Annotated in this window: 108 protein-coding genes, 1 tRNA gene and 4 pseudogenes (2 of these 113 only partly in view); 47 read left to right on the forward strand and 66 right to left on the reverse strand. The window is 62.5% G+C overall.

The window, feature by feature from the left end:
* The 3 genes from D5400_RS17135 to D5400_RS17145 all read left to right on the forward strand — a co-directional run.
* On the forward strand, positions 1-877 hold the 3' portion of the coding sequence (locus D5400_RS17135) for a M16 family metallopeptidase (protein WP_126011121.1). 431 nt of this gene lie to the left of the window's left edge; 877 of the gene's 1,308 nt are visible here — the last part of the coding sequence; the start codon falls outside the window, past its left edge; its stop codon occupies positions 875-877.
* Between the two features lie 83 nt (positions 878-960).
* Positions 961-1,548, forward strand: a complete 588-nt coding sequence (locus tag D5400_RS17140; protein ID WP_126013483.1) for a GNAT family N-acetyltransferase — start codon at positions 961-963, stop codon at positions 1,546-1,548.
* A 53-nt stretch (positions 1,549-1,601) separates the two neighbouring features.
* Positions 1,602-4,454, forward strand: coding sequence for an EAL domain-containing protein (locus tag D5400_RS17145; protein ID WP_245451335.1), 2,853 nt, complete (start codon positions 1,602-1,604; stop codon positions 4,452-4,454).
* Positions 4,455-4,462: 8 nt separating this feature from the next.
* Here D5400_RS17145 and D5400_RS17150 read toward each other — a convergent pair whose 3' ends face one another.
* Positions 4,463-5,071 (reverse strand): YqgE/AlgH family protein, encoded by a 609-nt coding sequence (locus D5400_RS17150; protein ID WP_126013486.1) that lies wholly within the window; start codon positions 5,069-5,071, stop codon positions 4,463-4,465.
* Between the two features lie 163 nt (positions 5,072-5,234).
* Between D5400_RS17150 and D5400_RS17155 the strand changes: the two genes are divergently transcribed.
* A complete protein-coding gene (locus D5400_RS17155; RefSeq protein WP_126011123.1) occupies positions 5,235-6,098 on the forward strand; it encodes a protein-disulfide reductase DsbD domain-containing protein in 864 nt (287 codons plus the stop codon).
* Positions 6,099-6,236: 138 nt separating this feature from the next.
* Entirely contained in the window at positions 6,237-6,722 is a 486-nt protein-coding gene (locus D5400_RS17160; RefSeq protein ID WP_126011124.1) for a peroxiredoxin, read from the forward strand.
* Positions 6,723-6,729: 7 nt separating this feature from the next.
* Here the strand turns inward: D5400_RS17160 and rnhA are convergent, their stop codons facing one another.
* The 11 genes from rnhA to coxB form a co-directional block, all read right to left on the reverse strand.
* The gene (gene rnhA, locus D5400_RS17165; protein WP_126011125.1) at positions 6,730-7,182 is read right to left on the reverse strand and encodes a ribonuclease HI; all 453 of its coding nucleotides are present in this window, start codon (positions 7,180-7,182) and stop codon (positions 6,730-6,732) included.
* The gene (locus D5400_RS17170) at positions 7,179-8,150 is read right to left on the reverse strand and encodes a homoserine kinase (protein ID WP_126011126.1); all 972 of its coding nucleotides are present in this window, start codon (positions 8,148-8,150) and stop codon (positions 7,179-7,181) included. Before D5400_RS17170 ends, rnhA begins: the two co-directional genes overlap by 4 nt.
* A gap of 1 nt (position 8,151) precedes the next feature.
* Positions 8,152-9,186: a 4-hydroxy-3-methylbut-2-enyl diphosphate reductase gene (gene ispH, locus D5400_RS17175; protein ID WP_126013489.1), complete on the reverse strand. Its 1,035-nt coding sequence runs from the start codon at positions 9,184-9,186 to the stop codon at positions 8,152-8,154.
* The gene (locus tag D5400_RS17180; RefSeq protein ID WP_245451336.1) at positions 9,186-9,959 is read right to left on the reverse strand and encodes an SURF1 family protein; all 774 of its coding nucleotides are present in this window, start codon (positions 9,957-9,959) and stop codon (positions 9,186-9,188) included. Before D5400_RS17180 ends, ispH begins: the two co-directional genes overlap by 1 nt.
* Positions 9,943-10,332: a DUF983 domain-containing protein gene (locus D5400_RS17185; protein ID WP_126011128.1), complete on the reverse strand. Its 390-nt coding sequence runs from the start codon at positions 10,330-10,332 to the stop codon at positions 9,943-9,945. The genes D5400_RS17180 and D5400_RS17185 overlap by 17 nt, the downstream gene beginning before the upstream one ends.
* A gap of 103 nt (positions 10,333-10,435) precedes the next feature.
* Positions 10,436-11,314, reverse strand: a complete 879-nt coding sequence (locus D5400_RS17190) for a cytochrome c oxidase subunit 3 (RefSeq protein WP_126011129.1) — start codon at positions 11,312-11,314, stop codon at positions 10,436-10,438.
* Between the two features lie 59 nt (positions 11,315-11,373).
* A complete protein-coding gene (locus D5400_RS17195) occupies positions 11,374-11,988 on the reverse strand; it encodes a cytochrome c oxidase assembly protein (RefSeq protein ID WP_126011130.1) in 615 nt (204 codons plus the stop codon).
* A gap of 11 nt (positions 11,989-11,999) precedes the next feature.
* Entirely contained in the window at positions 12,000-12,152 is a 153-nt protein-coding gene (locus D5400_RS21275; RefSeq protein WP_164527743.1) for a hypothetical protein, read from the reverse strand.
* 11 nt (positions 12,153-12,163) lie between these two features.
* Positions 12,164-13,126, reverse strand: coding sequence for a heme o synthase (gene cyoE / locus D5400_RS17200; RefSeq protein WP_126011131.1), 963 nt, complete (start codon positions 13,124-13,126; stop codon positions 12,164-12,166).
* Positions 13,127-13,234: 108 nt separating this feature from the next.
* The gene (gene ctaD / locus D5400_RS17205; protein ID WP_126011132.1) at positions 13,235-14,893 is read right to left on the reverse strand and encodes a cytochrome c oxidase subunit I; all 1,659 of its coding nucleotides are present in this window, start codon (positions 14,891-14,893) and stop codon (positions 13,235-13,237) included.
* Between the two features lie 18 nt (positions 14,894-14,911).
* On the reverse strand, positions 14,912-15,811 hold the full coding sequence (gene coxB / locus D5400_RS17210) for a cytochrome c oxidase subunit II (RefSeq protein WP_164527926.1): 900 nt from the start codon (positions 15,809-15,811) through the stop codon (positions 14,912-14,914).
* A gap of 324 nt (positions 15,812-16,135) precedes the next feature.
* On the opposite strand from coxB, the gene D5400_RS17215 reads away from it, so the two are divergent.
* The 4 genes from D5400_RS17215 to D5400_RS17230 all read left to right on the forward strand — a co-directional run bounded on the left by D5400_RS17215 (position 16,136) and on the right by D5400_RS17230 (position 20,187).
* Positions 16,136-16,765, forward strand: coding sequence for an invasion associated locus B family protein (locus D5400_RS17215; RefSeq protein ID WP_126011134.1), 630 nt, complete (start codon positions 16,136-16,138; stop codon positions 16,763-16,765).
* Between the two features lie 127 nt (positions 16,766-16,892).
* Entirely contained in the window at positions 16,893-18,308 is a 1,416-nt protein-coding gene (gene tldD, locus D5400_RS17220) for a metalloprotease TldD (RefSeq protein ID WP_126011135.1), read from the forward strand.
* A 16-nt stretch (positions 18,309-18,324) separates the two neighbouring features.
* Positions 18,325-19,050: an NAD-dependent deacylase gene (locus tag D5400_RS17225; protein WP_126011136.1), complete on the forward strand. Its 726-nt coding sequence runs from the start codon at positions 18,325-18,327 to the stop codon at positions 19,048-19,050.
* Between the two features lie 63 nt (positions 19,051-19,113).
* A complete protein-coding gene (locus D5400_RS17230; RefSeq protein WP_164527927.1) occupies positions 19,114-20,187 on the forward strand; it encodes a polysaccharide deacetylase family protein in 1,074 nt (357 codons plus the stop codon).
* Here D5400_RS17230 and pdxH read toward each other — a convergent pair.
* Complete coding sequence (gene pdxH, locus D5400_RS17235; RefSeq protein WP_126011138.1) at positions 20,170-20,790, reverse strand: pyridoxamine 5'-phosphate oxidase; 621 nt, start codon at positions 20,788-20,790, stop codon at positions 20,170-20,172. The two genes, D5400_RS17230 and pdxH, sit on opposite strands and share 18 nt — an antisense overlap.
* Before the next feature lies 1 nt (position 20,791).
* Here pdxH and D5400_RS17240 point away from each other — a divergent pair, with 1 nt between their 5' ends.
* The 8 genes from D5400_RS17240 (at position 20,792) to D5400_RS17275 (ending at position 27,542) form a co-directional block, all read left to right on the forward strand.
* Entirely contained in the window at positions 20,792-21,280 is a 489-nt protein-coding gene (locus D5400_RS17240; protein WP_126011139.1) for an RT0821/Lpp0805 family surface protein, read from the forward strand.
* 70 nt (positions 21,281-21,350) lie between these two features.
* The gene (locus D5400_RS17245; protein ID WP_164527928.1) at positions 21,351-22,418 is read left to right on the forward strand and encodes a DnaJ C-terminal domain-containing protein; all 1,068 of its coding nucleotides are present in this window, start codon (positions 21,351-21,353) and stop codon (positions 22,416-22,418) included.
* 98 nt (positions 22,419-22,516) lie between these two features.
* The gene (gene fabI / locus D5400_RS17250) at positions 22,517-23,335 is read left to right on the forward strand and encodes an enoyl-ACP reductase FabI (RefSeq protein ID WP_126011141.1); all 819 of its coding nucleotides are present in this window, start codon (positions 22,517-22,519) and stop codon (positions 23,333-23,335) included.
* A 25-nt stretch (positions 23,336-23,360) separates the two neighbouring features.
* A complete protein-coding gene (locus tag D5400_RS17255) occupies positions 23,361-23,960 on the forward strand; it encodes a histidine phosphatase family protein (protein WP_126011142.1) in 600 nt (199 codons plus the stop codon).
* 110 nt (positions 23,961-24,070) lie between these two features.
* On the forward strand, positions 24,071-25,183 hold the full coding sequence (gene aroC / locus D5400_RS17260; protein WP_126011143.1) for a chorismate synthase: 1,113 nt from the start codon (positions 24,071-24,073) through the stop codon (positions 25,181-25,183).
* Positions 25,184-25,232: 49 nt separating this feature from the next.
* Positions 25,233-26,330 carry a 3,4-dihydroxy-2-butanone-4-phosphate synthase gene (gene ribB / locus D5400_RS17265; protein WP_126011144.1) on the forward strand — a complete coding sequence of 366 codons (1,098 nt, stop codon included), beginning with the start codon at positions 25,233-25,235 and terminating at the stop codon, positions 26,328-26,330.
* 22 nt (positions 26,331-26,352) lie between these two features.
* Complete coding sequence (locus D5400_RS17270; protein WP_126011145.1) at positions 26,353-27,282, forward strand: histone deacetylase family protein; 930 nt, start codon at positions 26,353-26,355, stop codon at positions 27,280-27,282.
* Positions 27,279-27,542, forward strand: a complete 264-nt coding sequence (locus tag D5400_RS17275) for an exodeoxyribonuclease VII small subunit (protein WP_126011146.1) — start codon at positions 27,279-27,281, stop codon at positions 27,540-27,542. Before D5400_RS17270 ends, D5400_RS17275 begins: the two co-directional genes overlap by 4 nt.
* A 29-nt stretch (positions 27,543-27,571) precedes the next feature.
* Here the strand turns inward: D5400_RS17275 and D5400_RS17280 are convergent, their stop codons facing one another.
* A complete protein-coding gene (locus D5400_RS17280) occupies positions 27,572-29,089 on the reverse strand; it encodes a putative bifunctional diguanylate cyclase/phosphodiesterase (protein ID WP_126011147.1) in 1,518 nt (505 codons plus the stop codon).
* A gap of 400 nt (positions 29,090-29,489) precedes the next feature.
* On the opposite strand from D5400_RS17280, the gene dxs reads away from it, so the two are divergent.
* Entirely contained in the window at positions 29,490-31,424 is a 1,935-nt protein-coding gene (gene dxs / locus D5400_RS17285; protein ID WP_126011148.1) for a 1-deoxy-D-xylulose-5-phosphate synthase, read from the forward strand.
* A 22-nt stretch (positions 31,425-31,446) separates the two neighbouring features.
* Here the strand turns inward: dxs and D5400_RS17290 are convergent, their stop codons facing one another.
* Positions 31,447-32,403, reverse strand: a complete 957-nt coding sequence (locus tag D5400_RS17290) for a sensor histidine kinase (protein ID WP_164527929.1) — start codon at positions 32,401-32,403, stop codon at positions 31,447-31,449.
* Positions 32,404-32,760: 357 nt separating this feature from the next.
* Between D5400_RS17290 and D5400_RS17295 the strand changes: the two genes are divergently transcribed.
* On the forward strand, positions 32,761-33,474 hold the full coding sequence (locus D5400_RS17295; RefSeq protein WP_245451574.1) for a TlyA family RNA methyltransferase: 714 nt from the start codon (positions 32,761-32,763) through the stop codon (positions 33,472-33,474).
* Entirely contained in the window at positions 33,471-34,727 is a 1,257-nt protein-coding gene (locus D5400_RS17300) for a class I SAM-dependent RNA methyltransferase (protein WP_126011151.1), read from the forward strand. The genes D5400_RS17295 and D5400_RS17300 overlap by 4 nt, the downstream gene beginning before the upstream one ends.
* A gap of 18 nt (positions 34,728-34,745) precedes the next feature.
* Here D5400_RS17300 and D5400_RS17305 read toward each other — a convergent pair whose 3' ends face one another.
* Both D5400_RS17305 and D5400_RS17310 read right to left on the reverse strand, forming a co-directional pair.
* Complete coding sequence (locus tag D5400_RS17305; protein ID WP_126011152.1) at positions 34,746-35,507, reverse strand: crotonase/enoyl-CoA hydratase family protein; 762 nt, start codon at positions 35,505-35,507, stop codon at positions 34,746-34,748.
* A gap of 11 nt (positions 35,508-35,518) precedes the next feature.
* Entirely contained in the window at positions 35,519-37,294 is a 1,776-nt protein-coding gene (locus D5400_RS17310; RefSeq protein ID WP_126011153.1) for an acyl-CoA dehydrogenase family protein, read from the reverse strand.
* A gap of 248 nt (positions 37,295-37,542) precedes the next feature.
* Here D5400_RS17310 and D5400_RS17315 point away from each other — a divergent pair, with 248 nt between their 5' ends.
* From D5400_RS17315 to D5400_RS17330, 4 genes are all read left to right on the forward strand, one after another.
* Positions 37,543-38,544: an L-threonylcarbamoyladenylate synthase gene (locus tag D5400_RS17315; protein ID WP_126011154.1), complete on the forward strand. Its 1,002-nt coding sequence runs from the start codon at positions 37,543-37,545 to the stop codon at positions 38,542-38,544.
* A 20-nt stretch (positions 38,545-38,564) separates the two neighbouring features.
* Positions 38,565-40,004 carry an FAD-binding oxidoreductase gene (locus tag D5400_RS17320; protein WP_126011155.1) on the forward strand — a complete coding sequence of 480 codons (1,440 nt, stop codon included), beginning with the start codon at positions 38,565-38,567 and terminating at the stop codon, positions 40,002-40,004.
* Between the two features lie 167 nt (positions 40,005-40,171).
* Positions 40,172-40,753, forward strand: a complete 582-nt coding sequence (locus tag D5400_RS17325; protein ID WP_126011156.1) for a DUF6101 family protein — start codon at positions 40,172-40,174, stop codon at positions 40,751-40,753.
* Positions 40,754-40,972: 219 nt separating this feature from the next.
* Complete coding sequence (locus D5400_RS17330) at positions 40,973-41,374, forward strand: hypothetical protein (RefSeq protein ID WP_126011157.1); 402 nt, start codon at positions 40,973-40,975, stop codon at positions 41,372-41,374.
* A gap of 62 nt (positions 41,375-41,436) precedes the next feature.
* Here D5400_RS17330 and ubiA read toward each other — a convergent pair whose 3' ends face one another.
* A complete protein-coding gene (gene ubiA / locus D5400_RS17335; protein WP_126011158.1) occupies positions 41,437-42,402 on the reverse strand; it encodes a 4-hydroxybenzoate octaprenyltransferase in 966 nt (321 codons plus the stop codon).
* 168 nt (positions 42,403-42,570) lie between these two features.
* On the opposite strand from ubiA, the gene purD reads away from it, so the two are divergent.
* Both purD and D5400_RS17345 read left to right on the forward strand, forming a co-directional pair.
* Positions 42,571-43,839 carry a phosphoribosylamine--glycine ligase gene (purD, locus tag D5400_RS17340; protein ID WP_126011159.1) on the forward strand — a complete coding sequence of 423 codons (1,269 nt, stop codon included), beginning with the start codon at positions 42,571-42,573 and terminating at the stop codon, positions 43,837-43,839.
* A gap of 113 nt (positions 43,840-43,952) precedes the next feature.
* Positions 43,953-44,438: a hypothetical protein gene (locus tag D5400_RS17345; protein ID WP_126011160.1), complete on the forward strand. Its 486-nt coding sequence runs from the start codon at positions 43,953-43,955 to the stop codon at positions 44,436-44,438.
* Positions 44,439-44,457: 19 nt separating this feature from the next.
* On the opposite strand, the gene D5400_RS17350 is transcribed toward D5400_RS17345, so the two are convergent.
* The 7 genes from D5400_RS17350 to D5400_RS17380 all read right to left on the reverse strand — a co-directional run bounded on the left by D5400_RS17350 (position 44,458) and on the right by D5400_RS17380 (position 50,469).
* Positions 44,458-44,835 (reverse strand): PH domain-containing protein, encoded by a 378-nt coding sequence (locus D5400_RS17350; RefSeq protein WP_126011161.1) that lies wholly within the window; start codon positions 44,833-44,835, stop codon positions 44,458-44,460.
* 64 nt (positions 44,836-44,899) lie between these two features.
* The gene (gene glyS / locus D5400_RS17355) at positions 44,900-47,140 is read right to left on the reverse strand and encodes a glycine--tRNA ligase subunit beta (RefSeq protein ID WP_126011162.1); all 2,241 of its coding nucleotides are present in this window, start codon (positions 47,138-47,140) and stop codon (positions 44,900-44,902) included.
* A 36-nt stretch (positions 47,141-47,176) separates the two neighbouring features.
* Positions 47,177-48,124: a glycine--tRNA ligase subunit alpha gene (locus D5400_RS17360; protein WP_126011163.1), complete on the reverse strand. Its 948-nt coding sequence runs from the start codon at positions 48,122-48,124 to the stop codon at positions 47,177-47,179.
* A 115-nt stretch (positions 48,125-48,239) separates the two neighbouring features.
* On the reverse strand, positions 48,240-48,437 hold the full coding sequence (locus D5400_RS17365; protein ID WP_126011164.1) for a hypothetical protein: 198 nt from the start codon (positions 48,435-48,437) through the stop codon (positions 48,240-48,242).
* A gap of 23 nt (positions 48,438-48,460) precedes the next feature.
* Positions 48,461-49,327: a S49 family peptidase gene (locus D5400_RS17370; RefSeq protein ID WP_126011165.1), complete on the reverse strand. Its 867-nt coding sequence runs from the start codon at positions 49,325-49,327 to the stop codon at positions 48,461-48,463.
* 112 nt (positions 49,328-49,439) lie between these two features.
* Positions 49,440-50,234 carry a tRNA1(Val) (adenine(37)-N6)-methyltransferase gene (locus tag D5400_RS17375; protein ID WP_245451337.1) on the reverse strand — a complete coding sequence of 265 codons (795 nt, stop codon included), beginning with the start codon at positions 50,232-50,234 and terminating at the stop codon, positions 49,440-49,442.
* 7 nt (positions 50,235-50,241) lie between these two features.
* Positions 50,242-50,469, reverse strand: coding sequence for a putative signal transducing protein (locus D5400_RS17380; protein WP_126011166.1), 228 nt, complete (start codon positions 50,467-50,469; stop codon positions 50,242-50,244).
* Positions 50,470-50,579: 110 nt separating this feature from the next.
* Here D5400_RS17380 and D5400_RS17385 point away from each other — a divergent pair, with 110 nt between their 5' ends.
* The 4 genes from D5400_RS17385 (at position 50,580) to moaB (ending at position 55,177) form a co-directional block, all read left to right on the forward strand.
* A complete protein-coding gene (locus tag D5400_RS17385; RefSeq protein ID WP_126011167.1) occupies positions 50,580-51,596 on the forward strand; it encodes a polyprenyl synthetase family protein in 1,017 nt (338 codons plus the stop codon).
* Positions 51,597-51,743: 147 nt separating this feature from the next.
* On the forward strand, positions 51,744-53,645 hold the full coding sequence (locus D5400_RS17390) for a tetratricopeptide repeat protein (RefSeq protein ID WP_126011168.1): 1,902 nt from the start codon (positions 51,744-51,746) through the stop codon (positions 53,643-53,645).
* A 69-nt stretch (positions 53,646-53,714) separates the two neighbouring features.
* On the forward strand, positions 53,715-54,614 hold the full coding sequence (locus tag D5400_RS17395) for a 4-(cytidine 5'-diphospho)-2-C-methyl-D-erythritol kinase (protein ID WP_126013495.1): 900 nt from the start codon (positions 53,715-53,717) through the stop codon (positions 54,612-54,614).
* Positions 54,611-55,177 carry a molybdenum cofactor biosynthesis protein B gene (gene moaB / locus D5400_RS17400; protein WP_126011169.1) on the forward strand — a complete coding sequence of 189 codons (567 nt, stop codon included), beginning with the start codon at positions 54,611-54,613 and terminating at the stop codon, positions 55,175-55,177. The genes D5400_RS17395 and moaB overlap by 4 nt, the downstream gene beginning before the upstream one ends.
* On the opposite strand, the gene D5400_RS17405 is transcribed toward moaB, so the two are convergent.
* Positions 55,140-55,646, reverse strand: coding sequence for a glycosyl transferase family 2 (locus tag D5400_RS17405; RefSeq protein WP_126011170.1), 507 nt, complete (start codon positions 55,644-55,646; stop codon positions 55,140-55,142). The genes moaB and D5400_RS17405 overlap by 38 nt on opposite strands.
* A 129-nt stretch (positions 55,647-55,775) precedes the next feature.
* On the opposite strand from D5400_RS17405, the gene D5400_RS17410 reads away from it, so the two are divergent.
* Positions 55,776-56,933 (forward strand): PA0069 family radical SAM protein, encoded by a 1,158-nt coding sequence (locus D5400_RS17410; protein ID WP_126011171.1) that lies wholly within the window; start codon positions 55,776-55,778, stop codon positions 56,931-56,933.
* 290 nt (positions 56,934-57,223) lie between these two features.
* Positions 57,224-57,889, forward strand: coding sequence for a ribonuclease HII (locus tag D5400_RS17415; protein ID WP_126011172.1), 666 nt, complete (start codon positions 57,224-57,226; stop codon positions 57,887-57,889).
* 65 nt (positions 57,890-57,954) lie between these two features.
* On the opposite strand, the gene D5400_RS17420 is transcribed toward D5400_RS17415, so the two are convergent.
* The 13 genes and pseudogenes from D5400_RS17420 to D5400_RS17480 form a co-directional block, all read right to left on the reverse strand.
* Positions 57,955-58,434 (reverse strand): F0F1 ATP synthase subunit B, encoded by a 480-nt coding sequence (locus D5400_RS17420; RefSeq protein WP_126011173.1) that lies wholly within the window; start codon positions 58,432-58,434, stop codon positions 57,955-57,957.
* A 10-nt stretch (positions 58,435-58,444) separates the two neighbouring features.
* Positions 58,445-59,038: a F0F1 ATP synthase subunit B gene (locus tag D5400_RS17425; protein WP_126011174.1), complete on the reverse strand. Its 594-nt coding sequence runs from the start codon at positions 59,036-59,038 to the stop codon at positions 58,445-58,447.
* A gap of 82 nt (positions 59,039-59,120) precedes the next feature.
* Positions 59,121-59,348: a F0F1 ATP synthase subunit C gene (locus tag D5400_RS17430; RefSeq protein WP_126013498.1), complete on the reverse strand. Its 228-nt coding sequence runs from the start codon at positions 59,346-59,348 to the stop codon at positions 59,121-59,123.
* A gap of 79 nt (positions 59,349-59,427) precedes the next feature.
* Positions 59,428-60,177 (reverse strand): F0F1 ATP synthase subunit A, encoded by a 750-nt coding sequence (locus tag D5400_RS17435; RefSeq protein ID WP_126011175.1) that lies wholly within the window; start codon positions 60,175-60,177, stop codon positions 59,428-59,430.
* 68 nt (positions 60,178-60,245) lie between these two features.
* Positions 60,246-60,611, reverse strand: coding sequence for an AtpZ/AtpI family protein (locus D5400_RS17440; RefSeq protein ID WP_126011176.1), 366 nt, complete (start codon positions 60,609-60,611; stop codon positions 60,246-60,248).
* A 262-nt stretch (positions 60,612-60,873) separates the two neighbouring features.
* Positions 60,874-61,941, reverse strand: a complete 1,068-nt coding sequence (locus D5400_RS17445; protein WP_126011177.1) for a cell wall hydrolase — start codon at positions 61,939-61,941, stop codon at positions 60,874-60,876.
* 323 nt (positions 61,942-62,264) lie between these two features.
* On the reverse strand, positions 62,265-63,704 hold the full coding sequence (gene der, locus D5400_RS17450) for a ribosome biogenesis GTPase Der (protein WP_126011178.1): 1,440 nt from the start codon (positions 63,702-63,704) through the stop codon (positions 62,265-62,267).
* 337 nt (positions 63,705-64,041) lie between these two features.
* Positions 64,042-64,692: pseudogene (locus tag D5400_RS17455) on the reverse strand (tetratricopeptide repeat protein); the annotation flags it as partial.
* 190 nt (positions 64,693-64,882) lie between these two features.
* Positions 64,883-65,464 (reverse strand): NnrU family protein, encoded by a 582-nt coding sequence (locus D5400_RS17460; RefSeq protein ID WP_126011179.1) that lies wholly within the window; start codon positions 65,462-65,464, stop codon positions 64,883-64,885.
* Positions 65,465-65,485: 21 nt separating this feature from the next.
* Complete coding sequence (gene sbmA, locus D5400_RS17465; RefSeq protein WP_126011181.1) at positions 65,486-66,775, reverse strand: peptide antibiotic transporter SbmA; 1,290 nt, start codon at positions 66,773-66,775, stop codon at positions 65,486-65,488.
* 154 nt (positions 66,776-66,929) lie between these two features.
* Positions 66,930-68,090 (reverse strand): YbfB/YjiJ family MFS transporter, encoded by a 1,161-nt coding sequence (locus tag D5400_RS17470; RefSeq protein WP_245451338.1) that lies wholly within the window; start codon positions 68,088-68,090, stop codon positions 66,930-66,932.
* An 11-nt stretch (positions 68,091-68,101) separates the two neighbouring features.
* On the reverse strand, positions 68,102-69,061 hold the full coding sequence (locus D5400_RS17475; protein ID WP_126011183.1) for a UDP-glucuronic acid decarboxylase family protein: 960 nt from the start codon (positions 69,059-69,061) through the stop codon (positions 68,102-68,104).
* A 1-nt stretch (position 69,062) separates the two neighbouring features.
* Positions 69,063-70,193 (reverse strand): glycosyltransferase, encoded by a 1,131-nt coding sequence (locus tag D5400_RS17480; RefSeq protein WP_126011185.1) that lies wholly within the window; start codon positions 70,191-70,193, stop codon positions 69,063-69,065.
* A 268-nt stretch (positions 70,194-70,461) separates the two neighbouring features.
* Between D5400_RS17480 and D5400_RS17485 the strand changes: the two genes are divergently transcribed.
* Positions 70,462-71,490 carry a TerC family protein gene (locus D5400_RS17485; protein ID WP_126011187.1) on the forward strand — a complete coding sequence of 343 codons (1,029 nt, stop codon included), beginning with the start codon at positions 70,462-70,464 and terminating at the stop codon, positions 71,488-71,490.
* Positions 71,491-71,556: 66 nt separating this feature from the next.
* Here D5400_RS17485 and D5400_RS17490 read toward each other — a convergent pair whose 3' ends face one another.
* Positions 71,557-74,043 (reverse strand): heavy metal translocating P-type ATPase, encoded by a 2,487-nt coding sequence (locus D5400_RS17490; RefSeq protein WP_126013504.1) that lies wholly within the window; start codon positions 74,041-74,043, stop codon positions 71,557-71,559.
* A 174-nt stretch (positions 74,044-74,217) separates the two neighbouring features.
* Here D5400_RS17490 and D5400_RS17495 point away from each other — a divergent pair, with 174 nt between their 5' ends.
* Genes D5400_RS17495 through cueR form a run of 3 tightly spaced genes read left to right on the forward strand, consistent with a single transcriptional unit; the run spans position 74,218 to position 75,324 of the window.
* Positions 74,218-74,415 carry a heavy-metal-associated domain-containing protein gene (locus D5400_RS17495; RefSeq protein ID WP_126011189.1) on the forward strand — a complete coding sequence of 66 codons (198 nt, stop codon included), beginning with the start codon at positions 74,218-74,220 and terminating at the stop codon, positions 74,413-74,415.
* Positions 74,416-74,424: 9 nt separating this feature from the next.
* Positions 74,425-74,901: a CopM family metallochaperone gene (gene copM, locus D5400_RS17500; protein WP_126011191.1), complete on the forward strand. Its 477-nt coding sequence runs from the start codon at positions 74,425-74,427 to the stop codon at positions 74,899-74,901.
* A gap of 24 nt (positions 74,902-74,925) precedes the next feature.
* Positions 74,926-75,324, forward strand: a complete 399-nt coding sequence (gene cueR, locus D5400_RS17505; protein ID WP_126011193.1) for a Cu(I)-responsive transcriptional regulator — start codon at positions 74,926-74,928, stop codon at positions 75,322-75,324.
* A 27-nt stretch (positions 75,325-75,351) separates the two neighbouring features.
* Here cueR and D5400_RS17510 read toward each other — a convergent pair whose 3' ends face one another.
* From D5400_RS17510 to D5400_RS17575, 14 genes are all read right to left on the reverse strand, one after another.
* Positions 75,352-76,014 (reverse strand): helix-turn-helix domain-containing protein, encoded by a 663-nt coding sequence (locus tag D5400_RS17510; RefSeq protein ID WP_126011195.1) that lies wholly within the window; start codon positions 76,012-76,014, stop codon positions 75,352-75,354.
* 199 nt (positions 76,015-76,213) lie between these two features.
* Complete coding sequence (locus D5400_RS17515; protein ID WP_164527930.1) at positions 76,214-76,567, reverse strand: response regulator transcription factor; 354 nt, start codon at positions 76,565-76,567, stop codon at positions 76,214-76,216.
* Positions 76,568-76,645: 78 nt separating this feature from the next.
* Positions 76,646-77,257, reverse strand: coding sequence for a response regulator transcription factor (locus D5400_RS17520; RefSeq protein ID WP_126011199.1), 612 nt, complete (start codon positions 77,255-77,257; stop codon positions 76,646-76,648).
* A complete protein-coding gene (locus tag D5400_RS17525) occupies positions 77,250-78,428 on the reverse strand; it encodes a two-component system sensor histidine kinase NtrB (protein WP_245451339.1) in 1,179 nt (392 codons plus the stop codon). Before D5400_RS17525 ends, D5400_RS17520 begins: the two co-directional genes overlap by 8 nt.
* Before the next feature lie 122 nt (positions 78,429-78,550).
* Positions 78,551-80,119, reverse strand: coding sequence for a glutamine-hydrolyzing GMP synthase (gene guaA / locus D5400_RS17530; protein ID WP_126011201.1), 1,569 nt, complete (start codon positions 80,117-80,119; stop codon positions 78,551-78,553).
* Between the two features lie 41 nt (positions 80,120-80,160).
* On the reverse strand, positions 80,161-80,862 hold the full coding sequence (locus tag D5400_RS17535) for a 5'-methylthioadenosine/S-adenosylhomocysteine nucleosidase (protein WP_126011203.1): 702 nt from the start codon (positions 80,860-80,862) through the stop codon (positions 80,161-80,163).
* Positions 80,859-81,314 (reverse strand): PaaI family thioesterase, encoded by a 456-nt coding sequence (locus tag D5400_RS17540; protein WP_126011205.1) that lies wholly within the window; start codon positions 81,312-81,314, stop codon positions 80,859-80,861. Before D5400_RS17540 ends, D5400_RS17535 begins: the two co-directional genes overlap by 4 nt.
* 87 nt (positions 81,315-81,401) lie before the next feature.
* Complete coding sequence (locus tag D5400_RS17545) at positions 81,402-81,887, reverse strand: TspO/MBR family protein (protein WP_425364889.1); 486 nt, start codon at positions 81,885-81,887, stop codon at positions 81,402-81,404.
* A gap of 37 nt (positions 81,888-81,924) precedes the next feature.
* A complete protein-coding gene (locus D5400_RS17550) occupies positions 81,925-83,211 on the reverse strand; it encodes an RsmB/NOP family class I SAM-dependent RNA methyltransferase (RefSeq protein ID WP_126011207.1) in 1,287 nt (428 codons plus the stop codon).
* Positions 83,212-83,261: 50 nt separating this feature from the next.
* Entirely contained in the window at positions 83,262-83,678 is a 417-nt protein-coding gene (locus D5400_RS17555; protein ID WP_126011209.1) for an MAPEG family protein, read from the reverse strand.
* Positions 83,679-83,681: 3 nt separating this feature from the next.
* Positions 83,682-85,187 carry an IMP dehydrogenase gene (gene guaB, locus D5400_RS17560; protein ID WP_126011211.1) on the reverse strand — a complete coding sequence of 502 codons (1,506 nt, stop codon included), beginning with the start codon at positions 85,185-85,187 and terminating at the stop codon, positions 83,682-83,684.
* A 240-nt stretch (positions 85,188-85,427) separates the two neighbouring features.
* Positions 85,428-86,435, reverse strand: coding sequence for an MBL fold metallo-hydrolase (locus tag D5400_RS17565; RefSeq protein ID WP_126011212.1), 1,008 nt, complete (start codon positions 86,433-86,435; stop codon positions 85,428-85,430).
* A 147-nt stretch (positions 86,436-86,582) separates the two neighbouring features.
* Complete coding sequence (locus tag D5400_RS17570) at positions 86,583-87,299, reverse strand: RlmE family RNA methyltransferase (RefSeq protein ID WP_126011214.1); 717 nt, start codon at positions 87,297-87,299, stop codon at positions 86,583-86,585.
* Positions 87,296-89,041, reverse strand: a complete 1,746-nt coding sequence (locus D5400_RS17575; RefSeq protein WP_126011216.1) for a Ppx/GppA phosphatase family protein — start codon at positions 89,039-89,041, stop codon at positions 87,296-87,298. Before D5400_RS17575 ends, D5400_RS17570 begins: the two co-directional genes overlap by 4 nt.
* A gap of 606 nt (positions 89,042-89,647) precedes the next feature.
* Between D5400_RS17575 and D5400_RS17580 the strand changes: the two genes are divergently transcribed.
* From D5400_RS17580 to D5400_RS17595, 4 genes are all read left to right on the forward strand, one after another.
* Positions 89,648-89,721: transfer RNA gene (locus tag D5400_RS17580), tRNA-Gln, on the forward strand.
* A gap of 717 nt (positions 89,722-90,438) precedes the next feature.
* The gene (locus tag D5400_RS17585) at positions 90,439-91,194 is read left to right on the forward strand and encodes a hypothetical protein (protein ID WP_126011218.1); all 756 of its coding nucleotides are present in this window, start codon (positions 90,439-90,441) and stop codon (positions 91,192-91,194) included.
* Positions 91,195-91,252: 58 nt separating this feature from the next.
* Positions 91,253-91,852, forward strand: a complete 600-nt coding sequence (locus D5400_RS17590) for a site-specific integrase (protein ID WP_126011220.1) — start codon at positions 91,253-91,255, stop codon at positions 91,850-91,852.
* Between the two features lie 58 nt (positions 91,853-91,910).
* On the forward strand, positions 91,911-94,007 hold the full coding sequence (locus D5400_RS17595) for an ATP-dependent helicase (RefSeq protein ID WP_126011222.1): 2,097 nt from the start codon (positions 91,911-91,913) through the stop codon (positions 94,005-94,007).
* Between the two features lie 99 nt (positions 94,008-94,106).
* Here D5400_RS17595 and D5400_RS17600 read toward each other — a convergent pair whose 3' ends face one another.
* On the reverse strand, positions 94,107-94,376 hold the full coding sequence (locus tag D5400_RS17600; protein WP_126011224.1) for a hypothetical protein: 270 nt from the start codon (positions 94,374-94,376) through the stop codon (positions 94,107-94,109).
* A 1,103-nt stretch (positions 94,377-95,479) separates the two neighbouring features.
* Between D5400_RS17600 and D5400_RS17605 the strand changes: the two genes are divergently transcribed.
* The 5 genes and pseudogenes from D5400_RS17605 to D5400_RS17620 all read left to right on the forward strand — a co-directional run bounded on the left by D5400_RS17605 (position 95,480) and on the right by D5400_RS17620 (position 101,323).
* Positions 95,480-96,274, forward strand: a complete 795-nt coding sequence (locus D5400_RS17605; RefSeq protein WP_126011226.1) for a GGDEF domain-containing protein — start codon at positions 95,480-95,482, stop codon at positions 96,272-96,274.
* 568 nt (positions 96,275-96,842) lie between these two features.
* Complete coding sequence (locus D5400_RS17610; protein WP_126011228.1) at positions 96,843-99,371, forward strand: PAS domain S-box protein; 2,529 nt, start codon at positions 96,843-96,845, stop codon at positions 99,369-99,371.
* A gap of 599 nt (positions 99,372-99,970) precedes the next feature.
* The gene (locus D5400_RS17615) at positions 99,971-100,633 is read left to right on the forward strand and encodes an alpha/beta fold hydrolase (protein WP_245451340.1); all 663 of its coding nucleotides are present in this window, start codon (positions 99,971-99,973) and stop codon (positions 100,631-100,633) included.
* Positions 100,634-100,689: 56 nt separating this feature from the next.
* Positions 100,690-100,800: pseudogene (locus D5400_RS21890) on the forward strand (integrase); the annotation flags it as partial.
* Between the two features lie 166 nt (positions 100,801-100,966).
* The gene (locus D5400_RS17620) at positions 100,967-101,323 is read left to right on the forward strand and encodes an iron chaperone (RefSeq protein WP_126011230.1); all 357 of its coding nucleotides are present in this window, start codon (positions 100,967-100,969) and stop codon (positions 101,321-101,323) included.
* Positions 101,324-101,594: 271 nt separating this feature from the next.
* Here the strand turns inward: D5400_RS17620 and D5400_RS17625 are convergent.
* From D5400_RS17625 to D5400_RS17650, 6 genes and pseudogenes are all read right to left on the reverse strand, one after another.
* Positions 101,595-102,705, reverse strand: a pseudogene (locus D5400_RS17625) (IS3 family transposase).
* A 276-nt stretch (positions 102,706-102,981) separates the two neighbouring features.
* A complete protein-coding gene (locus tag D5400_RS17630; RefSeq protein ID WP_205665481.1) occupies positions 102,982-103,932 on the reverse strand; it encodes a bile acid:sodium symporter family protein in 951 nt (316 codons plus the stop codon).
* Entirely contained in the window at positions 103,913-104,455 is a 543-nt protein-coding gene (locus tag D5400_RS17635; RefSeq protein WP_126011232.1) for a winged helix DNA-binding protein, read from the reverse strand. The genes D5400_RS17630 and D5400_RS17635 overlap by 20 nt, the downstream gene beginning before the upstream one ends.
* A complete protein-coding gene (locus D5400_RS17640; protein ID WP_126011234.1) occupies positions 104,425-105,729 on the reverse strand; it encodes a TRAP transporter large permease in 1,305 nt (434 codons plus the stop codon). Before D5400_RS17640 ends, D5400_RS17635 begins: the two co-directional genes overlap by 31 nt.
* Complete coding sequence (locus D5400_RS17645) at positions 105,729-106,289, reverse strand: TRAP transporter small permease (protein WP_126011236.1); 561 nt, start codon at positions 106,287-106,289, stop codon at positions 105,729-105,731. Before D5400_RS17645 ends, D5400_RS17640 begins: the two co-directional genes overlap by 1 nt.
* A 57-nt stretch (positions 106,290-106,346) precedes the next feature.
* On the reverse strand, positions 106,347-107,327 hold the full coding sequence (locus D5400_RS17650) for a TRAP transporter substrate-binding protein (protein ID WP_205665482.1): 981 nt from the start codon (positions 107,325-107,327) through the stop codon (positions 106,347-106,349).
* A gap of 170 nt (positions 107,328-107,497) precedes the next feature.
* Here D5400_RS17650 and D5400_RS17655 point away from each other — a divergent pair, with 170 nt between their 5' ends.
* Positions 107,498-111,142 (forward strand): hydantoinase B/oxoprolinase family protein, encoded by a 3,645-nt coding sequence (locus D5400_RS17655; protein WP_126011238.1) that lies wholly within the window; start codon positions 107,498-107,500, stop codon positions 111,140-111,142.
* Between the two features lie 87 nt (positions 111,143-111,229).
* Here D5400_RS17655 and D5400_RS21895 read toward each other — a convergent pair.
* The 4 genes and pseudogenes from D5400_RS21895 to D5400_RS17675 form a co-directional block, all read right to left on the reverse strand.
* A pseudogene (locus tag D5400_RS21895) lies at positions 111,230-111,325 on the reverse strand (hypothetical protein); the annotation flags it as partial.
* 26 nt (positions 111,326-111,351) lie between these two features.
* Positions 111,352-111,708 (reverse strand): iron chaperone, encoded by a 357-nt coding sequence (locus D5400_RS17665; protein WP_126011242.1) that lies wholly within the window; start codon positions 111,706-111,708, stop codon positions 111,352-111,354.
* Between the two features lie 389 nt (positions 111,709-112,097).
* The gene (locus tag D5400_RS17670; protein ID WP_126011244.1) at positions 112,098-112,928 is read right to left on the reverse strand and encodes an NAD(P)H-binding protein; all 831 of its coding nucleotides are present in this window, start codon (positions 112,926-112,928) and stop codon (positions 112,098-112,100) included.
* A complete protein-coding gene (locus tag D5400_RS17675) occupies positions 112,928-113,371 on the reverse strand; it encodes a nuclear transport factor 2 family protein (protein ID WP_245451341.1) in 444 nt (147 codons plus the stop codon). The genes D5400_RS17670 and D5400_RS17675 overlap by 1 nt, the downstream gene beginning before the upstream one ends.
* 122 nt (positions 113,372-113,493) lie before the next feature.
* On the opposite strand from D5400_RS17675, the gene D5400_RS17680 reads away from it, so the two are divergent.
* On the forward strand, positions 113,494-114,048 hold the full coding sequence (locus D5400_RS17680) for a TetR-like C-terminal domain-containing protein (protein WP_245451342.1): 555 nt from the start codon (positions 113,494-113,496) through the stop codon (positions 114,046-114,048).
* A gap of 119 nt (positions 114,049-114,167) precedes the next feature.
* Here D5400_RS17680 and D5400_RS17685 read toward each other — a convergent pair whose 3' ends face one another.
* Positions 114,168-114,513: the final stretch of a helix-turn-helix transcriptional regulator gene (locus D5400_RS17685; protein ID WP_126011246.1), read on the reverse strand. It continues 569 nt past the right edge of the window; 346 of the gene's 915 nt are visible here — the last part of the coding sequence; the start codon falls outside the window, past its right edge; the stop codon is at positions 114,168-114,170.

Genomic DNA, 114,513 nt, shown 5'->3' on the forward strand with positions numbered 1-114,513 from the left:
CGAAGTCGCTTTCCGCGACCAGCCGCTCGGCCGCGCCATTCTCGGCACACCCGAGACGGTGAAATTGTTCACGCCGCAGGATCTGCGCCATTATCTCGACCGCCATTACACGAGCGAACGGATGATCATCGTCGCCGCGGGTGCGATCGATCATGACAGTTTCGTGCGCCAGGTCGAACAGCGTTTCGCCTCGATCCCTACGGGCGGCACCGACAACAGCTTCGTCACGCCGGCGAAGTATATCGGCGGCGATTATCGCGAATCCCGCAATCTCATGGATGCGCAATTCCTGCTCGGTTTCGAGGGGCGCGCCTATCACGTGCGCGACTTCTACTGCTCGCAGCTCCTCGCCAACGTGCTTGGCGGCGGAATGTCGTCGCGGCTCTTCCAGAAGGTGCGTGAGGAGCGTGGCCTCTGCTATTCGGTCTATGCCTTCCATTGGGGCTTTTCCGACAGCGGCGTCTTCGGAATTCATGCGGCAACCGGCGGCGATGACCTGCCGGAACTGGTGCCGGTTCTGATCGAGGAACTGCGCAACGTCACCGAAAGCGTCGATGTGCAGGAGATCGACCGTGCGCGGGCGCAGACACGCGCGCAATTGCTGATGGCGCAGGAAAGTCCCGCCGCCCGTGCAAGCCAGATCGCGCGTCAGATGCTGCTTTACGGGCGCCCCATCCCCAACGAGGAGTTGATGGATCGGCTCGCCAATTTGACCCCGGCGCGCCTGACGGACCTTGCCGGACGGCTGTTCTTCGACACCGTGCCGACCATTTCCGCGATCGGACCGCTGGAAAGCCTGCCGTCCTTCGAGGAAATCCGAAACAGCCTCTCGACGGGTCGTGGAGGCGCCGCATCCGCGCGCGCCGCCAGCGCCTGACCGCGTCCGGCTAAGGCCCGGTCGTGTTCGGTTTCCTGTCTCGACGCAGCGATCCGCTTCCGGTCGAGACGCCCGACAGCTACATGCGCTTTCCTGCCCGCTCGGACTTTGCCGCATGGCGCGCGCTACGGATGGAAAGCCGCGCTTTCCTTCAGCCCTGGGAGCCGAGTTGGGCACCCGACGAACTGTCGCGCGTTTCGTTTCTCGGCCGCATCGGTCGATACGAGCGCGATTTCGCCGAGGGACACGCGATCCCGATGTTCCTCTTCCGCAAGTCGAACGACGAACTGATGGGCGGCTTGACCATCGGCTACATCCGCCGCGGAGCTGCCCAAAGCTGCATGGTCGGCTACTGGATGGGCGAGCGCTATGCCGGCCAGGGGCACATGTCGCGGGCGCTTCAGGCGCTCATTCCCCATATCTTTATGCAGCTGAAGTTGCACCGCATCGAGGCAGCCTGTATCCCCGACAACGAGCGAAGCATCAGGCTCCTTGAAAAGGCCGGATTTCGCCGGGAAGGCTACATGCGGGGCTACCTCAAGATCGACGGCGTATGGCGCGACCACCTGCTCTACGCACGTCTGACGAACGATGCGGCTGCCGGCCGCTTCGAAACCGATCCGCACTCCGCGGATATCGGTTCGACTGTGATAAAGATCGAGGCTCGATGATTAGGACGGACAGCAACCGCCGGCCCGCTATCGCCCTGATTTCGATAGTCCTCATGCTCGCAGGCCTGTTGGCAGCCTTGCTGCCGGGGCTGGCCCGAGCGGCCGATCCCGTCGCCATATCCCGAGACGAAACCGCGCTGGATCTGACCGCCGTCACCGACATCTATGCCCATCGCGGCGAGGCGTTTCAGGTGTCGACGGCCCCCGGCACCGACGGCATCGTGCGCCGCATCGAAGTGCGCGCTTCGTCGCCACAGCACTCCGGCGATTGGGCCGTCTTTTCGCTTGCGAACGTCTCCGACGAGCAGCTGGATCGATTGATCGTCGCGCCGCATTTCCGGCTCGTCGGCTCGCGCATGATCTGGCCCGATCTCGGCTCGCAGCGCATCATTTCGGTCACGCCGAGCGAAGGCTTCGCGCTCGATCGCCAGGCAAGCCCTGATGCCGACGTGTTCCAGATCACCCTCAATCCGGGATCGATCGTCACCTTCGTTGCCGAATTGTCGTCGCCCGAGCTGCCGCAGATCTATTTGTGGGAGCCGGATGCCTACAAGGACACGGTCAACGCATTCACGCTCTATCAGGGCATCGTGCTCGGCATTGCGGGCCTTCTCGCGGTGTTTCTCACCATTCTGTTCGTCGTGAAGGGCACGTCGATGCTGCCGGCGACGGCTGCGCTTGCTTGGGCGGTGCTGGCCTATATCTGCGTCGATTTCGGTTTCCTGTCCAAGCTGATCAGCGTCACGCCGGCCGATGAACGCATCTGGCGCGCGGGCACGGAAGTGTTCCTGGCTACCGGGCTCGTGATCTTCCTGTTCACCTATCTCAATCTCAATCGCTGGCACACCAATCTCAGCTACGCGACGCTCGCCTGGATCATCGCGCTCGGCCTGATATTCGGCGTCGCGATCTACGATCCGGCCATCGCGGCCGGCCTCGCGCGCATTTCCTTCGCCACCACCGGCGTCGTCGGCCTGCTGCTCATCGCCTATCTCGGATTCAACCGCTACGACCGGGCGATCATGCTGGTGCCCACCTGGGTGCTGATCCTCGTCTGGCTCTTCGGCGCCTGGATGACGGTGACGGGCCAGCTCGACAACGACATCATCCAGCCTGCGCTTGGCGGCGGCCTGGTGCTCATCGTGCTCCTGATCGGCTTTACGGTCATGCAGCACGCCTTTGCCGGCGGTGTCCTGCAGCAGGGCCTCTTCAGCGATCTGGAACGGCAGTCGCTCGCCCTCAGCGGCGCCGGCGATACCGTCTGGGATTGGGACGTTGCCCGAGACCGTGTCGTCACCATTCCCGATATTTCAGGGCAGCTCGGCCTGCCGGATGGTTCCCTGAACGGCGCTGCCCGCAACTGGCTGCCGCAGATCCACCCGGACGATCGTGACCGTTTCCGCAGTGCGCTCGACGTGATGATCGAGCACCGCAAGGGCCGGCTCAACCATCAGTTCCGCCTGCGGGCCGAAGACGCGCATTATCACTGGATGTCGCTGCGGGCGCGCCCGGTCGTCGGCTCCAACGGCGAAGTCATCCGCTGCGTCGGTACCATGATCGACGTGACCGAGCAGAAGAGCTCCGAGGAGCGCCTGCTCCACGATGCGGTGCACGACAATCTGACCGGTTTGCCGAACCGCGAACTGTTTCTTGACCGGCTGGACGCCCTCACCCGCATGTCGGCCTCGCAGGAAGCCATGCGGCCAACGGTTTTCATGATCGACATCGACCGGTTCAAGCAGGTCAACGACAATCTGGGCATGTCGGCCGGCGACACGATCCTTCTGACGATCACCCGCCGTCTCAAGCGCCTTTTGAAGCCGCAGGACACGCTTGCCCGCATCACCGGCGATCAGTTCGGGCTCATCCTGCTGTCCGAGCAGGCACCGGCGAAAGTCGCGGCGCTCGCCGAGGCGATCAACAAGGCAATCATGGTGCCGATCGTCTTCGCCAAGCGCGAGATCATTCTGACGGCCTCGATCGGCCTCGTCTCGTTCGTCGACGACAGCACGTCCGCTTACGACCTCATGAAGGATGCCGAACTCGGGATGTACCACGCCAAGCGTCAGGGCGGGAACCGGATCGAGCCCTTCCGCCCGGCCTTCAAGACGGTCGGCACGGACAAGCTGCATCTGGAATCGGATCTCCGCCGGGCGCTGGAGCGCAAGGAAATGGGGCTTGCCTATCAGCCGATCGTGCGACTGGAAGACGGCGAGATCGTCGGTTTCGAAGCGCTCATGCGCTGGGAGCATCCCCGACGTGGCGCCATCCCGCCTGCGGAATTCATTCCGATCGCCGAAAGCTCCGACCTCATCTTCGCGCTCGGCCTCTTCGCCATCGAGCAGGCTGCGTCGGACTTGAAGGACTGGCAGGGCGATGTCGGAGAAGTGCCGGTTTCGGTGTCGGTCAACATCTCCAGCGCGCAGCTTCTGCGCAACGATCTTTGCAACGATGTTCGCGCGGCGCTGACCAAGACCGGCTGCAAGCCGCATCATTTGAAGCTGGAACTCACCGAGTCCGTCGTGATGGAGAATCCTGAGCAGGCGGCACTTGTGCTTGCCCGCATGGGAGAGATCGGCATCGGCTTGGCGCTCGACGATTTCGGCACCGGGCATTCCTCGCTCGCCTATCTCACGCGCTTCCCCTTCGACACGCTGAAGATCGATCAGTCGCTCGTGCGTGACACCAGCGACAAGCGCGCTGTCCTGCTGCGCTCGATCATCACCATGGCCAAGGACCTGGACATGAAGGTCGTCGCCGAAGGTATCGAGCACGACGAGGATGCGGGCGAGCTGTTCGAAATGGGCTGCGATTTCGGCCAGAGCTTCCTGTTCGGCCCGGCTATGCGTGCGCCTGCCATCAAGCAATTGCTCCGCGAGCGTTTTCCGCTGTCCAAGGCGAGCTGATCAGTCCCTCAGGCGTGGCCGCTCTCGCGCGACAGCATTGCGGGATCGATGCCCATGGATGCCAGCACACGCTCGTATTTGTCGCTGATCGCCCGGTCGAAGACGACATCATCGGTGGCCGGGCAAGTCAGCCAGCCATTCTCGGTGATCTCCGCTTCCAGCTGCCCTGGGCCCCAGCCGGCGTAGCCGAGCATCATCATGGCGCGATGCGGGCCACGGCCTTGCGAAATGGCGCGCAGGATATCGACCGTCGCGGTCATGCACATCTCGTCCGAAACGGGCATGGTGGAATCGCCGATATAATCGTCGCTGTGCAGAACGAAACCGCGCCCGGTTTCCACCGGACCACCCGCCTGCACCGAGATCGATTGCGCTCGGCGCGGCAGCCGGATCGCCTCGTTGCTCTTGATCACGTTCAGCTGAACCAGAAGATCCGAGAAGGTGATCGGCTGCGGGCGGTTGAGGACGAAACCCATGGCGCCGTCGCTGGAATGGGCGCAGAGATAGACCACCGTACGATCGAAATTGGTATCCAGCATATGCGGCATGGCAATCAGCAGCTGCCCGTCGAGGTAGCTGCGTTCCTTGCTGTCATGCTTGAGCGCGCCGATGACCATGCGCAGAGGGTAACAAGCCACGGCGAAATGGAAAGCAATTTCGGCGCGATTCAACGTATCAATATTTCACGACTGCCAGACAGGCGCGATGTCACTCGTTTATGATCATCGCGCTTCAAGCTGTGAGTTGCTGCGGTGAAACCGAGCAGCTAAGCCAGATGACATGACGCAAAACGCTGCCGACACACAAAAAACAGGACCGCACGCCCTCTTTGGGTGTGGGCTCGCTGCTTTCGCTCTGGTTGCAGCGCTGGCTCATGGGCCGGCCTTCGCCGCATCGTCGGATTGGGTCGAGCATGAAGGCGGCCGCCTGCGGATCGTCACGAGCACACCCGATGCCGATGGTGTCGTGCGGGGCATGCTTGATATCGAGCTGATGCCCGGCTGGAAGACCTACTGGAGCGACCCGGGCGACAGCGGCCTCCCGCCCCAGATGAACATCTCGGGAAGCACCAATCTGTCGGCCGTCGAGCTTCTCTTTCCCGCGCCAGAACGGGTCGACGACGGATATGCCGTCTGGGCCGGCTACACATCCTCCGTGCGCCTGCCGTTTCGCCTTCATCAGGGGACTACCGACGATACCGCGAACCTCGCTGCGGATATCCTGATCGGCGTGTGCAAGAGCGTCTGCATCCCCGTCGATGCGCAACTGGATGTGGCTCTGTCGCAAGATGCTTCTCCCATCGAAATTGCGCTGGTCGATGAGGCGTTTTCATCCTTGCCGGGCGATCAGACCTCCGAAATGCGCATCGACGCCGTCGCGCTCGAGCCCGGCGACCCCAATCGGCTCCTGGTCGATGTCCACCTCCCCTCGGCCGAAGCGGCCGCGGCAGCCGAGCTCTTCATCGCCACGCCACCGGGGTGGCGGCTCGGCACGCCAAGAAAGATGGCGACGCAGGGCCAGACAAGCCGCTTCGCGGTGAAGGTCAAACGTCAGCCGATCGGCGATGGAGCGGATGCAGCGCCGCTGACCTTCGTGCTTAAAACTCACACGCACAGCATCCAGCAAGTCCTGCACGCCGAATAAGTCAGGCTTCCGGCCGACCCCATGCGCAGCGGGAAACGACATCCGAAGCGCTGCGCCTTCTTCCATGCCAGGCCTAAATTCTCTAGCGTGCGATCCGCGCCATTCGGCTCACTCATCAAGCCACACAGGAGAATTGCCTTGACCGTATCAGTCGGTGACAAGCTGCCGGAAGCAAAATTCAAGGAGAAGACGTCTGACGGGATGGAAGAGGTCTCCACCGCTGACGTCTTCGCTGGCAAGAAAGTCGTCCTGTTCGCCGTTCCCGGCGCCTTCACGCCGACCTGCGACATGAACCATCTGCCCGGCTATATCGAACACCGCGACACCATCCTCGGCAAGGGCGTCGACGACATCGCCGTCGTTGCCGTCAACGATGCTTTCGTGATGTCGGCCTGGAGCAAGTCCTCCGGCGGCGAAGGCAAGATCCGCTTCCTGTCCGATTGGGACGCCTCGTTCACGAAGGCCATCGGCATGGAGACCGATCTCTCCGCCGGCACACTCGGCATGCGCTCCAAGCGCTATTCGATGGTCGTCGAAGATGGCGTCGTCAAAGCGTTGAACGTCGAAGACGCGCCGGGGCAGGCCACCAAGTCGGGTGCCGCCGCCATTCTCGAGCAGCTCTGATCCTCAATCAGCCGGCACGCCTTGCCGCCTTGAACGGCGCCATGGCGAGGCGTGCCAGCTCGTCGGCCCGCTCATTCTCCGGGTGGCCGGCATGGCCCTTTACCCAGTGCAGGCGAACCTCGTGGCGATTGCGCGCCGAATCCAGCGCCTGCCACAGCTCGGCATTCTTGACCGGTTTCTTGTCGGCGGTTTTCCAACCATTCTTTTTCCAGCCATGGATCCACTTGGTCAGGCCGTCGCGCACATAAACGCTGTCAGTATAGAGATCGACCGTACAGGGCGTCTTCAAGGCCTCAAGCGACGCGATCGCCGCCATCAGCTCCATGCGATTGTTCGTCGTCTCGGCCTCGCCGCCCGACAGTTCTTTTTCGATGTCGTTGAAACGCAGGATCGCGCCCCAGCCGCCCGGCCCCGGGTTTCCCGAGCAGGCGCCGTCGGTGTAAATCTCAACTGTCTTCATGCTGTCTCGCGAAGCCCGTATTCGGCCGCGTCCTTGATCTGTCTGTGGAAGCGCAAGCGCCTCAGATATTCCTTGGGGTCTTTCTTCACGACAAGTGCGCCTTCCGGCGTCGTCAGCCAGTCATAGAGACGCGTCAGGAAGAATCGGAGCGCCGAGCCTCGTGCCAGAAGCGGCAACGCGACGCGCTCCGCATCCGTCAGCTTGCGCACGGAATCATAGCCATCCAGAAGCGCCATGCCCTTCGTCATGTTGAAGGACCCATCTTTTTCAAAGCACCAGGCGTTTAGGCAGATCGAGACGTCATAGGCGAGCAGGTCGTTGCAGGCGAAATAGAAGTCGATCAGCCCGGAAACTTCGTCTCCGAGGAAGAACACGTTGTCTGGAAAGAGATCGGCGTGGATGACGCCGCTCGGAAGATTGGAGGGCCAGGAGGCCTCCAGGCTGTCCAGTTCCCTCTCGATCTCGGCCACCAGCCCCGGCTCGACCGTTTCCGCCCTGTCCCGCGACATGTCCCACAGCGGGCGCCAGCCCGAGACCGAAAGCGCATTGGCCCGACCGAGTTCGAAGCCATCGCCCGCCACATGCATGCGCGCAAGTGCTGCCCCCACCTCGCGGCAATGCTCGGCGCGCGGCCGCCTCAGCCACATGCCCTCCAGGAAAGAGATCATCGCGGCCGGACGGCCGGCGAGTTCGCTCAACACACCATCATCGCGCTTGCGGATCGGCAGCGGGCAATTGAGCCCCTGCCCGGCAAGGTGCTCCATCAGGCCGAGGAAGAACGGCAGATCGCGCCTGTCGACCCGCTTTTCATAAAGCGTCAGAATGAAGGAGCCGGCCGTGGTGTGAAGCAGGAAGTTCGAATTCTCGACCCCCTCGGCAATGCCCTTGTAGCTCAGCAGTGTGCCGACGTCGTAGTCGGCCAGGAAGACAGCAAGTTCATCCTCGGTGATATCGGTGTAGACGGCCAAGTCAGCGTGCTCCGATGGCGAGAGCTTCGCCATTGACGAAGGCCATGTCGGCCACCGTCAATTCCGTGTCGCGCAATTCGCGATTGACGAGGAAAGTCTCGTCTTCCTGCACGGTTTCGGCCAGTTCGACGGTGACATCGAACCGCTGCCTGAAGGCTTCGATGATTTCGCTGACGATCGTTTCCGGCGCGGAGGCGCCGGCCGACAGGGCGACGGTCTTCAAGGGGCCGAGATGATCCCAATCGATCTCGTCCGCCCGCTGGACCAGCAGCGCGTGCTGGGCGCCCGCTCGCACGGCCACTTCGACCAGACGCTTGGAATTCGACGAGTTGGGTGCACCCACCACGAGGAAAAGATCGGTTCCGGGTGCTGCCGCCTTCACCGCATCCTGCCGGTTGGTCGTTGCGTAGCAGATCGATTCGGCCGCGGGCGCCTTGAGATTGGGGAAACGCTCCGTCAGCGCCGCGATGACGCCGGCCGTATCGTCCACCGAAAGCGTCGTCTGGGTGACGAAACCGAGATTGTCAGGGTCTGCCGCTTCATAGGCGCGGGCATCCTCGACCGTTTCGATGAGGGACACGGCATCTTCCGGCAACTGCCCCATGGTGCCGATCACCTCCGGGTGGCCAGCATGGCCGATCAGGAGCACATGCCGACCCTGCCGCTCATGGCGCATGGCCTGCTTGTGGACCTTGGAGACCAGCGGACAGGTCGCATCGAGATAGAAGAGATTGCGCGCTTGCGCATCGGCCGGCACCGATTTCGGCACGCCGTGGGCCGAGAAGATCACCGGCTGCCCACGATGCTCCTCGGGAATCTCGTGAAGTTCTTCCACGAAGACCGCGCCCTTGGCCTCAAGGCCCTCCACCACATAGCGGTTGTGGACGATCTCATGGCGGACATAGACCGGCGCGCCGTATTTCTTCAGCGCAAGAACGACGATCTGGATTGCCCGATCGACGCCTGCGCAGAACCCTCTCGGGCCGCACAGCCGGATCGTCAACGGCACCCTCGCCTCGTTCGTCACCTCTGTCATCATGCCTCTCGGTCGCTGTCCTGCGGCCTGCGTAGAAACATGAAACCGACCACACCTGCAAGGGCTGCAGCAAGGCCATACCAGGTGACGGCGTATTGCAGATGGTTGTTTGGCAGAGCGACCTGGGTCACGCCGGGGATGGGATAGCTGTTTACAGGCGCATCATAGGTGCGGATATCTGCGAAGAACGGCACGAGGCTCTCCGTTTGAAGGCCCATCGCTTCGCGCATGGCCTCGAAATCCTTCCAGTACCAGAGATTATCGGCCGGCGCGTTGTCTGGCACGACGAAGCCAGGCTTTTCGAACAGCGGATTGCGGGCCAAAGCGTCAAAACCGACGATCCCCGTCGGCTCCTGCCAGGGACGGTCTGCGATGTTCTTCATGTCGTAAGGCACGAAGCCGCGGTTGACGATGATCGAGCGGCCGTCTTCCAGCGTGAGGGGTGTGTAGACATACCAGCCGGACTGGCCCTGGTGCGTGGCGAGAAAATGCTGCTCGGAGGCGTGGTCGAACGTCCCGCTCAGGCGGATCGGCACGTACTCCACGTCCTGCTCGGCCGCGAAAAGCGCTTCCGCTTCGGGGAGCGCCATCGGCTCGGCGACGATGCGCTGCTCGATCGTTGCCAGCAGGGCTTCCTTCCATTGCAGGCGCTCCACCTGCCACGTTCCGAGCGCGATCAACGCGCCGAAGGCGGCGAGGATCACCACGAGGAAGATCGGCCCCGGCCTGCGCCGCTCGCGCACGACGATTGGCGTATCAGCGTTTGCCGTCATCGATGGCTCCCTCGCGTGCATTGTGCTTGTATTGCAGCGTGATCAATACGCCCTTGAGTGCCCGCAGAAGCGCCAGGCAGAGAACCAGCGTCACCGGCGCCCAGAGCAGCAGGTGCACCCACAGCGGCGGCTGAAAGGTCAGTTCCGCCCAAAGGGCCATCCCCACGACCAGGAAGCCGATGATCATGATGACGAAAACCGCTGGCCCGTCGCCGGCATCGGCAAATCCATAATCGAGCCCGCACGCCTGGCATTCGGGCTTCAGGCTCAGGAAGCCATCGAACAGACGCCCCTCGCCACAGCGCGGGCAGACGCCCTTCAAGCCTGCGCGAACCGGATCGACTGCGGGGAAATGGGCGTGGTCCTCGTACATGTTCGGCCTCACGCAATGAAAATGGGCGGCCCGATGGTCTCGGACCGCCCCAGATATATGCATTCCGGACCGTCCGGGCCATGGCCCGGACAGCGATGCGACATCAATGCGCAGCGATCGGTGCGCCCCAGGATGCCCAGACGTAGATCGAGAAGAAGAGGAAGAGCCACACCACGTCGACGAAGTGCCAGTACCAGGCGGCCGCTTCGAACCCGAAGTGCTTCTGCGGCGTGAAGTGCCCCTTCAGCGCACGGATGAGGCAGACGACGAGGAAGATCGTGCCGACCAGAACGTGGAAGCCATGGAAGCCCGTGGCCATGAAGAAGGTTGCGCCATAGATCGAATTGGCGAAGTCGAACGGGGCAACCGTGTACTCATAGAACTGAACGTAGGAGAACAGCGCGCCGAGCAGCACGGTGAGCGTCAGGCCATAGATGAGGCCCTTGCGGTCGTTGTGCAGCAGCGCGTGGTGCGCCCAGGTGACCGTCGTGCCGGAAAGCAGCAGGATGACGGTGTTGTAGAGCGGAAGGTGCAGCGGATCGAGCACTTCGATACCGGCCGGCGGCCACTGACCGCCCGTGAAGGCGACACGGGCCTCCTGGATCGATTCGTCGGCGAAGAGGCTCGCGTCGAAGAAGGCCCAGAACCAGGCGACGAAGAACATCACTTCGGAAGCGATGAACATGATCATGCCGTAGCGCAGGTGCAGCGACACGACGCGTGTGTGATGGCCTTCGCGCGATTCCTTTACCGTGTCCGACCACCAGCCATACATGGTGTAGAGCACGATCGCGAGGCCGATGTAGAAGAGCCACGGGCTCGCCCAGTTGACCCCGAACATGTTGAAGGAGCCACCGGAAAGATAGCGCATGTAGCCGACGCCACCGAAGGCCATGACCAGAGCGCCGATCGAAGCGACCAGGGGCCAGGGTGACGGGTCGATGATGTGATAGTCGTGATTTTTCGTATGTGCATCGGCCATGAACTGATCCCCGATTGACCTTTCCTTGCAGGCGGAACCCGACGGACCGCCTTATTCCATTAGAGACTGTCCGAATTCTTCTCGTCGCCTACCGGCGCTGCAGCAACGGGTGCAGCTTCCGTGGCGTGCGGGAAGAACGTGTATGACAACGTAATCGTTTCGATGTTCTGCGTCTCGCGCTGATCGACGATCGCCGGATCCACGAAGAACACGACCGGCATGTCGATCGACTCACCGGGTTCGAGGCTCATCTCGGTGAAGCAGAAGCACTCGACCTTGTTGAAGAAAGCGCCGGCGGTCTGTGGCGTGACATTGTAGGTCGCCTGACCGGACGTCGTGCGCTCGCTGTTGTTGGTCGCGACGTATTCGACCTGGATCGTCTCGCCGATCCGAACTTCGACCTCGCGCTGCTTCGGACGGAATGTCCAGGGCAGACCGTTCACGTTCGAATCGAAGCGAACCTTGACCGTGCGGTCGAGGATCGTGTCGGAATACTGTTCGGCGCGCTGCGTCGTGCCGCCATAGCCTGTCACCTGACAGAACAGCTCGTAAAGCGGCACCGCCGCATAAGCCATGCCGCCCATGGTCGAGGCGAATACCAGACACGCGATCACGATGCCGCGGTTGTTGGCGGGCTTCTTCGTTTCTGCTGCAGTGTCGTTACGATCGGCCACGTGCGTCTCCCTCAGATCATCGGCTTGTTCATGATCTCCGGCCCGATCTTGATGACCGTTGCCGCATAGAACAGGATGACGAGCAGCGCCAGAACGATGCCGATTGCGATGGACCGGTTGCGGCGCGCGCGCTTCTGCTTTTCCGTCAGTTCAACAGTTTCCATTGCCGCCTCCATCATGCCGCAAACGCTGTGAAGGCCCGCATCGCCCAATCGTCGATCAGGAACAACGCGAAGATAGCGAAGAGATAGATCAGCGAGTAACCGAACAGCTTCTTGGCCGGAACCATGACGCGATCGTCTTCCGGCATCGTCCAGACCTTGTAGGCATGGCGAATGAACTCGGCGCCAAGCAGCAGCGAAACGGCGGCGTAGACCGGGCCGGCGAAGCCGAGGAAGTACGGCGATACGCCGACGATGGCCGTTGCGACCGCGTACCAGAACATCTGCGTCTTGGTGGATGCCTCGCCCTTGACGTTGGGCATCATCGGAACGCCGGCATCACCATAGTCACGCAGCTTGAACAGCGCGAGAGCCCAGAAGTGCGGCGGCGTCCACAGGAAGATGATCAGGAAGAGCACGACGCTTTCGATCGAGATCGAACCGGTAACGGCGACCCAGCCGATCATGGGCGGGAACGCGCCGGCAGCACCGCCGATGACGATGTTGTGCGGCGTCATGCGCTTCAGCCACATCGTGTAGACGACGGCGTAGAAGAAAATGGTGAAGGCGAGAAGCGCGGAAGCGGCCCAATTGACGAGCAGGCCGAGCGTGATCACCGAGAATATGGACAGGATCAGGCCGAAGCCCAGCGCTTCGCCACCGGTCACCCGGCCATCGGGAATGGGGCGCTTGGCCGTTCGCGTCATCACCGCGTCGATATCGGCATCGTACCACATGTTGAGCGCGCCGGAGGCGCCTGCGCCGACGGCGATGCAGAGCACGGCAACGCCAGCGATGAACGGGTGGATGTCGCCGGGCGCGAGATAAAGGCCGACGAAGGCCGTGAAGATCACGAGCGACATGACCCGCGGCTTCAGGAGATCGAAGAAGTCACGCGCGCTGGCCTCGGACATGCGGACATCGGACCCGCCAACGATTTCAGGCACGGCGACATCATGATCGCTGGTGTAGGCCATTCAACTCAACCTTTCGCGCGGGACGCGCAGATTTCAGTCTTCTCTCAAGTCGGAGACCGCCAAACGATGCTGGCGGTCTCTTGTTCATCAACCCTGGTCGGCTGCCGCTTACTTGATGCGCGGCAGCTGCTCCCACTGGTGGAACGGCGGCGGCGAAGACAGCTGCCATTCAAGTGTCGTTGCACCCTCACCCCATGGATTGTCGCCCGCGATCCGCTTCTTGGCGAAGGCTTCCCAAACGCCATAGAGGAAGATCAGGACGCCGATGGCGGCGATGTACGAACCGTAGGACGAGATCGCGTTCCAGCCTGCAAAGGCATCCGGGTAGTCGATGTAACGGCGCGGCATGCCGGCCAGACCCAGGAAGTGCTGCGGGAAGAACACGAGGTTCACGCCGATGAAGGTGACCCAGAAGTGGGTCTTGGCGACCATGGAATTGTACATGTAGCCGGTCATCTTCGGGAACCAGTAGTACCAGGCTGCGAAGATCGCGAACACGGCGCCGAGCGACAGCACGTAGTGGAAGTGCGCAACGACATAATAGGTGTCGTGGAAGGAGCGATCGAGGCCCGCATTGGCGAGCTGAACGCCCGTGACGCCACCAACCGTGAAGAGGAAGATGAAGCCGATCGCCCACAGCATCGGCGTGCGGAACGAGATCGAACCGCCCCACATCGTCGCGATCCACGAGAAGATCTTCACGCCCGTCGGAACCGCGATGACCATCGTGGCAAAGACGAAATAGCGCTGCGTGTCGAGCGACAGGCCGACCGTATACATGTGGTGTGCCCACACGATGAAGCCGACGGCGCCGATCGCGACCATGGCATAGGCCATGCCGAGATAGCCGAACACCGGCTTGCGCGAGAAGGTCGAAATGATGTGGCTGACGATGCCGAAGGCCGGCAGGATCAGGATGTACACTTCCGGGTGACCGAAGAACCAGAACAGGTGCTGGAAGAGGATCGGATCACCACCGCCCGACGGATCGAAGAACGCCGTGCCGAAGTTGCGGTCCGTCAGAAGCATGGTGATGGCACCAGCGAGAACGGGCAGCGACAGGAGAAGCAGGAAGGCGGTGATCAGAACCGACCAGGCGAAGAGCGGCATCTTGTGCAGCGTCATGCCCGGAGCGCGCATGTTAAAGATCGTGGTGATGAAGTTGATCGCACCGAGGATCGACGAGGCACCGGCAATGTGCAGCGACAGGATCGCGAGATCCATGGCTGGCCCAGGCTGGCCGGATGTCGAGAACGGAGGGTAGATCGTCCAACCACCACCGACACCGTAGGCACCGGCCGGACCTTCGACGAACATCGAAAGCAGCAGCAGGATGAATGCGGGCGGCAGAAGCCAGAACGAGATGTTGTTCATGCGTGGGAACGCCATGTCCGGCGCACCGATCATGATCGGCACCATCCAGTTGGCGAAGCCGCCGATGAGCGCCGGCATGACCATGAAGAAGATCATGATGAGGCCGTGAGCGGTCGTGAACACATTGTACATGTGCTTGCCGCCGTCGAGGGCTGCATCACCCTCGAAGCCGTAGACCATGGCTGCGAGGCCGTGGAAAATCTGGATGCCCGGCTCCTGCAGCTCCATGCGCATGAAGATGGACAGGGCGCCACCGATGATGCCCGCCATGATCGCGAAGATCAGGTAGAGCGTACCGATGTCCTTGTGGTTGGTGGAGAACATCCACCGCTTCACGAAGCCTTGCGGCACGTGATCGTGATGGGCGTCGTGAGCAGCGGTCGAACCGGCCATGAGCCTCGCTCCTAGTTCTTACTGTGCATCGTTTTCGGCAACGTCGACGGACTTTTCAGCCTCGATCGCAGCAATGAGAGCGCGGTTCGCTTCGCCGACATTGGCGGCAGCGGCCGTAGCCCAGGAATTGTACTGCTCTTCGCTCACAACGCGGATCGCGATCGGCATAAAGGCGTGATCCTTACCGCACAGTTCTGAGCACTGGCCGTAATAGAGGCCTTCACGCTCCGCCTTGAACCACGTCTCGTTCAGACGGCCCGGCACGGCGTCCATCTTCACACCGAAAGCCGGCATGGCGAAGGAGTGGAGAACGTCACCGGCCGTGATGAGCAGGCGGACGGTCTGGTTCACCGGCACAACGACTTCGTTGTCGACGGCCAGCAGACGCGGATAAGCGGCAACATCGGTCTTGCCGGCAGCTTCGCGGTCGGCGTCCTGCAGCATGAAGGAATCGAAGACGACTTCCGTCGGCTCGCCACCCTCTTCCGCTTCAGCCTGGTATTCATAGCCCCAGTACCACTGGTAGCCGGTCGCCTTGATCGTCAGCGCGGCTTCTTCCGGCGGATCGTACTGGGCGGAGAGCAGTTGGAAGGACGGAACGGCGATCGCCAGGAGAATCACGACCGGCGCGACGGTCCAGACAACTTCGATCAGCGTGTTGTGGCTGGTGCGCGACGGAACCGGGTTTGCCGATTTACGGAACTTGATGGCGCAATAGGCGAGAAGGCCGAGAACGAGCAGCGTGATCGGCACGATGAACCACAGCGTGTAAATCTCGAACCACGTGATTTCCTGCATGATTCCAGTCGCTGCCGGCTGAAAACGCACCTGCCAGTCGACCGGCTGATCCGCGTTGGCCCCGGTAGCAGAAAGCAGCGAAACCATAGCGGTCAGCGCTGCAAATGAGATGTATCTCACACCCAATCTCCTTGAAGCATGGCCCATTGCAGGCACAATCTTGTACCGAGCCGGACTTTCTTGCCCGCTTAGAACCATAATTTACAGGCTATCGCAACATGCGGAAGGCGCTTCTCATGCGGCATTTTGCACCCGACGCGCCATAGTCTTAAGGTGGGGCGTCCACGCCTGCCTCCCATGTCTCCACTCTTTGTTTATTTGCGTCTAGCTGCACGATTCTGGCCGTTATTGATGGATATGCGGGAAGGCTCCGCCGGCCGGGCTTTCATTTTCGGCCGCGCGCCGTCAAATTCCTGCCTGTGATTCGCCATTTCGAGGTCGCCGATGCTGCCGAGCCCACTGTCTGTCTTCATCCGGAGCGCCACCGCCGGCGCCGCATTCCTGGCCCTGGCCGCACTCCCTCTTTCAGCCCAGGCACAGGATGCCGAGGCTCCGGCCGAAGCGCCGGCGGCAGAAACGCCGGCTGAAGGCGAGCCTGCGCCGGAAGCCCAGACATTGCCGGAGACTCAGCCTTCGCCATCACAGAGCGGCGCCGTTCGCTCCACACATGGTGCCTGGTCGATCGTCTGCGACGAACAGGCTGGCGCGCCCGACGAGCAATGTGCGCTCATGCAGAACGTGATCGCCGAGGACCGCCCGGAAGTCGGTCTTTCGGTCGTCGTGCTGAAGACGGCCGACGATCAGGCCCGCATCCTGCGCGTCCTTGCGCCACTCGGCGTTCTTCTGCCCAACGGCCTCGGTCTCAATGTCGATGGCGAGGATATCGGCCGGGCCTATTTCGTGCGCTGCTTCACCGACGGCTGTTACGCTGAGGTGATTTTGGAAGACGAACTGCTCGAGACCATGGGTAGCGGCACGACCGCGACGTTCATCGTGTTTCAGACGCCGGAAGAAGGCATCGGCATACCGGTCGATCTGGACGGCTTCGAAGCAGGCTTCGCTGCCCTGCCCTGAGGCTGCCTCGGCCGCCACGCGTATTCCAAAGCCGCCTCATGGGCGGCTTTGCCGTTTCTGAGGGTGTGATTCCGCCCGGCCAGGGCCTATATGAGCCGGACCACTTCAAGCGCCCGGGAGCCTCTTCGTGACCGATCAATTGCTCGACAAGTTCGATATCTCCGCAGCCTCGATCGAGCGGATCGTGTCCGACACGCTGCACGGCGCAGACGATGGCGAACTCTTCCTCGAATACCGCCAGTCCGAAGGGCTGCTTTTCGACAATGGCCGTTTGAAGAGCGGTACCTTCAACACCGACCAAGGTTTCGGATTGCGGGCCGTGGCGGGTGAGGCCATCGGGTATGCCCATGCAGGCGAATTGTCCGAGGCTGCGCTCAAGCGTGCAGCCGATGCCGTTTCGGCCGTGACCGTCGGGCATTCTGGCAGCTATGCGGCGGCTCCGCAGCGCACCAATCGCAGCCTTTACGGCGAGGAGAACCCGATCGGCCAGCCCGATTTCGAGCAGAAGGTGAAGCTCCTGCAGGAAATCGATGCCTATGTGCGCGCCAGGGATCCCAGGGTTCGGCAGGTAACCGTGTCACTCGGCGCGAGCTGGCAAGTGGTGGAAATCATCCGCGCCGATGGCGAGCGGCGGCGTGACGTGCGACCGCTGACCCGAGTGAACGTCTCAGTCGTCGTTGGCGATGGCGACCGCCAGGAGAGCGGCAGCTTCGGGATGGGCGGCCGGCACGGCTTTGGCGATTTCGTCGTGGCCGAGAACTGGCGCAGCGGCGCCGACGAAGCTCTTCGCCAGGCTCTCGTCAATCTCGAAGCGCGCCCTGCTCCGGCCGGGACGATGGACGTCGTGCTCGGCAATGGCTGGCCGGGCGTGATGCTGCATGAAGCCGTCGGCCACGGGCTCGAAGGCGACTTCAACCGCAAGAAGACCTCGGCGTTTGCCGGGCTTCTCGGCGAACAGGTCGCCGCCAAAGGCGTCACGGTGGTGGATGACGGGACGATCGGCGAACGCCGCGGCTCGATCACCATCGACGACGAAGGCACGCCGTCCGCCTACAATGTCCTTATCGAGGATGGGAAGCTCGTCGGCTACATGCAGGATCGTCAGAACGCCCGGCTGATGGGCATGAAGCCGACCGGCAATGGTCGTCGCGAAAGCCACAGCCATGCACCGATGCCCCGCATGACGAACACCTATATGCTCGGCGGCCAGCACACGCCGGAAGAAATGATCGCTTCGGTGAAAAAGGGCATCTACGCTGTCTCCTTCGGTGGCGGACAGGTGGACATCACCTCCGGCAAGTTCGTCTTCGGCTGCACCGAGGCTTACATGATCGAGGACGGAAAGATCGGCCACCCCATCAAGGGTGCGATGCTGATCGGCAACGGACCCGACGCGATGAAGCGCATTTCCATGATCGGCAACGATCCCAAGCTCGACACCGGTGTCGGCAATTGCGGCAAGGCGGGCCAGTGGGTGCCCGTGGGCGTCGGCCAGCCACACCTGAAGATGGAGCAGACCACGGTCGGCGGCACCGAAGCCTGACTGGACAACGTCGGCCATGGCGTTTCGCCCCTCCTCCATCGTCATCCTTACCGGCGCCGGCATTTCGGCCGAATCGGGCGTGGCGACTTTCCGCGACAAGGGCGGCATCTGGTCGAGGGTTCGCATCGAGGATGTGGCCACGCCGCAGGCCTTCGCGCGCGATCCTGACCGCGTGCACGATTTCTACAACGAGCGGCGCGCCGGGCTGGACAGTGTCGCGCCCAATGCCGCCCATCTTGCGCTCGCACGGCTGGAGCAGGAATTCACTGGCGATTTCCTGCTGGTCACCCAGAACATCGACGATCTGCATGAGCGCGCGGGCAGCCGGAAGCTGATCCACATGCATGGCGAACTGGCAAAGGCGCTCTGCCTCCACTGCGGGCAGCGCAACGCGTGGCGTGATGAGATGGATACTTTAACGCCATGCCCCACCTGCAGCATGGGCGGCGGAATGCGCCCCGACGTCGTCTGGTTCGGCGAGATGCCCTATGAGATGGACAGGATTTCCAACCGTCTCCAAGCGGCCGACCTTTTCGTGTCGATCGGCACAAGCGGCACCGTCTATCCCGCCGCCGGTTTCGTGGAAGAAGCACGCAGCGCCGGCGCACTGACCGTCGAGCTCAACCTCGAGCCCTCGGCCGGGCATTCGCACTTTCATCGCTCCGAAACCGGAACGGCGTCTATGCTCGTGCCCGCCTTTGTCGACAGTCTGCTTGCGGGAACGATCTTCAACAAAGATTAATGTCCATCCCCTAACACTCGAAGCTGAATGCAGCACGATCGGCGTTGGGGGATCGAGGGCGGCGTGGGGACGACACTCGCCAGACATGGCCTGGGAAAAGCTGCGGTCGCCGTAGCGCTGGAGACGTTTCACCTCGCCTCCCGCGCAGGCATCGGCCGCGCCAGGCGCCCCCGTGCGCTGATTTTCACGCTTCATCATGTGCGCCCGGCTGTACGCGCACCGTTTGCGCCAAACGCGCATCTGGAAGTGACGCCTGAATTTCTCGACGTCGCCTTGTCTTCCCTGATCGCGGACGGCTTCAAGCCGGTGCGCCTGGAAGATCTTCCCGATCACGTGCGGGACGGCAATGCGGGCGACAGTTATTTCGCCTTCACGCTGGACGACGGCTATCGCAACAATCGCGACCACGCGCTTCCCGTCTTCAAACGGCACAACGTGCCTCACACGATCTTCTTGACTCGTGGGTTTGTGGAGCGCACCCATTCCGCCTGGTGGGAAACGGCGGCGACGCTGCTTGGCAACCAGAACTCGCTGACCTTTGATTTCGGCAGCGGGCTGGAGACACTCTCCACGACGACGATCGCGTTGAAGTCACTCGCCTTTGCGCGGCTTGCCGCTGCAATTCGATCCGGCCATCAGGATGAGCGCATTCAGGTGTTAGACATCGTTGCCCGGGATGCCGGGCTCGAGCCTCTGGACTTCATCGAAAGCGAGATCATGGACAGTGCCGAACTGGTGGCTCTCGCTGATTCTGAAGCGCTGGTTTCGCTGGGCGCCCACAGTCTTACCCATCCAAGCCTGGCGCATGTCACGCCGGAGCGCCTGCACGCAGAGCTGAACGGGTCTGCCGATTATATCGGCGAGATCACCGGCAAGCGCCCGGCGACGTTTGCCTATCCCTATGGCAGTGTCTGCGCGGCGGGGCCGCGGGAATTCGCAGCTTCCGGGGAGGCTGGCTTCAAGCTCGCGGTGACAACCCAGCCCGGCGTGATCGACGCTGCCGGACTGACACTTTCACCGTTCAGCCTGCCGCGAATTTCGCTCAACGGCCACTTTCAGCGAGCGCGCTATGTCCGTGCGCTCGCTTCCGGATTGCCTTTCCGCATGATGAAACGCCGCTCAGGGATAGAGGCGTAGGCGATCCCAGGCTGCGCCCTCGTCCTGGCGCGTGAACTTGATGCGGTCGTGCAGGCGAAACGCGCCGTCCTTCCAGAACTCGATCGCGACCGGCTTGATGCGAAAGCCAGACCAGTGAGGTGGGCGCGGGATCGTGTCGTCGCCATAGCGTGCGGTCAGGTCGGCCACTGCCTTTTCCAGGGTCGCCCGGTCGTCCAGCGGTCGCGACTGCGCGGAAGCCCAGGCGCCGATCTGGCTGCCTCGGGGACGCGATGTGTAATAGGCGTCCGCCTCCGCCTCCGTCACGATTTCGACCGGTCCGCGAACGCGAACCTGCCGGCGCAACGACTTCCAGTGGAAGCACATGGCGGCCTTCATGGTCGCCTGGATCTGGGAACCCTTGGCGCTTTCGAAATTGGTGTAGAAAACGAAGCCGCGATCATCGAAGCCCTTGAGCAGAACCATCCGCACATCCGGCAGACCGTCGGTGTCGACCGTCGCCAGTGCCGTCGCCGTCGGATCGTTGACTTCGCTCGCCACGGCTTCTTCCAGCCAGCCCGCGAACAGAGCGATGGGGTCCGTCGCCTCGGTGAAGTTACCTTGAATTAAGGATGTATCGCTCATTGTGGATTCAGATGCGCCTTCCGTTTTCAATTGCGTCGACCATATGGTGCCCATCCTGCACAAGTCCATGACATTGCGCGGCCGTTTCACCCCAGCATGCAGGGCTATGTGCGTCGGCTTCCTGACGCTCGCCCTCAGCGGGTGTATCGGCACGGACATGGACATGGCGCTCGGCGTCGATCACACCGTGACCGGCTCCATCAACAGGCCCGCCGGTCCAATCCCCGGCAGCGACGACGCGGCCCTCATAGCGGCCGTCGCCGATATCGACCTTGCCCGCACGCCGGACGGACCCTTTGCCTGGGCCAATCCCTCCACGGGAACGACAGGCGTCATCGGCTATGTCGCTGAAGAACAGCGCGAGGATGCCACCTGCCGCCGGTTTTCCACGACACGTCGCGACGTGTTCGGACGTCGGCAGTTCCAGGGTCTCGGCTGCAGCAATGACGGCGAACGCTGGCAGATCATCAATCTCTCGCCTGGAACATGAAAAAGTCGGCATAAACCCTCAATTAGCAATCTCTTCCTAGACTGCATGTCGGTCCATGGAAGAATCGGTCATGCGTAATCCGTATTTTATACTCGGCGTTCAGCCCGATGCCGGCAAAGACGAGATCAAGAGCGCCTTCCGGCGGCTCGCCATGGCGTTTCACCCGGACCAGAATCCCGGTGATTTCGGCGCTCAGGAGCGCTTCTCGGAAATCAACGCGGCCTACCAGATCCTCGGCAACCCCGATCGGCGTCGCGAATTCGATGAGGGGCTCATCGATGCGCGCGGACGCAAGCGGCCGGCCAGCGCGGCTGGGAAGCGAACAGCGGACCCCTTTGCCGCATCCGATATCAACCGCCGCCGTCCGGAGCCGCAGGAGCGGCCCGAGGATGTTGCCGAACGCATCTTCGGCGAGACCTTTCAGCAGGCCAAGCCCGCCGCCGACGCTGCACGGGCGGCAGGGCGCGCGACCATCAACGATGCGCCTGGGATCGATGACGTGCCGTTGGACGGTGCGCCTGCTGAGCCGCGCACGGAAAAAGCCAATCCTGCCAAGCCGCAGCGCAGCTGGTCGCTCTTCGATCGCGCTTTGAAGCCGCTTTTCGGCTTGATCACCCCACGCGACGAGACAGGGGCGAGCGACACGCATGTGCGGCTCGAGGTGCCTCTGGCCACGATCATGAATGGTGGCGAGCACGAGGTGCGGCGCAGCGATGGGTCGACGGTTTCCGTCAAGGTGCCGCGCGGCGCTCTCCAGGGCGACATTGTCCGTGTTTCCGGACAGGGCAGCGGGGCGGATGCGGGTTCGCGCGGCGACCTCTGCGTCGCGATCGTTTACGAAAAGGACGCGCGCTTCCGCAGCGAAGGGCGCGATCTGGTTGTGGCAGTGCCGCTAACCCTGGATCAGGCAGTTTTCGGCGCGACGCTAACCGTGGAAAGTCTCGACGGGCCGATGCCGATCAAGGTCGATCCATGGTCGGATTCGGCCGCCAGCATTCGCGTGGCCGGCCGGGGCCTGCCCACCAGCGGCGGTACGCGCGGCGATCTCGTCTGCGAGCTGCGGCTGATGCTGCCGGCCGAAACGGACGAAAAGCTGACCGATCTTCTGCGCATGCAGCGCGGCGCCTGGTTCGTCTGAAGGATGAAAACCGCCCCGGGATAGCGTTCAGCTCTCCCTTGAACCATCGGAAGGCCTGTGCAATAGGCTCTCGCACTTGGAAAGCCGAGGAGAGAGACATGGATCAGGCAACGGGGCTGATGCGCGGCAAGCGCGGCGTCATCATGGGCCTCGCCAACAACCGCTCGATTGCCTGGGGCATTGCGAAGACCTTGGCAGAAAACGGTGCGGAAATCGCACTTACCTACCAGGGCGACGCGCTGCGCAAGCGGGTCGAGCCCCTGGCGGCAGAGCTTGGCGCGATCGTCGCCGGCCATTGCGATGTTGCCGATGAAGAGACGATCGACGCCGTCTTCGCCGAAGTCGAGCGCCAGTGGGGCAAGATCGATTTCGTCGTTCACGCGATCGCTTTTTCCGACAAGGATGAGTTGACCGGCCGCTACCTGGAAACGTCGCGTTCGAACTTTGCGCGCACGATGGATATCTCGGTCTATTCGCTGACTGCAGTGACCAAGCGTGCCGAGAAGATCATGAACGACGGCGGCTCGGTGGTGACACTCACCTATTACGGCGCCGAGAAGGTCATGCCGCACTACAACGTCATGGGTGTCGCCAAGGCCGCGCTCGAGGCGAGCGTGCGCTATCTCGCCGTCGATCTCGGCAATCGCGGCATCCGCGTCAACGCGATTTCGGCCGGCCCGATCAAGACGCTCGCAGCTTCCGGCATTGGCGATTTCCGCTACATTCTCAAGTGGAACGAGTACAATGCTCCACTGAAGCGGACGGTCACGATCGAGGAAGTCGGGCGCTCGGCGCTTTACCTCCTTTCGGACCTTTCGACGGCCGTCACGGGCGAGATCCACCATGTCGACATGGGCTATCACACCGTCGGCATGAAGGCGGTCGATGCGCCGGACATATCCGTCGTCAAGGACTGAGCATCCCCTTCCAAGAGGCCGTGACGTGCTGATTTATGCCATCCGCCACGGCCAGACGGACTGGAATGCCGAAGATCGCTTCCAGGGCGCGCGCGACATTCCGCTAAACGATATCGGGCGCGGTCAGGCCCGCGCGAACGGCCGCCTGCTTGCCCAGGAACTGGGAAGCACGATCACCGAGTTCGATTTCGTGGCAAGCCCGCTTGGGCGGACCCGCGAGACGATGGAGCTGATCCGCGCCGAACTCGGCCTGCCGGTCGCCGACTACCGAACGGACGATCGCATCATCGAGGTCTGTTTCGGCGACTGGGAAACGCGCACGCTCGAGGAACTCTCGCTCGATCAGGCCGACGCCGTCGCACAGCGCGATGCCGACAAATGGCATTTCATTCCGCCCGGAAGTGACGCCGAGAGCTATGAAATCCTCTCTTGGCGCGTGGCATCCTGGCTTGAGACCGTGGACCGGCCGACGATCTGCGTCTGCCATGGTGGGGTCATTCGCTCGCTGTTCAAGCTGGTTGGCCAGTTGCCTGCCGAGGATGCCGTGGTCATGCCGGTGCACCAGGATCGCATCGTGCTCATCAAGGACGGTTCCGCGTCCTGGCTACCCGTGGCCGGTGGTTGACGCTGCGGCACCCGCCCTGCCCCCGTTTGCCATGCGTCCGACGTTTGCGCATGGGCAAGGCTTGCGTTAGATCAGGCTCCGCTTTCACTTGAGATGCACCCAGGCACCCCATGTCGCACAATACTTTCGGCCATCTTTTCCGCGTGACGACCTTCGGCGAAAGCCATGGCGTGGCGCTTGGGTGCGTGGTCGATGGCTGCCCGCCCGGCATCGCCTTCACACTGGCCGAGCTTCAACGCTGGCTCGACAAGCGTAAGCCGGGACAATCGCGTTTCGTGACGCAGCGTCGTGAAGACGACGTGGTGAAGGTTCTCTCCGGGGTGATGCCGCAGGAAGACGGGTTCACCTATGTGACCACCGGCACGCCGATCGCGCTCGTCATCGAGAACACCGACCAGCGGTCCAAGGACTACTCCGAGATTTCGCGGCAGTATCGGCCCGGCCATGCCGATTACACCTATGACGTCAAATACGGCGTGCGCGACTATCGCGGCGGCGGGCGCTCGTCGGCGCGCGAAACCGCGGCGCGCGTGGCGGCCGGCGGCATCGCCCGCAAGGTGCTTCCCGGTGTGAAATTCCGCGGCGCGCTCGTGCAGATCGGCGATCGCCCGATCAACCGGCGCAACTGGGACTGGGATAGCGTCGACACCAACCCGTTCTTCGCGCCCGATCCGGAGATCGTGCCGGTGTGGGAAGACTATCTCGATGAGGTGCGCAAGGCCGGTTCTTCGGTGGGTGCCATCATCGAAGTGGTGGCGGAAGGCGTACCTGCAGGTCTTGGGGCACCGATCTACGCCAAGCTCGACCAGGACATTTGCGCCGGGCTGATGTCGATCAACGCCGTCAAGGGCGTGGAAATCGGCAACGGTTTTCTGGCAGCGACGATCCGCGGCGAAGACAATGCCGACGAAATGCGCATCGGCCCCGATGGCAAGCCGATCTTCCTCTCCAATCATGCCGGCGGCATTCTGGGAGGCATTTCCACAGGCCAGCCGATCGTTGCGCGCTTCGCCGTGAAGCCGACGTCGTCGATTTTGAACGAGCGCCGCAGCATCGATGCCGACGGAAACGAAGTCGATATCCGCACCAAGGGTCGCCATGACCCGTGCGTCGGCATCCGCGCCGTTCCGATCGGAGAGGCCATGCTCGCCTGCACGATCGCCGATCACTATCTCAGGGACCGAGGGCAGACCGGCCGGTCGAGACTTGCCGACGACGACTGAAGCCCCTCCGCCACACGAGTTGCGTCCATACGCTTGCTAGGAACACGTCATGCCATACGACCAGAAACGCGTTGTCGAAGCTCTGCGGGCCTTCGAAGCCGGTGAAATCGTCGTCGTCACCGACGATGACGGGCGCGAAAACGAAGGCGACCTGATCGTCGCTGCCGTTCATTGCACGCCCGAGAAAATGGCTTTCATCGTGCGCCACACGTCCGGCATCGTCTGCACGCCGATGACACGCGAAGACGCCAAGCGCTTCAATCTCGGCCCGATGGTTGCCGAAAACGATGCGCCGCACACGACGGCCTTCACCGTCTCGGTGGACTACAAGCACGGCACGACGACGGGGATCTCGGCCGACGACCGGACGCTGACGGCACGCAACCTTGCCAATCCCAATGCCGGTGCGGTCGATTTCGTGCGGCCGGGCCACATTTTCCCGCTCGTTGCACGCGAGGGCGGCGTCTTGATGCGCTCCGGCCACACGGAAGCGGCGGTGGACCTCTGCAAGCTGGCCAATCTGCCGCCCGTCGGTGTCATTTGCGAACTCGTCAACGACGACGGCACGGTGATGCGCGGACCGCAGGTTGCAGCCTTTGCCGACGCCAACGGCCTCAAGCAGGTTTCCGTCGCCGACCTGATCGCCTATCGGCAGCGCAAGGAAACGCTGGTCAAGCAGAACGCCACCTTCCCGATCGAGACGCCGCACGGGCGCGCTGTCGCGCATTCCTATTCCCTCCCTTGGGACCCGATGCATCATCTCGCCATCGTTTTCGGCGACATTCGTGACGGCGAGGACGTGCCAGTGCGGCTCCAGGTCGGGTCGGTGCAGGATGTGTTCGGCACGCCTCGCCCGATCGATGCCTATATGCAGCGTATCGCGGCCCACGGGCGCGGCGTGATCGTCTATCTTCGTGAGGGCTCCGTCGGCGTTGGCCAGCAGAATGCGGGACGCGCAGCGCTCGGCACCGAAGAACATGACGAGGCTAAAGCCCGCGAGAACGAATGGCTGGAAATCGGCCTTGGCGCTCAGATCCTGAAGGACCTCGGCATCACGTCGATCCGCCTGCTCGCCTCGCGCGAACGGCATTATGTTGGGCTGGAAGGCTTTGGCATCGCCATCACCGAAACCGAAATCTGCTCTTGATCACACTCCGGGGAAGCGCGTCATGACGACCAAGCTTTATACGAGCCCGATCTTTCTGGAGCATCTGGTGCCCGCCGGGCATCCCGAGCGCCCGGATCGCCTGCGGGCCGTGGCCGCTGCTCTGGAGCATGAGAACTTCGATGCGCTCGTCCGGGTCGAAGCTCCGCTGGCGCCGGAAGAAGCGGTGTTGCTTGCTCATCCCGAGACCTATCTGAACCGCGTTCGCGGCAGCATCCCCGAAGAAGGCATGACGCAGATCGACGCCGACACGCATGCCAGCCCGCGCAGCCTGGAAGCCGCGCTGACGGCAGTCGGCGCCGCAATGGCCGCCGTCGACGACGTTTTCACCAACAAGGCCGACAACGTCTTCGTCGCGTCTCGCCCGCCCGGCCACCACGCCGAAGCGGACAAGGCAATGGGTTTCTGCCTGTTCAACAATGCCGCCATCGCCGCCCGCCATGCCCAGCGCAAATATGGCTGCGACCGCGTCGCGATCATCGACTGGGACGTCCACCACGGCAACGGCACTCAGGACATCTTCTGGAGCGACCCGTCGGTGCTCTATCTCTCGACGCACCAGATGCCGCTGTATCCCGGCACCGGCGCAGTCGGGGAGACGGGCACAAAGGGCAACATCGTCAACGCGCCACTGTCGCCCAACACGGGTGGCGATCATTTCCGCGAGGCGTTCAAGTCGCGCATCCTGCCGGCGATCGAGGATGCAATGCCCGATCTGATCATCATCTCGGCCGGATTCGACGCGCATCACCGCGATCCGTTGGCGCAGATCAATCTGGTCGCCGACGATTTCGACTGGGCCACTGCAAAACTCATGGAGATTGCCGAACGCCACACCGGCCACCGCATCGTCAGCCTGCTCGAGGGTGGCTATGATCTGGTGGGGCTGGCCGAGTCGGCCGCAACCCATGTCCAGAGACTGATGAGAGGATGACCATGAACGCGCAACCGGATGCCATCGCCGAGATCGCGGGATTGAGCTTCGAGCAGGCTCTGGCCGAACTGGAGCGCATCGTATCGGATCTGGAGCGGGGCGATGTGCCGCTCGATCGCTCGATCGCCATCTATGAGCGTGGCGAAGCCCTCAAGAAGCATTGCGAAACGCTGCTGAAAGCCGCCGAAGATCGCGTCGAGAAAATCCGGCTCGACCGGAACGGCAAGCCGACGGGCGTCGAGCCGCTGGACGACGCCTAAGCTTTGAAACCTGTTGCTGGCATAGTTCGTTAGGAGGCTTCGGCCAGCATTCCGCCAATTCTTGAAAGATCGATCTGTTCAAGTGGCTGCGGGCGAGCGATCGCGTAGCCCTGGAAGCGATCACAGCCAGCAGCCTTGGCCAGCTGGAAGTCCTCGTCCGTCTCGACACCTTCGGCCACGACCGAGATGCCCTGGATGCGGCCCACTTCCGTCAGTGCCGAGACCAGCACCTGCGCGAGCCTGTCCTTCCCAAGATTGCTGATATAGCTGCGATCGATCTTGATGACGTCGATCGGCAAAGTTTTCAGATAGTTGAAGCCACAATGTCCGGTGCCGAAATCGTCGAGCGCCAGGCGAATGCCCATGGCGCGCAATTTGTTCAGCCTGCGCAGCACATCGGGCGTTGCGTCGGTCGCTGCCGTTTCGGTGATTTCATAGACGATGCGCTGCGGGGCGCAGCCTGTCTGTTGGAGAACGCGCTCGGTCATGGCCACCAGATTGTCGCGCTTCAATTGCTCGCCCGAGACATTGATGCTCACATTCAGGTGCCCGAGCCGAGCCAGATCCTGACAGGCGCGGGTAAAGACCCACTCGCCCAGGAGATCGATCAATGTCGATGATTCCGCCACCGGAATGAATTCGATCGGAGGAATAAGGCCGCGCACGGGATGGCGCCAGCGCACCAAGGCTTCGAAGCCTTTCACCTGCTTTTGAGCATCGACCACGGGCTGGTAGTGCAATTCGAGATGGTCGAGATAGATCGCTGCTCGCAGTTCGCGCTGGAGATACCGAACGCGGCGGCGATCCTGCAGCATGGACTCCTCGAACGTCGTCGCGCGCCCGCGTCCTGCCGATTTGCTCGCGTAAAGCGCCAGGTCTGCATTCTGGAAAAGTCCGCTTGCATCATGGGCACGATCAATCGACGTGGCAGTGCCGATCGAAACGCTGAGGGCGATGTCGTGCCCTGCGTGCCTGAAGGGTTTTGCGACCAGTTGCAGCAGAAGCGCCGTCTGGCGCGCGATTTCGGCCTCGGAGGTGCCAAAGAAGAGGATCGCGAATTCGTCTCCGCCCAGCCGCCCGACTTGGCCCGTCTTGAACTGATGGCGAAGGCAATTGCTGAGATGAACAAGCGCTGCATCGCCCGCCGGATGTCCGAGCGTGTCGTTGAGCTGCTTGAAATGATCGATGTCGATCAGCATCAGCGTGACGGGCACATCGGTCCTGCGAACGGCCTGATCGAGACATTCCATAAAATGTCGGCGCGCCAGGGCGCCGGTCATGACATCGCTTTCCATCATGCGCTGCCGCTCGCCATCGGCGATGTGGGCGTGCTCAAGCTTTCGGTAGACACCGCGCCTGGCATGATGGAGCGTGAACATGGAAAACCCGACTGCCGCCATCGCAGCTGCGGATGTCGCGACGATGGAACCTGTGGCATCCGCTGACAGGGCGATGGCGGATGTGGCCGTCAGCGCCCCCACAAGCGAACATTGCGACACCAGATAGGATCGACGGCTCTGGCGTTGGATCGTTGCTATCAGTCCCATTGCGTCGGTCAGGCCCCGTTTAACTCAGCCTGTTCCTGCCTATCGCCCAGATGTTAAGGCACGGTTGAAATTCAGTATTTCCGCAAAGGCCAACCGATGGAGCCTGGCGGCGAGCGTCTGTCAGCTCGCCTGCTTGCCCGTCCGTTCGACCTCTTTCGACATGGCTTCCCGCACATTTCATGCCGGCCGGGGGTGCAAGTTTCGCCTTGCCTCGCCATATCTGGTGATACATCGCCCGGGTGTCCAAAGGACACATCCATAGGGCGCAGGCGGAATTCATCCCTTTGCCACAGCGGCGACATTGGATAGGAACAACCTTTACCCGATCGGTCGCGGCGAGACGGACCGAAACGACAACACCGGACACGGCCCAAAAGAAGCCGTGCGGAACGAGGCCAGCGTGACGCAACTTCCCCACACCGCGAAACCGGAAACTCCGCTGCTTGACCGCGTGACGTGGCCAGCGGACCTCAAGGCGATCGACGATCGGCAGATGCCGCAGCTTGCCAAGGAGCTGCGCGCCGAAATGGTCGATGCCGTTTCGGTCACGGGGGGACATCTCGGTGCCGGCTTGGGCGTGGTGGAGCTGACCCTTGCCATCCACAAGGTGTTCGACACGCCGGAAGACCGGCTGATCTTCGATGTCGGCCACCAGTGCTATCCGCACAAGATCATCACAGGCCGGCGTGACCGCATCCGCACGCTGCGCCAGGAAGACGGACTGTCCGGATTCACCAAGCGGGACGAAAGCGTCTATGACCCCTTCGGGGCCGCACACTCCTCGACGTCCATTTCCGCCGGCCTCGGCATGGCGGTCGCCAGCGACCTGACGGGCAAGAAGCGGCACGTCATCGCCGTCATCGGCGACGGCGCGCTGTCAGCCGGCATGGCCTATGAGGCGCTGAACAATGCCGGCGCACTCGATGCGCGGCTCATCGTCATCCTCAACGACAACGACATGTCGATCGCGCCGCCGACGGGCGCCATGAGCGCCTATCTGGCGCGGCTCGCGTCCGGCCGGACCTATATGGGCATCCGCGAGTTCGGCAAGAAGCTGACGGCCTATCTCGGCCGATCGGTCGACCGCGCCATTACGCGCGCCGTCGAGCACGCCCGCGGCTACGTGACCGGTGGGACGCTGTTCGAGGAGATGGGCTTTTATCACATCGGGCCGATCGACGGTCATTCCTTCGACCACCTGCTGCCTGTCCTGCGCAACGTGCGCGACAACGGGCGCGGGCCGGTGCTCATCCACGTCGTCACCCAGAAAGGCAAAGGCTACCCGCCGGCCGAGGCCGCTGCCGACAAGTATCACGGTGTTTCCAAGTTCGACGTAATCACCGGCACCCAGGCGAAGGCCAAGCCAAATGCACCGAGCTACACGAACGTCTTTGCCGACGCTCTGATCGGCGAAGCACGTCAGGACGACCGCATTGTCGCGGTGACCGCTGCCATGCCGGACGGGACAGGCCTTGGCAAATTCGCCAAGGAATTTGCGGCACGCACCTTCGATGTCGGGATTGCGGAGCAGCATGCCGTCACCTTCGCCGCCGGTATGGCCACCGAGGGGCTGAAGCCGTTCGTGGCGATTTACTCGACCTTCCTGCAGCGCGGCTACGACCAGGTCGTGCACGACGTGGCCATCCAGAACCTGCCCGTCCGCTTCGCCATCGATCGCGCCGGCTTTGTCGGTGCCGATGGCGCAACACATGCGGGTTCGTTCGACACCACCTATCTGGCCACCCTGCCGGGCTTCGTCGTCATGGCGCCAGCGGATGAAGCCGAGCTCAAGCACATGGTGCGCACTGCTGCCGCCTATGACGATGGCCCGATCGCGTTCCGCTATCCACGCGGCGAAGGTGTGGGCATCGAGATGCCGGAGCGCGGCGAGATTCTGCCGATCGGCAAGGGTCGCATCGTCAAGCAGGGCACGAAGGTCGCGCTTCTCTCATTCGGCACACGGCTTGCCGATGCGCTGCTTGCGGCGGAAGACCTCGATGCGGCAGGCTTGTCGACAACGGTTGCCGATGCCCGTTTCTGCAAGCCGCTGGACGAAGCGATGATCGCGGAACTCGCAGCCACGCACGAGGTGCTGATCACGATCGAGGAGGGCGCAGTCGGCGGCTTCGGCTCGCATGTGCTGCACTATCTCTCGAACGAGGGCCTGCTCGACAATGGGCTGAAGGTGCGCTCGCTCGTGATGCCCGACATCTTCATGGACCAGGCGAAGCCCGAAATCATGGTCGCCAAGGCCGGCCTCGACCGCAAGGGCATCGTGGACACGGTTTTCCGGGCCCTCGAACAGCACGGCGTCGAGCTTCCGGCAAAGGCCTGAACGGCCCTACCAGACAGTGCGATCAGGCTTTGCGGCCATCGATGCGAAAGGCGAGGCTGGAAACGGCGCCGCCATCATTGTGATAGCTGAACTGGCCGCCGATCTGCTGAGCCAGGGATACCACGATGCGCATGCCGAGATTGCGCGACGTGTCCGGCTTGAACGCCTCCGGCCAGCCGGGGCCGTCGTCGCTGACCCGCAGCAGGTACGAGCCCGACGCGGCATCGACTTCCGACAATTCAACGTCGATGCGGCCTTGGCGCTTGTCTGCGAATGCGTGCTCGATGGAATTCGAGATCAGCTCCGTCGCGATGAGGCCGAGCGGAACCGCCATATCTGACGAGACGTCGATCGCAGCCACGTCGGCATGATAGGTGACATGGCGTGCATCCATCGCTTCGAGGATGTCCGGTCCGAGCGCCTTGAGATAGGCTGGAAAATCGAGGGTCTGGTGGGCGGGATCATAAAGATCGCGCTGCATGCGAGCGACGAGATTGACCCGCGTCGCGGCCTGGGCAAGCGCGGTTGCAGCTTCACCTTCGGGCAACGCACGCTTCTGCGCATTCAACAGCGCGCTGACGACGGCGAGGTTGTTGGAAACGCGGTGCTGCATTTCCTTGAAGAGAACATCGCGCTCTTCCGCATGGCGGTGCGACACCATTTGCTCGCGCTTCAATCGATCGAGCGCCACATGCATCCAGTGGATCAAGAGCACATCAACGGTGACGATGGCCACGAAGAAGGCGAGTGCGACGATCGCCGGTCCGTTGAGCTCGAAGGACCCTGCAGGAGCGATGAAGAAGTACCAGGCCGCAAAAAACGATGCGATGCCGACAGCAATGCCGGGTGCAAGCCCCACGAAGAACGTCGTGAGAATCACCGCAGGAAAAAACGTCAGATACGGAAAACCCGGGGGAAGCCGCGCGTCGAGCCAAAGCCGTGCGGCCAGTGCGAGGGCGAATGCGACGATGGCGAACAACCAACGCTTTGCCGGGCTCGCCCGAAGAGTCTGGGTGCGATCGAGCATACGTTGGACGGAACTGATAGAAGCCTGCTGCACGAATCCCACGCCGAACTACGCGCGGAGGCGCGACCTTCTTTGGCCGCACCAAACCAGAATTCGCGCGAAAAGCAATGGCACTGTCACAAGACTTAGACATATTTTCGATCACTAAAAAAGAACACACTAAGCTGACGGCCTGTTCTCATTTCAGCGACAGTGCTTGTCTTGCGCACGACCAACGCGCATAGCCACCGCATGACAAAACACTACCTCCAGAATGCCGACAGTGCTACGCCAGGCGAGGCCTTCGCCACCGAACGGCTGGATCGCGTACTGGTCGATCGCGGGCTGTATGATACGCGCTCGCGCGCCCGTGATGCGATCGTGCGCGGCACGGTCGCGGTGAATGGCGCGGTCGTGCGCAAGCCCGGTTACCCGACCGCTGCCGCAGATGCGCTGTCGATTGCAGACGATGCGAGCACCTATGTCTCGCGCGCGGCACTCAAGCTCGTGGCCGGGCTCGATGCCTTCAACCTCGATCCCACCGGTCGCACCGCCCTCGACATCGGTGCGTCGACGGGCGGATTCACGCAGGTGCTTCTCGAACGCGGTGCTGCCCATGTCGTTGCCGTCGATGTGGGACGCGGCCAATTGCACCCTTCGCTTGAAGCGCACCACGCCGTCACGTCTTTCGAAGGCCTGAATGCGCGCAATCTCACGCCCGAGCAGATCGGGTATCCAAAGATCGACTGCATCGTCAGCGATGTGAGCTTCATCTCGCTCAAGCTTGCCCTGCCGCCGGCCCTGGCGCTCGCCTCGCCCGGTTCATTTTGCGTGCTTCTCGTCAAACCGCAGTTCGAGGCCGGCCGCGATGCGATCGGAAAAGGTGGGCTGTTGAGGGATCCGGCGCAGGGGATCGAGATCGCGCGGGATCTGGAGCGGTGGCTCGGTACGCAAGCGGGTTGGCGTGCTATCGGCTTCGTGCCATCGCCGATCGCAGGCGGCGACGGCAATCAGGAATATCTGCTGACTGGAGAAAAGACATGAGCGCCGAAACCGTCGACATTCGCGAACTCGGTGCTCAAGGCGATGGCGTGGCGCACACCGAAACCGGCCCCGTCTTCGTGCCGTTTACCTTGCCGGGCGAAACCGTCTCAATCGCGCGCGAGAAAGCCAAGGCGACATTGATGGCGGTGAAGAGCGCCTCGCCTCTGCGGGTGGAGCCGCCCTGCCCGCATTTCGGGCCGGATGGTGAAGGCGGTGCCTGCGGTGGGTGCTCCCTGCAGCATTACGACATGGCCGCCTATCGCGACTGGAAGGCCGATCTGGTCCGCCAGGCGCTTGCCGAGCAGAAGATCGACATTCCACTCGAGCCACTGATTGCGGCGCAGCCGGGCGAACGCAGGCGCCTTGTTCTGACGGGCCTGCGCACTGACCGATCGGTCATCCTCGGCTTTGCGGCCGCCCGCTCCCACCAGATCGTGCCGATCCGCGTCTGCCCCATTGCCGTGCCCGCCATATCGCAGAGACTGGATACGATCCGGCGTGTCGCGACGGCGGTTGCAACCGGTACCGCTGCCTTTCGGGTGAGCGTGCTCGCCACCGTCTCCGGGCTCGACATCGCCATTACCGCTCCCATGAAGCTTCAGGATCGACGCCGGCTACTGGCCATCGAGACGATATTGGGCCTGAGCGAAATCGCCCGGGTCACCGTCGACGGCGAGGTTCTCGTGGAGCCGCGTCGGCCGATCATCCAATTCGGCAAGGCATCCGTCACACCGGTGCCCGGCGGGTTCGTGCAGGCAAGCGCGATCGCGGAAGGCCACATGGCGCAGATCGTTTCGGCGCATCTGAAGCCTTCGAAGCGGATCGCCGATCTCTTCGCCGGCAGCGGCACGTTTGCGCTCAGATTGGCAGAATCCGCGCCCGTCCACGCGGTGGAGAACGACAAGCTCGCTTTGGCGGCACTGGATGCGGCTGCGCGTGCGACGCAGGGGCTTCGTCCCGTGACGCACCAGAAGCAGGATCTCTTCCGCAGCCCGCTGATGGGTATGGACCTGAAGCCCTTCGACGGCCTCGTCTTCGATCCGCCGCGTGCCGGTGCCGAAGCTCAGTCGCGCGAACTCGCGCGTTCGTCGATCCGTCGGATCGCAGCGGTGTCCTGCAATCCCACGACGCTGGCGCGGGATCTCCGATTCCTCATCGACGGCGGTTACAAGCTGCTCTCCGTGCAGCCGATCGACCAGTTTCTCTGGTCGCCCCATGTGGAAGCCGTCGCCCTGCTGGAGCGCAAGGGCTGAACCGGCCGGGCTGGGGCGCTACTTCTTTCGGCTCATGAACGCCTCGAAAGCGGCGCGCGCTTCGGCGGACTTCAACTGAGCCTTGAAATGCTCGGCCTCGGCATCGATTCGCTCCAGCACCTGCTGCTCGGACCCACGGATCAGATCACGCGCGATGGCGAGTGCCTGGGGAGGCTTTGCGGCGATGTCGCGGGCCAGCGACAATGCCTCGGCTTCCAGAGCGTCCGGCGGTACGACGCGCCATACGAAACCCGCCTCGCGCGCCTCCTCCGCCGAGAACGGAAGTCCGGCGGCGAGCATGGCGAAAGCGCGCTGATGGCCTGCGATGTTGGGCAGAAGCAGCGTGCTTGCTGCTTCCGGAACGATGGCGAGATCGGTGAAGGGCGTGCGGAATAGTGACCGATCGGAGGCGATCGTCATGTCGCAGTGGAAGGTCAGCGTCGTGCCGACACCGATCGCCAGCCCATCGACGCCGGCAAGCAGCGGCTTGCGGGTGGTCGCAAGCGTCTTCAGGAAATCGATGACTTCAGCGCCAAGCGATCCTCCCATAGCGAAGGCAAGGAAGTCCTGCATGTCGTTGCCAGCCGAGAAGGCGCCGGGCGCGCCGAGAAAAAGATGTGCCCGCACATCTGGATCGGCATCGCCTTGCCGCAGCGCATCGGTCATGGCCGCATACATGGTTCGGGTCAGCGCGTTCTTCTTCTCCGGGCGGTTCATGCGGATGATCTGCACGCCGGGTGCACTCTCGGGCCGCTGGATCAGGATCGTGTCGTCGCTCATGCTGTCTGTCCTCATGCCGCCGTCAGGGCGCCGCGCGCCGCGATCAGACTTCCGGCACCTTCGATGACGCTGATCTTCAAGGCTGCGGTTTCGTTCAACAGGTTTTCTGCAGCGAAGCGGCAGAGCGCGACGCGCGCATCCTCGTCCGATGCCAGAGCGCCCTTGGCGAGATAAACCCCGCCAGCGGCAAGCCCGAAGAGGCGCAGATAGGGTTGTGCGCTTGCCAAGGCCTCCTGTTGGCGGCCGGCCTGGATGGCTTCGCCAAGCCAGGTCGTTGCGGCTTCGAGATCGTCGATCGCGCGGGACAACCGTTCGCCGGTGGTGCCCAGACCCTCGCGGTTGGACACCGTCACGGCATTCGCAATGTCGCGCAGTTCCGCAATGTAGCCGGCGACCTGCTGGCCACCCGAAAGCGGCAGCTTGCGCATGACAAGGTCGATCGCCTGAATACCGTTCGTGCCTTCGTAGATCGGCGCGATGCGGGCATCGCGCATGTAACGGGCAGCACCGGTCTCTTCCACAAATCCCATGCCGCCGTGCACCTGCACGCCGATCGAGGCGACCTGGCAGCCGACATCGGTCGAAAAGGCCTTGGCCACGGGGGTGAGCAGATTGGCGCGCTCCTGCCAGTGGCGCGCATCGTCGCCGTCCGCAGCATGCGCGTGATCGATCGCATGGGCGCAGGCGTGGCAGATGGCGCGGGCGGCCTGCGTCAGCGCCTTCATGGTCAGAAGGTCGCGCTGGACGTCCGGGTGCTCGATGATCGGGCTCATGCCTTCGCCGGTGTCGCCCGGTGCCTTGCCCTGGCGGCGCTCCATCGCGTAGGCTAGCGCCTTCTGATAGGCGGCGTCCGCCACGGCTACGCCCTGCACGCCCACATTGAGGCGAGCGTTGTTCATCATCGTGAACATGCAGGCAAGGCCTCGATTTTCCTCGCCGATCAGCCAGCCGATCGCACCGGCTTCGTCGCCATGCTTTCCGTCGCCATAGATCATCGTGCAGGTGGGCGAGCCGTGGATGCCAAGCTTGTGCTCGATGCCGTTGCAGAAGACATCATTGCGCACGCAGGGAGCGCCGTTTTCATCCAGCAGGAACTTCGGCACCAGGAAGAGCGATATGCCGCGCGTACCGGCCGGCGCATCGGGAAGGCGCGCCAGCACCAGATGGATGATGTTGTCGGTGAGATCGTGCTCGCCGAAGGTGATGTAGATCTTCTGGCCGAAGATGCGGTAGCTGCCATCGTCGCGGCGTTCCGCGCGTGCCTTGAGCGCATTGAGATCGGAGCCGGCCTGCGGCTCAGTCAGGTTCATCGTGCCCATCCACTCGCCGGAGACGAGCTTGGCGAGATAGTGGTCCTTCAGTTCCTGCGACCCGTGCTTGTCCAGCGCCTCGACCGCGCCGACCGTCAGAAGCGGGCCGAGGCCGAAGGCCATGTTCGCGGCAGCCCACATTTCGGATGCCGCGACGGACAGCATGGTCGGCAGTTGCTGGCCGCCATAGGCCTCGGGGCCGGAGAGCGCGTTCCAACCGCCCTCGATCCAGCGGTGATAGACGTCTTTCCAGCCGGGAGGCATGGTGACGACGCCATCCTTCAAAGGCGTGCCGTGCTTGTCGCCGATTTCGGCGGTCGGGGCCAGTTGGTCGGTCGCAAAGCGGCCCGCCTCTTCCAGGATCGCGTCGACGAGATCTTCGGAAAGATCGCCGAGACGTTCCTCGTCCAGCGCCTCTTTCAGACCTGCCACATGCTTCAGCGAAAATGCGATTTCGGAAACGGGTGCGCGGTACATGACACTCTCCCTTGTCATAGCCGGCCCCTGTCATAGCCGGGAACATCGATCAATTGCGACCCTGCTCGTCATCTAGTTTCAGACGGCCGAGACGCGCTTTCTGCTTTTTACGTAAAGGTAAGAGATACGGCAAGGGATGTTGTCTTTGCGCAATGATGCTGTATGGCCATCGCATGGAACGACCTCGGCTTCGGAAACGGTGCTTTCCCGAGCCTTTCATGCGGACCGGCGGACGCGCGGAGCTTCAATTGGCCGACATTCTTTCCATTGCGGATGCACCGGAACGCGCCATCGACGCGGCCTGCTCGGTGCTTGCGCGCGGCGATCTGCTCGGCCTGCCGACAGAAACCGTCTACGGGCTTGCCGCCGATGCCACCAATGGCGAGGCGGTTGCTCGCATCTACGCCGCCAAGGGTCGGCCGCGGTTCAATCCGCTGATCTGCCATATGAGCGACCGCGGCATGGCCGAGGCGCATGTGCGCTTCGAGCCGCTTGCGGAGAAACTCGCCGATGCCTTCTGGCCGGGACCGCTGACCCTTGTCCTGCCGCGTCTTAAACGATCGCCCGTGGCCTCGCTGGTCACCGCAGGGCTCGACACATTGGCGGTGCGGGTCCCGCGTGGGATCGCCGGCGACATCATCCGGAGATTCGGCAGGCCGATCGCAGCGCCAAGCGCCAACCGCTCGGGCCGCATCAGCCCGACACGCGCGGAGCATGTCGCCCACGATCTCGGTGATGCCGTGTCGCTCGTTCTCGATGCCGGCCCCTGCGCCGTCGGGCTGGAGTCGACGATCGTGAAGGTCGAAAGCGGCCGCGCGATCCTGTTGCGCCCCGGCGGTCTGTCGCGTGACGAGATCGAGGCGGTCACCGGACATTCCTTGCTTCGCCATGAGACCCCGGGCGTGCTGGAGGCCCCGGGCATGATGGCCTCGCATTACGCGCCGGATGCGCCGGTTCGGTTGAACGTGACTTCGGTCGCGCCTTCGGAAGTGCTGATCGATTTTGCCGACCAGCCCATTATCGGCAAGGAACAGGCCCGCGCTGTCATCGATCTCAGCCCGTCCGGGCGCCTTACGGAAGCGGCAGCGCAGTTGTTCGATGCGATGCAGCGTGCGGACCGGCTCGGCGGCTCGGCGATCGTCTTCGCGCCGATCCCGACCACCGGTCTTGGGGAAGCCATCAATGATCGGCTGCAGCGCGCTGCCGCACCGCGTGGCGTCGAGCCTCAAGCCGGTACCCAATTCGGTTGATTTGCCCTAGATCGTCTGAGATGAGCGTATCCCCTTCCCTCTCCGCATCCCTCATCGAACGCTTTGCTGCCATCGTGGGGACCGGCAACGCGTTGACCGAGCCCTCGGACACGCAAGGCTTCACCCAAGAGCATCGCGATCTCTATCACGCCTCGACCCCGCTCGTGCTGCGACCCGGGACGACGCAGGAGGTCGCCAAGATCCTGAAGCTTGCGACCGAAACCGGGACCGCGATCATCCCCCAGGGCGGCAACACGGGGCTCACCGGCGGCCAGGTGCCGCTGGCGGATGGTCCACCGGCCATCATCCTTTCGCTCACCCGCATGAACCGGATCCTCGACATCGACGCTGTCGGTGGCACGATGACGGTGGAAGCGGGCGTCGTTTTGCAGACGATCCAGGAAGCGGCAGAAAAGGTGGGCAAGCTTTTCCCGCTTTCGCTCGGAGCAGAAGGCTCCTGCCAGATCGGCGGCAACCTCTCCACCAATGCCGGCGGCACGGCGGTGCTTGCCTATGGCAATACGCGCCAGCTTTGCCTGGGGCTCGAGGTGGTGCTGCCGACCGGCGAAGTCTGGACGGCGCTGCGCAAGCTGAAGAAGGACAACACCGGCTACGATCTGCGCGATCTCTTCATCGGCGCGGAGGGGACGCTCGGCGTGATCACCGCGGCTGTTTTGAAGCTCTTTCCCATGCCTGCCGGCCGGCAGGTCGCGATCGCTGGGATGAAATCGCCTGAGGGGGCACTTGAACTCTTCCGCCGGGCCGAGGCGCTTGCCGGGGGCGGGCTGACGGCATTCGAACTGATGGCGCGCATCGGCGTCGAATTTACAGCCCGGCACATCGATGGCGTTCGCGATCCTTTTGCTGAGCCTCATGGCTGGTACGCGCTGATCGAGATCTCGTCGAACCTCTCCGAGGAGGCCGCGCGGGATCAGATGGAGCATCTCTTAAGTGCGGCGCTTGAAGACGGCATCGCCGAAGACGCGGTTCTGGCGCAAAACGAGACACAGGCGCGCGACTTCTGGCACATGCGCGAAGCGCTCTCTTGGGCGCAGAAGCCCGAGGGCGGATCGATCAAGCACGACATCTCCGTGCCTGTCGCCGCCATTCCCACGTTCCTCGCGCAGGCCGAGCCGCTCGTGCAGGAAGTGGTGCCCGGCGCGCGGATCGTCGCCTTCGGCCATCTCGGCGATGGCAACATTCACTACAATATCTCCCAGCCGGTCGGCGCCGACCGTGAGGCCTTTCTGGCCCACTGGGACGCGGTCAGCGCGAAGGTTCACGCTCTGGCGCTTTCCTTCGGCGGGTCGATCTCCGCCGAGCACGGCATCGGCCAGATGAAGCGGGACGAACTCGCCGCCATCCGCGCGCCCATCGAGATCGACCTCATGCAGCGCATCAAGGCGGCCTTCGATCCGGCCGGCATCATGAATCCCGGAAAGGTACTGCGGACGCGCTGAGCTTCCGATTTGGTAACCATCGGAAAGGTCAAGGTTTTTTAACTGCGATTTTTAAGCGGGCCGGAACCCCGGCACCCTAAAGTCAGACACAACAGAGAGCGCGACCAAGCGCTCCGGCGGGAAGACCGGAAAACCGGCTCTCGAGAGTGTCAACAAGGGTGTGGTCAATGTCGAACACGGTTCTGAAGTCGCTAAGCAAGCCCGTCTGGGCAGGTCACGAACTCCGGCTGGATCCCGGCCATCTGCCGCAGCACGTCACTTACTGCGCGCGCAGCCAGACCGAAGCCGTCACGATCACGATCGACAAGCGCGGCGCGGTGATGCGTCGCAAGCTGCCGGGCAGCGGGCTGCCGCTGTCGGTTGCCCTTCCCTCTCGCATCTTCGTCGGCGTCGCTGCCCGCGCAATCGATCATGGCGATGGCCAGATCACTGTCACGTTGGAATTGCACCATACCGATCCCGAGCTCTGCGTGCCGCTGCTCGTCTCGCACGATCTCGGCGATATCGCAGCCGACTGGCGCAGCTGGGCCAATGTCTTCAACCTGCCCATGCTCATGGTCGAAGCAGACGGCGTGGCACGCCCGCTCGAAAACGCCATCGGTCCACTGACTGTCGGTCGCACGCGCCCACGGCGCCATCATTCGTTCTTTGCCGATCGCCGGCCGCGCTTTCTGGTGCGCCGCAAGACCGGCTCGCTCGGAATTTCCTGCCTCGTCATCGACGGTGAAGAGATCATAGCACGTCGGTGATATCCACAATTCTCTAATATATCGATATCTTAAATACAAATATCTGATATCTCGTGGAACGATAAAGTCCAGTCGTCGTTCTTACAGCATCGGCACTGCACGACGCGCCCTTCGACAGTCTTTGAGACTGCTCGAACAAGGCTAGGCGTCGTGATTCCGAAGCTGAACGATCAATAAGACAGAAATAAATCTGTCACCGAGATTCTCAGGAGAACGACTTTGACCAAGGTTATCGCACTTCTTACCGCTACGCTGATGTCTTCCGCAGCGATTGCCGCCCCAATGGTTGGCGATCACAGCGCAACCGATCGCGCAGAAGCGCCGATCATCCTTGCACAGGCAGCCGACAACAACGCCGACGCTGGCGAATCGCCGGATGGCCCGATCATCGAAGAAGAAGACACTGAAGTCATGGGCACCACGACGGGCCCGGACGAAGAGCAGGCTGACAATGACGGCGATGATGGTGAATCGCCTTCGGCAGCAGTCGTCGATGACGAAGAACTGATCGACGAAGATGCTTCCGGCGTCACCACCGGCCCTGATGCTTCGCAGGCTGACAACGACATGTCAGAAGGCGAGACGCCGCGTGGTCCGGTCGTCGACGGCGCCGCACAGTAAGCTAACGTCAATTTCTATTCTAAGAAGGCCGGGCTTTTTGTCCGGCCTTTTTCATATCACCGTCAGGCTGTCAGCCGGAATGCCGCACCTGCAAGCAATCCCGCGAAGAGCAGCGCGCCGACGACCGTGTTCGATTTAAACAGTTTCAGGCACTCGTCGGGATTGTCGATGTCGAGCTTTCGCGTTTGGAAGACGAAATGCGCTGCTGCTGCTGCGAGGCCGAGATAGACCACCACATGCACACCGGTCAGCACGAAAGACGCCAGCATGCAGAGCACGGCAGCCCCATAGAGACGATCCAGCCACACCTTCGTTCGATCCCCGAAGAGCAAAGCGGTGGAACGCACACCAACCAGCGCGTCATCTTCCTTGTCCTGATGCGCATAGATCGTGTCGTAGCCAATCGTCCAAAGGATCGCCCCGACATAGAGGATGACGGGCGCCACTGACAGTGTGCCGAAAGCCGTCGCCCATCCCATGAGCGCGCCCCAGGAAAAGGCGAGGCCAAGAAAGAATTGCGGCCAGTCGGTGAAGCGCTTTGCAAATGGATAGATTGCGACAAAGGCGAGCGAGGCGAAGCCGAGGACGATCGCGAAGCCGTTGAACGACAAAAGGATGAGAAGCCCGACAAGCGACTGCAGCAGGATGAAGATCTGCGCCTGGCCGCGGCTCACCCGACCGGACGGCAGCGGACGCGATCGTGTTCGCGCCACTTTGGCATCGATCTTGTGGTCGACGAGATCGTTATATGTACATCCTGCACCCCGCATGGCGATCGCACCGATTGTAAAGAGCACGCAGTGGCGCACCAGATCGCCAAGCGTATACCCCGCTTCGAGCGCACCGGGCATGTTGCCGGCGAGCGCCGCCGACCAGAGGCACGGCCACAGGAGCAGCTGCCAGCCGATCGGCCGGTCCCAGCGGGCAAGCTGCGCATAGGGCCACAGGGTGCGCGGCAGCACCTTGTAGACGAAGTTTCCGGATGGTGCGTCGGCGACGCGGTCGCCCATATGGGATGTGTCGTTCATGCCGGATCAGTGGCAGCGGGACCTTGCGCGGTCAAGGCTCACCTGCCCGGCTGTCGAGCGTCCTCCTGACCCGCCCTGTTGGCCCGCCTCTTGGCCCACCCTCTTGACCCAGTTGCCCTCGCAGGCTTTACCCACCCGCAACACTGACCTGCCGGGGACTTGAGCTTCATGAACGTGCTTCTCATCGGATCGGGTGGCCGCGAACATGCGCTCGCCTGGAAGATCGCCGCCTCCCCGTTGCTCGGCCGCCTATATGCCGCCCCCGGCAATCCGGGCATCGCGGAAGAAGCCGAGATCGTCGCGCTGAACGCCGCCGACAACGATGCCGTGGTGGCGTTCTGCCGCGAAAACAGCGTCGACCTCGTCGTGGTCGGCCCGGAAGCCCCCCTGGTTGCCGGCCTCGTTGATGCGCTCGATGACGCCGGCATCGCCGCTTTCGGCCCGACGAGCGCTGCCGCGCAGCTCGAAGGCTCCAAGGGCTTCACCAAGGATCTGTGCGCGGAATATTCCATCCCGACCGGCGCCTACGAGCGTTTCAACAATGCGCCCAAGGCCAAGGCCTATGTCCGTGCGCAGGGCGCGCCGATCGTCATCAAGGCCGATGGACTGGCCGCCGGCAAAGGCGTGACCGTCGCCATGACGCTCGACGAGGCGCTGGCCGCCATCGACGATTGTTTCGAAGGTGCCTTTGGTGATGCCGGAGCCGAAGTGGTGGCCGAAGCCTTTCTCGATGGCGAGGAAGCGAGCTTCTTCTGCCTCTGCGACGGCGAAACCGCCCTGCCACTCACCAGCGCACAGGACCACAAGCGCGTTGGCGATGGCGACACGGGCCCCAACACCGGCGGCATGGGCGCCTATTCGCCCGCTCCCGTGATGACGCCCGAGATGGTTGAGCGCACCATGCGCGAGATCATCGAGCCGACGCTGCGTGGGATGAAGGCGCGCGGCATGCCGTTCAAGGGCGTGCTCTATGCCGGCCTGATGATCACCGACAAAGGCCCCGAGCTCATCGAGTACAATGTGCGGTTCGGCGATCCGGAATGCCAGGTGATGATGATGCGGCTGAAGGACGACATCCTGCTTCTGATGAAGGCGGCTGCTGACGGAACCCTGTCGACCATGAGCGCGCGCTGGCACGACGATGTGGCGCTGACCGTGGTGATGGCCGCCAATGGCTATCCCGGCGCCTACACGAAGGGCACGCCGATTAAGGGCATTGCCGAAGCTGACGCGGTCGAAGGCGCGAAGGTGTTCCATGCCGGAACGGCGCTGAGTGACGGACGGCTGACGGCCAATGGCGGGCGAGTGCTCAACGTGTCCGCCATGGCAAAGGATGTCGCCGGCGCCCGAGACCGCGCCTATCAGGCGGTCGACCGCATTTCGTGGCCGGACGGGTTCTGCCGGCGCGACATCGGCTGGCGGGCGCTCGATCGCTGAGCCGCTAAGGGATCATTAAGCACTTTCCGACACCGGATCGAAAGGTGAAGCCGCTACCCTCGCGGCCAAATCCGCCTTCGTGTCGAGGCGGCCAGGCTTATCGAGGGTCGATCATGTTGCGCGTAGTCTTCGCAGTCTCCTTGGTTTCTGTGGCATGCTTGCCGGCGGCAGCGCAGTCTGTCGAAACCTGGCAGCCGCGCGAGCCGGGCTTTTCCAGCGTGGACGTGATCACCTGCACCACCTGCCCTGAGAAGCGGCAGACCCAGGCCGAGATCGACTTGATGGCGCTTCAAGCGCAAGGCGCACGTACGTTTCAGGAGAACGGCGTAGAAAAGGTCGCGCGTAGCGACAACATGCTGGGTGGTACGCCCGTCGTCACGATCACGAGCGCAGACCTGCTTTATGGCAAACAACGTCCCATGGCTGCTGCGGCTTCGACCGAGCCGGCCGGCGACGAAGCGGTCGAAATCATCGCTCCCGCCATGCCGGCACCGAGCGCCACGCTCGATATCCCGGCACAGGGCATCGACATGGAGGCGCAGACGTCATCGCTTTCCGGATCGATGAGCGCAACCAGCTTCGAGCTTCGCCTGAACTGATCCGGGCGTCCGCCGAAGTCTAGCGGCAGACGCCCTTCGCCAGCGCGCTCTGGATACCGGCGACGTTCGACTTGCGGTCGAGCGTCTTTACGATCGGCGCGCCCTGGCCTGAAATCCAGACCTTCATCTCGGCGTCCATGTCGAACGAACCGTTGTTCTCGACCGAGAACACGGTGATCGACTTATACGGGATCGACAGATATTCGCGCTTGCGCCCGGTCATGCCCTGCTTGTCGATCAGGATGATACGGCGGTCGGTGAAGATCATCTGATCGCGGATGATCTGGAAGCCGAGTTCGACTTCCTCGCCATCCGCCAGGATCGGCCGCAATTCCTCCGTCACGCCTGCGATGTCGAGGTCGGACGCGTGGCCGAGCAGGCCGCTGAACAGTCCCATGCGCTTGTCTCCAGATTGCCCCTGCGAAATTTCGCAGGAGAAACGTCAGGGACTGTTATTGGTTTCAGCCCACGATGCGTGAGAAATCGGCAACCTGCGCGGTGGCGGAGCGAATACGCGCCAGAAGCGCCAGCCGGTTGGCCCGAACGCTGTCATCCTCGTCATTTACGAGGACATGTTCGAAGAATGAATCAATCGGCTCACGCAATGCCGCAAGCGCGCGCATGGCGGACGAATAGTCTTCATTCTGAACCGCTTGGCCGGCTTCGCTCTCGGTTTGAATCACCGCGTTGAAGAGATGCTTCTCTTCGTTCGTGCGCAGGAGTGCGGGATCGACCGCATCGGCGACAACAGTGCCCTTCTTCTCCTCCGCCGCCAGAATGTTCGCCGCCCGCTTGGTGCCGGCGAGAAGGTTTTTCCCCTCTTCCGTTTCAAGCAGTTGGCCGAGCGCCTGAACACGCTGGGAGACGGCGAGGAGGTCGTCAGCCTCAGGCGTGATGACAGCGTCGATCAGATCGTGCCGGGCGCCCTGGTCGCGCAGGTAAACCTTGAGGCGATCGTGGAAGAAGGAGAGGAGATTTTCGAACGTTGACTGGCCTTCATCGATTTTGCCGGCTTTGATTTGTGCCGCCTCGTCCAATTGCTGACGCATCAACGCAAGTTCAGCTGATGACTTTCGGTCGATATTGCGCTTGAACTGATCCCACATACGCTCCTCAACGAGACGAAGGGGAAGCCTCACGCCATTCTCCAGCACCAGCCGGATAACCCCAAGCGCCGCACGCCGCAGCGCATAGGGATCCTTGCTCCCCGTCGGCTTCTCGTCGATCGCCCAGAAGCCGACCAGCAGATCAAGCTTGTCGGCGAGCGCCACGGCGATGGTGACCGGGTCGCGCGGCACCGTATCAGTCGGGCCGAGCGGCTTGTAGTGATCTTCGATGGCGGCTGCGACTGCCGGGTTCTCGCCCTGCAGCTCGGCATAGCGGCGGCCCATCAGGCCTTGCAGCTCGGGGAATTCGCCGACGGCGTCGGTGGTCAGATCCGCCTTGGCGAGCACGGCGGCGCGGTCGGCAAGATCAGGATTGGCGCCGACGATCGGAGCCAGTTCACGCGCCAGGCGCCGGATGCGCTCGACGCGCTCCCCTTGCGTGCCGAGCTTGGCATGAAAAGTCACGCCGAGATGGTCGAGTTTCGCCATCCGCTGGTCGAGCGGCTTCATCAAATCGATACCAAACTTTTCAGCTGACCCCTTCAGCGTATCGAGGTCGGGCAGATCGCCCTGGTCGGACTGCCAGAAATAGAGCGCGTCGGAGAGGCGCGCGCGCACGACCTTGCCGTTGCCGTGGATGATTTCCTTGCCGCCATCGCTCGCCTCGATGTTGGCGACGAGGATGAACCGGTTCGCCAGCCCCTCGCCCGGCTGCGGACGGAGCACGAAGCATTTCTGGTTGGCCTTGATCGTCAGCCGGATGACTTCCGGCGGGATCGACAGGAAATCCTCGTCGAACGAGCCCATGAGCACAACCGGCCACTCGACGAGACCGGAGACCTCTTCAAGCAGCGCCTCGTCCTCGACCAGTTCGAGACCCGAGGCGAAGGCAAGGTTTTTCGCGTCCGTGGCAATGATTTCCTTGCGCCGCGCGGGGTCGAGCACGACCTTCGCCTTCATCAGCTTGTCGGCGTAGTCATCGAAGCGGCGCACGGTCATCGCGTCGGGGGCATGGAAGCGATGGCCGTAGGTCACGTTGCCGGCGCGAATGCCGTCGATCTCGAAATCGACCACGACCGGCTCTTCCGTCTCCGGCCCGAAGGTGCAGACGATGGACTGCAGCGGGCGCACCCAGCGCAGCGATCCGGGCTTTGCAGAGGCCTTGCCCCAGCGCATCGATTTCGGCCACGGGAAATCGCGGATGATGCCGGGCATGACATCGGCAATGATCGCTTCGGCAGCGCGGCCCGGCTTCTCGATGATCGCGACGTAGAACTCACCCTTCTTCGGGTCGGAGACAATCTTCGCCTGGCCGATGGAGGCGAGCCCTGCCCCGCGTAGGAAACCTTCGATCGCCTTTTCCGGCGCGTCGGTGCGCGGTCCCTTGCGCTCTTCCTTGAGATCGGCCGACTTCGCCGTCAGGCCGCGAATGTCGAGCGTTAGCCGGCGCGGCGTCCAATATTCCTGCGCTCCTTCGTATGTCAGCCCCGCATCCACCAGCGCATCCGTCACCAGCTTGCGCAGATCGCCAGCAGCCTTGCGCTGCATGCGAGCAGGAATTTCCTCGGAACGAAGTTCAAGCAGAAGATCGGGCATGGGTGTATCCGAAATAAAAGGAAGGCGAGCCAGCCGTCAGGCTGCGGCGGCGATCGATGCTCCGCCGGCATCGGTCAGGAGGAACGCTTCGCCGCACGCCTTGGAGAGATTGCGGACGCGCAGGATGTAGCTCTGGCGTTCCGTGACGGAGATCACGCCGCGCGCGTCCAGCAGGTTGAAGACGTGGCTTGCCTTGATGCACTGGTCGTAGGCGGGCAATACGCATTTGTGCAGGCGCTGATTGGCGTTGTCGCCCGGCGCTCCCGCTTGCAGCAAAGCCTGGCATTCCGCTTCGGCATCCTCGAAGTGCTTGAGGAGCATCTTCGTGTTGGCGAATTCGAAATTGTGCCTCGAATATTCCTGCTCGGCCTGCAGGAAGATGTCGCCATAGGTGACTTTCTCGTCGCCTTCGCGGCCGTTGAAATTGAGGTCGTAGACGCTGTCGACGCCCTGCACATACATGGCCAGGCGTTCCAGGCCGTAGGTCAGCTCGCCGGCGACGGGCGCGCATTCGATGCCGCAGACCTGCTGGAAATAGGTGAACTGCGACACTTCCATGCCGTCGCACCAGCATTCCCAGCCGAGCCCCCAGGCACCGAGCGTCGGGCTTTCCCAATCGTCTTCCACGAAGCGGATGTCATGCAGCATCGGGTCGAGACCGATCGCCTTCAGCGAGCCGAGATAGAGCTCCTGCAGGTTCGGCGGCGATGGCTTCAGGATGACCTGGTACTGGTAATAGTGCTGCAACCGGTTCGGGTTTTCGCCGTAGCGTCCGTCAGTCGGGCGGCGCGAGGGCTGCACATAGGCAGCGTTCCATGGCTTCGGACCAAGGGCACGCAGCGTCGTTGCCGGATGGAACGTCCCGGCGCCGACTTCCATGTCGTAGGGCTGCAGCACGACGCAGCCATAGCTTGCCCAGTAGTTGTGGAGCGTCAGGATCAGGCCCTGAAACGAGCGCGTGGGGTTCATGTGGTCGGTGGTCATGACATGTCCCGGTCCGGTCAAGCTTGGTGTGGCGGCATCCGCCTCAAAGGTCGCGGGACAGGTGCCACGCAGGCTATCGCCGGTCAAGCGGCGGCGGCAGCCGAAGCACCGCCGGTCAGTCCGTCTTGTCGCGTTTTTCCAGCCGGTACTCGCCCGTCACGGGATCCTTGACCAGCGTTCCGGTCGAGCGGTTTTCCGCTTCCTTTTCGGCCTGGCGGACACGGGCATTCACGCGCTCGGCCTCCTTCAGCAGGCGGCGATAGCCATACCAGGCAATCGCCCCCACCGCTGCCAAAAGCAGGATCTGCGGCATTCTTGTCTCCGGGAGATCAGTCTTCACAAGCCGTAACGGCCCCAGATTGCCTTGTTTTCCAATGCATCCGCAACACCCTGCGTCGCACTTGCGGCAATAGTTTGAGCGAAATCGTCGCTGCCGATGGAAGCCGGAATGCGGCCGCCGAAGAGGCCGCGCCGAGGCGCGATCAGGCGTGTGCGCATCTTTTCGCCGTAACGGGCCTTGAGAAAGCCGTGCATGTCGCCGAGCTCATCCACGAGCCCAAGCTCGCGGCCCTTCACGCCGGACCAGAACAGTCCGTTGAAAAGCGTGTCATCGTCAGCCGCGAGCTTGCCTTGGCGGCGCGCCTTGACGAGATCGATGAACGTGGCATGCACATCGCGCTGCAGCGACTTCAGGTGCTCCACGTCGGTTTCCTTCTCCGGCTGGAACGGGTCGAGCGACACTTTGCTCTGGCCGGCGGTGTAGACGCGGCGCTCCACGCCGATCTTTTTCAGCAGTTCGGGGAAACCGAACGAGGCCGAGACGACGCCGATCGATCCAACGATGGAGGACGGGTCGGCGATGATCTCGTCGCCGGCAAGCGCGATCATATAGCCGCCGGACGCAGCGACGTCCTCCACGAAGATGTGGACGCGCTTCTGCTTCTCCTCGGCCAGATCGCGAATGCGCTTGAAGATAAGCCGCGACTGCACGGGTGACCCGCCTGGCGAATTGACGATGATGGCGACGGCAGGCGAGCGCTTCATCGAAAAGGCCTTGTCCAGGCTTCCGGCGACGCTTGCCAGGTTCAGGGCAGGACGAAACTGGCTTCCACCGGTCATGATCGTTCCCTGCAGGCGGACGACTGGGATGATCGTGAGGTCCTTCTTCATCCGCCGGGGGAGAAGTGCGTCATAGAAAGCCATTGCGCCGCCTTGCCTGTTTGAAGGTTCTTGTCTTGGGAGATGTATGTGCCGTCCTGCCAAACGCAATGGCGCTCAGTCAGTTGCAGCGATCGTGCATCACGTGGCGGCCCGCTTAGCGGGGATAGTCGCACAGCCCGTTGTTCAGGGCGTCGACAGCCGGCGAAAAAGCATGGCTTTCGCCCTCGTGCATCACCAGCGGGGAGCGCAGGATGAGGGATGCCCTGCTTCCCTTGATCGCGGTGACGAGGATGCGGATCGCCGGTTCGCCCACACGCGGATGGATAGGCGTGACCTGGAGGCCACCGAAGCGGCGCCCGCATGCGGCGATGACGTCGCCGATCGAGACGGGCCTCGCGATGAGGGACAACTGCCCGCCGGGCTTGGCGATCGCGCATGCCGTGCGAATCCAGTTTTCGAACAGGCCTGTCGGCATGGCATGGGCTTCGGCCTTTATCCGGTCCGGCGTCTGGCGGTCTGCTTCCGGATTGAAGGGCGGGTTCATGACGACATGCTCGAAGGCATCGTCCTTGAGGCCCGCAGCGACACGCGCCCGCCCGGTCAGCGTCACGTCCGCCTCGACGATATCGACGCGATCGCGCAAATGCCGGTTCTGTTCGAGAGCGAGCGATCTGCGGGCGAAATCCGCCATCATCGCGGAGCGCTCGAACAGCGTGACTTGCAGTGCGCCAACGCGCGAAGAAGCTGCGAGACCGGCGGCGCCAGCACCGGCGCCGAGATCGGCGAGATGGCCTTTGGCCGATCCAGGCACCATCGCGGCCAGAAGCATGGCATCCATGCCGGCGCGATGGCCCCTGCCCTTCGGCTGCACGAGCGAAAAGCCGCCGCGATGGAAGGCGTCGACTGTCTCGGAGAATTGATCGTCTTTAAGGGCAGAAGATCCGGTCACCGAACTCTCACCGCTGTTCGCGCAGTTCCTGGCCGATGCCGGCGTCGATCATCAGGCGGCGGGCGGCGATCGCCTGGTCGGAATCGACGAGGATGCGCTTGGCAAGCACGCCGATCGACCCTTCCGCGATGCTCATGTTCTGGTCGGCGATGAAATAGCCGATCTCCGCTTCCTTCAGGAGGCTTTCGGCAAAGGAGATGATCACCGGATCGTTCGTCCTGATCAATTCCTCCATGGCCGTTCCTTTCATCATGGGCATCGCTGTGAGCGCGCCAATTCGCCACTTGCCGGGCAACCCGCCCCTTTCTATGCTTTCAACCGTAATTTGAACAGGAGTGTGAGCGCGTGGGCGTCGTCATCCCGCTGGACGAGAAAAAGAATCAGGCAGCGTCGGTCAAACCTTTGCAGGATTTGACGAAAGCCGACATGGAACGCGTCAATCAACTGATCCTCGCAAAGGCCGGCTCCCATGTGGAGATGATCCCGGAAATCGCGCGGCATCTGATTGCGTCCGGCGGCAAGCGACTGCGCCCTATGCTGACGCTCGCAGCTGCGCAGATGTGCGGCTATGCCGGCGATCATCACATCAAGCTCGCGACGTCTGTCGAGTTTATGCATACGGCGACGCTCTTGCATGACGACGTGGTGGATGAAAGCGACATGCGTCGCGGCTCCTCCACGGCCCGCATAATCTGGGGCAATCAGGCGAGCGTGCTCGTCGGCGACTTCCTGCTCGGCCAGGCCTTTAAGATGATGGTCGAGGTCGGTTCGCTGGATGCGCTGGACGTGCTTTCGAGCGCGGCCGCTGTCATCGCCGAAGGCGAAGTGCTGCAATTATCCGTCGCCAAGAACATGGAAACGACGGAAGACGACTATCTCGCCGTCATTCGCGCCAAGACCGCGGCTCTCTTTGCCGCAGCCGCCGAAGTCGGCCCGATCGTTGCCGGGTCCGACAAGGCGACGCGCAAGGCACTTTCTTCCTACGGCACCAATCTCGGCCTCGCCTTCCAACTCGTCGACGATGTGCTCGACTATGGCGGCAAGGCTGCCGATCTCGGCAAGAATGTCGGGGACGATTTCCGCGAGGGCAAGGTCACGCTGCCGATCGTCCTGTCCTACCGCCGCGGCACGGAAGACGAGCGCGCATTCTGGCGCTCGGCGATCGAAACGGGCGAGAACAACGACGTAGCCCTGGAGAAGGCGCTGGGTCTGATGACCAAGTACAATGCCTTGTCGGACACGATCGCACGCGCCAATCACTACGGCGACATGGCTCGCGACGCGCTCGCCCCGATGCCCGAATCACCGCACAAGGCGGCGCTGCTCGAAGTGATCGATTTCTGCATCAGCCGCGTAACCTGAGCGCGGAACGCCGGCCAAAGTGCGCTTTTCGGCGCACACAAAGGCGTGACCCGGCGCTTATTGCCAAGCCACCAAAAAAAGCCATGCTGTGCTGTCAGACGGTGGCCCAACAGGCGCGACCGTGCCGAAGACTGGAAGGGCTTGCGAATGTTGAAGGGATGGATCGAGCGGCTGGCAGGTTCGGCGGCGATCGGCGTAATTGCCGCGCTTGTCGGTGTCTCCGCTCCGATGTCGGCGAGTGCGCAAGAGGCGGCAGCGCCGCCGGCGGAAGCCGCAGAAGAGACCCCCGCCATCCCGCTGGATGCCGAATCGATCGGTAGCTTCGCAGGCGCATTCCTGGCAGCGCGCACCGCGGATGTGGATCGGGACACGGCGTCGGCCATCGGGTTCTATGCCAGAGCGCTCGCCTTCGATCCCAGCAACAACGAGATCAAGCAGCGCCTGATGCTCGCCCATATCGCCGAGGGCGAGTTCGAGGACGGGCTTGTCCTTGCCGAAGAGCTGAAGGACGACGCATCGATCGAACGGGCGACGGATCTCATCCGGGCCGTCGAAGCACTCCGCAATCGGGAATTCAACACGGTCGAGACGCTTCTCGACTATGATGGCGTCAACGAGCTCGACCGGCTGCTGTCCGGTTTGCTGCGCTCCTGGGCACGGCTTGGACAGGGCGAGACCGATGAAGCGTTGACGATGATCGACGAGCTCCAAGGGCCGGAGTGGTACGGCATCTTCCTCAATTTCCATGGCGGCTCCATCGCGGCGGCCGGCGGCAACGTCGCCGAGGCGCGCAGCCGGCTCAATGCGGCAATAACTGACCAGGCTGGAGGCGGCGCGGCCCCCGACACCTATATGCGCGCCGTCATGGCACTTGCGGCGCTGGAAGCGCGGGAGGGTAATCAGCAGGCTGCGCTCGACGTCATTTCCACCGGCGAGACCTTCTCTCCCGACTACGCGCCCTTGACCGCATTGCGCCAGTCAATCGAAGCCGGCGAGAACCCGCCTTCCGACATCGACACTGCGCAGGATGGCGCGGCTTCGGTCCTCCATACGATTGCTGCCGCGTTGAACCGCGAAGGCGCCGAAGAGATCGTGACGCTCTATCTCCAGCTGGCGCGCGTGCTCGATGCTGGCAACGCCGCGACGCTCATTCTTTTAGGCGGGCTTGCCGAGAACATGGAGCGCTCCGAACAGGCCATCGCGATCTACGAGAGCATTCCCGAGGATTCGCCGATGCGGCGCATCGCGGAGCTGCAGCTGGGGCTCAATCTCGCCGATCTTGGCCGGACGGATGAAGCGAAGGCTTATCTGCAGTCGTTGATCGAAGCCGATCCGAACGACATGCGTTCCTACCTCGCCTATGGCAGCGTGCTTTCCTCGGCCGAGCAGTACGACGAGATGGCCGCCAACTACGATCGTGCCGCCGAGGTGATCGGCGACGATGCGGATCGCAGACATTGGAATATCTTCTTCCAGCGCGGTATCGCTTACGAGCGCCTGAAAGAATGGGAGCAGGCCGAGCCGAACTTCCTGAAGTCGCTGGAGCTCTTCCCCAACCAGCCGCAGGTCCTCAACTATCTCGGTTATTCCTGGGTCGACATGAACATGAACCTCGACGAGGGCATGGAGATGATCGAGCAGGCGGTCGCGCTGCGCCCGAACGATGGTTACATCGTGGATTCGCTCGGCTGGGCCCACTACCGGCTCGGCGACTACGAAGCCGCGGTTCAGGAGCTGGAGCGCGCTGTGGAACTGCGACCGGCCGATGCGACGATCAACGATCACCTCGGCGATGCCTATTGGCGGGTGGGCCGCAGGCTCGAAGCTGTGTTCCAATGGAACCGCGCTTTGACACTGGAGCCGGAGGACGATCAGATCCCGTTGATCCAGGCGAAGATCGAGGACGGTCTGGACGACACGCCGCCGCCCGCAACGGCCAATGGTGGACCGGAAGAGAGCCGGACGCCTCCGGCTGTCGCCGATCCCGACGAGCGCTCCGATCTGCCTGAGTTGCACCGGACCTTCACACGGGATGTCGTTGCCCGCTAAGCCATGGTAGGCGCGATCGATCAGGATGGCACGCCTTCGGCCGTTTTGGCCGCAGGTGACCTTCGTGCGATGACGCGGGATGGTGCTGTCACCTCGCTCGTCACGCAGCATGCGGCCGCCAAGATCAATCTCGCGCTTCATGTGACCGGTCGGCGTTCAGACGGCTATCATTGGCTCGAGACGCTGGTCGTGTTCACCGAAGCCGGCGACACCCTGACGATCGAACCGGCGGCATCGGACAGTCTGGTGCTTTCGGGGCCGTTCAGCGACAAGCTCTCACACCATGAAAACAACCTCGTCAGCCGCGCCCGCGACCGCTTGCGGTCGGCGCTCGCGGCGAATGGACGGAGTGCACCGCCGGTAGCGATCCAACTCGACAAACATCTTCCGATCGCTTCCGGCATAGGCGGAGGTTCCGCAGATGCGGCGGCTGCGCTACGCGCCCTTCAGGCGCTGTGGCGTGCAGAAGATATCGATCTCAGAGCGTTGGCGCGCGATCTCGGGGCCGATGTTCCGATGTGCCTGTCTCGCCATCCTCAATTGGCCAGCGGCATCGGCGAGCAGACGAAGGCGATCGAAGGGTTTCCGGCCCTCGATCTCGTGCTCGTCAATCCGGGCGTGCATGTGGCGACGCCGGCGGTGTTCACCGCGCTTAGCCGCAAGGACAATCCGCCGCTGCCCTCTGTGTCAGGTCTCTCGACGCCGAGCAGCGTCATCGACTATCTGCGCGAGACGCGCAACGACCTGCAGCTACCCGCAATCGGACTGGCGCCGGAGATCGAACAGGCGCTCAAAGCGCTGGCGGCGAGCGATGCCCTCTTCTCCCGCATGTCAGGATCGGGCGCGACATGTTTCGGCCTCTATGCCGATCCACATCAGGCGGCACGCGCGGCCGCTCAAATCGCAGAACACGCGCCGAACTGGTATGTGAAAGCAACCCGCAGCTTCGCCACGGAGAACAGCCGATGAGCCGTATCGACGAAACCCGTTCCTTCGTTCCCGTCGGTATCGCGGTGCTGACGGTCTCCGACACGCGTTCGATCGCAGAGGACCGTTCCGGCGACACGCTGGTTGCGCGCATCGAAGAGGCCGGGCATGTGCTGAAAGAGCGGGCCGTCGTCACCGACGATATCCCCGCCATTCGCGAGCAGGTGCTGAAATGGAGCAAGCGTGCGGATATCGACGTGATCATCTCGACCGGCGGGACGGGGTTTACGGGTCGCGACGTCACGCCCGATGCTCTCGAGCCGATCTTCGAGAAGCGGATGGACGGCTTTTCCGAAGTCTTCCACCGAATTTCCTATGACAAGATCGGCACATCCACCATCCAGTCGCGGGCGACCGGCGGCGTGGTAAACGCGACCTTCGTCTTCGTGCTGCCGGGCTCCCCCGGCGCCTGCAAGGATGCCTGGGACGGCATCCTGAAGCTTCAGCTCGACTACCGGCACATGCCGTGCAATTTCGTGGAAATCATGCCGCGGCTCGACGAGCACCTCAAGCGGGGCGCGGCGACCGCCCGGCCGGCACGATAGCGCAATCCAGCGTCACCGGCTTGACCAGCTTCGCCACGTCGCGAAGGCCAACTGCCCCTTCGAGCCGCGGCGCGATGGCGCTTTTCTTGACGACCAGCCCGAAAGCGAGCGCCGAGCGCTGCTGGCGGAAGCGCTCCAGTACCGACGCCCGCACTTGTTGCGCGCGCTTGAAACGCGCCGGGCGACCATCATAGCCGAGATGCGACGCAAGACGATCGATCCAGCCAGGCAACAGCCGAGCCCCCGGCTCGATCATCATCAACCAGTCTGAGCGCGCCCTCAGCAGCGCCTCATAGACCTCCGAGGACGGGCGGATCCGGCAACCGGCGGCATCTGCTACAGTGCGCGACGCTTCGTTCATGCCACGATCGATGATGGTGACATCGCTGATGACGCCTTCGACCGCACCGGGCACGAGCATGGCGAGCGTCATCGCCAGCGCTTCGTCATCCTGGCCTGCTTCTATCAAAACGGAGATCATCCTCTCGATTTAGACTATTGCAGCGCACAATGCCAATGCCGCAATATGTTCTTGTTTTGTTTCGTTTGGTCGTATAGGAATAAAGTCATCAACACGCGATTCCCGATGGAGGCGCAGATGACGGCCCTGACCAACCTGAAGAACACGGCGTTTTCGGAACTGCATCGGCCGGATATTGCGGACTTTCTGGTCCGGCAATCGGAACTGCGGGTCAGCGACGAGCGTCGTCGCGGCCGTGGTGCAGGTCTCAATCCTGCTGGCAGGTTCGAGACCGAAAGCCGTCATGTGTTCGATGATGGCTGGGAGACGCTCGAAGACCTGCCGCCCTTCCAGACCAAGGTGCAGGTCGAGAAGCCGCGGACGATCATCACGCGCAACCAGTCGCCCGACATTTCCTTCGATCGGTCGATCAATCCCTATCGTGGGTGCGAGCATGGTTGCATCTATTGTTTCGCCCGGCCGTCCCACAGCTATATGGGCCTCTCCGCCGGTCTGGATTTCGAATCGCAGCTCTTCGCCAAGCCCGATGCGGCAAAGCTTCTGGAGCGCGAGCTGGCGAAGCCGGGCTACGTGCCGCGCTCCATCGCGATCGGCACGAACACCGACCCCTACCAGCCGATCGAGCGCGAGTGGCGCATCATGCGGCAAGTGCTCGAAGTGCTGTCGGCCGCGAACCATCCTGTCGGCATTGTCACCAAGTCGGCATTGGTGACACGCGACATCGATATCCTCGGCCCGATGGCGGAGAAGGGTCTTGCCAAGGTGGCGCTGTCGATCACGACGCTCGACCGCAAGCTCGCCCGCAGCATGGAGCCGCGCGCATCGACACCAGCGAAACGCCTGGAAGCCGTGCGCACACTGAGCGAAGCCGGCATACCGGTCTCAGTGATGACGGCGCCGATCATTCCAGGGCTCAACGATCACGAGATCGAGCGGCTTCTCGACTCTGCGGCCGCCGCAGGCGCCAAGGAGGCAGGCTACGTGCTGTTGCGGTTGCCGCATGAGGTGAGCCCGCTCTTTCGCGACTGGCTGCTGCGCAATTACCCCGACCGCTATCGGCATGTGATGTCGCTCATTAGGTCGATGCGGGATGGGAAGGATTACGATGCGGAGTTCGGCAAGCGGATGCGTGGGGCCGGTCCCTATGCCTGGCAGCTTGGGCGCCGCTTCACGCTCGCAGCCAAGCGGCTTGGCCTGAACACGAGCCGTAGGCAGTTGCGCACCGACCTCTTCGTCCCGCCGCTCGGCAATGGGGTGCAGTTGGCGCTGCTTTGAGCTTGGCGCGCATTTCGCTTTGACAGACGCCGTCCGCCGCAAACGCGGCGCCTGTCATGGTCTCGAGCAAAACGGCCGGCCCTGCCCCATCCGTCGCCCGTTTCGAGACCTCGATGGACGGGCCGTCGCATCCTGGTGGATGTGGCGGCCCGCCCTCGCTTTTGTTGGGCACGCCGCCCGCTTTTGTTGGGCACGCCGCCCGCTTCCATATGACTTCTTCAAGCTCAAGTCACAGCTTTGGCTTCGCGCCAGTCTTGCCGGTTCCGCGACGCGATGCGAAAAGCGGTGGCATGAGTCGCACCAAGAAAAAGCCCGAACCCGAGCTTCTGTTCGAGTTTCCGCAAGGTCCCGATTTTTCGCTGGAGCTGGCTGCGATCAGCCGGGGGCTCCGTCTGATCGCCGGGCTCGACGAGGCCGGGCGCGGGCCGTTGGCCGGGCCGGTCGTCGCAGCAGCGGTGGTATTCCGCGCGGGTGCCGTGCCCGAAGGGCTCGATGATTCCAAGAAGCTGACGGCGAAACGCCGCGAAGAGCTCTTCGATCAGATCCTTGCAAGCGGTGATGTGTCGATTGCCTCGTCATGCCCAAGGCGCATCGATGCGATCGACATTCGCAAGGCAAGCCTCGACGCGATGCGCCGCGCGCTTGCAGGTCTCCCAGAGATGCCCTGCCATGCGCTGATCGACGGTCGCGACGTTCCGCCAGGTCTTGCCTGCGGGGGTGATGCCATCGTCAAGGGTGACGCGCGCTCGCTCTCCATCGCAGCCGCCTCAATCGTCGCCAAGGTGGTACGCGATCGCATGATGGCCAGGCTCCATCACAGCTATCCCGATTACGGCTTCCAGCTCCATGCGGGCTATCCGACAGAGATGCACCGCAAGGCCTTGGCGCTCGTCGGACCCTGCCCGCTGCACCGCCTGAGCTTCCGCCCGATCAAGGTTGACGGACAGATCGGTTGATCTGAAACGGAAAAAGGCCGGACGTTTCCGCCCGGCCTCGAATTCAGCCCGATATCAATCGAAGCTTAGTTCAGACGCTGCTTCACTTCGCCGATCGACTTGTCGAACAGCGCCTTCTGCACGCTGGCATCGGCGCGCTCGACGATGATGCGCTCTGCGGCAGCGATTGCGAGGTTGACGGCCGAGGCCTTCACTTCGCTGACCGCATCGGCTTCCGCCTGAGCGATCTTTTCTTCGGCCATGGCCGTGCGACGCGTCACATATTCCTCGGTCTTCGCCTTGGCTTCACGCACGATGGCCTGAGCCTCGCGCTCTGCAGACTGGACGATCTCGGAGGCTTCCTGCTCAGCATCCTTACGGCGGCGCTGATACTCGGCCAGCAGCTGCTGGGCTTCTTCACGCATGCGCCGCGCTTCGTCGAGTTCGTTGCGGATGGCATCGGCGCGCTTGTCGAGCGCCTTTGCCATCATGCCCGGAACCTTCAGATAGGCGATCAGGCCGAGGAAGAGGATCAGGGATACAAATGCCCAAAATGTCGAGTCCATCGGGCGCTCCCTATTCTTCGTTGGCGACAGCCTTGACGGCTGCGCTTGCGGTTGCCGGAGTTACCGTAGAACCGGTCAATTGTTCGACGATGGCGACGGTCGTATCTTCGGCGATGACATCGACTTCGCCAAGTGCGCGCGCCTTGATTTCGGTGATGCGCTTTTCGGCTTCGGCCATCTTGGCGGCGAGATCCGATTCGATCTGCGTGCGCTCGATGTCGGCCTCGGCCTTTGCATCGTCGCGTGCCCGCTGACCGATCAAGCTTGCCTTGGACTTCGCTTCGGCAAGTTCCTGCTCATAGGCAGCGATGGCCTCATCTGCTTCGCTTTTCAGCCGCTCGGCCTCATCGAAATCCGACGCAATGCGGTCGCGGCGGTTTTCGAGAATGCCGCCGATGCGCGGGACGATGACCCGCTGCATGAAGAGATAAAACAGCCCGAAAGTGATCGCGAGCCAAAGAAGCTGCGACGCAAAGGTCGAGGAGTCGAAAGGCGGGAACAGGCCAGACCCTTCGGCACCATGATCTTCCACACCGGTCTCGGTGTTGAGGTTCTCGGTCGGGACCGGTTCCGCATCCTGGGCGAATGACGGGGTAACGAGCATTATCCTCTCCGCATATGGGGATCGGCCACGCCTGCCGCTTCAGGCGGAAGGGCGTGGCCGAAAGGCATGCACTGCGTTCGTATCAGACTGCGAAGAGGAGCAGCAGAGCGACGAGCAGCGAGAAGATGCCGAGAGCTTCCGTAACGGCGAAGCCGAATACGAGGCGGCCGAACTGGCCGTCTGCAGCAGACGGGTTGCGCAGAGCGCCCGAGAGGTAGCTGCCGAAGATGTTGCCGAGGCCGAGGGCGGTGCCCGCCATGCCGAGACAAGCCAGACCGGCGCCGATGTAACGTGCTGCTTCCGCTTCCATAGTGAACTCCTTCATCAAGATTGGTGCGGTTTAAGGATACCGGCGGACGGATGCCGGCGATGTCGTGCGAACCCTGCGTCTAGTGTCCAGGATGCAGGGCGTCGTTGAGGTACATGCAGGTCAGAACGGCAAAGACGTAGGCCTGCAGGAAGGACACAAGAAACTCGAGACCCGTCAGCGCGATCGTCATCAAGAGCGGCAGGATCGAGCCGACGACACCGAGCGCACCGAGCGCGCTCATGGAGGTGACGAAGCCGGCGAAGACCTTGAGCGTGATGTGACCGGCCAGCATGTTCGCGAAAAGACGAACGGAAAGGCTGATCGGACGCGACAGGAACGAAATGACTTCGATGGCCGAAACGAGCGGCACGATCAAAGGCGGCACCCCATGGGGTACGAACAATTTGAGAAAGCCGATACCGTGCTTCATGAAACCGTAAACGATGACGGTTCCGATCACGAGCATGGCAAGCGCGAATGTCACGATGATGTGGCTGGTCACCGTGAAGAAATACGGCACCATGCCCATCAGATTCGCCACGAGAACGAACATGAACAGGGAGAAGACGAGCGGGAAGAACCGCATCCCTTGCGTCCCCGCCCCTTCGCGCAACATGTTCGCGATGAACTCGTAGGACATTTCGGAGATCGACTGCATCCGGCCCGGCACCAGACCGCGATTGGCCGTCGTCAGGAACAGGAACCCGCCGGCAGCGGCAACCGTCGCAACCATGAACAGCGAGGAGTTGGTGAAGGAGAAGTCCAGATTCCCGATCTCGATTGGGACCAGTCGTGAAATCTGAAACTGTGAGATTGGATCGTCTGCCAATTTCCTGCCCCGTCCATCGCTCGATTGTGAGCGGAATTTCTACTTGCCGTCGACGCGACGACCGATTGTCATAGTTTTGGCCGGTCGGCAACCTTGCCGACGGACCTAAGCACATTCAAAACGCCGGCGGCGAAGCCAAGCATCAATAAAACGATCAATCCCCAGGGCGATGTTTCGAAATAACTGTCGAAACCGTACCCAAGGATGGCGCCGACCGCGATGCCAGCGATGAACTCGCTCGACACCTTGACGGCGACACCCCAGCCCGTATCCGAACCGTCCCGGTCCTTCTCCGCCTGGAGCGCGGACTTCTCGCGCTGCTTGCCGATCGATGCGGCCAAGGCATCGCGGCGTCTGGCCAACTCGGCATCGTCGAACGGCTGCGACCGGTTGTTCGCGTCGTCCTTGCCGTTTTCTGGCAATGTCTCGCGCATACCGAACTCTTTCGAGAATGTTCGACCTGTAAGGCCTTGCCGAGCGGCCGAAAGGCTGCCCTGAAGTCGGGCGCACCATAGTTTTAGGGTGTTTTATAGTCAAGGCGACGACATGCCTATTCAGCTTCGCCGTTTGACATCTCGAATCAAGGACTTAGCTTGATCCCAGCGCTACATCTCGGGATGCGCCAATATGTCCGGGTCCGCGCAACGCCGGCATCAGACGATCGTTGGCGCCTCCACGCTCGATAGGCCGGAGCGGTCAGCTCCAGCCGCCGCCGTGGGTGCGGTAGAAGATGTGAAGGCCGATCTTGCCCATCCTGGACATGGAACGGGCCCAGCGCGGATTGACGTAGGTCGCGTGGTAGTGCGTCGAAGAACCGACTTCAGAAAGCCAGATCTTGCCGGCCGTCGTCGCCATGGCGATCTCCTCGGCAATGTCCCAGTGACGCGGCGAGCGCACGACATCGGGGATGCGGTCGCAGGCAAACGAGAACTGGCAGCGATTGCGCCAATTCTTGTTCTGGTAGACGACGCCGCAGATCGTGTTCGGATAGGCGGGATTGCGCACCCGATTGAGAATCACCTGGGCGACTGCCGCCTGCCCCTTCACGCTTTCGCCACGCGCTTCGAAATAGATGCCTTCCGCGAGGCACTTCTGCTCAGCTGCGGTAAAAACGCGCGGCGGGAGCGGCGTGGATGCCCAATAATGGTCATTGTCGAGCACCGGCGGAATGAAGCGGCCGGTTTCTTCCTTTTCCCGAAGGACGGACGCGAAGGGTGATTCTGTCGCGTAATTCGGACCGGTCGGCGCATAGGCAGTGGCGAGCACATCGGGCCGGTCGTTCGTCACCAGATCGGCAAGCATCGAGGATACGCCGTTCACCGATGGCTGCTCATGCGGGTAGAAGGTCTGCGCGATTTGGATTTCCTTGCCGTCGAATTCCGGGGCGACGAAGGCCATCAGGCTGCTGTCGTCCAGCGCTTCGGGACGAAAGAGACTGGATGTGCGCTCCAGAATGGAGCCGGCCGAAAAGGCCTTGGGCGGCTGGATCGGGGCGATGGACAGGATGCGCCCGCGCTTGGACGAGCGGTTCACGCGATCCTCGTCCGCCGTCACGCCGTTCTTGTCGTCGGCGCCGCGAAAGGCGATGCGCTCGCCGTCCTGAAGCTCGACGCCGGCACCAACTGTGCCGGTCGTCATCGCGTCGGCGAACCTGAATTCGGCTGTGTGGAGCGAGCCCGCCGGTGCGGCGATCATGTGAGCCCGCCACCGGGCCGACGTGTCCGTCTGGCCGACCATGCTCGCCATGTCGGAAAACGCCGTCATGGATGGGCTCGCAAGGAGGCCTACCCAGGCAAACAGGAGCGGCGCCGCCCATGCAGCGCGTCCGGTCTTCAGTTTGCGTGTCTGTCGCTTCGATCCACGATTACGCCCCGCCACTTGCACACTCCAACACCCGAACTCGTCCTGATCCCTATGCGCTGAGAATGATTGATTAACCTTGATGGGAGGTTAACCGCGGCGGGACAGGCGTGCGGATGCGGCACGTAGGTGCGATTCGAGGTCAGAATGGGACGATCCGTCGTTCAGAACGCGGCAAGACAGATCGCCGCACGCAACTCGGCGATTCGCCGAGACGATCAATCGCTCTAGTAGATCTTGCGCGTCTTCTTCGGTGCGAACGGATTGTCGGACTTGCGGTAGCTCAAGCGAATCGGAACGCCAGGCAGGTTGAAGTCGACCCGCAACTGGTTCGTCAGATAGCGCGTGTAGGACGCCGGCAGCGCATCGGGCCGCGTGCAGGACACGATGAAGCCCGGCGGACGCGCCTTGATCTGCGTCATGTATTTGAGCTTGAGGCGTCGGCCGGCCACTGCCGGTGGCGGATGCTGCGCCGTCACCTGTTCCAGCCAGCGGTTCAGCTTGGCGGTCGAGATGCGGACGTTCCACACCTTGTGGGTGTCAACCACGGCCTGCATGAGCTTGTCGAGGCCTTCGCCGGTCTTGCCGGCGACGGGGACAGCTCGGATGCCACGTGCCTGCGGCAGGAGCCGCTCGGTCATTTCGCGCAATTTCGCCAAGGTCTCCTGGCGATCCTCGATGGCATCCCACTTGTTGAAGGCGAGCACCAGCGCACGGCCTTCACGAAGCACGAGATCGGCGATCTGCAGATCCTGCTTTTCGAAGGGGATCGCCGCATCAAGAACGACGATAACGACTTCAGCGAATCGAATGGCACGCAGCGCATCGGCTACGGAGAGCTTTTCCAGCTTTTCCTGAACGCGGGCCTTTCGACGCATGCCCGCCGTATCGAACATCTTGATGCGACGACCGCGCCAATCCCATTCGACGGAGATCGAATCACGCGTGATGCCGGCTTCGGGGCCGGTAAGCAGCCGCTCATAGCCCACGAAGCGGTTGATCATGGTCGACTTGCCGGCGTTGGGACGGCCGACAACGGCGACGCGCAGCGACTTCGTCTCGTCATAGGCGGGCTCCGGCGCGTCCTCGTCGTCGTCCGTGTCGAGCGGTACGTCGACATTGGCGATCGCCTGGTCGTCCTCGTCTTCGACCTCCTCCGGGAAGGCGCGGTCCTCGCCGATCTTTTCGACGATCGCGTCGCGCAGATCGAGCATGCCCTCGCCGTGCTCGGCCGAAATAGGGCATGGATCGCCGAGGCCGAGATTGTACGCATCGAGGAAACCGGCGTCCGAGCCACGCGCTTCGGACTTGTTGGCCACCAGAACGACAGGCTTGGCCTTGCGGCGCAGAATTTCGCCAAAGGCAGCATCGACCGGGGTGACGCCGACCTTGGCGTCGATCAGGAACAGCGTCAGGTCGGCCTCGTCGATGGCGGCCTCGGTCATGCCGCGCATGCGCCCTTCGAGCGTTTCGGCGCCGCTTTCTTCCAGACCAGCCGTGTCGATGATGGTGAATTCGAGGTCGATCAGCCGCGCATCGCCCGGCCGGCGGTCGCGCGTGACGCCGGGCGTATCGTCGACGAGCGCCAGCTTCTTGCCCACAAGGCGATTGAAGAGCGTCGATTTGCCGACATTCGGCCGTCCAACAATGGCGACGGTGAAACTCATATTGTTATCCTGCCGTGGGCGCGCCCATGACCTGTTAAAGACGCGCTTCGGGCCCGTAGCGGGCCCGAGAAAGAGGTGTTGCCGTCATCGCTGCCCTTGGCGGGCGTCAGGACGGGTCTTCGGCTTCCAACGATTCCAGAGGAACCGTTTCCGGTGCCGTATTCAATTCGCCATTGCCTTCGGCCGGAGCAATAGCATCGTTTGCAGGCTCATCGGAAGCGGCATCTGGTGCGTTGCCCGGCATGAGGCCGGGCGCCAGGTCCTCGAGCGACAGCGGCGCAGCGGGAGGTGCAGCAGGCGGCTGGCTCGGCGGCGCCGTCGAAGCGTCGGGATCATAGGCGGCGATCACTTCGAGCATGATCTCCGCGCGCTCGGCCGAGGCCGGCGTCGCCTGACCATCGGACGCGATCCGGTCGAACCAGCCTTGCGCAGTTTCGATGTCTTCGGCGCGCCAGGCCGCAAGACCAAGCGCTTCGCGCGCCGAATGGCGCATGGCGTGATCATCGTTTTCGGCGAGATCATTCACGACAGCCACGACGTCATCGTAGGAGCCATGGTCGACGAGGAGATAGGCGGCCCTGATGCGGGCAGCTTCCCGGATGGCGATGGGAACCGAGGTGTCATCACCGATCGCCCGGAAATCGGCTACGGCCGCGTCGACGTCGCCGGCCTCGGCCTTCAGCGTCGCCGCACGCATGCGCGCCAGCACGGGATAGGAGCCGAAACCATTCGCCTCCAGCGCGCTCAACGCGGCCAGCGCCTCGTCGGTGCGGCCTTCGCGTGCATGGGTCAGCGCTTCGAGAAAAGCATCGCCGGCCTGCGAGGCCTGCTGCGCGCGCCAATAGGTGTAACCACCCCAGGCAGCGGTCGCCGCGATGATGACGATGACGGCCGTGATGATCATCCAGCCGAAACGGCTCCAGAAGGAGCGCAGCCGCTCGGAGCGCACATCCTCGTTCACTTCACGGAAGAAACTGTCGTCGGCCATTCCAAATCCCGTCATGCAGCCGCGCAGCGCTCAACCGGCAACTGCCCTTGGCATCCACTTCGCGCGCCTGCCGATCTGCAGGCTCCGTTCGAAAGCACTCAAATTCGCACAAGCCGGCCTTCTAGACGATTTTGCGCGTCGTGTAAGGGGGCGGTGCCTGTTTTAGCGCCGGAAGAGATCGACTGGCTTCTCAGCCTATCGGTGAAACGCCGATCAGCCAGAGGTGCAAGCGCCACACGAATAGGAGATAGAGCACGATCCCCGCGACCAGCGCGATGATGTCGCCACGAGAGGAAACGGCAACCGGCAGCCGGGTCTCACCGGCACGCAGCCGTCGCTTCTCCGAGATGCGATCGGCCACGGCCCATGCCAGAAAGCTCGCGAACAGGATGAAGGACGCGAGATCGCCATTGGCAAGCAGATGCGCGAGCGCCCAGATCTTCACCGCAAGCAGCATGGGATGCTTCACCGCCGCCTTGATGCGACCGGTCGGCCCCTGAGATGCGACAAGCAGGATCATCGCCGGCAGCATCAAGAGCAATGCGATATGCCGCGTCCAGACGGGCGGATCGTAAAAGATCGGCGCGGTCATCCGGGCCTGACCGTAACCCCAGACGAGGATCACGAACCCGATGAGGGCCACAATCGTGTAGAGGCCTTTCCAGGCCCCCTCCCCCCGGCGCGCTATGAAATTGCGCCGGAAATCCGGCGCGACGATGCGCGTCGAGTGAATGCCGAGGAAGATGACGATGCCGAGGATCAACAGCAACACGATGGATCAGTCCTCTTCGATCTAAGCCGACGGTGTCAGCGGAGCCGGCGGCTCCGCTGCGGGATTCGGGCCATGTTCAGCCAGATATTTCTCGTCGATCGAAGGCAGTTTACCACCGAAGATCGCAGCCTCGAATGCGGCCAGACGTTTGTGGATCGACAGAAGTTCGACAATCGTCGTCCAGGAGTTGATCAGGAACTGGAACGAGGACGAAACCTGGCCGAACGCCGTCAGGATCTGCTGCCAGATGCCAAGCGTGATGGCGCCGGCGACGACCGTTGGGACGAGGATGATATTCAGGTAGATCGCATCCGCCTGGATGTAGAATCCACGGGCGATGTTGAAATACATGTAGTGGAAATAGAGCCGGAAATAGTTGCGGCGCACATTGCTGAAGAGTTCGCGCACTGTCGGCGGCTGCGCGCGCTCGGCGTGGTCTTCACCGTAAACGAGTTCTTTGCGGTAAGCCGCCTCGACGCGCTGATTCTTGAACTCCAGTCCCGGCAGCTTGATGCCGACTGCCGCGAGAAGCACGGTCCCGAAGATCGACCAGAACAGAAGCGCGGTGAAGAGCGGCTTGGGAATCTGCCCGAGTAGCGGCACTTCGGTGATGTAGTCAGACAGAACCCATAGCACCGGCAAGAACGCGAACAGGGTCATGATGGCGTCGATCAGGGCGACACCCAGACCTTCCATGATCGCGGCGAAGCGCATCGTGTCTTCCTGAACACGCTGCGAGGCACCTTCGATGTGGCGCACCCGGGTCCAGAACGACATGTAGAAATCGTTCATCGCCTGGCGCCAGCGGAAGATGTAGTGGCTGACGAAGAAGCGGACAGCCACGAAGATCGCCATGGACAGGAAGGCGATCTGCGCGAATTGCAGGATGAGGATGTAGAAATCCACCTCCTGAACATCTCCTTCACCGCTGAGCGCGGTCTGGAACAGGTCGAAGAACGGTCGGCGCCAATTGTTGAGCGCGACGCTGATCTGCACCGAGAAATAAGTGGTGAAGATGATGAGGGCGGAGCCCAGCACCGACCATGTCTGCCACGGATGCGGCGCGTACCATGCCCAGAAGCCGGCGAACATGGCCGTCGCCACCGCGAAGACCAGATAAAACCACATGAATTCGGGGGTGACGAAATATCCGAGCCCGATGATCGGAGCACTGCCAGGCGGCGAGAACTGGAAGCCGATTGCCTGAGCGACGCTGTCGCCGATCGTGTACCAGAAGGCTACGACGCAGGCGGTCCAGAGAAGCGCTGACAGAAAGAAGGGTTTCGGCTTCGGGAAGAAGGATTCGAACACGTGACCTCGAACTGTCTCAGATTGTACGGGGGCTTCAGTGGCCGGTGGCGACGCTAGGACACTTGCCTGCCCACCGCAACGGACAACCCCAACCATGACAAAGGTTTAATCTTGTCTTCCCCCGCGAAGATGGCAGGAAAATGCGGGGTGTCTCTCAAGCGCGAGCGGAGCGAACGACCAGGGCAGCCGACAGGATTAGAGCGAAGGCGGCGAGAAGGCTGGCAATGAGATAACTGCCCGACCGTTCCGCGAGATAGCCTGCGACCACCGGCCCGACGATCTGCCCGATGCCGAAGGCCGCGGTCATGAAGGAGAGGCTACGCCGCTGACTGTCGGGCGCAAGCGATCGCGCAAACTGCAGCCCGTAAGCGGTGATGACCACGAAGGTCGCGCCCAGAAGAAAGCCACCAACGAGGGGCCCTAAAGGCGATGGCAAGAGGACGCTCGCTGCCACGCCGAGTGCCTCGACAAGGCAACCCGCCGCCATCACCTTCGCTACGCCGAACCGTTTGACCAGGGGCTGGGCGGCCGCCACCGACACGGCCGCTGCAAGCCCTGTCAAAAGCCACACGAGCGCTTCAAAGCCGACACTGCCGCCATCCGAACGGATGATCGCGATCAGGAACGTCGCAGTGACGATGTAGCCGAAGCCGAAGATGCCGTAGCCCGCTGTCAGCGCGACAAGACGCGGCGACCACGTCAGGGGCTGTTCCCGCCCGCTTGCGCCGCTCACGGCCGGAACAGGCGCAGGCAGGAAGGCGATGGCGAACAGCAGGCCGCAAGCTGACAAAGCAGCCATTGCGAGCCAGGACTGCACGGAGCCCTGCCCCGCGAAACCGAGCGCGCCCACCAGCACCGCCGACAGCGCCATGCCGATGCCGACCCCGCCGAAATGCACCGACTGCACGATGGGCCTCCCGGCGCGCGCGCCATGGCCAAGCACGATGCCGGCGGAAAAGATCATCAGAAACGCGCTTGCCAGGCCGGCGGCAAAGCGCAGCAGCGCAAAGGCGGCAACGTCGTCTGCGACGGCCATTGCAGCAAGCAGCACCGTGTTTGCGGCAATCGCACCGATTGCGATGCGCCGCTCATGCCCCGAGGCCCAGCCAAAGGCGGCGAGGACCGCGCCGACCAGATAGCCGGCGTAATTGGCGGATGCGATGAGACCGGCCTGGGCTGCATCGATGCCCAGTTCGGCCATCATCTGCGGCAGGATCGGTGTGAAGGCAAAGCGGCCGATCCCCATGCCGACGGCCATCGTCACCATGCCGGCAAGCGCAACCGTCCAGAGTGGCTTTGCGGTGGCGCTTGTCATCGCGGTACCCGTTATGCGGCTTCCAGCTGCCGGAAATAATCGATCGTGCGCTGCATGCCCTCCTCCAGCGTCACCTTCGGTACCCAGCCGAGCGTCGTACGCGCGCGGGTGATGTCCGGCTGGCGCTGCTTCGGATCGTCGGTCGGAAGCGGCTTGTAAACGATGCTGGACGATGAGCCCGACATGGCGACTGCCCGCTCGGCGAGTTCGCGGATCGTCATCTCGCGCGGGTTGCCGATATTGATGGGGCCGGTCACCGTGTCGTCGGTGTTCATCAGGCGGACGAGACCGTCGATGAGGTCGTCGACATAGCAGAAGGAGCGGGTCTGCGAGCCATCGCCATAGAGCGTGATCGGCTCGCAGCGCAGCGCCTGGATGATGAAGTTGGACACGACGCGGCCGTCGGCGGGATGCATGCGCGGGCCGTAGGTGTTGAAGATGCGTGCCACCTTGATGGCGAGGCCCATCTGGCGGTGATAATCGAAGAACAGCGTTTCTGCGCAGCGCTTGCCCTCGTCATAGCAGGAGCGCGGGCCGATCGGGTTGACGTTGCCCCAGTAATCCTCCGTCTGCGGATGGACGCTCGGATCGCCATAGACCTCACTGGTCGATGCCTGAAGGATCTTGCACTTCAGCCGCTTGGCGAGCCCGAGCATATTGATCGCGCCATGCACCGAAGTCTTCGTCGTCTGGACGGGATCGTACTGGTAGTGGATCGGCGAAGCGGGACAGGCGAGATTGTAGATCTCGTCGACCTCGACATAGAGCGGAAATGTCACATCGTGGCGCAGGAATTCGAACCGCGGATTGCCGTGCAGATGGTCGATGTTGCGCTTTGAACCTGTGAAGAGATTGTCGAGGCACAACACTTCGTGGCCTTCGGCAAGCAACCGATCCGTCAGGTGCGAGCCGAGGAAGCCGGCGCCACCGGTGATGAGAATACGCTTGCGGCTGTCCATCAGTCTCGGCATGTCATTGATCTCTCTCTTGTCGTGCGTCTGCAGGCTCGCCTGCCCATTCGGCAAGCAGTGCCTCGGTGATGGCCCGTTCCGTCAGGTTCGACAGGGCATGCGTGCGGGCAGCTAGCGCCATGGCCTGGAGCCGCTCCTTGTCGCTCAGCGCTGCCACGACGCGCTCGATCGCTCCTGCTTCCTCGTCCGGGTAATAGACGAGGCAGTGGCGGTCGACCTCCAATGGGCGGTACCGATCGATGGTCGGCGCATTGACGAGCGGAACAGAGCCCGCGATCGCCGCCTCCATATGGCGGTAACAATCCCAGCCAAGCCCTTCCGGCGACAGCGTGATCCAGGCCTTTGCGCAGCGCGCCATGAAAGCATCGAGAGGCAAGCGACCTTCAGGAACATCGACCGTCACACCGGCGGCGCGCAGCGCCGCGATCAAGGCAGGCATGCGCGACCGGACATGGCTGTTGCCGTCGATCCCGCCGGCGAAGAACACATCCGCCGTCTTGTCAGCGCCGAATGCCTTATCCGCCGCTTCGGTCTGCTGCCTGTTGAGGCCGAGGCCGATCGGCTTCAGCTTTGCGAGCCGCTTCAGCCAGCGCGGCTTGCGGCGAAAGCTTGCGCCGGGAAGTCGCCGATGGCCGGAGCCGTAGAACACCTGCCAATGATCCACGGGCAGCTCGCGCTTGTAATAAGCATCTGCCTTGTCGATCCAGGCGAAGTGGTGGGCCGGAACGCCGAAACTGTCGGATCGCTCGATCACAATGAGCGGCTTCAGCGCAACGAAGCGCAGGAGTTCGAAGAAGAGCGGGCTGGTCAGTGCCCCCCAAGTCGAGCGGATATCGCCCCGAACCAGCGAGAATTTGAGCGCCGCCAAAAACGATCGCGGCTGCCAGCCGGCATAAAAAGGCGGGTGGACGACGACCAGACGATAAAGGCCGCGCCGCATCGCCCGGCGGATCGCCAGGACATCTCGCAGTCCGAGATAAGGGCGACCCTGGCGCAGATCGGCGCGGTAGCTTGCGTAAAACGCCTCCGTCCTCTCCGGCATGGCCCAATGAAAAAGGCCGGTCTCGCCGATCTCGAGGATATCCCGCTTTGAAGGGGCATCCAGCCCTTTATCGACGTCCAATTCCGGCACCTGGCCTCTCCAATCGCAGCGGCGCTCTTCTATCGGATCGAAGGCGTCAAGGCGATGGTGAAATCGCTCCCCGTCGTCACCACTGCTTGTCGCGCAACGGTTGCGCAACCATTCACGAAAAATTTGGCCAAGGCCTCTTGATCGTCGGAAGGCCTGGCTTTATCTGCGGCCCCGTAACGCAGCTCCGGGCCCCTCTGGCGAAAGCTTCCGACCCACTTCGTGATGTCGGGCTGCAAACACCAACCTTTGGGTCGGCGGCGTTATATTCATGGACTTTCTCTTTTACGGCTTTCTCGGCCAGCCACTCTGGATGTGGCTTGGCTTCATCACGCTCGTTATCGTCCTTCTCGTTTTCGACCTCGGCGTTCTTCACAAGGACACGCGTGAGATCGAAATGAAGGAAAGCCTGCTTCTGTCGGGCTTCTACATCACCCTTGGCCTGCTCTTCGGCGGTTTCGTCTGGTACCAGCTCGGGCCCCAATCGGGCATGGAGTACCTCACGGGCTTCGTGGTCGAAAAGAGCCTCGCGATGGACAACATCTTCGTCATCGCGATGATCTTCTCCTATTTCGCGATCCCCCGTCAGTACCAGCACCGCGTGCTTCTCTACGGTATTCTCGGCGTGATCATCCTGCGCGGCATCATGATTGCTGCGGGTGCCGCTATCGTCGAAAACTTCGAGTGGGTGCTTTACCTCTTCGCCGCGTTCCTGGTCTTCACCGGCGTTAAGATGCTCTTTGCGTCCGATCACGGCTATGATGTCGCGAACAATCCCGTGCTCAAGTTCATGCGCAAGCGCTTCCGCGTCACGGATCAGCTGCACGGCCACAACTTCGTCGTGAAGCAGGAAGACCCGAAGACCGGCAAGCTGAAGACCTTTGCCACGCCGCTGCTTCTGGCGCTGGTTCTGGTCGAAATCGCCGACGTGATCTTCGCCGTCGATTCGATCCCGGCCATCTTCGCGATCACGACCGACCCGTATATCGTTTACACGTCAAACATCTTCGCGATCCTTGGCCTGCGAGCGCTCTATTTTGCGCTTTCGGCGATGATCCACCGCTTCGTGTACCTGAAATATGCGCTCTCGATCGTGCTGATCTTCATTGGCTCGAAGGTCTTCCTGGCTGACATGCTGGGTCTTGCAAAGATCCCGCCGGCCGTATCGCTCTCGATCACGCTCGGCATCCTGCTGACGGGTATCTTCGCCTCGCTCTGGGTGACCCGCAAGGAAGAGCGCGAAGCGGCACCTGCAGCCGATTCGCCTGAAGCCAATCCGGCCGAGAATTTCGGCCGCTAAGCGGGTACGCGATCATTGAACAGAAAGGGCGCGGCCTTGCGGCTGCGCCCTTTTTTTCGTTGCCGGTCAGGCGCTGATGCTGAAGCGACGAAGCCGAAGCGCGTTGGCAAGCACGAAGACGCTCGAAAGCGCCATGGCGCCGGCTGCCAGGATCGGCGAAAGCAATATCCCGAAGGCCGGGTAGAGCACGCCCGCGGCAACGGGGATCAGCGCTGCATTGTAGGCAAACGCCCAGAACAGGTTCTCGCGGATGTTGTGCATCGTCGCCCGCGACAGGGCGATCGCGGTCGGAACACCGGTCAGCTTCCCCGAGACCAGAACGACATCAGCTGCCTCGATCGCGATGTCCGTGCCCGTGCCGATCGCGATGCCCACATCCGCCTCGGCAAGCGCCGGCGCGTCGTTGATGCCGTCGCCGACATAGGCGACCCCTGAGCCATCGGCTTTTAGCCTGCGGATCGTTTCCACCTTGCCATCCGGCAGGACTTCGGCAACCACCTCGTCGATGCCAAGCTGACGCGCGATCGCCTCGGCGGTTTGGCGGTTGTCGCCGGTGATCATGACGACCTTGAGCCCCAGAGCGTGCATGGCGTGGATCGCACCGGACGTGGACGGCTTGATCGGATCGGCCACCGCCACGATGGCCGCAAGCCGCCCATCAACCGCGGCATAAAGAGGGCTCTTTCCTTCGCCGGCAAGCCGCGTTGCGATCTCGGCAAACCGGCCCGTTTCGAGCCCAAGGCTCGCCATGAACCGATCGGCGCCGATCTCGACTCGGCGCCCTTCTGCTACGCCGCGAATGCCGAAACCGGTAACGCTTTCGAATGACGTGACCGCCGGCAGCTGGAGCCCGTCTTCTTCGGCGGCCTCGACGATGGCACGCCCGATCGGGTGCTCCGACCGCTCCTCGACGGCGGCGATGAGGGACAGGATTTCGCTGCGCGCGAAGCCATCGGCAGCGTGAAGATCGGTGAGTGCAGGCTTGCCCTCGGTCAGCGTGCCGGTCTTGTCGAGCGCGACCACTCGGGCATCCTTCAGGCTCTGCAGTGCCTCGCCCTGCCTGAACAGCACACCGAGTTCCGCTCCCCTGCCCGTGCCGACCATGATCGATGTCGGCGTCGCCAGGCCCATGGCACAGGGACACGCGATGATGAGCACCGCGACCGCATTGACCAGCGCGAAGCTCATGGCCGGCTGCGGCCCGAAGATCAGCCAAATAAGGAAGGTCAGCGCGGCAGCCAGCATCACCGCCGGCACGAACCAGAGCGTGACCCGGTCGACCAGCGCCTGGATCGGCAGCTTGGAGCCTTGCGCCTCCTCCACCATGCGGATGATCTGCGCCAGCATCGTGTCGCGACCGATCGCCGTGGCGCGCACCGTGAGAGCGCCTGTCTGGTTGATGGTCCCGCCAACCACGGCGCTTCCCGGTCGCTTCTCGACCGGCACGGGCTCGCCGGTCAGCATCGCTTCGTCGACGAAGGAGCTGCCTTCGACCACCTCGCCATCGGCTGCGAGCCTTTCGCCGGGCCGCACATCCACGAGGTCACCCAGGCGAATTTCGGAGGCATCCAATTCGAGCGTCTTGCCGTCGCGATGGATCCGCGCTGTCTTTGGCTGGAGGCCGACGAGCCGCTTGATGGCATCCGACGTCCGGCCCTTTGCCCGCGCTTCCAGATAGCGGCCTGCAAGGACCAGCGAGACGATGACGGCAGCAGCCTCGAAATAAACGTTGACGGTGCCGGCCGGTAAGAGCTGCGGCGCGAGCGTCGCCACCAGTGAATAGGAGAAGGCGGCAAGCGTGCCGACGGCGACCAGCGAGTTCATGTCCGGCGCTCCCTTAAGAAGCGCAGGCAGGCCGATGCGATAGAAGCGCAGGCCGGGCCAGAAGAGCACGATGGCGGTCAGAACAAGCTGGATCAGCCAGCTGGTCTGCATGCCGATCGTCCCCATGACCCAATCATGGATCGCGGGCACCGTGTGGGAGCCCATCTCAAGACCGAAGACCGGAAGCGTCAGAGCTGCCGCAATCAACAGATCGCGCTTGAGCGCGAGCCGCTCGGCATCGCGCCGCGCCGCGTGGTCTTCCGCGTTCCGATCGCCCTGCAGCATGTGCGCCTCGTAACCGGCGCCGTTAATGGCGGCGATCAGATCTTCGGTGTTTACGGATACATCGGCAGTGATTGCGGCCCGTTCGCTGGCGAGGTTGACGGACGCAGTTCGTACGCCGGGCACGGCGGCAAGAGCCCGTTCGACCCGCCCCACGCAGGAGGCGCAGGTCATGCCGTCGACTGCGAGTTCGTGCCGTGCGGCCGGCACCTCGTAGCCTGCATCCTCGATGGCTGCGACCAAAGCCCTGCGATCGACCGGGCCCTGCAGCGCTATATCGGCCCGCTCCGTCGCCAAGTTCACATGGGCTGCGGTCACGCCTTCGACCCGCGTCAGCGCTTTTTCAACGCGGCCCACACAGGAGGCACAGGTCATGCCGACAACAGGGATCGTCAATTTCCGCGCCAACGCCGCAGGTGTGACGCCAATTTCGCGTGAGTTCTGCATCGCGGTCACGATGACTGCTCCTTTCGGAAACTCGAATGCCTCCTATGTGGGGTTTCCAGTCGATGGAAGGTCAATAAGCCCAAGCCGAAATACTCGACCGATGAACGGGCTTGACCTTCCACCTGCTGGAAGCTGCATCGTGCAAGCTCGTCTGATCGCTGACGGAGGCAGATCATGAAATTCGAAATCGAGGCCATGCATTGCGGCGGTTGCGTCAGGGGCGTCACAAAGGCGATCCAATCGATCGATCCGGAAGCTGCCGTCGCTGTCGATCTCCCCAATCGGCAGGTCACGGTCGGTTCCGACGCCTCGCCCGAAGCTATCATGGCCAAGCTCGATGCAGCTGGCTTTCCGCCTAGACAACTGGACTGAGGAATAGACATGCGCTTCACATCCACATTTACCGCGACCCTGTTACTGACGCTTGCCGGATCCGTGCCTGCGCTGGCGCAGGACAGCGAGTTCCAGCTGCCATCACAGTGCGTGGCCGCGCAGGATCATTCCCAGATGGGCCACGGCGGGAACCACGGCGCGGGCCATGACATGGATATGGGCGCCATGGACATGGGCGGCATGGATGCTCAGTCACTCGAAGGCATGCCGGACCATGTGCAGGAAAACATGCGGCGCATGGCGATCACGATGCCGGCCATGCACCAGGGCATGATGAACGAGGACGCGGATGTTGCCTTTGCCTGCGGGATGATCGCCCATCACCAGGGCGCGATCGACATGGCCGAGGTGCTGCTCGAGAACGGCGAAGACGCCGAGATGCGCGCGCTTGCCGAAACCATCATCGCCGCGCAGGAAGCCGAGATCGCCGAGATGACCGCGTGGCTGGCCGAAAACGCCGATTGAACGCAATCTGCGGGAGACACATCCATGAACATCGGTGCCGCTGCCAGGCAATCCAAACTGCCAACGAAGACGATCCGCTACTATGAAGAGATCGGTCTTCTCAAGGCCGACCGCGCCGCAAACGGCTACCGGGACTATTCCGAGGATGACATCCACCGGCTGCGCTTTGTCCAGCGCGCGCGCAGCCTCGGCTTTTCCGTCGACGAATGCCGCCAGTTGCTGTCGCTCTATTCCGATCGAGAGCGGGCCAGCGCCGACGTCAAGGCCATCGCGCTGGAGAAGCTCGGCGAAATCGACCGCAAGATCGCTGAGCTGACTGCACTACGGCAAACGCTCGGCCACCTCGTGGAGACGTGCCACGGCGACAGCCGTCCCGAATGCCCGATCATCGACGGCTTGTCCGGCAAACCCGCCAGTCATTAAACTGGCGGGATCGGCGGCCGCGCGGGATCAGTGCAGCGCGGCAACCTTACACATGCGGCAGATCTCCTTGATGGCGATCTGCGTTGGCCGCGGCGCCTCGATCATGCCCTCCCGCTTCAATTGCGAAATGGCTCGGCTGACGGTTTCAAGCGTCAGACCGAGGTAATCGGCGATCTCCCGGCGCGACATGTAAACGTCGTGCATGACCCTTCCATAGTCCGCAGGCGGCGCCCCGTTGCAAAGGCGTCCGCTGCACTCCGGCACGAAGCGCATCAGAAAGCTCGCAACGCGTTCAAGCGCGGTTTTCTTGCCAAGCAGCGTCACGTGATCATGCATGGCGCCGAGCTTTCGTTGCATCGCGGCCGTAAAGGCATGACACCATTCCACCGTGGAAAACGCATCGTCGCGGCGCCAGGCGATCACGTCACAGGCCATTAAGGTTTCGGCAAAGCAATCCTGGATGGTGCCGTCGCCGAAGCCGAAATAGTCGCCGGGATAGAGCACGTCGACGATCTGTCGGCGCCCATCGCGCAGGATCTGGTAGAGCATCACCGCGCCTGTCTCGATCCGGTAGATATCGGTGACGGGATCATCCTGATGGCAGACGATCTCGCGCAACATGAAGCTGCGCCATTTGCCCCGTGCCTGCGGTCTTTCGGTCGTGGTGAAACTGCGTTCCGCAATGGTCATGGTCCTGCTCCGAAATTTTGATCCAAAGCAGTTTAATCGACCCTGCTCATCAGAAAAATTCGGCCGATCGCTCAGGGAAATCCCCTAGGCAAGCGCGCTATAGCAGTTTCGCGCTTCTTCGAACCGCTCAACGGCTCTAAGTTTCTGATTTAACGCGTTTCCGAACGGTAAACCTGTGTCCACTTCACCTGGAAACGCTCTAATGCAGCGGCGTCCCGAGCAGGGCGAGAAGGTCGGATGCGGCGAAGGGCTTCGTCAGCACAGCCATGGGACCTGCGGTTCCCAGCCGCGCCCGTGCCGCACGGCTCGTCACGCCAGCCAGCACGATCAAACGACAGGGCGTCTGCTCGCGCTCCATCCTGTCGACCAATCCCGCGGCCTGCCCGTTCGGAAGATCGAGGTCGAGGATGACCGTATCCTCGGGCGACAATGCCTCCTGCCGACAAAGACTGGCCGTTTCGACGTGAAGGCGGGCAGCAAAGCCCTGCTGCTTCAACACGAGCATGAGAGAATCTCCCAGCCCGGTATCCCGAACGACGACATGCAGGCTCATGAAGCGAGATCTTTCGCGGTGATGCTGACGTTGATCGTCCCACATCCCGCGCGCCAAATATTGAGGTGGCTCAAACGATCAGCGCTCACTGCGGTCTGACAACACGATCCGCAACAGATCGGCAAGCGTTCTGGCACCAAGTTTGGCCATGATCGCTTTGCGGTGCGCCTCCACCGTGCGGGGGCTGATCCCCAGTGCCAGCGCCGCCTCCTTGTCGCGGGCGCCCGCGACGACCTGGTCAAGAACTTCGATTTCCCTACCGGTCAGTTTGTCACGGCCATTGAACCTCTCGCCGCCCCTCGCCGGCGGAGCCGGAGTTTCCATCGCCTGCTTCACCCGCTCCAGCAGAACATCGACATCGAAGGGTTTCTCGAGAAAGTCGACCGCGCCCGATTTGACCGCCTGGACCGCCATTGGGATATCACCCTGGCCGGTGATGACGATGACCGGTGCCGGATAGCGGCTCTTGTCGAGGATGCGGAGAATATCGAGGCCCGATCGGCCGGGCATGTGCACGTCAAGAATCACGCAATCGGGTGCACGCGATGCGATCGAGCGTACGAAGGCGTCGCCGGAGGCAAACCCTTCGACCTCGTAGCCTTCCATGCGCAGAATGACGCCGAGCGCATCGAGAACGGCTGCGTCGTCATCCACCACGTGAATGCGCTTGGCGCCCTTGCCATCAGTCATCGGCGCCATCTCCCGCAATGCCTTCGCCAAGCGGCAATGTCAGCTGGAAGCGCGCGCCCCGCCCCTGGCCTCCCGGGTCGACGCTCAAATCCCCGCCGTGGCTCTGGGCAATCGATCGAGAGATGGCGAGGCCGAGCCCCATGCCCTTGCGCTTGCTCGAGGAGAACACCTTGAACAAATCATCCATGGCGGCAGCCGGGATGCCCTTGCCATTGTCGCCGATAACCACCTGGACCCAGGACCCGTCACGGCGAGTTTCAATGTCGATCGTTGCCTTGTCGACACCCTGGACCGCTTCGAACGCGTTGCGCAGCAGATTGACGAAAATCTGCTGCATCTGGATCGGATCGGCCTCGACCTGTGGCAGGTCGGGATCGTCATGGCGTTTGATCGCGACGCGGGCCGACCGGCGTCCCATCCGGGTCAAATCCAGCGCCTCGTCCAGAAGTTTGCGCAGGTCGACGAGGCGACGGCGCTGATCCCCTCGGTCGAGAAAGCCACGCATACGCTGGACGATACCGGCTGCACGCTGCGCCTCGCGCACGGCATTCGACAGGGCCTGCGCGCGCATGTCGCCAACCTTCCACTCTTTCGCTGCGGCGCGCTGGACAGCATCGAGATAGAGCATCAGCGCCGTCAGAGGCTGGTTCAGTTCGTGGGCAAGCGCCGAGCCCATCTCGTCGATCGCGGAGGCGCGCGCCATGTGGATCAACTGGCTTTGGAGATCGCGCATGCGGTCCTCCGTCTCGCGCCGAGCGCGCAGATCGCGAAGGATGCCGATGAACTGCCGCCCGTCCGGGGTCTTCGCTTCTCCAACCGACAGCTCGACCGGCATGATGGTGCCATCGCTGTGCATGCCTTCGACCTCGCGGCCGATGCCGATGATGCGCCGCTCGCCTGTGTCGCGATAATGGGTCAGATAGCCGTCATGCTCGTCGGCGTAGCGGCGCGGCATCAGGGATTTGACGTTGCGGCCTACCATCTCGGCAGCCGAATAGCCGAAAAGTTTTTCGCAGGCCTTGTTGAAGGCAAGAATGGTCCCGCGCTCGTCGATGACGACGATGCCATCGACCGCGGTATCGAGCATGCTGGCCAGCCGCGCTTCGGATACGGATCCGAAGCCCGGCGATGGCTGCGCCAAGTGGCCGGCCTTCTGCTCAAACTCCTTCAACGCCTCTCTTGCTCCGTCTCCGTCGTCAAAGGAAGCAATAGCGCGTTATGAGGAAGCGCGTAAACGCCGTTCAATGCAACCCTGGAGCGCCCGCGCCCTCTCTTAGGCGCGCAACCTACCAATCATTCCCACTCGATCGTGCCCGGGGGCTTCGAGGTGATGTCGTAGACGACGCGGTTGATGCCTTTGACCTCATTGATAATGCGGGTCGCGGCGCGGCCGAGGAAGTCCATGTCGTAGGGGTAGAAATCGGCGGTCATGCCGTCGACCGAGGTGACGGCGCGCAGTGCGCAGACGAATTCGTAGGTGCGACCATCGCCCATGACGCCGACCGTCTGGACTGGAAGGAGCACGGCGAAGGCCTGCCAGATGGCGTCGTAGAGCCCTGCCTTGCGGATTTCGTCGAGATAGATCGCGTCGGCTTCGCGCAGGATCTCCAGCTTTTCGCGCGTGATGCCACCCGGGCAGCGGATCGCAAGGCCTGGACCGGGGAAAGGATGGCGGCCGATGAAGCTGTCCGGCAGGCCCAGTTCCTTGCCGAGAACGCGGACCTCGTCCTTGAAGAGCTCGCGCAGCGGCTCGACGAGCTTCATGTTCATGCGTTCAGGCAATCCGCCCACATTGTGGTGCGACTTGATGGTGACCGACGGCCCGCCCGTGAAGGAGACGCTTTCGATGACGTCCGGATAGAGCGTTCCCTGCGCGAGGAAATCGGCGCCGCCGAGCTTGCCGGCTTCTTCCTCGAAGATCTCGATGAAGAGGCGCCCGATGGTCTTGCGCTTCTTCTCAGGGTCGCTCTCGCCTTCCAGCGCGCCGATGAACCGGTCCGATGCGTCGACGAGGATCAGCGACAGGTTGTAGTGCTCGCGGAACATCGCCACCACTTCCGCCGCTTCGTTCTTCCGCATCAGGCCATGATCGACGAGGATGCAGGTGAGCTGATCACCGACCGCTTCGTGGATGAGCAATGCGGCAACGGAGCTGTCGACGCCGCCCGAAAGCGCGCAGATCACCCTACCGTCGCCGACCTGATCGCGGATCGCCTGCACGGCCTGCTCGTGATAGGCCGCCATGGTCCAATCGCCGGCGAGACCGGCAATCTTGTGCACAAAGTTGGAGAGAAGCTTCGCGCCATCCGGCGTGTGGATCACTTCCGGGTGAAACTGCACGGCATAGAAGCGGCGCTTCTCGTCGGCAATCGCCGCAAAGGGCGCGCCAGTTGATGTGCCGATCACCTCGAAGCCTTCGGGCAGCGCCGTCACGCGGTCGCCGTGGCTCATCCAGACCTGATGGCGGCTACCGACTTCCCAGATCCCGTCGAACAGGGCGCTGTCCTTGCGGATATCCAGGAAGGCCCGTCCGAATTCCCGGTGATGGCCACCTTCGACGGCGCCGCCAAGCTGGGCGCACATCAGTTGCTCGCCATAGCAGATGCCGAGCACGGGCAGCCCGCTTTCGAAGATCACCTGAGGCGCGCGCGGGCTGCCGATATCGGTGGTCGATGCGGGGCCGCCGGACAGGATGACCGCCTTCGGCGACAGCCTGTGAAACGCATCTTCGGCGAGCTGAAACGGCACGATTTCCGAGTAGACCCCGGCCTCGCGGACGCGCCTTGCGATGAGCTGCGTGACCTGACTGCCGAAATCGACAATGAGGACGGTATCGGGGTGAGCGGCGATGGATTGTGTCATGGCGAGGCTCTAGTCAAAACGCGACGGCGTTGCAACGGCGTTCAGAGGTTTGCCGTTGCTTTTGAACGGATGCCGGTCAGCGCCTGCGCCTCGAGCGCCTCCGCGAGCATGTCGACCGAGGCAGCCATCTTTTCATCGATGACGTGCAGATACTCGGTCCAGTTGTCGACATGGGTCAATTCGGCCGCGCCATCGGAAATTCCGCGCAACACGATCAGCGGGATAGCAAACAAACGGCAGGCACGCGCAATGGCATAACTTTCCATATCCACCATGTCGGCGTCGATCGCGTCATAGGCCGCGCCCGAAACGATGTTCGCGCCGGTGGACAGGCGCGCAGTCTGAATACCCGGGATGAGGTGCGGCAATGCGATATCCGCTGGCTCACCGAGAAAAGGCGTGACGCCTTTGGCGAAACCGAGCGGCGACGCATCCATGTCGCGATAGGAAACGGTTGTCGCCTGGTAGATGCCGGTCTGCTCCAACGTGCGGGAGCCTGCGGAGCCCAAAGAAACAACGAGATCAGGCAGACTTCCGGCAGCTGCGCAGATCGCGAGTGTGGCACCCATCACCACGCCGGCTTCGACCGGCCCGACGCCTGTCATCAGAGGTTCGAAGCGCAGTTGCAGATGGCGACCATATTCCGCAGACGCGGCCATCACGAACAGCACAGAATGACCGGCGACGTCAGTCAGCGGCGCGGGATCACGCAAATGCCTGCCCAGGTGCCCGCTGCTCTTCATCCGGTCAAACCGTCCCTGCCCTGCACCACCATCATCGTGCCGGTCATGGAGGCAATCAGCTTCGGCGGCTCGGCGCCACCGATGGCGTAGGCGCGACCGTCGGACACGATGATGGTCGAACCGGGCTTGGTGACTTCGCCCCGGAAGATGAAGCGCTCGCCACGGCCGGGCGACAGAAGATTGATCTTGAACTCGATCGTCAGCACGGCGGCATCGGCCGGCATGATCGAATAGGCTGCGTAGCCGCAAGCGGAGTCCAGTGCGGTCGAAATGATGCCGGCATGCAGGAAGCCGTGCTGCTGCGTCAGCTTCTCGTCAAACGGCACTTCAATCTCGATCGTGCCGTGCTCGACGGTAATGAGCTCGGCGCCGATCGTCGTCATGGCCTTTTGACGGGCGAAGCTTTGGCGCACGCGCGTCTTGAAATCAGGATTGATCTGTTCGGCGTTCATGGCCGAAACCTTTCTGTTCGCATCTGCGAAATAAGCACGCGGTCAGGGCCGCGGCAAGAGGCCGCGCCGCAACGTGGGTTATCAGGCTCAGGCGTTCAGCCGCCAGATCTCGAAATTGAGAGCAGTCGCGAAACCGACCCATGCAGCGTAGGGAACGAAGAGGAGGCTCGACAGTCGATCCCGCCGGAAGGTGAGCGCGATGAACGCAAGGATCGAAAGCAGCAGGGGAACGATCACCACCAGCGCAAGATCAGGCCGCTGCGCCGTGAAAAACGCCGGCGTCCAGGCGAAGTTGAGCGCCATTTGAACGAACCAGACGATCATCGCAGCAGACCGCGCACCGCGTGCGAAAGTGCGCGCGCCGGCGATGCCGATCATGACGTAAAGCACGCTCCAGACCGGTCCGAAGACCCAGTTCGGTGGATTGAACGGCGGCTTTGCCAAGCTTTCGTACCACGGCCCCGGCGCGTTGGAGAGGCCGATGAGAATTCCGCCCCAAGCGAAAGCGCGACGAACAGAATGAGCAGGCGAAGGTTGCGCATGGGAAGCCTTGTCGTGGATGGGATCAGACATGGCGCAACGCGCCAGGCTTTCCAGGGTTGCGAACGGATCAGGACAATCGGCGCATGACGGCGATGAAAAAGCCGTCTGTTGCCGTGGTGGCCGGGGTGAGTGTCACCATTCCGTTCTCAGGATCCGCATGGGCAGGCAGCGCTGTTCCGAAGGTGCTTTCCCAACGCGCCGCAATCTCGACCGGCTTGAACTCCGGATGGCGCTCGCGGAAGCGGGCAACCTGTCCGGCATTCTCCGACGGCAGCAGAGAGCACGTCACGTAGACAAGTTCGCCGCCAGGTTTTACGAAGCGATGGGCCGCTTCGAGCACGGTTTCCTGCTCAGCCATACGCTGCGCCAGCGTTTCGGGCGTGAGGCGCCATTTGGTATCGGGCCGGCGGCGCCATGTTCCTGTTCCCGTGCATGGCGCATCGATGAGAACGTGGTCGCACCGCCACTGGAGCGGCTCCAATTGGGCTGCCTGATCGTGCACCTGGACGTTGCGCGTGCCCGCGCGCTTCAGGCGCTCCACGATGGGTGCAAGCCGGTGGCGATCGGCGTCATAAGCGTGAATCTGGCCCTTGTTGCCCATGCTTGCGGCGAGCGCCAAGGTCTTGCCACCGCCACCCGCGCAATAATCGAGAACCTGACCACCGGATGCTCCGGTCAGCAACGCGGCGATCTGGCTGCCTTCGTCCTGCACCTCGAACCAGCCTTTAGCAAAGGAAAGCTCGGCCGTGACGTTCGGGTGGCGCCCGGCTCCCTCGACAGGTGCAACGCGGATGCCGTCCGGAGCGACTTCGGTTGGTACGGCACCGGTGCGGGCGAGCGCCTTCAGGACCTTTTCGCGGTTCGCCTTCAGCCGGTTGACGCGCAGATCGAGCGGCGGACGGCCATTCAGTCCTTGCGCCTCGGGAATCCAGTGCTCGCCGAAGGCCTTTTCGAATTCGCTCTGCAGCCATTCCGGCAGATCGGCCTGCACATGCGGCGGCGCCTCGCTGAGATTGCGCGCTGCGAACGTCTCGAACACATCGGAACCCGGTGCGGCGGGTGCGAAAGTGTCGCCCTCGAGTTCCGCCGTCAGGCCTTCCACCGTGTAACCCCATTGGCGCAAAAGCACGGCAAATCCCAGCGCCGCCGGCTCCTCGCTTTGCATCAGCCACTGATGGCTGAGCTTCAGCCTGAGCGCGTCATAGACGATGTTGCCGATGGCAGCGCGATCACCCGAGCCCGCAAACCGGTGGGACAGACCCCAATCCTTCAACGCCTCGGCGACGGGGCGATGGCGCGTTTCGATGTCTGAGAGAATGTCGATGGCTGCCGAGAGCCTTCCACCAAGTCTCATGGCGGGGTCCTTCGCGGGAACGACGAAATTGAGCGAGCTTCAGCCGATCGTCAGGCGATCGCCAACCGATAGGCGAAATAGAGCCAGAGCAGACCGTTGATGAAGAAGCCGACGATGAAGGCTGCGCGGCGCTGCATCAGGGCGTTTGTTGTCACATGGATGGCCGCATGTACGATGCGGCTAATGACGAAGGCCCATGCGAGCACCAGCACGACAATGTTGACCGCCGAAATCAGGTAGAACGCGAAGCAGACGAAGATGAACAGCATCGGCAGTTCGAACTGGTTCACCAGGCTGCGGATCGCCGTTGCGCTCTGTGCCGGCTCGTTGATCGGAACCAGGAATTCACGCGATTTCACCTCGCCTCGCTTCACCGCGCCGACGCGGCGGTTCGATGCGATGAGGTAGATCACGTAAATCAGCGCTACCTGAACGATGACTGGCCAGAAGATGGAGATGGAATTCATCGCTCAGTTCCCGCCGCCCGGGTAATTCGGGCTCTCGCGTGTGATCGTTACGTCATGCGCATGGCTTTCGCGCAGGCCCGCGTTCGAGATGCGCACGAAGGTTGCCCGGTCGTGGAACTGCTTGAGATCGGCAGCACCGACATAGCCCATGGCGGCACGCAGACCGCCAGCCAGCTGGTGCAGGACGCCGGAGACCGGTCCCTTGTAGGGCACCTGCCCCTCGATACCTTCGGGCACGAGCTTCAGCGTATCGCGCACTTCGGCCTGGAAGTAGCGGTCAGCCGAGCCCCGCGCCATGGCGCCGACCGAGCCCATGCCCCGGTAGGCTTTGAAGGAGCGGCCCTGGTGCAGATAGACTTCGCCGGGGCTCTCGTCCGTGCCGGCCAGCAGCGAACCGATCATCACCGCATCGGCACCGGCCGCCATCGCCTTGGCGAGGTCGCCGGAAAACTTGATGCCGCCATCGGCGATGACCGGGATGCCGGCGCCACGCGCCACTTCCACGGCGTTCATGATTGCCGAAAGCTGCGGCACGCCAACACCGGCCACGATGCGCGTGGTGCAGATCGAGCCGGGTCCGATGCCCACTTTGATCGCATCGGCGCCCGCATCCATCAGCGCCTTGGTGCCGTCGCCCGTCGCCACATTGCCGGCCATGACGCGGACCGAGTTCGACAGGCGCTTGACCCGCGCGACCGCATCCAGAACGCGCTGCGAATGACCGTGTGCCGTATCGACGACGATCAGGTCGACGCCGGCATCGATCAGGCGCTCGGCACGCTCGAAGCCGTCGTCGCCGACGCTGGTCGCGGCGGCAACGCGCAGCCGCCCTTGCGCATCCTTCGAGGCGTTCGGGTTGAGCTGCGACTTCTCGATATCCTTCACGGTGATGAGGCCGACGCAATTTCGATCGGCATCGACCACCAACAGCTTCTCGATCCGGTGGTGGTGCAAGAGCCGCTTGGCTTCGTCCTGGCTGACGCTTTCCTGAACCGTGATCAGGTTATCCTTCGTCATCAGTTCATGAATTTTCTGCGCCGGATCGGAGGCGAACCGCACGTCGCGGTTGGTAAGGATGCCCACCAGCTTGCCCGTGGTCAGGCCGCCATTGCCGGCGCTTTCGACCACCGGAATACCTGAGATGCCGTGCGCCTTCATCAGGGCCTGGGCGTCACCAAGCGTCGCGTCCGGCCCAATCGTCACCGGGTTCACGACCATGCCGCTTTCGAACTTCTTGACCTGGCGAACCTGTTCGGCCTGCTCGATCGGCGAGAGATTGCGGTGGATAACGCCAATGCCGCCGGACTGCGCCATCGCGATGGCGAGCCGCCATTCGGTCACCGTGTCCATGGCGGAGGAGAGAATCGGCAGGTTGAGCTCGATACCGTCGGCAATGCGCGTGGCGATCATCGTTTGCCCCGGCATGACCTCCGAATGTCCGGGCTGCAACAGCACGTCGTCGAATGTCAGCGCCATGGCGCCGGTTGAGGAATCAATGATCTTCGCCATGGCCAACCTTCGTCTCTGATATGAACCATCCCGCTTCGCCGGGCGAAGCGGGATGTGATCGTTCAATCCTCAGGATGATTTCGCTTTTCGCGTGAACGCCCAATCACCCTGAAATTTGCTGTGTCGCGTTTCCGGACGGCAAACCGGCATCCACTTCACCGGGAAACGCTTTATGATTGGCGAGGGCTGGTACCATGGCTCGCCGCCAATGAAAAGCCATGGACCGTCCCTGTGCTACGATCAGGCGTCGACGTCGAACTGATAGCTCTTCGGCACAAAGCGATAGCCAGTATCGAGCTTCTCGACGAACCCTACGCCCGGGAACGGCATGTGGTAGCCGATGAAGGCCGTGCGATCGGTGGCCAGCATGTCGAACACCCGCTTGCGGGTTTCAGCGGCGGCCGCCTTGTCCATGTCGTAGACGACCTCCCAATCCGGGCGCTGCAGCGACAGGACGAAATGGTTGGCCGTGTCGGCGGTGAGCACGACGCGCTGGTCGTCCGATTCGACCATGTAGATCATGTGGCCGGGGGTATGGCCGAACGCAGCCAGGCCGGTCACGCCGGAAACGACCTCGTCACCATCGCCGATGAACGTCATCTGTTCGGCCAGCGGTGCAACGCGGCTCATCACGGCGCCATGATTGCCCTCGGCCGGCGTTCCGACACGGGCATCATCCGTCCAGAAATCGAATTCCTGCTGGCCGGTGACGTAGCGGGCATTGGCGAAGGTCGGCGCTCCGCCCTCCATCAGGCCGTTGATGTGATCGCCGTGAAGATGAGTCAGGACGACAACCGTCACGTCTTCCGGCTGGTAGCCCGATGCGCGCAATGAGGCCAGCATCTGGCCGGCACCGGCTTCCCGCGCGGCCTCGCCATTGCCGGTATCGAAGAGCACAAGGTCGGACCCGGCCTTGACCAGGGCGGGCGTGAAGCTGTTGCGCATCCGCGCGGTCGGCAGGAAATTTTCCTCCAACAGTGCTGCAACGTCTTCCTGCGGCTGGTTAGCGCCGAAGATCGTGTGCGGATCGTCCGTGATCCGGCCGCCATCGCTCAGCGTCGTGATCTCGAAGCTGCCGAGTTGAAAACGGTTGAACTGCCCCATGGGTGGCTCCGGTGTCGATGCATCTTGCGCGAACGCCGCGCGCGTCATGATCTGAGGCGCTGCGAGGCCGGCCGCAACCAGTCCTGCAGCTTTGAACATATCGCGGCGCGAAGCACCGATCACCGATTTCTGGCGAAGTGTCATGCAAAATCTCCCGGGATTTTGGGGGGCCGGACTTCAACCGCCCGGCACGTTTCATGGCAAGTGTCGACAGCGCCTGAAGTGGGACCAAACGCCGTGAAGGCAATCATGAACTGTGGCAAAGCCCCCGGTTTCACAGGATCGTGAAGATCAGTCTTCAGCCGGGGGGTCGTCCGTCGCTTCCTCCGCCCGGCCCTTGAAGCCCTTGGCCAGCACGAACATCTCGACCGATTCCTGCCTGGACGATGGCGGCTTGATGTGGATGACGCTGCGAAAATTCTTCTTCAGCATAGTCAGCAGATCGTGGCCGGTGCCGCCCTGGAAGGTCTTGGCCAGGAAATGCCCGCCGGGGCGCAGGACATCCACCGCGAAATGGGCGGCAGCCTCACTCAGATGCATGGTGCGCAGATGGTCCGTCCGCTTGTGGCCGGTTGTCGGCGCCGCCATGTCGGAAATAACGACATCCGGCTGGCCGCCGCAGGCCTCGACCAGTTTGGCAGGGGCGTCGTCATCCAGAAAATCCATCAGCAGGATGTGAACGCCGGGGATCGTGTCCATTTCCAGGAAGTCGATGGCAGCGACGCGGGGCGCCTCATCTGCCGAACCGGTGACCTTGGCCGCGATCTGCGACCAGCCACCCGGCGCCGCGCCGAGATCGATGATGCGATGGGCGCCCTTCAGGATCTTGTGCTTCTCGTCGATCTCCAGAAGCTTGTAGGCCGCGCGCGAGCGATAGCCTTCGAGCTGCGCCCGCTGCACATAGGGATCGTTGATGTGTCGCTCAATCCATCGCCTGGACGATGCCTTGAGCTTGCCCTTCTTGACTTTCTGACCGAGCTTGCGCCCGCTCTTGATCGGCCCCGTCAACTCGTGCCCTCCCCGCCCTTGCGGCCCTGTTCGTTGCGCCCATCGAAGCGCGATCGGTTGCGATCGGTGGCCGGAAAGCGCGACCGGCGCCGTCGCCAGACGCCGTCGGCCGCCATCATGTCGGTCAGAAGCCCTTCGCGCAGGCCGCGATCGGCAACGCGCAGGCGCTCAGCCGGCCAGCGACGGCGAATGCCCTGAAGGATCGCGCAACCCGCCAACACCAGATCGGCACGGTCGGCCCCGATGCACGGATTTGCCGAGCGCTGGTCGAAATCCCAGGACAGAATCCGGTCGAGCATGCGATCGACCTCGTCGCTCGTCAGCCAGAGCCCGTCGACGCGCCGCCGATCATAACGCGGCAGGCCAAGATGGACACCGGCCAGCGTCGTTACGGTTCCTGAAGTGCCGATCAGATGGAAATTTCCGCCCGTGTCGCCGCCCATGCCGGGCAGATCCGGGGCCAGGAACGACGACAGCATCACCTCCACATCGGCAACCATCGCCTGGAACGTATCCGGCGTCACGTCGCGGCCGCCAAAGCGTTCCGACAAGGTGACGACACCGACCGGCAACGACGTCCAGGCACGAATGTGGTTGGCGAGACGTCCCGAGCGCTCGCGCGGCAGATCGATCACCGCGATTTCGGAGGAGCCGCCGCCGATATCGAACAGCACGACGGAGTCCGTCCCCTGCTCGACCAGGGACGAGCAGCCGGAGACGGCAAGCCGCGCTTCGGTCTCGCGGTCGACGATTTCCAGTTCGAGGCCCGTCTCGCGCTGGACCCGCTCGAGAAACTCGGCGCCGTTCTCGGCAGCCCGGCAGGCTTCCGTTGCGATCAGGCGCGCCTTGCGGATGGGCTTGTCCGCCAGTTTCGATGCGCACACCTTCAGCGCTTCCACCGCCCGGTCCATCGCCCGGTTCGACAGGCGGCCCGACGCGGCAAGACCTTCGCCGAGCCGCACGATACGCGAGAAGGCATCAACCACGCGGAACTGGCCCGGCCGGGTCGGCGAAGCGACCAGAAGCCGGCAATTGTTCGTGCCGAGATCGAGCGCAGCATAAAGCGGCGCGGCGGCACTGTTGCGCCGATCGTCGGCATCGGCTTTCGCAGAGGCTGCGCTGGCGCCGTTTCCACCAGCCTGCGCCGACGCAGAGGAAGGCTGGGCTGCCTCTGCGCGGGCGGAAGCCGTGGCGGTGTTGCCGGCGGCACCGGCCGGGGCGTTGCCCTCGGCCACAACAGCACCGGCAGGCCCGCCGATCATGCCTCCCGGGCGCATCGTCTTGGCGCGCTTTGCGCGTTGACGGCGCTTGCGCGATTTCGAGCGTGTCGCACCGGGGTGATGGTCTCCCGGCCGATGGTCTCCCCGGCGCTCTTCGCCCGCACGCTGGTTACCTGCACGCAGGCTTCCCGACTTCTGGTCCTCGGAATGCTGGCGTCCCTGGTCACGGCCACCGTCCGCAAGACCTTCGGTGCCGCGCAATGCAGCGCCCGCTTTGCCGGCGCCGCCTCCATGGGTGTGGTTGCTGGTCAGCGCATCTGTGACCGGATGTCGGCCCGCCGCGCGATGTCCAGCGTCGCCCTTCGACCGCTCAGCTGCAATCGACGCGGCGTCGCCGCCGCTGCCAGCTGCAACATGCGCCGCCTGGGACGTTGCGGTCGTGTTTCCGCCCCTGCGGCGCCGCCTGCGCCGCCTCTTCCCATCCTTGGCGCGAGCGGCGTCGCCGAGTGGGTCGGCAACCATCGTATGCGGGCGCGCTTCGCCGTCCAGGCGCGGGGCCTGGCCGGACGCTAGAGCATCACCTGTCGACGCCGGGCCTGCCGATGCCGCACCTGTCCTGCCGCGATCGGAACGGGCGCTTCTTGAGCGGTTCTTTCCGTTGCGGCTGGAGGGTTGGCCGGTTGGCGCATGACGTTGTCCGTGATCCTCATCTGGCGCCCCTCTTGTCGGCACGTCAGTGCCGCTTTCGGGGTTCTTCACGTCAGTTCCTGTCGGCGCGTCGCGGGCGGCAGCAAGAATGCGCACCGCGAAAAGCGCTCGTCTATCATCGTTGGGCAAAGCCTATCAGCCGGAACGCATTTGACAAAATGCTTTTTGGGACCCGCCCACGCCCGCCTCTTCCGTGCGCGCGAGTTCTCCCGTCTCGCCATGCCATCGCGGTCGATGGCCAAGACGGTGCCACTCCACCACGCTGCCCGCCAATTTATGCCCGTAGCCGTGCAACGGGGTCTTGATCGACAGGTCGAATATGCTACAAGGCGGCCTCGAAACAGCGGCGAACGGCCTTACCGGACCGATCTTCGCAAGCATGCACCCGCCGTTTCGAAGGCGCTCGCGCCTCCTCGGCTATGGGGAATAGGTTAACGGTAGACCCACGGACTCTGACTCCGTTAGTCCTGGTTCGAATCCAGGTTCCCCAGCCATTTGCTCCCTCCAGTCCCTTTGAAACCGCAGGATTCCGGCCTTTCGGCCTTAACGCGCTTGTGCGTTCAAATGGCCCGCCATGACTGGTGCCCACAACTGATGCCCACAGGTGTTGTCCAGCCGCCTTGGGCCGACGGAGCACGGGCGGATGGGACTGCGCAGACACCAGGTCGAGAATCTTGTTCTCAGAGGACCGATTTTTTATTGGCGGGCACGCATTCCCGTCGGCTTTCGGGCCTCGGGAAGAAATGCCCGGCTTCATTGAGCCTTAGGCTCTCGGACCGTAAGAAGGCGTCGGCCGTCGCACGGTGGCTGAACGCGCTCCTGCTTGAAATGGAACTGGTACCGAAGACGCGCATGGCGACACGAGAACAGCTCGCGTAAATCTTCGCCCTCGAGGCGGACGCCATGCGGGCCGAGATCGAGGCGCTCGACCGCGCCGCCAAGCGTACCGGGACGATCCGTGATCCCGAGCAGCGGGCAGCGGATCGTCAGGTCGGCCTCGCCTCGCCTACAGACTGCTCCATGCCTATGGGACGGGCGAGACCCTCTCGTTCGAGGAGGCAGGCGACGTCCGTGAGGCGCTGTACGGCGCAGGCGCAGAGTCTGACGACATTCCCTTTATCGAAGCCACCTATCGCGCCGAGCGCAAAGCGATCCTCTCCGATCGCGAAGGCAGGACGCGCAGCCCATTCCTGCGCGACGTGCTCTTCCGCATGGGGCAGGTTGAACTGGAGGACACGCCGCTCAACCGGGACGCAGCTACCGAGGAGGTTTTCCGAGCACGGGCCGATGCGCTGCTCGCATCAGCGGCTGACCCCAGAAAGCCGACGCTTGTCGCTAAGCCTCGTGAAGACCGTCCGATCATTGACGTGGCCAAATTGCCACCGCCGCAGAAACCAGCGACTCAATGGGCGGATGAACCGCGTGCCCTTCCGACGGATCCGGCTATGCCCGACCTTCCTGCTTTGCCCATTGTCGCCAAGCAGACGACCGTCGCTGAGCAGCAGCCACTGCCTGCCAGCACCAAGCCCGCGAAGAAGGCGCCGAAAGAACTGCTCCTGTCAGAGTTCGACCGGGAAACGGACAACCTCATCGCAAATCATCAGGATCAATGGGAAGATGACACCGCGTCGGATGTTCGTGTCCTGGTTCGCATTTTCCATGGCATCCTCGAGGAGCACGGCGTCACCCACTCCGGAGAAATTACGCAAGAGCACATTGCCGCGCTCCGTCAGCACTTCAACCACATCCTCCCTAACTATGGCAGAAGCCCCAGGCTTCGTGCCCTGTCACCGGGGGAGTTGCGCGCCGAAAGCCTGAAACGGGCCGATGAAGGGCGAGGTCAGATTGCAGCAGGCAAAACCTGGGCCGGAAGAAGTCAGGCCGATGTTCGACCTACCGTTTTTCAAAGGGCGAGCAAGCGCATTGGAACCAAACGTTCCAGGGAGTCTCGTCTATCACTCGGCTAACTATTTCCTGCCAATGCTATATACTTATTTGGGGCCGCGGCGGAACGAGTTCGCGGGTTTGTTGGTGGAGGACGTCGAGGAGCGGGAAGGCATCTGGGCGGTCCGGATCAAGGCCAACGAGGTCAGGCGCATCAAGAATGCGCAGTCAGACCGCCTGCTTCCGGTGCCCGACGAGTTGATCCGGCTGAATTTCCTGGAGTATGTCGAGCGACCGAAGCAGATCGGCTACGAACGACTGTTCCCAGAATTGGACTCGCCGTTGCTCAAGCAGAACGATCCGGGGGATCGCTTCTACAAAAACTTCGTTCCGGTGGTGAAGCGATGCATGAAGACCGAGCTTTGGGCGAGACCAATCCACACGCTGCGGCACGGTCTGTCAGACACGCTGAAGCAAGCCAACGTTTCTGAGGGCGTGATCGAGGACGTCGCCGGCCGCCTTGGAAACACCGAAACCGCGTCGCGATATACGAACCCGGCAGGCCTCTCCCTGCTCAAGCTTATCATCTCTCGATATCCGATTATCACAGATCATCTGGAGCCCCAGCCAATCCGGCTGCTGCCTTGGGTCCAACAGAATGAAGCGCCGCCATGGGCTGGCAAGAAGAGCGGTGACCGCTTCGGCGACAAGCGGGGACGGCGCCCGAAGAAAAAGGCATAGCTGCGCAAGCGCGTCGAACAGGTTGCGAACAAATCAGAAACAGGGTTCTGTCAGCGACATGAACATTGCCCTTCGCGATTCGACTTTGCCGACGCCTGTTGAGGGCGAGGGCTATCTCTCTTCACTGAACGCCGAGCAGCGGGCGGCGGTGGAGCATGGCGAGGGCGCTGTGGCTGGCCCCCTGCTGGTCATCGCGGGAGCCGGGTCGGGCAAGACCAATACGCTTGCCCATCGCGTTGCGCATCTGATCGTCAAGGGCGCCGATCCGCGCCGCATCCTGCTGATGACTTTCTCGCGCCGGGCAGCGTCGGAAATGAGGAGCCGGGTAGAGCGGATCGCCGCGCGGGTGCTGGGGGACAAGGCCGCAGCGCTGACGGAGGGCCTCACCTGGGCAGGCACGTTCCATGCCGTCGGCGCACGGCTCCTGCGAGACTATGCGCTGGAGATCGGGCTCGACCCCGCGTTCACCATCCACGACCGCGAGGACTCCGCCGACCTCATGAACCTCGTGCGGCACGAGCTTGGCCTGTCGAAGACCGAAAGCCGCTTTCCGGCCAAGGGGACCTGCCTTGCGATCTACTCGCGCGTCGTCAATGCGCAGGATGAGTTGGAGCCGATCCTGGCGAAGAGCTTTCCCTGGTGCATGGGCTGGGCCGAGGAATTAAAGCAGCTCTTTGCCGCTTACGTCGACGCCAAGCAGGCGCAGAACGTGCTCGACTATGACGACCTGCTGCTCTGGTGGGCGCAGATGTGCGGCGAGGCAGCGATCGCGGAGCATCTTGGCGGGCGCTTCGACCATATCCTCGTTGATGAATACCAGGACACCAACCGCCTTCAGGCGTCGATCCTCTTGGCGCTGAAGCCGGATGGCGCCGGGCTGACCGTCGTGGGCGACGACGCCCAGTCGATCTATTCTTTCCGGGCGGCCGAGGTCCGCAACATCCTCGATTTTCCTGGCCACTTCGCCGAGCTGGCGCGCGTTGTCACGCTCGACCGCAACTACCGCTCGACCGACGTGATCCTCGCAGCCGCCAATGCGGTGATTGGCGAGGCGTCCGAGCGCTTCACCAAGAACCTGTGGACCGAGCGTAGCTCGCGCGATCTGCCTCGGCTCGTCACCGTGCGCGACGAGGCTGAGCAAGCAAATTATGTCGCCGATCAGGTTCTGGAGGCTCGCGAGGAAGGCGTCGCGCTGAAGGCGCAGGCCGTCCTCTTCCGCGCCGCGCATCACTCCGGGCCGCTGGAGATCGAGCTGACCCGCCGCAACATGCCCTTCGTGAAGTTTGGGGGACTCAAGTTCCTCGATGCCGCACATGTTAAGGATGTGCTGGCAGTCCTGCGTTTTGCCGAGAACCCGAAGGATCGCGTTGCAGCGTTCCGCGTCATGCAGCTCATCCCCGGCATCGGCCCGTCGGCCGCCGGTCATGCGCTGGAAGCGATGGAACGCGCGCTCGATCCGGCACTGGGGTTGCAGTTCTTCAAGGCGCCCGCTCGTGCCGAGGCTGACTGGCCCGGCTTTGTGGAGCTCTACTCCGGCTTGCGCACAAAGTCTTCCTGGCCTGCCGACCTCGAGCGCGTGCGGCTGTGGTACGAGCCACATCTGGAGCGCATACACGAGGATGCCGGTACGCGGCGCGCCGATCTCCTGCAGCTCGAACAGATCGCCGCCGGCTATTCCTCACGCGAGCGGTTTCTAACCGACCTCACGCTTGATCCGCCCGACGCCACCAGCGATGAAGCAGGGCCGCCGCATCTCGACGAGGACTATCTGATCCTCTCGACCATCCATTCCGCCAAGGGCCAGGAATGGACGAAGGTTTTCGTGCTCAACGCCGTCGACGGCTGCATCCCGAGCGACCTTGCGGTGGGAGAGCGCGACGAGATCGAGGAGGAGCGCCGCCTGCTTTACGTCGCGATGACGCGCGCAAAGGACAGTCTGCACCTTATCACGCCGCAGCGCTTCTTCGTGCACGGCCAAGCCGCGCGCGGCGACCGCCACGTTTACGCCTCGCGCACCCGCTTCATCACCGAGCCCATGCTGGAACGCTTCGCGCAAACCGCATGGCCCCCGCCATCGCAAGGTGCGAGCGGGCGCTCGCCGCAACCCAATATCCGCGTCGACCTCAAGGCGAAGATGCGCGGCATGTGGCGATAGGTTTCAGGGCGAGGATAGTCGAGGCAGAGCAGGCCAGCGATGCTCCATCTCTGCATCATGCTCGTCCGCCCTATCGACGCCACGCGCCCCTCCATGGACTTACCGCCATTGAACATCGGGGCAATCGCAAGCAAGCGCCGCCACGGCCTCGGTGTAGCCTACCAGACGCCTCGTCTTGGGCGCTGGCGTGCGGACACCGCCTCGGCAGGCAACCATATCGGTTAACTCGAACCGCGCCGCCCTGAAGCCGACTTCTCGCAAGGCGTCGGCCACCGGGCTCATCGCCACTGGCTTCATTGGCACGCCCACGTCATGGACGAACAGGACCGTCGGAACGGCGTCTTCTCGGCCGTCGATCAGGAACGACATCTGCCTCTTCCCGCTCTTCAAGACAGCAAGGCTTCGGTTTTAGGAAATGGTTACCTAGCTACCGAAGCAGACCTTTCCCGCTCAGAACCTTGGATCGCTTCCCCCTATCTCTGAATCAGATGACCGCAAATCGAGATGACGTGCGGGCACTTCATCACGCGTTGGGTCACGTCGATCTGCCCCGCGTTGCCGACGCCAAGTGTCAATGCCGTTGCCGTGCCCCTGCCCTGGCCAGGGTCCGCGGTCAGGGCTTCAACAAGGCGATCCGTCGCCGACACCAGCCGGCCGTCTCTAGGGCTTCTGATGAGCTTTCTCGATCTCCGGATATTTGCGCAGCAGCGCATTGAGATCGCCAGGCCCGAATATGTGCCTAGCTCTGTCGACCACAGCTTATAGGCGTAGGCACCATCGCATTCTTTTCCGCCTTTACCGCGCCATTGGGTTGATATGCTTGATCAGGCAGATGAAGGATGGTTGTGCTGGCAAGACTGCACGAGCGCTACCGAAGCGTCCTATTCAGATGCGTACGAGACTTAGCGTTTGTGCGCGGAACGGTTCAGAATTTGAGGCTGACGCGGTCGCTATTGTCGCAAGTGGCCGACTTTGCGTTGACGCTTTACCGATGCGATCGATGCAGGCACCATAATCTTACCAGTCGGACCTAAAAGTAGGCGCTACACAACAACTTGAACACTCGAGTGCAATGTTTCGATGCGCAGCAGTCCGGTTAGCGACTGCTTTTGGGTTGGCCCGATATCCTGTGAGCGACTGGAATGGGGCGCAAAGCTGACGTTTCAGAAACTGTTGGGAAATCATTTCCCAGCCTCGTGCAAGGCGACACTCGAATGTCGACTTTGCGCCCGCCATTTGGTGGTTGAGACGCAGTTCGCCGTGACTAAAAGCCGACGCTAGGCATATTGCGACAAGCGGAAGCAATATTCCTAATATACGCGTCGTTCAGCTAGACTGATTCCCCCATGCTCGTTATCGAACTGCGCTAGATACGATCGAGCCTGCGGTCAATTGTTCCTGCTACTAGAACCTTGTCTAATTGCCCACGCTTAACACTTTTGGCCTAGTCTTGCTCGCGTGGAGGATCTGCCATGTTAGGTGCGCGCGCAGATATGTCGATGCGGAACTGGGGGAAGCTAGCTCAATGGACTGTCTTCGGTACGTTGGGTTGCGTCACAATTTGCATTAGCATCAACTATGTTATGTTCCGAAGTGATCCTGCTGTAATATTAAGTAAAGCACTGATAAGCTCCACTTTACTGCCGATTATTCTTGCCGGGCCCTTGTTCTTTTTTTTGTCCTTGAAACTAAGGGAACTGGCGATAGCCAACCATCGCTTGGCTTATCTCGCTGCGACAGACAGCCTTACGGGATGTTTGAATCGACGTGCCTTCACCAAGTCAGTTGAGAACTGCCTGAACTTCCATAGCGTTACTCACAATCCGATCGGTGCGCTGCTCGTAATTGATGCTGACCACTTTAAGGCGATTAACGATCGCTTCGGACATCATCGTGGAGATGAAGCTCTCACGCTTCTTGCAAAAGCAATCACTGGGTCCTTACGCAAGAACGATGAGCTGGGCAGGCTTGGGGGCGAAGAGTTTGCTGTTTTTCTTCAGCACGCCAACATGGCCGAGGCCTCGCTTGTGGCCGAACGCATACGCAAGGCAGTTAATGACATCGACTTCAAGGTAAATGGCGAGCAATACAAATTGTCGGTGAGTATCGGTGGTGCCGCCTGCGCGCACAGCGCGACGTTTGCCAACCTATTCCGACTTGCCGATGAGCAACTGTACATCGCCAAAAACGGCGGACGTAACCGGATCGAAATGATCTGCAATTCATCGCAGGCTGCCTTGACCGCGGCGTCTGCAAGTCTGCACTGAACACTCTTAAAACTGGCTCTTGCTGTCGCGGCGCGCTTGGCTGGCTTACTGTGCAAACTTTCACTTGATCGAATCATACCAGTACGGCGAGTTACAACGAACCGTTATTTCGCAGAGGACCTCCCGCTTCGCGCCGCCATTTCTGCCGTCGCAATAAACTCTGCTTTCGCTTGAAAGCGGACAATGTCTTCGATTAGTTCGAAAGCCGATTTAAGCCCTCAGGTTGCAATCTTCGTTCTGCCTCTGTGCCCCACTACCTCGCCTCCTTATGAAACTGGAACGACGTCTGAAGCGACATGCACACCTGCATGGAGCGCTGGCGACGATCTTGATAAATCGTGAGAAGCCCGGCAAACCAGAAAATGGATTCTAACCGAATTGGGTCCACAATTAAGATTTGGTTCGGCGAGAGGACGCAGGTTCGCCATGCGATCAGGCGGACTATTGGCGACAAGAACAGGTCCGTTCTGCGCGAAAATGGCAGGTTGGTGCGTCTTGTCAGGCGGCTCCGCATTTTCGATGAAGGCGGGGAGATCAAGAGGCGTTGGTGCCAGCAAATGATACGACCATGATGGGAAACCAGAGTTTCGCGCGTCTATTTCAGGCCTCGCCAGCGCCATTTCTTGTTCTTAAACCCGACGCGCCGCGGTTCACCATCATCGAGGTAAACGAGGCGTATCTGGCGGCCACGATGCGGACGCGCGAAGATGTGGTCGGACTGGGCATCTTCGAGGCATATCCTGACAACCCCGACGACCCGGCCATCGCGGGCGTGCGCACCCTGCGTGCGTCAATCGAGCATGTGCTCGCCTCCAAGCAGCCGGACACGCTACCGGGTCTCAAATACGACGTCGCTCGGCCGGACGGTACGTTTGAGGAACGGTGGTGGAGTCCGGTCAACTCGCCAGTGCTCGACGAAAACGGCGAGGTGGAGGCGATCATCCACAACGCCAACGACGTGACTGAGCAATACCGCGCCGAAAAGGCGCTGCGCGAGAACGAGGCGCGCCTGCGCTTCATGAACGAGCTCGATGAGGCGCTGCGCAGTTCGGGGGACGCGGTCGCCGCGATGTCCGCGGCTGCGCAGTTGCTGGGGCGGCGCCTCGGCGCCTCCCGAACCGCCTACGCCGCCGTTGACGTCGACAGCGATGCCTTCATCATCCACCGCGACTATACAGCGCCGGGGATCGCGAGTTCGGCCGGGACCTACAGTCTCGATCTCTTCGGTCCGCGCGCCGCCGTCGACATGCGCGGCGGACAGACGCTCGTTATTCGCGACGTCGCGGGCGAGCTCGCCCTCGGCGAAGGACGCGAGACCTTCCAATCGATCGGTATCGACGCAATCGTCTGTTGCCCACTCGTCAGCGGCGGCAGGCTCGCGGCGATGATGGCCGTTCACCAGGACACCCCGCGGGACTGGCGCGCCGACGAGATTTCGCTGGTCGAGGCGGTGGTCGAGCGCTGCTGGGCACATGTCGAGCGCGTCAGCGCCGAAAGCCGGCTGCGAGAGTCGGAGGCGAAATATCATGCCGTCGCCAATTCAGTCGACCAGATGATCTGGTTGACGCGTCCTGACGGCTTTCATGACTACTATAACGACCGCTGGTACGAATTTACCGGCGCGCCCTATGGCTCGACGGACGGCGAGGCGTGGAACGGCCTATTCCACCCCGATGATCAGGAGCGATCCTGGGCCTTATGGCAGCACTGCCTCAAGACCGGGGAGCCCTATCATATCGAGTACCGCTTGCGGCATCGTTCAGGCCAATACCGCTGGGTTATCGGCCGCGCGCAGTGCGTACGTGACCAAAATGGACAGATCGCTCGCTGGTATGGCTCCTGCACCGATATACACGATCTGAAAATGGCTGAAGAGCAGCTGCGCGAACTTAACGAAACGCTTGAGCATCGCGTTTTCGAGCGCACCGCGGAGCTGGAGCAGGCGCACGAGGCGCTACGCCAAAGTCAGAAAATGGAAGCCGTCGGCCAACTCACTGGCGGCATCGCGCACGACTTCAACAACCTCCTGGCGGGCATCTCGGGCTCGCTCGACATGATGCAGACCCGTCTCCAGCAGGGGCGCGTCGGTGACCTCGACCGCTACATGGTTGGCGCGCAAGGCGCGGCCAAACGCGCCTCGGCGCTAACGCATCGCCTTCTCGCGTTCTCGCGACGTCAGACGTTGGACCCCAAGCCGACGGACGTGAACCGCCTCGTTGCCGGAATGGAAGACCTCATCCGGCGGACGGTCGGTCCGCAGATCGCTGTCGAGACAGTGGCGAAGGCGGGCTTGTGGTCGGCGCTGGTCGACCCCAACCAGCTCGAGAACGCGCTCTTGAACCTTTGCATCAACGCGCGGGACGCCATGCCCAACGGCGGCAGCATCACAATCGAGACCGCGAATCGCTGGCTCGACGATCGGGCCGCGCGCGAGCGCGACCTGCCGCCCGGCCAGTACCTTTCCATGTGTGTGTCGGACAATGGAACGGGCATGTCCCCGGACATCATCGAGCGCGCCTTCGATCCGTTCTTCACCACCAAGCCGATCGGCGTCGGCACAGGGCTCGGCCTCTCGATGATCTATGGGTTCGCCCGCCAGTCGGGCGGGCAAGTCCGCATCTACTCCGAGGTCGGAAACGGGACGATGGTCTGCGTCTACCTTCCCCGCCACCACGAGGAGGAGGTTTGCGAACCCGAGGTTGTTCCTACGCTCCCGCGGGTCGACTCAAGAGGCAAGACAGTCCTCGTGGTGGACGACGAGCCACTGGTGCGAATGCTCGTGGTGGACGCTGTCGAAGATCTTGGATTCAGCACGATCGAGGCGGGCGATGGCCCGCAGGCGCTGAAAGTCCTGCGCTCGGACGCATTCGTCGACCTCCTCATCACCGACGTGGGTCTGCCCAATGGCATGAACGGGCGGCAAGTGGCCGACGCCGCTCGGGAGCTACGTGCCAACCTAAAGGTGCTGTTCGTGACGGGTTATGCCGAGAACGCCGTTCTAAGCCATGGTCATCTCGATCCCGGCATGCAGGTGGTGACAAAGCCGTTCGACATGACCGTCCTGTCTAACCGGATCCAGGGCATGTTCGACGACTGACGCTCACGCGCTTTCCGAACGCCCGCTTTCGGTGGTGGTTTGAAAGATGGGCTTGACCTCTTGAAGGGGCCGTACCGTCGCACAGACTAGCTCAAGCCTAATTGCAGCTATTCGGACCTCGGCGCCAAAGACCTCACCTCCGGAAACCACCCCGAAGGCGTCGGTAGGAAAACATTTCCCAGCGTCCCACCCCGCTGACGCCCTCCGGACCGGGGTGGGAAGCGGACCGGCAGGTTTCGGGCGGTTACTCGGCGAAACTGCTTTTCACCTAACACCGAGCTTTGGTAGCAGCGCGCCGCATATAGACGCTCAGGTTTATTTCGACCGTGCTAGGAAGCAGACCAGGAACGTTACTGCTCTTACCGGCTTGTGCAGGAAGTCAGTTATCGGAACACCGGCAAAGCGCCGCGCGGAGAAGTGCTGGTCACTGACCTCGAATGCCGTTCGCGATCGTTCAGCGCACCAAAGGTAACAAGAGAAACAGTATGATTAATCAGATTACCCGTGGCACGGGTCGGAAGCTGCTTCTAGTCCACGGGCTCGGGGGAAGCTGGCAATCATGGAGCACTATCCTGGATGCACTTAGCGCCAATTGAACGGTGATCGCGATTGACCTTCCTGGGCATGGCGCCACCCCGGCCGAACACGACAGCGGGACGTTCGATGGTCTTGTCGGCAGCGTCGAGCGCTATATAGCGGACAACGGACTGGCAGGGATTGACGTTGTCGGGAGCTCGATGGGGGCACGGATCGTGCTCGAACTCGCTCGACGCGGCAATATCGGCAACGTGGTGGCGCTTGATCCGGGTGGTTTCTGGCGGAGTTGGGAACGAACCTTCTTCAAGATCACCATAGGAGTTTCCGGGCGATTGCTCCGGGCAATCCGGCCCAGCCTGCCAATGCTGAGCGGGAATGCGGCGTCGCGCACTGCGCTGCTGGCACAATTATCCGCGCATCCTTGGGCGCTCGATCCGCAGGTCGTTGCGACGGAATTGGCAAGTCTCAGCACAACATCGACATTCGACGCACTGGTCCATGACCTTGCGAGTGGTCGTGAGCAGACCGGTCCTGCCGCCGATGCCACTGGTCGCATCGTGATTGGGTGGGGCCGGCATGATCGCTTATGTCTGCCAAGGCAGGCGGCGCGGGCAAAAGCGGCTTTTCCTTCCGCGGATCTACATTGGTTCGAGTCCAGCGGCCACTTTCCTATGTGGGACATGCCCGAGGAGACTATTGCCGTCATTCTTGCCGCGACTCGATGACGTCTTAACGCAATGCCGCCGGTCGGCGTGAGACGACTAGCACCCCGCCGCCATTGGTCCGCGCCATCGAAAACTTGCTTGATCACTCCATGATCGAGAGCACATTGCGCTATCTTGGCGTCGACGTGGAGGACGCGCTCCTCCTGGATGAGCGAACCGAGATCTGACATTGAGCGGCCGATGCAACGTGGACGGCCGCTTTTGACACGCGACACACTAGGTTGCTCCGACCATCGTGGGGTGGATTGCGGACGGGCAGCTTTTGGGCGGTCGTGGCACCCAAGCAGTCATAGCTCTGCTTGCGCGAGCACATTCTATGGTCGATGATCCAGCATGACCGAATTGCTCGACCATAATGCATACATAGCTGCGGCGCCGGAAGCCCTTCGGCCACAACTTGCCAACGTTCGTGACCTCCTCAAGCAAGCTCTTCCTGATGCGGAAGAGGTCATGCAGTACGGCATGCCAGGCTTCACTTCCGGAGGCGTGATGATCGCGGGTTACGGAGCGTTCAGCAAACAGTGCGGCCTCTATGTCAGCAAAGGTGCGATCAACGCGCATGCTGACGATATCGCTGCAGCCGAGCTTAAAGCATCCAAGACTGGTGTCACCTTTTCACCAACAAAACCGATACCTGACGAACTGATCACGGCGCTCGCCTTGGCATCGCGCAACGATGCGGCGGTCTGACCGCCAATGTGCGAGATGGGGTCGCAAGCAGTTGTAGAGATCAGCTGAATCTTAGCGGCAGCTATTCGGCCCGCGGCGCCCAAAACCGGATCGTCCGGAAACGGCCCAAACTGTGCCCAACAGACAATGTCCGCTTTCTCCGAAGTCCCCAGAAAAGCTGACAGGCGGCTTCCCACCCCAAAGTAGACATGACGCCAGCCCGACTATCGCACTCGGGAAATGATTTCCTACCGGCGCTTTTGAAGTGACCTGCTCCCCTGAATGTCCCCATTCATTGGCTAGCTCTGTTCACGTTGCGGTCCATACCGGACCGGGTTGCAAACTCGTTCGGTGTGAGCCCGTCAAGGCTCGTGTGGGGCCGGTGCAGGTTTTAGTCTATTCTCCATGCCTCGATGATCTCTCGGGCATGGCGGTAGCTGCGGAACAGGTGCTCATTGAGACATTCGTCCCTCAGCCTGCCGTTGAACGACTCCACGAAGCCATTTTGCATGGGTTTGCCGGGTGCGATGGAGTGCCACTCGACGCCGCGATCCTGCTGCCAGGCCAGCATGGCGTTTGACGTCAGCTCCGTGCCGTTGTCGCTGACAATCATGCAGGGGTAGCCGTGCCGTTCGGCGATCGCATCCAGTTCACGAGCGACACGTTCGCCCGAGATCGAGTTGTCGACCACTGTCGCCAGGCACTCCCGGCTGGAGTCGTCGATCACGCACAGGATGCGGAAGCGACGGCCGTCGACCAACGCGTCCGACACGAAGTCGAGTGACCATCTCTGGTTTGGATCCTGCGGAATGGCCATCGGCGCTCTCGTGCCCAGAGCCCGTTTGCGCCCGCCACGTTTTCGGACCGTCAGGCGCTCTTCCTTGTAAATCCGGTAGAGCTTCTTCCAGTTCACCGAGACACCCTCCCGCTTCAACAGCAGGTGCAGGCGGCGGTAGCCGAACCGCCGTCGCTGCGATGACAGTTCCCGCAAACGTGCTCGCAAAGCAGCATCGTCCGACCGGCTGGATATGTATCGGTAGACACGCGGCGCAATGCCGACCAGCGCACAGGCCCGCCGCTGAGAGTAGCTCTTCTTTTCGACTGCCCAACTCACGGCATTTCTCCTTGAGCCGGGCGTCAGAAGTTTTTTGCCAGCATCTCGCGCAGCGTCGATGCATCCATCATCGACTCTGCCAGAAGCCTCTTCAGGCGGGCATTCTCCTTCTCCAAAGCCTTCAGCCGTTTGGCCTCCGACACCTCCAGGCCGCCATACTTCTTTCGCCAAGCGTAGAAGGTCGCGTCCGAAATGCTATGCTTGCGGCAAAGCTCGCTGGCCGTCATGCCCGCCTGATGCTCATTGAGAATACAATGATCTGTTCGTCCGAGAACCGCGATCGCTTCATTGCCTGTCTCCTTCATCAAAGAACAGGCTAACCCAAAAGCGGGAACGTCTCAGGGGAGCAGGTCAACCCAATTCGGCTAGAATCCATATTCTGGCTTGCCGGGCTTTGAGCGGTTTATCAAGATCGTCGCCAGCGCTCCATGCAGGTGTGCATGTCGCTTCAGACGTCGTTCCAGTGTCACCGGGAGGCGAGGTAGTGAGGCAAAGAGGCAGAATGAAGATCGCACTCTATACGATGAGCTCTGCAATCCCCGGGATCTGACCCACAGCGAAAAAGCTAACTTTTTGCGAGCTTTCGGTACCACCGCGCCAGTAGAAATGGTGTGAGGTACATCGGGATCTGAAAGCAGCCGATTAATAGTAGAAGCTCGTCGGCCGTTGCCTCTGGCAGCACCGAAAGAAACAAAGCTGCGTTGCGATTGCCGGCGGTGATCCCCATCGCCGGTGCCGCGGCCGGGTCCTTACGCGCGGCAAGCGCACTGGCGCAGAGCTGAATCGGAAAGTTAAGCAGGAAGACAGCGGCCAGTGCCGCGAAGAATGCACCACGCTCGTTGAGAACCGCCGGACCGATAGCCGACATAAGGCCGATGACCACCAGACCGAGCAGAAGTGCGGCAAGCCCATCCATGGCCAACACCGACCGATCGCCGCCCGACACGACGTCGAACGCCCGTAGCGCGTAGGCGACGCCGCCGGCTAGTGTGATCAGCATCAGAAGCTCGAGTGCAGCCCGCGCAACCGCAAGCGGGCTGCCGAAGGCGGGCATGACGAGAAACACCGGCAAGACCGTCAACGGCAAGAGCGCGGTTCCGATGACGAGCTGGCGTAAGGCCGGCGCTGGATCGCCGCCGGCCATGAGGGTGATGTTCGGGCTGCCAGTGATGGGCGCTGCTGCCAGCACCAGCACGATGCCCATGGCGATGGTAGAGCCGAGGGCGCCCGTGAGCCAAAAGGCGAACGCCGCCGTGAGCGGCAGCACAACCTGGAGCACGAGCGCCAGTCCCGCCGCGCGGTGGACGCCCTTAAGCCCTGCTCTGATGCCATCTGGTCCCAAGCGGAGAACCGCAAGGAACAGCAGCGCCACGATCATCGGCGCGATGCCGGGCCTCAGCGCAACTGCGAGTTCCGGCAGGAATGCGCCGAGCAAGAGCCCCGCGACGAGCAGCATCCGCCCATGGCGGGCGAGGAAGGCGAAGACTGGCACCAGCCTAAAGGGAGGCGGCAGCACGCGCCGCCTGGTCGTAGGCACCAGAGACCGCACGTAAGAGGCTGGCGAGACGCGAGAGCTCAGCCGGGTCGTGACCGAATTGTAGAACCGACTGCACCACTAGCGCCTCTCGAACATCGCCATAACGCTTGCAGAGTTGGCGCCCTGCTTCTGTTACCGTAATCGTCTTCTCCTTGCCCTTGCGGCCCGGCTCCACCAAACCTTGCTCGACCAGCTTCTTGATCGCGTAGTTGACGAGATGCGTATCCTCAACATTGAGCACGAGACAGATATCCGCGAGCGTTTTCGGCCTTGCCCGATGGTTGACGAGGTGCACGATCAGCACTTCCATAGGCGAGAGCGACGGCCCACCGGCTGCCGCCGTGCAGCGCACGATCCACCGCTGGAAGGCATGATTTGCCATGGTCAAGGCAAACTCGACTTCCGAGAGCGCCGGCAGGCTCGAATTGGCGAGATGCGCCGATGAAACCACCGGCCCGATCGCTAGATCCTTCAGTTGTTCATCATAGTGCTCGGCAGCCATAGGGCGATCTCCGGAAAAGCGGCGAGAAGTGCAGTCGCTAGGACAAGGATCAAGAAGAAGGGCAGCGCATAGAGCGCGATCTCGAAAATCCCTCGTCCCGTGATCGACTGGATGACGAACAGGTTAAAGCCAACGGGCGGGGTAATCTGGCTCATCTCGACCACGAGAACGAGGAAGACGCCGAACCAGATCGGATCAATGCCGGCGGCAAGCACCATCGGCAGGATGACGGACGTTGTCAGCACGACCATTGATATGCCGTCGATGAAGCAGCCGAGAATGATAAAGAACACGAGGAGGACGGCCAGCAGCGCGAACTGCGAAAAGCCCTGCTCACCGATCCAGGCGGCAAGCGTGCGCGGGATGCCGGTATAGCCCATGGCGACGGTGAGGAACGACGCGCCTGCCAGAATCAGCGCGATCATGCAGCTCGTGATCGCCGATCCTTTGAGCGAGGTTACGAAGCTTTCCCGCGACAGCCCACCGGAAAAGAAGGAGATCGCAAGGGCTCCAAAGACGCCAACCACGGCCGCTTCGGTCGGCGATGCGAAGCCGCCATAGATCGAGCCGATGACCGTCACGATCAGGACAACTGTCGGCAGGAGCAGCGTCAGCGCCTCGAACCGTTCGCCCCAAGTGGGCTTCGGCTCGGGCTCCGGCATCCTGTCCTTGTTCATCCAGGCCCAGAGCATGACGTAGGACGAAAACATCACTGCCAGCGTGACGCCTGGCAGGATGCCGGCGAGAAACAGGCGCGCGATCGATTGCTCGGTCGCCGCGCCATAAACGATCATGATAATCGAGGGCGGGATAAGGAAGCCGAATGTGCCCGAACCGGCGAGCGTGCCGATCGCCATGCGCGGGTCGTAGCCGCGCCGCTGCAGTTCCGGCAGCGACATCTTGCCGACCGTCGCAGTCGTTGCAGCCGACGAACCGGACACGGCTGCAAACAGCGCGCACCCGAACACGTTGACGTGCAGGAGACGCCCGGGCAGCCTTCGCGTGAAGGGAGCAAGGCCCGAAAACATGTCCGACGAAATGCGGGAGCGGAACAGAAGCTCGCCCATCCAGATGAACATGGGAAGCGCCGTCAGGTCCCAGCTGTTCATTGCCCCCCAGACCCGACGTGCGAAGACGAGTCCGGCCGGCGCCGATGACGCCAGTTCCATGGCGACAAAGCCGACAGCCATGAGGGCAAAGCCGACCCAAAGGCCGGAGAAAAGGAAGCCGAAGAGGACAGCAATCAGGATCAGGGACAGAATGCCGATATCCATCAGTGGCCTCCCTCGTCGACGCCGCGCGTGCGCTCGATCTCGCGAAACTTCGCTTCGCCACCGGAAAGCACGGCTGCGAGTTCGTCCAGGATCGCAACGGCGAGGATGGCGAGCCCGCTTGTCATGACGGCTTGCGGGATCCAGAGCGGGATCGCGATCAGGCCGTAGGATACGGATGCGCGCTCGAAGGACGCATAGGCCTGCCCTCCGACCACCCAGCTCGCATAGGCGGCAAGCGCCAGAGCGACGATGAGGACGAATGCGGTCATGGCGCGTTCCAGGCGGGGCCCGGCCCAGCCGACGAAGAGCGTCACGCGCACATGACCCGCTGCCCTCAAGGTCGCCGGCAGAGCGAGAAAGGCCGAGGCGATAAAGAGAAAGCCGCCGATCTCTGCCAGCGACGGGATGGCAAAGCCGAAGCGGCCGAAGCCAGCGAGCGTAGACAAGCGGTCGATCAGCCGTGCCACCACCTGGATGAAGACGAGGGTCGCGATCACGACCATCGCGGAGCAAGCGCCGAACAGAGCAGCGCCGTAGAGGGCATCGAGTGCCTTGCGCATGGGAGCAGTCCCTGTAAGTGGAACGGGCGGGTCGATGACCCGCCCGTTCTTGAAGGCTTACTGGTTGCGGTAGGCTTCGATGACCGCGGTGCCTGCCTCACCGGCCGAGGCCTGCCACTCCTCGGTCATCGTCGCGCCGATCTCCTGCAGCTTGGCGGAAAGCGCCTCGGACGGCTGCATGATGGTCATGCCGCCAGCCTCCAGCTCAGTGATCTTGGCGTCGGTCTCCTCGCGCGACATCTGCCAGCCGCGCTCTTCAGCGGCAGCAGCCGCTTCTAGGATCGCGTTGCGCTCGTCTTCCGAAAGCGCTTCGAAGGCTTCCGTGTTGACGACGATGATGTTCTTCGGGAGCCAGGCCTGTACGTCGATGTAGTGCGAGGTGAAATCCCAAGCCTTGGCGTTGGCGCCAGTCGATGGCGAGGTGATCATCGCCTCGACGCGGCCGGTCGAGAACGCGGTTGGAATATCGGTCTCTTCGACCTGCGTCGGCGTGGCGCCGAGCAGCGTCGCAAGGCGCTCCGTGGCGACGTTGTATGCGCGGAAGTTCAACCCTTCCATCTGTGCCGGATCGGTGACTTCCTGGTTGAGGTAGAGGCTCTGACCCGGCCAGGCGACCGCATAAAGCACCGTTAGGCCCTGCTCGGCGAGCTTTTCGGAGACCGCGTCTCGTGAGGCAGCCCAGAGCTGCTCGCCCTCTTCATAGGAAGAAGCCAGGAACGGGATAGAATCCAGCGCAAAGACCGGGTCTTCGTTCGCAAGACGCGAGAGCAGGAACTCGCCAATTGGCACGAGACCGTCACGCACCGCATCCTTGATCTCAGCATGGCCAAAAAGCGAGTTTGCGGAATGAACGGTGATGTCGACGCTGCCGCCCGTTGCCTCCCGAACGTCGTCGGCGAACTGCATGATGTTCTGCGTGTGAAAGATGCCATCGCCATAGGGCGTCGGCATGTCCCAGGCGTTCTGCCCCATGGCGGGAGCGGAGAGAAGAGTGGCGAAGGCTGCGGCTAGAAGACCGGCGCGAAAATGCTGCGTCATGATCGTATTCCCCTTTTTTTGGCAGTGCGACCTGGTTCCGGCAGGACGCTTGCGGCGCCGTATCCGGCGTCGAAATGAGAGGTTGACGGCTCATTCGCAATTTGTCAACGATTTGTCAGCGTCCGGCGGAAGACCGGTCGGACTCGGGAACATTGACGGAGGACTGCAGCATGGTGGACCGCATCGACGGCACGGGCCAGTGGGATTTCTGGATCGATCGCGGCGGCACGTTCACCGACGTCATCGGCCGCGCACCCGACGGATCGCTGCAGCCGATGAAGCTTCTGTCGGAAAATCCGGAAGCCTATGAGGACGCGGCGATCGAAGGCATCCGACGCCTGGTCGGCGCTGCCACCCAAGCCGATCTGCCCTCCGCTGCCATCGGCACCATCCGTATGGGAACGACGGTCGCCACCAACGCGCTGCTCGAACGCAAGGGCGAACGCACGCTGCTCCTCATCACCGAAGGCTTCCGCGACCAGCTGCGCATCGCCTACCAAGCGCGGCCGGACATCTTCGCCAAAGAAATCATCCTCCCCGAACAGCTCTACGAGCGCGTCATCGAGGTGCCTGAACGCTTGATGGCCGACGGGTCGGTTGAGCGCGCGATCGAGCTCGACCCGATCCGTGCGGACCTCGAGGACGCGAAGGCCGACGGCATCGGCGCCGTTGCGATTGTGCTGATGCATGCCTGGCAGAACCCGGTCCATGAGGCGGCGCTGGCCGAACTGGTCCGAGGTCTGGGCTTCGAGCAGGTTTCCGTCAGCCACGAAGTCTCGCCGCTGATCAAGCTCGTCGGTCGCGGCGATACGACCGTCGTCGACGCCTATCTCTCGCCCATCCTCGGCCGCTATGTCTCGCGCGTCGCTCGTATCCTCGGCGCTACGCCGCCCGGCGAGCCCGGCCCGACGCTTCAGTTCATGATGTCGTCCGGCGGCCTCACCGCTGCCGACCGTTTTCGGGGCAAGGATGCGATCCTGTCCGGTCCGGCAGGCGGCGTCGTCGGCATGGTCAAGACTGCCGAACAGGCAGGCTTTCCCCGCGTCATCGGCTTCGATATGGGCGGCACCTCCACGGACGTTGCACATGCGGCAGGCGAATATGAGCGTGCCTTCGACACGGAAGTCGCCGGCGTGCGCATCCGCGCGCCGATGATGCGCATCCACACCGTTGCCGCTGGCGGCGGGTCGATCCTGCATGCCGATCCCGGTCGCTTCCGCGTCGGCCCGGATTCGGCAGGTGCCGATCCCGGCCCCGCCTGCTACCGGCGCGGCGGGCCGCTCACAGTGACGGATGCGAACGTCATGCTGGGCAAGCTCAACCCGGACTTCTTCCCAGCGATCTTCGGCCCCGACCAAGATAAGCCGCTCGACCGCGCCACGGTTGCGACGAAGTTCGCCGAGATCGCGGAGAGCGTCGGCGAAGGCCGCTCGCCCGAGGAAATCGCCGAGGGCTTCCTGAAGATCGCCGTCGAAAACATGGCGAATGCCATCAAGAAGATCTCCGTCCAACGCGGCTACGACGTAACGCGTTACGTGTTGAACTCGTTCGGCGGAGCCGGCGGCCAGCACGCCTGCCTCGTCGCCGATTCGCTCGGCATGGAATCGATCCTGATCCACCCGCTGTCGGGCCTGCTCTCAGCATACGGAATGGGCCTCGCCACCGTCACGGCGAGCCGCCAACAGGGGCTGATGCAGCCGCTCGCCGAAGCCAGCCGCGCCGCAATCTCCGGCCTCGAGGCGGACCTTGCCGGCGCCGTCGCCACCGAACTTGCCGAACAGGGCATCGCAGTCGATACGGTCACCACGCGCACGAAACTACATCTACGCTACGCCGGCACCGACAACACGCTCGATGTTGCCTTCGACGGCGACCTTGCCAAGGCGCAAAGCAGTTTCGAGGCGATGCACCAGGCGCAATTCGGCTTCATCACGCCCGACAAGTCAATCACGGTCGAAGCCGTCGAGGTCGAAGGCTGGCAGGCCGGCGACGAGACGATCGGGGGCGTGAAGGATGACGGCACCGGCCGCGACGCTTCGTCAGACGTCACCGGCCGCATCTTCTCCGGCGGCGAGTGGCGTCAGGCAGGCGTGTTCCGCCGCGAGGGCATCCAGGCAGGCGACCGCATCAAGGGTCCCGCCCTTATCATCGAGGCCAACCAGACGATCGTTGTCGAGCCGGGCTGGACCGCCAGGCTGACGGCTGCCGACAACATCGTGCTGGCCCGCCACGAGAAGCTCGCCCGCAACCAGGCGATCGGCACGAAGCAGGCCGATCCGATCCTGCTCGAGGTGTTCAACAACCTCTTCATGAACATCGCCGAGCAGATGGGCGTCGCGCTCCAGAACACGGCGCATTCAGTTAACATCAAGGAGCGGCTCGACTTCTCCTGCGCCGTCTTCGACGCTTCCGGTGCGCTGGTCGCCAATGCGCCGCATATGCCGGTGCACCTAGGCTCCATGGATCGCTCGGTCGAGACTGTGATCCGCCTGAACGAGGGCAACATCCGCCCCGGCGACGTCTTTGCGCTTAACGCCCCTTATAATGGCGGCACGCACCTGCCCGACATCACGGTGGTAAGCCCGGCCTTCAGCGACGACCGCAAGGAGATTCTGTTCTGGGTCGCCTCTCGCGGTCATCATGCCGATGTCGGCGGCACCGCACCGGGTTCGATGACTCCGCTTGCGACGACTGTCGACGAAGAAGGCGTTCTCATCGACAATTTCCAATTGGTCGCTGAAGGACAGTTTCGGGAAAAGGAGCTCCACGAGCTCCTGACCAACCACCCCTACCCGGTTCGCAACCCGGTTCAGAACATCGCCGACCTCAAGGCGCAGATCGCCGCCAACGAGCGCGGCGCGGCCGAGCTTCGCAAGATGGTCGAGGAGTTCGGGCTGGAGGTCGTGCAGGCCTATATGGGCCACGTACAGGACAACGCGGCCGAGGAAGTAGCGCGGCTTATCGGGCGCCTGGAGGATTGCTCCTACGAGTATCCGACCGACACAGGCCAGATGATCAAGGTGAAGATCACGGTCGATCGCGACGCGCGCACCGCCACGGTTGACTTCACCGGCACCTCGGGCGCAATCGCCAACAACTTCAATGCGCCGGAGCCGGTCGCACGCGCAGCCGTTCTCTACTGCTTCCGCGTCATGGTAGAAGCGCCGATACCGATGAACGCCGGCTGTCTGCGGCCGATCCGCATCGTCATCCCCGAGGGCTGCATGCTGAAGCCGGCCTACCCTCGCGCCGTCGTCGCCGGTAACGTCGAGACTTCGCAGCATGTGACCAACGCTATTTTCGGCGCCCTAGGGGCGATCGCCAACAGCCAGGGCACGATGAACAACCTGACCTTCGGCAACAACGAGTACCAATATTACGAGACGATCTGCTCGGGCTCGCCGGCCGGCCGCATGAATGACGGCCGCGGCTTTGCCGGAACGTCGGGCGTGCACGTCCACATGACGAACTCACGCCTGACGGACCCGGAGATCCTGGAGATGCGCTTCCCCGTGATGCTGGAGAACTTCACGCTGCGAGACGGCTCGGGCGGTATTGGCGCATTCGCGGCCGGCAACGGCACGACACGTACGCTGCGCTTCCTCCAGACCATGGACTGCGCGATCCTGTCGTCGCACCGACACGTCCACCCGCAGGGCATTGCAGGCGGCGGCGAAGGCGAGCTCGGCCGCACCGAGGTTCGCCGCCTCGACGGAACGGTCGAGGTTCTGAAAGGCTGCGACCAGACGGTGCTTCAGGCTGGCGAAGCGGTCACCGTGATCACGCCGACAGCCGGCGGCTACGGCCAAGTCTGATCTCGACCTCCTGCCGCCGTTCAGCCCTTCCCGTTCGGCGGCGCGACTGGAGCAGCAGTTCACCCTTCCCAGATCGCGCTCCCACTTCTTCTCAAAAGTGAAGGACAAGTTACAAAAAACGCAGGTTTGTTCGGCAGCTTTAGTTGAGCGTGCATCGTCACCATCCTGCCACCAGCGGATCATATCGCTGCCTCAGCGGACATTGGCGGTCAGACCGCCGCGTCTTTGCGCGACGCCACAGCGAGCGCCGTGATGAGTTCGTGAGGTATCGGTTTTGTTGGTGAGAAGGTGACACCAGTCTTGGATGCTTTAAGCTTGGCTGCAGCGATATCGTCAGCATGCGCGTTGATCGCGCCTTTGCTAACATAGAGACCGCACTGTTTGCTGAACGCTCCGTAGCCCGCGATCATCACGCCTCCGGAAGTGAAACCCGGCATGCCGTACTGCATGACCTCTTCCGCGTCGGGAAGCGCTTGCTTCAAACGGTCACGAAAGACGGCAAGTTGTGGCCGAAGCGCTTCCGGCGCCGCAGCTCTGTATGCAGCATGGTCAAGTAACTCGGTCATGCTAGATCATCGATCATAGAATTTGCTCGCGCAAGCAGAGCTATGACTGCTTCGGTGCCACGACCGCCCAAAAGCTGCCCGTCCGCAACCCACCCCATCTCAGTCACTAGCGTCCCGTCCAGCAACTGCTCTTGGGAAATGATTTCCTAAGACGTATTCGGGGCCGATTCCGGACGGTCTGATTTTGGGCGCCGAGGCCAAATAGCTGCCATTAAGCTGAGGCTGTTCTTAACGACCGCTTGCGATCCTTTTTCGGTCATTGAAACTCGTTTGCCTGGTGCTCGCAACGTGCCACCCGCAACAGACAGATGAATGAGGCGGGCTGCTGCGGCCTGCATCGGAGGGCAAAGACCAGATCACCTCAAAGGTTTGATCCGGGGCCTCGCGCGTCACTTCCATCGATCAAGGACGCGCTGCACAAAGGCGCGAAATGACGTGGGTCGTTGCCCTGTCACCTGTTCAACGCCCGACGTGGTGCAATCTTCAGCGCCTGCTGCAATGTGCGCGTCCAAAGCCGTGAGCGTTTCGGCATAGTTGGCCGGCAATCCCTGCAACACCAGACGCGCTGTCAGAGAGGCTGGGTCAAGCGATACATGGTGAACTGGCCGACCAAGAGCCGCAGCGATGATTGCCGCGGCATCGTCGTAACTCAATGCCTCCGGTCCCGTCAGCACAACGTCAGAGTTGAGTGGCGTTGCGGCAGTCAAGCACGCGGCGGCCGTGGCGGCGATGTCTTCGGCGTCGATGAAGCCGACACGTCCGGCGCCGGTCGCTGTGTAAATGGCCCCTTCTTTCCGGATCGTCCTGGCGTGGGGCCCTTCAGAGAAATTCTGCATGAACCAAGACGGGCGCAGGACCGCCCAATCCGGCGCGCTCTTTGCCAACCATTCATGAACCTCACCCATCATGGGACCGCCGGGTTCCAAAAGCGACGAGCTGAGCAGAACGAAGCGCCGGACGCCGCGTGCCATCGCCGCCTCCAGTAAAGGTTGCATGACCGCCAAGTGGTCCGTGCGATCGGTCGGCGCTACAAGGTAGACCGCATCGCATCCCTCGACGGCGGATGCAGAAGTTGGATCTGACCAATCGAAACGCCTGTCTTGGCGACCGTCCGGCGTGCGTGTGCCGATTGCGACGTTGATGCCAGCGGCACTCAAGCGAGACGCCACGCGACGTCCAGTCTTGCCTTTGCCACCGATAATGAGGACCCGCTCGACCATCACTGGGCTGCCCCAGCATATGCCGCGGCGGCGGCTTCCGTGCCCCCCAAAGCCGTCAGCACGATGAGCGGGTTCCAATAGTCGCGATAGCGCGCGATGCGCCCTTCGCGCAAAGTGACGACCGAAATATACACTTGGTCGTATGGAGCGCCCGTTTTCACACCCTGACCGGTGCAGGAAAACTCGAAGATCACTGTTTCGCCGACGGCATGAACATTGCCCAGATGCATCGGCCCAAAGGTGAGCAATGGACCGAGTTTCTCGAGATGAGCCGCAAGGGCCGGTGTCCCTTCCAGTCGGCCGGGCAGCCCATCGGGCGCATAGGGAAACTCGAAGAGAACATCATCGGTGAACATGTCAAGCAAGCTGTCCGCAGGGGCGAGCCGTTCACCCAGTGCTGCGCGAAGCAGGTCGGAGAAGCTATCGAACTTGTCAGACATCATGAAACCTCATATGGACGGAACGGTAACGTATCGACGATATAGGAGGTGCTTCGTTGGAACGCAACCGTTCCGTCCTAAAAACCAGAAGAAGGCCTTCTGGAGCGGCTGTGAAGAGCGCTGCATTGACCGATACTCTTCACCGCGCATTCTTCGAAGAATGGGCGCAACGTGGCTTTGCTGCCATAAGTCTTGAACGCGTGGCTGCCAGAGCCGGGGCAGGCAAAGCGGCAATCTATCGCCGTTTCTCGTCGCACCACGAATTCGCAGCGGCGGCCGTGTCATCACTCGGGCTGAAGCTAGCCATGCCAGAAGACCACGGAAGTCTAGAAGCTGACGTTTTGGCTTTCCTAATCCGCCTGCGAGTGGTCTTTCGCCACCCAATAATCCGGCGCATCCTGCCGGATCTTCATGCCGAAGCTGCGCGGTCCGCTTCGATGCGGGAATTAAACACTCAGGTAGCGCATGCTCGCCGAGAGCAAGCTCAGGTCATTCTGGACCGCGCGATCAAGCGGGGCGAGTTGGATGCTGGCGTCGATCGGGACCTAGCGCTCGACTTGCTTCCGGCCCCGTTGTACTGGCGCATGGTGGTCCTGGGGGTGACCCCCACGCGCGATCAACTCGCCACCGAAGCCGTCGCAATTGTGGCTGCACTAAAGGGTTCCGCTCGCCGGCGTTGACCAAACTCGTTTGCGCGTCATCGCTGCGAATGCATCCGCCCTACAGGGAGCAACGGGCTGCAATGGAACTGCAGAAGCCGTCCGATCCGGCGGGCGGCAGCAGAGATTGTTCGAACGCCTTATTCCTTGGCGTGACTTTCGATGAACGCCCTAGGCGACATGCCCCAATTGCGAACGAACGCCATGCCGAACGCGCTGGCCGATCCATAACCGACTTGATGCGCGATTTCAGCGTTGGTCAGTTGACCGCGCATCAGGAGGTCGCGCGCAACCGCCATTCGCCAGCGTATTGCATACTCCATGGGCGTGCAGCCAAGTGTGGCCTTAAATCGTTCGAAGAAGGCCGAACGTGACAGCCCGGCCTCCTGTGCCAGCCCCTTCACGGTGATGGAGTTGCTCCCTGCGTTGTGGATCCGATGCAGCGCGGCGCCGAGCCTGGGGTCTGACAGGCCACGCACAAGACCA

Origin of the sequence: Georhizobium profundi (assembly GCF_003952725.1) — a bacterium.
GTDB classification, from domain to species: Bacteria; Pseudomonadota; Alphaproteobacteria; order Rhizobiales; family Rhizobiaceae; genus Georhizobium; species Georhizobium profundi.

What these genes read in the sequence shown, in the direction of transcription:
- D5400_RS17140 (WP_126013483.1), top strand. Translation starts at nt 961, where the DNA reads ATGCGCTTTCCTGCCCGCTCGGACTTTGCCGCATGGCGCGCGCTACGG.
- D5400_RS17145 (WP_245451335.1), top strand. Translation starts at nt 1,602, where the DNA reads ATGCTCGCAGGCCTGTTGGCAGCCTTGCTGCCGGGGCTGGCCCGAGCG.
- D5400_RS17150 (WP_126013486.1), bottom strand. Translation starts at nt 5,071, where the DNA reads ATGGTCATCGGCGCGCTCAAGCATGACAGCAAGGAACGCAGCTACCTC.
- D5400_RS17155 (WP_126011123.1), top strand. Translation starts at nt 5,235, where the DNA reads ATGACGCAAAACGCTGCCGACACACAAAAAACAGGACCGCACGCCCTC.
- rnhA (WP_126011125.1), bottom strand. Translation starts at nt 7,182, where the DNA reads ATGAAGACAGTTGAGATTTACACCGACGGCGCCTGCTCGGGAAACCCG.
- ispH (WP_126013489.1), bottom strand. Translation starts at nt 9,186, where the DNA reads ATGACAGAGGTGACGAACGAGGCGAGGGTGCCGTTGACGATCCGGCTG.
- D5400_RS17180 (WP_245451336.1), bottom strand. Translation starts at nt 9,959, where the DNA reads ATGACGGCAAACGCTGATACGCCAATCGTCGTGCGCGAGCGGCGCAGG.
- D5400_RS17185 (WP_126011128.1), bottom strand. Translation starts at nt 10,332, where the DNA reads ATGTACGAGGACCACGCCCATTTCCCCGCAGTCGATCCGGTTCGCGCA.
- D5400_RS17190 (WP_126011129.1), bottom strand. Translation starts at nt 11,314, where the DNA reads ATGGCCGATGCACATACGAAAAATCACGACTATCACATCATCGACCCG.
- D5400_RS21275 (WP_164527743.1), bottom strand. Translation starts at nt 12,152, where the DNA reads ATGGAAACTGTTGAACTGACGGAAAAGCAGAAGCGCGCGCGCCGCAAC.
- cyoE (WP_126011131.1), bottom strand. Translation starts at nt 13,126, where the DNA reads ATGGCCTACACCAGCGATCATGATGTCGCCGTGCCTGAAATCGTTGGC.
- ctaD (WP_126011132.1), bottom strand. Translation starts at nt 14,893, where the DNA reads ATGGCCGGTTCGACCGCTGCTCACGACGCCCATCACGATCACGTGCCG.
- D5400_RS17215 (WP_126011134.1), top strand. Translation starts at nt 16,136, where the DNA reads ATGCTGCCGAGCCCACTGTCTGTCTTCATCCGGAGCGCCACCGCCGGC.
- D5400_RS17225 (WP_126011136.1), top strand. Translation starts at nt 18,325, where the DNA reads ATGGCGTTTCGCCCCTCCTCCATCGTCATCCTTACCGGCGCCGGCATT.
- pdxH (WP_126011138.1), bottom strand. Translation starts at nt 20,790, where the DNA reads ATGAGCGATACATCCTTAATTCAAGGTAACTTCACCGAGGCGACGGAC.
- D5400_RS17245 (WP_164527928.1), top strand. Translation starts at nt 21,351, where the DNA reads ATGCGTAATCCGTATTTTATACTCGGCGTTCAGCCCGATGCCGGCAAA.
- fabI (WP_126011141.1), top strand. Translation starts at nt 22,517, where the DNA reads ATGGATCAGGCAACGGGGCTGATGCGCGGCAAGCGCGGCGTCATCATG.
- aroC (WP_126011143.1), top strand. Translation starts at nt 24,071, where the DNA reads ATGTCGCACAATACTTTCGGCCATCTTTTCCGCGTGACGACCTTCGGC.
- ribB (WP_126011144.1), top strand. Translation starts at nt 25,233, where the DNA reads ATGCCATACGACCAGAAACGCGTTGTCGAAGCTCTGCGGGCCTTCGAA.
- D5400_RS17270 (WP_126011145.1), top strand. Translation starts at nt 26,353, where the DNA reads ATGACGACCAAGCTTTATACGAGCCCGATCTTTCTGGAGCATCTGGTG.
- D5400_RS17275 (WP_126011146.1), top strand. Translation starts at nt 27,279, where the DNA reads ATGACCATGAACGCGCAACCGGATGCCATCGCCGAGATCGCGGGATTG.
- D5400_RS17280 (WP_126011147.1), bottom strand. Translation starts at nt 29,089, where the DNA reads ATGGGACTGATAGCAACGATCCAACGCCAGAGCCGTCGATCCTATCTG.
- D5400_RS17300 (WP_126011151.1), top strand. Translation starts at nt 33,471, where the DNA reads ATGAGCGCCGAAACCGTCGACATTCGCGAACTCGGTGCTCAAGGCGAT.
- D5400_RS17305 (WP_126011152.1), bottom strand. Translation starts at nt 35,507, where the DNA reads ATGAGCGACGACACGATCCTGATCCAGCGGCCCGAGAGTGCACCCGGC.
- D5400_RS17310 (WP_126011153.1), bottom strand. Translation starts at nt 37,294, where the DNA reads ATGTACCGCGCACCCGTTTCCGAAATCGCATTTTCGCTGAAGCATGTG.
- D5400_RS17320 (WP_126011155.1), top strand. Translation starts at nt 38,565, where the DNA reads ATGAGCGTATCCCCTTCCCTCTCCGCATCCCTCATCGAACGCTTTGCT.
- D5400_RS17325 (WP_126011156.1), top strand. Translation starts at nt 40,172, where the DNA reads ATGTCGAACACGGTTCTGAAGTCGCTAAGCAAGCCCGTCTGGGCAGGT.
- ubiA (WP_126011158.1), bottom strand. Translation starts at nt 42,402, where the DNA reads ATGAACGACACATCCCATATGGGCGACCGCGTCGCCGACGCACCATCC.
- purD (WP_126011159.1), top strand. Translation starts at nt 42,571, where the DNA reads ATGAACGTGCTTCTCATCGGATCGGGTGGCCGCGAACATGCGCTCGCC.
- D5400_RS17345 (WP_126011160.1), top strand. Translation starts at nt 43,953, where the DNA reads ATGTTGCGCGTAGTCTTCGCAGTCTCCTTGGTTTCTGTGGCATGCTTG.
- D5400_RS17350 (WP_126011161.1), bottom strand. Translation starts at nt 44,835, where the DNA reads ATGGGACTGTTCAGCGGCCTGCTCGGCCACGCGTCCGACCTCGACATC.
- glyS (WP_126011162.1), bottom strand. Translation starts at nt 47,140, where the DNA reads ATGCCCGATCTTCTGCTTGAACTTCGTTCCGAGGAAATTCCTGCTCGC.
- D5400_RS17360 (WP_126011163.1), bottom strand. Translation starts at nt 48,124, where the DNA reads ATGACCACCGACCACATGAACCCCACGCGCTCGTTTCAGGGCCTGATC.
- D5400_RS17365 (WP_126011164.1), bottom strand. Translation starts at nt 48,437, where the DNA reads ATGCCGCAGATCCTGCTTTTGGCAGCGGTGGGGGCGATTGCCTGGTAT.
- D5400_RS17370 (WP_126011165.1), bottom strand. Translation starts at nt 49,327, where the DNA reads ATGGCTTTCTATGACGCACTTCTCCCCCGGCGGATGAAGAAGGACCTC.
- D5400_RS17380 (WP_126011166.1), bottom strand. Translation starts at nt 50,469, where the DNA reads ATGGAGGAATTGATCAGGACGAACGATCCGGTGATCATCTCCTTTGCC.
- D5400_RS17390 (WP_126011168.1), top strand. Translation starts at nt 51,744, where the DNA reads ATGTTGAAGGGATGGATCGAGCGGCTGGCAGGTTCGGCGGCGATCGGC.
- D5400_RS17395 (WP_126013495.1), top strand. Translation starts at nt 53,715, where the DNA reads ATGACGCGGGATGGTGCTGTCACCTCGCTCGTCACGCAGCATGCGGCC.
- moaB (WP_126011169.1), top strand. Translation starts at nt 54,611, where the DNA reads ATGAGCCGTATCGACGAAACCCGTTCCTTCGTTCCCGTCGGTATCGCG.
- D5400_RS17410 (WP_126011171.1), top strand. Translation starts at nt 55,776, where the DNA reads ATGACGGCCCTGACCAACCTGAAGAACACGGCGTTTTCGGAACTGCAT.
- D5400_RS17415 (WP_126011172.1), top strand. Translation starts at nt 57,224, where the DNA reads ATGAGTCGCACCAAGAAAAAGCCCGAACCCGAGCTTCTGTTCGAGTTT.
- D5400_RS17420 (WP_126011173.1), bottom strand. Translation starts at nt 58,434, where the DNA reads ATGGACTCGACATTTTGGGCATTTGTATCCCTGATCCTCTTCCTCGGC.
- D5400_RS17425 (WP_126011174.1), bottom strand. Translation starts at nt 59,038, where the DNA reads ATGCTCGTTACCCCGTCATTCGCCCAGGATGCGGAACCGGTCCCGACC.
- D5400_RS17430 (WP_126013498.1), bottom strand. Translation starts at nt 59,348, where the DNA reads ATGGAAGCGGAAGCAGCACGTTACATCGGCGCCGGTCTGGCTTGTCTC.
- D5400_RS17440 (WP_126011176.1), bottom strand. Translation starts at nt 60,611, where the DNA reads ATGCGCGAGACATTGCCAGAAAACGGCAAGGACGACGCGAACAACCGG.
- D5400_RS17445 (WP_126011177.1), bottom strand. Translation starts at nt 61,941, where the DNA reads ATGACGGCGTTTTCCGACATGGCGAGCATGGTCGGCCAGACGGACACG.
- der (WP_126011178.1), bottom strand. Translation starts at nt 63,704, where the DNA reads ATGAGTTTCACCGTCGCCATTGTTGGACGGCCGAATGTCGGCAAATCG.
- D5400_RS17470 (WP_245451338.1), bottom strand. Translation starts at nt 68,090, where the DNA reads ATGACAAGCGCCACCGCAAAGCCACTCTGGACGGTTGCGCTTGCCGGC.
- D5400_RS17475 (WP_126011183.1), bottom strand. Translation starts at nt 69,061, where the DNA reads ATGCCGAGACTGATGGACAGCCGCAAGCGTATTCTCATCACCGGTGGC.
- D5400_RS17485 (WP_126011187.1), top strand. Translation starts at nt 70,462, where the DNA reads ATGGACTTTCTCTTTTACGGCTTTCTCGGCCAGCCACTCTGGATGTGG.
- D5400_RS17490 (WP_126013504.1), bottom strand. Translation starts at nt 74,043, where the DNA reads ATGCAGAACTCACGCGAAATTGGCGTCACACCTGCGGCGTTGGCGCGG.
- D5400_RS17495 (WP_126011189.1), top strand. Translation starts at nt 74,218, where the DNA reads ATGAAATTCGAAATCGAGGCCATGCATTGCGGCGGTTGCGTCAGGGGC.
- copM (WP_126011191.1), top strand. Translation starts at nt 74,425, where the DNA reads ATGCGCTTCACATCCACATTTACCGCGACCCTGTTACTGACGCTTGCC.
- cueR (WP_126011193.1), top strand. Translation starts at nt 74,926, where the DNA reads ATGAACATCGGTGCCGCTGCCAGGCAATCCAAACTGCCAACGAAGACG.
- D5400_RS17510 (WP_126011195.1), bottom strand. Translation starts at nt 76,014, where the DNA reads ATGACCATTGCGGAACGCAGTTTCACCACGACCGAAAGACCGCAGGCA.
- D5400_RS17515 (WP_164527930.1), bottom strand. Translation starts at nt 76,567, where the DNA reads ATGAGCCTGCATGTCGTCGTTCGGGATACCGGGCTGGGAGATTCTCTC.
- D5400_RS17520 (WP_126011199.1), bottom strand. Translation starts at nt 77,257, where the DNA reads ATGACTGATGGCAAGGGCGCCAAGCGCATTCACGTGGTGGATGACGAC.
- guaA (WP_126011201.1), bottom strand. Translation starts at nt 80,119, where the DNA reads ATGACACAATCCATCGCCGCTCACCCCGATACCGTCCTCATTGTCGAT.
- D5400_RS17535 (WP_126011203.1), bottom strand. Translation starts at nt 80,862, where the DNA reads ATGAAGAGCAGCGGGCACCTGGGCAGGCATTTGCGTGATCCCGCGCCG.
- D5400_RS17540 (WP_126011205.1), bottom strand. Translation starts at nt 81,314, where the DNA reads ATGAACGCCGAACAGATCAATCCTGATTTCAAGACGCGCGTGCGCCAA.
- D5400_RS17545 (WP_425364889.1), bottom strand. Translation starts at nt 81,887, where the DNA reads ATGTCTGATCCCATCCACGACAAGGCTTCCCATGCGCAACCTTCGCCT.
- D5400_RS17550 (WP_126011207.1), bottom strand. Translation starts at nt 83,211, where the DNA reads ATGAGACTTGGTGGAAGGCTCTCGGCAGCCATCGACATTCTCTCAGAC.
- D5400_RS17555 (WP_126011209.1), bottom strand. Translation starts at nt 83,678, where the DNA reads ATGAATTCCATCTCCATCTTCTGGCCAGTCATCGTTCAGGTAGCGCTG.
- guaB (WP_126011211.1), bottom strand. Translation starts at nt 85,187, where the DNA reads ATGGCGAAGATCATTGATTCCTCAACCGGCGCCATGGCGCTGACATTC.
- D5400_RS17565 (WP_126011212.1), bottom strand. Translation starts at nt 86,435, where the DNA reads ATGACACTTCGCCAGAAATCGGTGATCGGTGCTTCGCGCCGCGATATG.
- D5400_RS17575 (WP_126011216.1), bottom strand. Translation starts at nt 89,041, where the DNA reads ATGGTTGCCGACCCACTCGGCGACGCCGCTCGCGCCAAGGATGGGAAG.
- D5400_RS17585 (WP_126011218.1), top strand. Translation starts at nt 90,439, where the DNA reads ATGGGGCAGGTTGAACTGGAGGACACGCCGCTCAACCGGGACGCAGCT.
- D5400_RS17595 (WP_126011222.1), top strand. Translation starts at nt 91,911, where the DNA reads ATGAACATTGCCCTTCGCGATTCGACTTTGCCGACGCCTGTTGAGGGC.
- D5400_RS17600 (WP_126011224.1), bottom strand. Translation starts at nt 94,376, where the DNA reads ATGTCGTTCCTGATCGACGGCCGAGAAGACGCCGTTCCGACGGTCCTG.
- D5400_RS17605 (WP_126011226.1), top strand. Translation starts at nt 95,480, where the DNA reads ATGTTAGGTGCGCGCGCAGATATGTCGATGCGGAACTGGGGGAAGCTA.
- D5400_RS17610 (WP_126011228.1), top strand. Translation starts at nt 96,843, where the DNA reads ATGATGGGAAACCAGAGTTTCGCGCGTCTATTTCAGGCCTCGCCAGCG.
- D5400_RS17620 (WP_126011230.1), top strand. Translation starts at nt 100,967, where the DNA reads ATGACCGAATTGCTCGACCATAATGCATACATAGCTGCGGCGCCGGAA.
- D5400_RS17635 (WP_126011232.1), bottom strand. Translation starts at nt 104,455, where the DNA reads ATGGCTGCCGAGCACTATGATGAACAACTGAAGGATCTAGCGATCGGG.
- D5400_RS17640 (WP_126011234.1), bottom strand. Translation starts at nt 105,729, where the DNA reads ATGGATATCGGCATTCTGTCCCTGATCCTGATTGCTGTCCTCTTCGGC.
- D5400_RS17645 (WP_126011236.1), bottom strand. Translation starts at nt 106,289, where the DNA reads ATGCGCAAGGCACTCGATGCCCTCTACGGCGCTGCTCTGTTCGGCGCT.
- D5400_RS17650 (WP_205665482.1), bottom strand. Translation starts at nt 107,327, where the DNA reads ATGACGCAGCATTTTCGCGCCGGTCTTCTAGCCGCAGCCTTCGCCACT.
- D5400_RS17655 (WP_126011238.1), top strand. Translation starts at nt 107,498, where the DNA reads ATGGTGGACCGCATCGACGGCACGGGCCAGTGGGATTTCTGGATCGAT.
- D5400_RS17665 (WP_126011242.1), bottom strand. Translation starts at nt 111,708, where the DNA reads ATGACCGAGTTACTTGACCATGCTGCATACAGAGCTGCGGCGCCGGAA.
- D5400_RS17670 (WP_126011244.1), bottom strand. Translation starts at nt 112,928, where the DNA reads ATGGTCGAGCGGGTCCTCATTATCGGTGGCAAAGGCAAGACTGGACGT.
- D5400_RS17675 (WP_245451341.1), bottom strand. Translation starts at nt 113,371, where the DNA reads ATGATGTCTGACAAGTTCGATAGCTTCTCCGACCTGCTTCGCGCAGCA.